This window comes from Tardibacter chloracetimidivorans, from assembly GCF_001890385.1.
In the GTDB taxonomy this organism is placed as follows: domain Bacteria; phylum Pseudomonadota; class Alphaproteobacteria; order Sphingomonadales; family Sphingomonadaceae; genus Tardibacter; species Tardibacter chloracetimidivorans.
The window spans coordinates 57,672-167,936 of record NZ_CP018221.1 but is presented as its reverse complement, the minus strand read 5'-3'; the positions used below and the strand labels follow the sequence as shown (position 1 = coordinate 167,936).

The window sequence follows — 110,265 nt, the reverse complement described above, 5'->3', positions numbered from 1 at the left end:
CGCGATCTTCTGGACATATTTACCCTTCGCGCCCGACGGCTTCGCCTTCACGATCGCATCCACGAACGCATCGAAATTGGCGCGCAGGTCCTCGGCGGGGAAGCTCGCCTTGCCGATGCCCGAATGAATGATGCCCGCCTTTTCGACGCGGAACTCCACCTGACCGCCCTTGGCCGCCTTCACGGCTTCCGCGACGTTCGGAGTCACCGTGCCCAGCTTCGGGTTCGGCATCAGGCCCTTGGGACCCAGCACCTTTCCGAGCCGGCCGACGAGGCCCATCATGTCGGGAGTCGCAATGCAGCGGTCGAACTCGATCTTGCCGCCCTGCACGATCTCGAGCAGGTCTTCGGCGCCGACCACATCGGCTCCGGCAGCCTTTGCCTCTTCAGCCTTGTCGCCACGCGCGAACACGCCGACGCGCACCGTCTTGCCGGTGCCCTTGGGCAGGGTCACGACGCCGCGAACCATCTGATCGGCGTGCCGCGGATCGACGCCGAGGTTGATCGCAACCTCCACGGTCTCGTCGAACTTCGAAGTCGCATTCGCCTTCACCAGCGAGATCGCCTCGTCCACCGGATGAAGCTTTTGCGAATCAACGGTTTCGGCCAGCTTCTTTGCCTTCTTGCTCAGCTTTGCCATGACCTCAGCCCTCCACCACTTCGAGGCCCATCGCGCGGGCGGAGCCTTCGATCGTCTTCGTCGCCGCCTCGATGTCGTGGGCGTTCAGATCCTTCATCTTCAGTTCGGCGATCTCGCGCAGCTTGGAGCGGGCGATCTTGCCGGCCGACACCTTGCCCGGCTCCTTGGAGCCCGACTTCAGGTTGGCGGCCTTCTTGATGAGGAAGGATGCGGGCGGGGTCTTGGTTTCGAAAGAGAAGCTGCGATCCGCATAGACGGTGATGATCGTCGGGATCGGCATGCTCTTTTCAAGGTCCTGGGTCTGCGCGTTGAACGCCTTGCAGAACTCCATGATGTTGACGCCGCGCTGGCCCAGCGCCGGACCGATCGGCGGCGACGGGTTCGCTGCGCCCGCAGGCACCTGCAGCTTGATGTAACCGGTAATCTTCTTTGCCATCTTTCGTCACCCTTCATGCCCCGAAAACACCGGGGCGATGCGGTCTAGCGGTCCAGACGGACATCCGAGGACATCCTCCCGCTCAGCATGCCGGGCTCAACCGCAACGGCCCGGCAAATTCAAAGCCTATTTGTTCCGCTCGACCTGCTCGAACTCCAGTTCGACGGGCGTCGCACGCCCGAAGATCGACACGGACACCTTCACGCGGCCGCGATCGTAATCGATCTCCTCCACCGCGCCGTTGAAGCTGGCGAACGGGCCGTCCAGCACCTTCACGCTGTCGCCGATCTCGAAGTCGACCTTCAGCTTCGCCTTGGGCGCAGCGGCCGCCTGCTCGTCGCGCGTGTTCAGGATTCGCGCCGCCTCGGCCTCGCTGATCGCCTGCGGCTTGCCCGACGAACCGAGGAATCCCGTCACCTTTGGCGTGTTCTTCACCAGGTGATAGACGTCGTCGTTCATCTCCAGCTTCGCCAGCACATAGCCGGGGAAGAACTTGCGGTCGGACACCACCTTCTTGCCGCGCCGGACCTCGGTCACCTTTTCCGTCGGCACCTCGACCGCTTCCACGAGCTGCTCCAGCCCCAGACGCGCCGCATCGGACAGGATTGCATCGCGGACCTTGTTCTCGAAGCCCGAATAGGCGTGGATAATATACCAGCGCGACATGTGTTGACCCGGTTCCTCGCCCTATAAACTCAAGCAGCCAGCGACAGAAGGAATCGAACGATCCTGCCCAGGATCTGATCGACCCCAAGGAAGAAGATCGAAAGCAGCGTGGTCATGATCAGCACCATCACGGTCGTCAGCACGGTTTCGCGGCGCGAGGGCCAGCTGACCCTCGCCGTTTCGTTGCGAACCTGCCGGACGAACTCGCCGGGTGAGACCTTTGCCATTCTGTTCGGCCGTCCTGTCTGCGCTCAATCCAAAAACACAACAAACCGCCCAAGCCGCGCCTCACCTTCCGGCGACCGCCGCTTGGACCTAACCTGTCGTCCCGGCCCTATTAGGCCCGTCTTCCCGCGCCCGCAAGAGCGGCCGCGAGGAAACTGGCAGGAGTGGAGGGACTCGAACCCACGGCCCTCGGTTTTGGAGACCGATGCTCTACCAACTGAGCTACACTCCTAAGGCCAAGGGCGGCGTCTATAGGCTCAGCCGTGCAAGCACGCAAGCCTCTGCGAAAGAAGCATACAGCCTATGGGGAGATTGGAGCGGGTGAAGGGAATCGAACCCTCGTCGTAAGCTTGGAAGGCTTCTGCTCTACCATTGAGCTACACCCGCGCCCTGCCCCGCGCTTGCCCTGAAATCGGCTGCGCAGTCAAGCGTCTCAATGTCTGGTCTGGGTCATCCTGTCCACATAGGCGATGCCGATCGCCGAAAGGATGAAGACGCAGTGGATCACCGTCTGCCAAAGCACGCCTTCCGACGTATAGCGCGCGCCCTCGCTGCCGAGATTGCTCGATTCGATGAAGGTTCGCAGCAGGTGGATCGACGAGATGCCGATGATCGCCATCGCCAGCTTCACCTTCAGAATGCCCGCGTTCACGTGACTCAGCCATTCGGGCTGGTCCGGATGCCCCTGAAGCCGCAGTCTGGAAACGAAGGTCTCGTAACCGCCTACGATCACCATGACGAGCAGGTTGGAGATCATCACCACGTCGATCAGACCCAGCACCACCAGCATGATCTGCTGCTCGCCGAACTCATTGGCATGGCTCAGCAGATGGTACAGTTCCTTCAGGAACAGGAAGACATAGACGCACTGCGCGACGATGAGGCCGAGATAAAGCGGCAGCTGAAGCCAGCGCGAGCCGAAAATCAGCATCGGCAGCGGGCGGAGCGGTGCATCGACGGCGCCTAAAACATCCGAGCTTGGCTGGGCCATGTCGCTATGTGATCCCTATGAGGTTGAAAGCGCGCTCCCTCTAGGTCATTGAGCCGGGAGCCGTAAAGTACGCTTCGCGCCGAAGCATTCCCACGAAGGAGCTGGCATGAATGAGCGGTGAGCGGTCTTGGCGCCCGATGCTAGAGCATTGGGTGAGGCGGATAGGTTGCAGGCTGGATTGGCATTTTAGGGCTTTTGACCCTGTGAAGGAGCTTACCCGCCGCCTGCCGCCGAACGACCAGCTTGAGGCCCGGAAGCATCCGGTGACCTCGGATAGGAGTTTGGCCGGGCCGTTCACACCCATTGAGGGTTCCGCCTCACCCAACGAGCGGAGAATAGCCATGTCCTTTATCGGTGTCGATCTTCATCAGAACAGCATCACGGTGTGCCGGCGCGAGCCGGACGGGGCTCAGAGCTTCGAGACGCTCACGTTGTCGGCCGCCGACATGGAGCGATTCTGCCTGAGCCTCGACGCCGACGACGAGGTGGCGATCGAGGCGACCGGCAACAGCGCCTGGTTCCGCGATCAGGTGCTGCCCTGCGTCGGGCGGGTGGTGGTGGTCAATCCATCGCAGTTCAAGGTGATCAGGAAGTCGGTGAAGAAGACCGACCGCAACGACGCTGCGGCGCTTGCACTGTTCCTGTCCAAGGACATGCTGCCCGAGACGCGGGCCAGGACGCAGGACCAGAGCGAGCTGGCCTCGCTCACCCATACGCGCGACGTTCTGGTCAAGCAGCGCACGCGGCTGCTCAACAAGATCCACGCGCTGCATGTGCGCAAGGGGCTGAAGCTCAAAAAGGAAAGCCTCGGATCGAAGCGAGGGCTCGCCGCCATCGACCTGGACCTCTTCTCCCGCTGCGAAGTAATCGAGATCGAGGTGCTGCGCGAGCAGGCGCTGTCGCTGAGCGCCAGCCTTGCCCATCTCGACCGCGAGATCGAAGGCGTTGCCGCGACCTTTGACGGCTACGAAGGGCTGACCAGCATCAAGGGCGTGGGGCCGCGCTCGGCCGCAGTGCTGCTCACCGCCATCGGCAACGTCCATGACTTTGCCAGCGCCGACAAGCTCGCCGCCTACTTCGGCATCGTGCCGCGCGTCAGACAGTCGAACGAAACCGATCATCGCGGCCGCATCACGAAACAAGGCAACCGCCTCGCGCGGACCACGCTGGTGCAATGCACGCTCAGTGCCATCCGCTACTCGCCCTATCTCAAGGGCTATCACAATCGCATCCGAGAGCGCCGCGGCTTCGGCAAGGCCATTATCGCCACTGCCCGCAAGCTGCTGACGATCATCTATGACACCCTCAAAAACGGATGGGTGTTCAATGACTTCACTCAGTTCCAGCGCCGGGAAGATCTCATCCCCGCTGGACAATCATCATAGGAGCAGCCGCAATGATCGAAGTCGAATGGTGGGAATATGACGACGCCGCCGAAATGGCCGAGGCCGTTGCCGGCGACATCGGGTTCATCATCGAAAGCGCGCTGGATGCGCGCGGCCAGGCGCTGATCGCGCTGCCGGGCGGCAAGTCCCCCGTGCCGATCTTCGAGAAGCTGGCGGCGGCGAAGATCAAGTGGAAGCACGTCACCATCATCCCCACCGACGACCGGCTGGTGCCTGTCGACAGCCCCATGAGCAACGTCGGCATGATCGCCAGACAGTTCCTGCCCAAGGGCGCGCGCGTGCTGCCGATCACGGCCGAGGCGGCCGCCGACTACCGGGCCGCCGGCAAGGCCGCCGACGCAAGGCTCGCCGATCTGCAATGGCCGCCCGATCTCGTCTGGCTTGGCGTGGGCGAAGACGGCCATGCCGCATCGATCTTTCCCGGTCCCGATTTGGAGGAGGCGCTGGAAGGTCCCAAAACCCGCCGCGCGCTGGGCGTGATGCCCGACCCCATGCCCGCCGATGCGCCGGTGCCGCGGGTCACGCTGAGCCGGGCGGCCATTCTCTCAGCGCGCACCCTCACGCTGGCGTTCAGCGGCGATGCAAAGCGCGCAGTGGTGGAACAGGCGATCAAGGACGGGCCGCTCTCGAACACGCCGATCGGCCGCATTCTGGCCGAAACCGAAGTGCCGATCGACATTCATTGGTGCGCGGAGGAATAGGAGCGCGCCCATCTCACTGATGCGGGTCTGCGCCGGCGGCGTCGCCCGCCCGTCAGTCCCGCTGAAACGGCTGGTTGAACGAACCGCGAGCGATGGCTACTGCCTTGTCCGCATGTCCCTGCGTGATCCGCCGCAAGGCCATCAGCAGGTTGCTGGCGATCAGGAACGGCAATTTGGCGGGGCTGTGCTTGCGGCCGAAGAGCATCTTGCTTCTGGCTAGATAATATTCCGAGAACGCGCTGCGCCGGGCCAGTTCGCGGCTGGACCCGATGCTTCCGCCTTCCTTGTGGTAGATGACGGCGTCTGCCGCGAAGCCCGTCGAAAACCGGCCGCGCGCCTGCATCGCCCAATCGATTTCCTCGAAATACAGAAAATAGCGCTCGTCCATCAGGCCGATGGCTTCCACGCACGGCCGGGATATGGCGAGCGAGGCTCCACAGACGAAATCGGTTTTGGATATGACCTCGCCGGCATCGAAAGCGGCCTCGACGGGCTGTCCGGCAGCGATCGGATATCCCCTGCCCGTCCAGCTCGAATAGCGGGACCCGTTCAGCAGTTGGAGCCGGTCGGGGCGAAAATAATAGCGGACCACCGTGCCCAGCATGCCGCAGGCGCTGTCGCGTTCGAATGCGCGGACCACGGCCGCCGGGGCATCTGGCTCGACGACCGTGTCGTTGTTCAGCAGCCAGATATATTTGATGTCGGGGTCGCGCAGCGCCATGCGCATGCCGACATTGTTACCCCCGGCATATCCGAGATTGTCGCCCGTGTTGATGATGATGAGCCGTGATGAGGGCACATCGCCCTCTTCGGCCTGCTGACGGTTCAACACGACATGCTCCACCGGCTTGGGGACCGCCGGCCGCGTCAGATGGGCAAGCGTATCGGATTTCGGTTCGACCGGCCTTTCGCCCCTGGCCCAGGCGAGGATTTTCTCCACCGATCCGTCGCCTGACTGATTGTCGCAGACGATCAGCCGCATGGGCTGCTGGCTGTGCATGAGCGATTCAAGACACTCGATCGTGTCCTCGGCTGACCGCCAGTTGACCATGATGACGGCGAGGGGAGCCCTCTCTAGCGATTCCATCGCTGCGCCTCGCTGTGCCGGGACATCATCTGGCGAAGCATCGCAGCGGCGCGGAACAGCCGGATGCGGACAAGCACGCGACTGGCTTTCAGCCTTGAAGGCAGGCCGGTCAGCTTTTCGGACAGGGCGATGGTCCCCAGATGCGGGAAGATCGACAGGACCACCGCAATCGACCTCGCCGTCCATTTCAGCACATGCGCTTTGCCGCCCCGCGATTTTTCCAGCTCATGGGCGATATGCCTGGACCATTTGCTCTCGAGCTCGGCCACCGATTTGCGCGCCGGATGATAAACAAGCATCTGCGGATTGTACGACAGCTTCATGCCCGCCGCGCGCGCCCGGCGCCCCCAGTCCATGTCTTCGGCGACGGTTATCCCTGCAAAAGGGCCGATCCGCGCGAAATCGCTCTTCCAGAAGGCGAGGTTTCCGGTGCCGGAAAAATGCTTCTTCGTGATGTACAGCTTCTGGCGATAGCCGAACACCGCCTCATATGCCTCAACCTCGGTGAAGCGGCCGGGACTTTGCCGTGCGATCTGGACATCGCCGCCATGGATGGTGCCAGCCCCCCCTGCCGCAAGCGCATTCAGCGCGGATTCGACCCAGCGGCTGTCGGCGATGCAATCGGCGTCGACGCAGGCGATCATCTCCGTTTCCGCCAACCCGACGCCCGTGTTCCGTGCTGGACCGGGGCCGATCTCCCGTTCAGAGACCATGCGAACGTCCGGATAGCGGCGGGAAACATTCTGCCGGCCGGTTTCGAAATCGGTCGAGCCATTGTCGACGACGATGATGTCATATCTGTCCCGGGGAAGAGTCTGGGAATGCAGAGACGCCAGGCAGTCGTCGAGCTGCCGCCACTGATGCAGATGGGGGATGACGATCGTTATCCTGTCCGGACTGCCCCCTGGCATGCTGCTTTTGTTTCCTTCGCATTATTCCTGCGGATTTTCCGCGTCTGTCCGGCTATCTGACATTCACCGGGTTGGAAAGCCCTGAAAAGACGATGGGAATGGCCCATGCGACGCATGCCGGAGTGTCTCGGCCGCCTGGTGAAGACAGCTCCGACTGCCCGTGATGACCGTGGAATCAGCGGTAAGGAGAGTATAGTGCCGCACAGAAGCAGGACGGAGCCGTTCGACGCAGTGCTTGTGTCCGCACTCGACAGCGCCGGGTTGGCCGTCATCATCACCGATCTCGATCTGGAGCCCCCCGGTCCCATCATTCGCTATGTCAACCGGATGTTCGAGGACATGACCGGCTTCGCCAGGGCGGAGGTGCTGGGCAAATCGCCGCGCATCCTGCAAGGGCCGACGACCGATCCGGAGGTCCTGTGCCGATTGAAGACGTCGCTCCAGGCGGACGATTATTTTTGCGGCGAGACGATCAACTACCGTAAGGACGGCGAGCCTTATGCGGTCCGCTGGATCATCACGCCGATCATGGGAGTACATGGGCTCCCCAGTCACTGGATCGCCCTTCTTATGGAGGTGACGAACGAAAGCCGCACACGCGAAGCCTATGCGGCCGAGCTGGAGGAACGCGCCCAGAAGGCGCTGCGCGCAATCGACGCCGCGGACAAACCGCTCTAGCGGGTGAAATCCGGCTTTCTCTTCTCGAGAAAGGCGGCAACGCCCTCGCGGCCTTCGTCGCGACTCGACAGTGAAATCGCACGCGCCTCAAGCTCCATCTGCTCTTCAAGCGAATTGGTAAAGCTCGACAGCAGCAGGTTTCGTGTCCGGCCCATGGCGCGGGTTGCGGACGCCGATAGCTGCGCAACCACCTTGTCCGCTTCCTCGGCAAGCGCCTCATCATCGACCACACGGGTGATAAGTCCAAGCTCCGCCGCCTCCTCACCCGAAAGCCTGCGGTTGAGCAACGCCAGTTCCTGAGCGCGGCGCATCCCGATGAGGCGCGGCAGAAACCACGACGCGCCTCCATCCGGAGTGAGGCCGATCGCACCATAGGCGAAAGCGAATTTTGCCGATCTGGCGGCGATTACGACGTCGCCCATAAGCGCGAGACTGAGCCCCGCGCCTGCGGCCGGTCCGTTGATGACGGTCACCAGCGGCTTTTCCATGCGCATCAGCTTGGAAACGGCGGAATGCACAGGGGCGGTCAGATGCTTGAACAGTGTCCCGGTATCTTCCCCGGCGACCGCAAAGCCATCGATGTCGCCGCCCGCGCAGAACATCTTGCCCGCCCCGGTCAGCACCACGACGCGAATCGCATCATCCTCGTCGCAGGCAATGGCCGCATCCATCAACGCGCGCGCGAGCGGCAGGTCGATGGTGTTTCCGGCGTCCGGCCGGTTCAGCGTCAGACGCGCCACACCATTTTCGTGCTGGAACAAAACGGGTGCATCACCGCTCATCGCCTGGCCCTTGTCCATCACAGCACTGCCCATCCAGATATCAGATCAATTCGAGAGCGACAGCCGTAGCCTCGCCGCCGCCAATGCACAAGGCAGCCACCCCGCGCTTCAACCCTCGCCGTTCCAGCGCGGCGATCAGCGTCGCCATGATACGCGCTCCCGACGCGCCGACCGGGTGCCCAAGCGCCGTCGCACCGCCGTTCACGTTGAGTTTTTCATCCGGAATGCCGAGTTCCTGCGCCGCGACCATCGCAACCACGGCAAAGGCCTCGTTCACTTCGAACAAGTCGACGTCGTCCACCGTCCAGCCCGCCTTTTCCAGTACCTTTCGGATCGCCGGAACCGGGGCGGTGCTGAACAAGCCCGGCTCATGAGCATGGGCCGCGTGGGCCACGAGGCGCGCCTTCATAGGCAGGCCGAGCTTTTCGGCAACGCTCGCGCGGGTCATCACAAGCGCCGCCGCGCCATCGGAAATGGACGAAGCATTGGCGGCGGTGATCGTCCCATCCTTTGCAAAGGCGGGCTTCAGGCCGGGGATCTTGTCCGGGCGCGCCTTGCCGGGCTGCTCGTCCGTATCCACAATGATGTCGCCGCCCCGGCCGGAAACCGTGACCGGGACGATCTCCTGCGCGAAAGCGCCGCTGGCGATCGCTTCGTTCGCCCGTGAAAGCGAGCGTATCGCATAGGCATCCTGCGCCTCGCGGGTGAACTGGTATTGGCCAGCCGTTTCTTCCGCGAACGCGCCCATCAGCTTGCCGGGCGAATAGGCGTCCTCAAGCCCGTCCAGATACATTGAGTCCTTCACGACGTCATGGCCGATGCGCGCGCCGGAGCGATGCTTGGCAAGCAGATATGGCGCGTTCGTCATGCTCTCCATGCCGCCCGCAATCACGACATCGGCGGATCCGGCGGCAAGCGTGTCCGCCGCCATGACCGCGGCCTGCATGCCCGAGCCACACATCTTGTTGACCGTCGTCGCCTCTACCGACCGGGGCAGACCGGCCTTGAGCGCCGCTTGCCGGGCGGGCGCCTGCCCCAGCCCGCCGGGCAGCACGCATCCCATGTAGATGCGGTCCACCTTTTCAGGAGCAACGCCCGCGCGCTCCACCGCGCCGGCTACAGCCGTCGCGCCAAGCTGGGTCGCCGTCGCGCCCGCCAGCACTCCCTGAAAGCCGCCCATCGGCGTGCGTGCATAGGACGAAATGACAACGGGATCTTCGGACATAGCTTCTCCAGCATCGCCTCGGCCCATGAACCGACCGGGCGTGGGCGTTCATTTACCGTCGGCAGTTGGCGTGCGTTGCCCGCATTGTCAATCATCGAGCACCAGACCGGCGGCTTCCATGACGGCTCGGGAACGAAGTTCCGAGGGTCGCATTATGGTTTGCACAAGCTGCGGGAAAGGCCATGATCGAGCAACTTCTGGGCCGCGACGAGTTCAACATACTGCCGCAACTTGTGGCGCTGGCGATCGCCTATGCGCTCGCCTTTCCGATCGGCTGGAATCGCGAGCACGAGGAACGCAGCGCAGGCCTGCGCACCTTTCCCCTCGTCGCCGTTGCGACATGCGGCTTCATCCAGGCAGCCGAACCGCTCATCGCGTCAAGCCCGGAAGCGATGGCGCGCATCGTCGAAGGGCTCATCACCGGCATGGGCTTTATCGGCGGTGGCGCAATCCTGCGGCTGAAGGATTCGGTCAAGGGCACTGCGACTGCGGCCAGCATCTGGGTGACGGGTGCGATCGGCATGGCTGTCGGGCTGGGAAGCCTTGACGTGGCGGTCATGCTGTCGGTGGCGACGGTCGTGACATTGTGGATCATGTCGCCCCTGAAGCGGGCTGGCCGAGTGGAACCGCCGGAGAGCCGCGAATCTGAAGACTCCGGCTCCTGAGTGCTAGCTCTGGCGGGCGGCCGCCGCGAGTTCGGCGCTGCGCCGGGCGGCGGCTTCAAGCGTCTGGCGAATGAGCGGGCGGATTCCGTCGGCTGCGTCCAGCCGGTTCAGCCCTTCCCTTGTCGTGCCGCCGGGGCTGGCGACGCGATCGGCAAGTTCGGCGGGGCTTTCATCGGAAGCCGATGCAAGCAGGGCGGAGCCGGAAACGGTCTCGACCGCGAGCCGCGACGCGAGTTCTTCGGGAAGCCCCAGCGCGCGTCCTGCATCGGCCATTGCCTCGATGAAGCGAAAGACATAGCCGGGGCCGCTCCCCGACAGGGCGGTCACCGCATGGAAAAGCGCCTCATCGGCAATCCATTCGACGGTGCCCAGCACCCGCATCAGTTCTTCGGCGATCTGACGCCGATCCATATCGGCATCCTCGCTGCACAGGACCGTGACCCCCTTGCCGATCTGCGCGGGCAGGTTCGGCATGGCGCGCACCGTCGCGCCGGCATTGAAAGCCTGTTTCAGGATCCCGGATTCCACTCCGGCCAGCACCGAAAGGAGCAGGCCGGGCGCTGAGCCCGACTTGCGGCGGAATTGCGCGACAACGTCACCCAGGAGCTGCGGCTTGACCGCGAGCACCAGAACCTCCGGGCCAGCCTCGCCGTCTGGTAGCGCATTGAGCGACCGGACGCCTGCCGGCAGTTCTGGCAATGCCGGATCGATGACGGTAAGTTTGTCCGGAGCAAGCCCCTGGGCCAGCCAGCCGCGCAGCATCGCGCCGCCCATGTTTCCGCATCCGACAAGCCAGATCGACCCTACACGCGCCAGCGCCGACATGGGATTCAGGCTTCGCCGACGGTTTCGACGAGCGAGGCCGCCAATGCGTCCGAGGGCGACTTGCCGCCCCAGAGCACGAACTGGAACACGGGATAATAGCGCTCGCAGCAGTCTATCGCCGCCTCGACGACAGCCTGCGCATGATCGAGCGTGAGTTGCCCCTCGCCCTCGTCATCCTCGCATTCCAGCATCGCCGCGTGGCGGAAAAGGACCAGCCCGTCCGACGACCACATCTCGAAATGGCCGAGCCAGAGCTGTTCGTTGATGAGCCCGATGGTCTCATAGATCGCTATGCGCTTGTCGCTCGGCACGCGGATATCGGGAAGCGCCAGAAACTGGAGAACGCGATCCTCGACCCGCCAGACGGCGCGCAATTCATAGCTCGCCCAGGAACCCTGGACGTTGGCGACGATCTCGTCATCGCCCGTACGTTCAAACGCCCATCCATGCGCACCGAAATAATGCTCGAGCATATCGATCGGCGCCGAAAGGGGCGAAGTGTCTTCCTGATCGAGTGCGATCAAGCCATTCTCCTGGCGCAATTCAGCGCAGAAAGCCTGCTGTCTTGCGCTGCGCGATGCAAGCAAAAGCCGCGCTGTACCGCGAAAAAGCTGTGGATCGTTTTAAAGTTCCCGCTCAGATATCCAAACCAGCGCTCTTGTCGGCCGCAGCCTTTCCTGCCTTGGCCGATTTCTTTTCAAGGGCTTCCAGCCGGGCCTTCAATTCGTCCACCTCGTCTCGCGCCGCAGCCGCCATCGCCTTGACAGCATCGAACTCGTCACGGCTGACAAAGTCGAACCCGCCCATGAACTCGCGGAAGCGTTCGCGAAGCGCGCCTTCGGCTTCGCGCCCCACCCCGGCCAATGTGCCGACGGCTCCGTTCACAACCTTGGAGAAATCTTCGAAAAAACGATTTTGCGATTGCATGATCATGCTCCTCCAACAGCGCGCCGAATGGTCAGCTCAGTTGATATTCCACCACTCCGGGCGCCGTTCCGCCGGGGTTGAGTTGCATGATCTGCCAATTCAACACCGCCGCGAAACATAACCACGCCAGATAAGGTACCATCGCCCAGGCCGCCCATTTGCGGATACGTCCGAATGCCAATGTGGTGAGCAGTGCGAAAAAGAAAATGGCCAGGATCAGCCAGAAGGCGGCCTGAATGCGGTGCGCGCCGAAAAAGAGCGGCGACCAGGCGAGATTGAGGGCCAGTTGTATGCCGAAGAGCGTGAGCGCCGCAGGACGCCCATACGCGCCGCGCGCGTTGAGGATCATCGCCAGTGCAAGGCCCATCAGCGCGTATAATATGGTCCACGCCACGGCGAACACCCAGCCGGGCGGAACCAGCGCGGGCTTTTGCAACGCCGCGTACCACGAGCTTTCTCCCGCCGATCCGCCGATGCCTCCGGATAGCGAGCCCAGCAGCACGATCAGCGGTACGGCGACGATCGCCCAGCGCAGAAACGACATGCGAATCTGAGATGGTGAGGCCAGACCCGTCATGCTCTCATTTCCCTTCTCCCGCGTTTACCCGACTCAATTCGGCATCGAGCTTGCGGGCTACGGCTTGAGGTGAACCCGTATTGCGGCCCAACCGCAAGTAGAGAATTGGGATGAGCAAAAGGGTTATCAAGGTAGCAAGGCTTACACCCGATACCACCACCACGCCGATGGAGCGGCGCGCGGCCGCACCCGCACCGGTGGCGAGCATCAACGGCAGCGCCCCCGCCACGGTTGCGATCGAGGTCATCAGGATCGGCCGGAGCCTGCGCACCGAGGCAATGCGCGTCGCCTCCAATATGTCATGCCCCTCGTCGCGGAGCTGATTGGCGAACTCGACGATGAGAATCCCGTTCTTGGCGGCCAGACCGACGAGCATGACGATCCCGATCTGGCTGTAGAGGTTGAGTGTCTGCCCCATGAGCGCAAGGCCGATCACCCCGCCCGCCACGGCGAGCGGAACGGTGGTGATAATAACGCCGGGATGGACGAAGCTTTCGAACTGGGCGGCAAGCAGCAGGTAGATGAGCAGGATGGTTAGAGCCAGGACCAGCGCGATCGAGCCGCCCGTTTCCTTGTAGGACTGGCTTTCGCCGCGATAGCCCACCGCCGTCACCTCCGGACTGCCGGCGGCCTCGTTCTCCAGAAAGTCCAGCGCCTCGCCCAGCGTATATCCTGAAGCAAGCGAACCGGTGAGCGTAATCGCCCGCATCTTGTTGTACCGGCCCAGTTCGCGCGCATCGGCGGCGTCCCGAAAGCTGACAAGGTTCGACAGCGGCACCAGCGTATCCGAGCGCGACCGGACATAGACGTTCGTCAGATCCCGCTCGTTGGCGCGTCCTTCGGCGTCGGCCTGGACGACGACCCGATATTCCTCGCCCCTTTCCACATAGGTGGTGACGCGGCGCGAACCCATCATCGTTTGCAGCGCCTGGCTGATCGCATCGACCGACACGCCAAGATCGCCGGCACGGGTGGTGTCCACATCCAGAAGCAGCTGCGGCTTGGTCGCCTTATAGTCTGAGTCCAGATCCAGAATGCCGGGATTCCGAGCGGCCGCGGCAATGATCCGGTCGCGCGCCTTGGCCAGTTCCGCATAGGAGCCGCCGGCGATCACGAAATTGATTGGCTGTCCCCTCCCTCGCCCGAGCGAGGAGGGTTGGGTGGCATTGCCGCGCACGCCGGGGATCGTCGCGAGGCCCTTGTTGACCTCGTTCACAACCTCCTGTGTGGTCTGGTCGCGCTCCTCCCAGGGCTGAAGGAACACGATGATACGGCCGTTGTTGAAATCCTCCGACGCGGAAAAACTGCCCGGCGTGCGACCGATGGCGCGGCGCACAGGACCATCCTCCACCATCGGCAACACGATCTTCTCGGCCTGTCGGACATAGCTGTCCATCTGGTTGAAACCCGTGCCCTCCGGCGCGCTCAGACTGACCATGAACGCCCCTGTGTCCTCTGCCGGGGCAAGCTCCGACCGCAGCGTCAGGAACAACCCGCCCGCCACCGCGATCATTACGCCCACCCCGATGAATGTCGGCAAAGGCCGCAGCAGCGCTTTTCCGATCAGAGCGTCATACCGGCTCTCCAGGCGCTCGAAGCGGGTCTGAAGCCAGCCGGAAAGCCCCTTGCGCGTTTCCTTGCGAATCATCTTCGAACACAGCATCGGCGTCAGCGTCAGCGCCAGGAAACCGGAGAAGGCGACCGCCCCGATCATTGCCGCCGCCAATTCGCGGAACAGCAGGCCGGTCGTGCCCGCAAGGAACATCACCGGCACGAAAACGGCGCAAACCACCGCCGTGGAGGCAAGCACGGCAAAACCCACCTGGCGCGTGCCCTTGAAGGCAGCGGTCAGCGGCGGCTCGCCCTGCTCGATCCGGTGATAGACGTTTTCGAGCACCACGATGGCATCGTCGACGACAAGCCCTATCGCGAGAACCAGCGCCAGCAGGGTGAGCAGGTTGATCGAAAAACCGAAGACCCAGAGCACCGCGAATGTGGCGAGAAGGCAGATCGGCACCGTTATCGCCGGAATCAGCGTCGCACGGGCGGAACCGAGAAACACGAAGATCACGACCACCACGAGGAACGCCGCCTCGGCGAGCGTTTCGTAAACATTGGAGATGGCGCGCTCTATGAAAAGCGAGCTGTCGTTGGAGACATCTATCGCCATGCCCTGCGGCAGGCTGGAACCCAGTTGTGCCGCGACGTCCTTGGCGGCCTGCGCCACTGCAAGCGCGTTCGCCCCGGATTGCCGGATGACGCCGATGCCCACTCCGGGCACGCCATTGGACCTGAAAGTCGAATAGGGGTTTTCAGGCCCCTCCTCCACCCGAGCTACATCCCCCAACCGAACGAGATATCCGCCGTCCCCTCGCCCGACGACCAGTTCACGGAACTGCTGGGCGGTGGTGTAAGGCCGGTTGACGCGCAGCGTGACGTTCTGGTTCACCGCTTCGATACGCCCGGCCGGAAGTTCCACATTCTGACCGCGAAGCGCGTTCTCCACGTCATTAGGGGTCAGGCTGTAGGCTGCAAGTTTTGGCGCGTTCAGCCAAACGCGCATCGACGGCCGCGCCTCCCCGCCGATGAGCACGCGCGCCACGCCGTCCAGCGAAGAGAAGCGGTCAACCAGATAGCGGTCGACGTAATCGGAGATCTGGAGGCTCGTCCATCCGGGCGCAGTGATGTTGAACCAGATGATCGGCGAGGCATCGGCATCGACCTTGCGCACCTCGGGCGGATCAGCGTCGTCGGGAAGCTCGTCGAGCACGCCTCCTATCCGGTCGCGCACATCGTTCGCCGCTTCGTCGATCGAGCGCCCGGGGCGAAACTCGATGGAAATATCGGATTCGCCGTCTTCCGATCGCGAGGTGATCGTCTGAACCCCCTCTATGCCGGAAATGCGATCTTCGATCACCTGCGTGATGCGGCTTTCGATGACATTCGCCGCAGCGCCGCGATAAACTGTCTCGACCGACACGATCGGCGGGTCGGTGTCCGGATATTCGCGGATCGACAGCTGGAGGAAGGCGACCACGCCCGCCAGCACGATCAGCATCGACATCACCGCGGCAAGGACCGGCCGCTTTACGGAGATGTCGGAAAGAAACATTCCCTATTTCGCAGCCGGTTGCGCCGCGCCGCCGCCACCCTGGACGCGCACCGACATCCCGTCGGCCACCTTCACCACGCCGTCGCCCACCACCCGCTGACCGCGCCGAAGGCCGTCTGTTACTTCCACCAACCCGTTCTGGCGGGTGCCTGTCTTCACGGCGGTTCGGGCGACCTTCCCGTCAGCACCTATGACAAAGACGTAGCGCGTCTCGCCCTCGCTCACCACGGCCAGTTCCGGAACACCCAACCGGTCGCGCGGGGATGCCTCGATGCTTACCGTCATCAACATGCCCGGCCGGAGCCTGAGGTCCGGATTGGGCAATCGCGCCCGGATCATCACCGACCGCGTCTGGGGATCGACGATCGGGCTTATCGTGCTGATCGTCCCGCGGAACGGCACGCCGGGATAGGCGGCCGCCTCCGCCGCTATCGTTTGCCCTTCGGCAACGGTCGAGAGCATGGTTTCGGGCACCGCGAAATCGAGCTTGATTTCCGACAGGTCGGCGATTGTGACGATCTCGGTTCCCGCTGAAACGACAGCGCCCGGCGAAATATTGCGCAGCGACACATGACCGGAGAATGGCGCGCGGATCACGCGGTCGGCGATCATCGCCCGCGCCTGCGCCGCCTGGGCGCGCGCGGATGCGGCCGCCGCGATCTGGGCGTCGAGGTTCGCGTTGGTCGCAAAGCCGCGCTCTCTCAACTCGCGGAGCCTGGACAGCTGCTGCTCCGCCTCGCGCTGGCGGGCGGCCGCGTCGTCCAGTGCGGCCGCCTCCTGCCCCTGGGCGAGCACCGCAATGACCTGGCCCGCCCGCACCGTTGCACCGTCAGAGAAATTGAGCCGAAGAATCCTTTCGGTGATCGGCGACGTCAGCGTCACCTGTTCACGCGCATTGGCCGTGCCGACCGCATCGATCCGGTCCACAAATCGGTGCTCTTCGACTGTGAGGGCCTGCACCAGCGGTGCCTGAGGCTCCCGCTGCGCTCGCCCGTCGCTGCCGCACGAAGCCAGCAGCGCAAAGGCGATCGCGGAAATTACAGGTAAGCGGCGCATGGGAGTGCTGCATGCGCTACAGTCATGACGATTATTTTACAAGGATTTCGTGGCCCCGATAAGAAATTCGATATTTCCTTCCGGGCCTTTTATCGGGCTTTCGACAAGTCCATCGACGATCCAGCCGCCACGCTGCTCCAGCCATTGGACCGCCTGTTCGCAGACCCGCCGATGAACAGCCGGATCGCGCACCACGCCACCCTTGCCCACTTCATCCGGGCCTGCCTCGAACTGTGGTTTGACAAGCGCGAGCAGACGCCCCCCCGGCCTGACGAAGCCGAGCGGTATATCCAGCACCTTGGCAAGCGAAATGAAGCTTGCGTCACATACCGCGATGTCGATCGGCTCGGGAACAAGCTCGGCGCTCAGATGCCGGGCGTTGGTCCGCTCCAGGACGATCACGCGCGGATCGCTCCTCAGCTTCCACGCTAGCTGGCCGTGTCCGACATCGACCGCATAGACCCGCTTTGCGCCGCGCGTGAGAAGGACGTCGGTGAAGCCGCCCGTCGATGCCCCCACATCCAGCGCGACCGCGCCGGTCACGTCCCATCCGAAGTGATCGAGACCGCCTGCCAGCTTCACGCCACCACGGCTCACCCAGGGATGGTCGCGGCCCTTGACGACAAGGCTTGCATCTTCGGCCAATGTCTCGCCGGCCTTGGCGACGCGACGGTCGCCCACATAGACCAGCCCTGCAAGGATCAGCGCCTGCGCCCGCGTCCGGCTTTCAGCGAGTCCCTGCTCGACGAGGATCTGATCCGCGCGCTGTTTGGCCATGAGGCGCTCAGGCCCGCGCTATTCCGCTGACCTTGACGCTGTTGTGGCGCAGCGCCGTCAGCGCCGCCTCGACTATGCCTTCGGCGTCCAGATGCGCCTCGGCATATTGCGCTTCGGGCTTGTCGTGGTCCTGGAAAACATCCGGCAGACGCAGCGTCCGGATCTTGAGCCCGGCATCGGTCAGTCCCTCGTCGGACGCGATCGTCAGCACATGCGCGCCGAAGCCGCCGATCGCGCCTTCCTCTATCGTGATGAGCAGTTCGTGGTTCGCCGCCAGCTTGCGGACAAGATCAAGGTCCAGCGGCTTGGCGAACCGCATGTCGGCAACGGTGGTCGAAAGCCCCATCGCGTCCAGCTTCGCCGCCGCCGCTTCCGCCTCGCCAAGCCGGGTGCCGAGCGAAAGCAGCGCGATCTTCTTGCCCTCCCGGACGATGCGCCCCTTGCCGATCTCAAGGCGCTGCGGCGTCTCGGGAAGCGCCAGCCCCACCCCCGAACCGCGCGGATAGCGCACGGCGATCGGCCCTGAATCATGCAGCGCCATGGTGTGGACCATGTGCACCAGCTCGCTTTCGTCGGCCGCCGCCATCACCACCATGTTGGGCAGCGTCGCCAGATAGGCGATGTCGAACGATCCGGCGTGGGTCGCGCCGTCCGCGCCCACCAGCCCCGCGCGGTCGATGCCGAACCGGACCGGCAGGTTCTGGATCGCGACATCATGCACGACCTGATCATAGGCGCGCTGGAGGAAGGTCGAATAGATCGCGCAGAACGGCCGGTATCCCTGCGCGGCGAGGCCCGCCGCGAAGGTGACGGCGTGCTGCTCGGCAATGCCGACGTCGAAGGTCCGGTCCGGAAACGACTTTTCAAACAGGTCCAGTCCCGTTCCCGACGGCATGGCGGCTGTGATCGCGACAATCTTGTCGTCGCGCGTCGCCTCGTCGACCAGGGCCTGTGCGAAGACCTTGGTGTAGCTGGGCGGGCCCGGCGGCGCCTTGGCCTGCGTCCCGGTGATGACGTCGAACTTGACGACGCCGTGATATTTGTCGTCTGCCGCCTCGGCCGGGGCATAGCCCTTGCCCTTTTTTGTAACGACATGGACCAGGATCGGCCCTTCCGTCGCATCCCGGACATTCTCCAGCACGGGCAGCAGATGGTCCAGGTTATGGCCGTCGACCGGGCCGACATAATAGAAGCCAAGCTCCTCGAACAATGTGCCGCCCGTCGCCAATCCGCGCGCGAATTCATCGGCCTTGCGCGCGGCGATATGCAGCGGGCGCGGCATCCGCCGGGCGATCTTGCGCAGTCCCTCGCGCACCGAAATGAAGGTGCCGGACGAGATCAGCCGCGCGAGATAGGCCGAAAGCGCGCCCACCGGCGGCGCGATCGACATATCGTTGTCGTTGAGGATGACGATCAGCCGGTTGCCTGCCGAATGGGCGTTGTTCATCGCCTCATAGGCCATGCCGGCCGACATCGCCCCGTCGCCGATCACCGCAATCGCCTTGCCGGGCTTGCCCGAAAGGCGGCTCGCTGTCGCAAAGCCGAGCGCCGCCGAGATGGAGGTGGAGCTGTGCGCCGCCCCGAACGGATCATAGTCGCTTTCCGCCCGGCGGGTGAAACCCGAGAGGCCGCCCCCCTGTCTCAGCGTCCGGATGCGGTCGCGCCGCCCGGTCAGGATCTTGTGCGGATAGGCCTGATGGCCGACGTCCCAGATCAGCTTGTCGTCCGGCGTGTCGAACACATAATGGAGCGCGACCGTCAGTTCGACCACGCCCAGTCCCGCGCCAAGGTGCCCGCCGGTGACGCTCACCGCGTCGATCATTTCCGCGCGCAGCTCATCCGCCAGCTGGCGCAGCTGGACCGGCTGGAGCCGCCTCAAGTCGACGGGCGTGGTCACCGTGTCGAGCAGCGGCGTGTCAGGACGGCGGCCATCAGGCTTGGTCATCAACGATATTCCCAGCGACGCGATCTGGCCGACCGCGCCTCTAAACATGAAAGACGGGCGGGCATTAACCGAAAAGACCGCCAAACCCAATGGCTCATCCGGACGATTGACAGGAAGCGCACCGTCCCCGCACCTCAAGAACCGGTCGCTCCGGCGCGAAGCCGGTCTTGCGGGCGGCCTGCCGCACGGCGTCGCTGAGATTGTCGTCATCGATGTGCGTCGTGTCGCCGCACTGATCGCAGACCAGAAAAATACAGTCGTGCAGACATTCCGGATGGGCGTTGGCGACATAGGCGTTGGAACTTTCCACCCGCCGCGCCAGATTGACGCCGACGAACAGGTCCAGGATTCGATAGACGCTGTTCGCCGCCACCCGACGCCCTTCGGCCCGCGAAACCGCATCCGCCACGTCATAGGCGCTTGCCGGGCGATCAAAACCAGCGAGCGCCTCGAACACGGCGGCGCGCATCGGAGTCCATTGTTCGCCGGAATTGAGCATCACCGCTTCGGCGGCCAGGTTCAGGGACTCGCCCTGATGATCGACATGCGCATGAACCATGACCGCAAAGATAGGACGTCAGCCCTGCAGCGGCAAGGAAAGCCGCCTCAGCCCTTAATCGTCCGCCGATTGAGATAGTGCGCCGCAGCCACAAGGCTGACACCAAGCACGGTGAAGCCGATCTCGCGGAAATCGCCGTGCGGAACGCTGATCCCGGCCGCCATCAGGCCGATTCCGGCGCAGCCCGTCGCTGCGGGAAACAGCCGGTGGTGGCGCAGATAACCGCGCCCCAGCGCCCAGGCGGCAAGGACGATCGCAATGCCAAGGCCGATCTCATGGACAAGCGGGCTGACCAGAACATCGCCCAGCACCGCAAAGGTGGAAAACAGCACGACGCCCGCCAGGCAGTGCACAAGACAAAGGCCGGACAGCGTCATCGCCGCACGGTCCGCCCCCAAACGCCTTAATGCCTGAAACACCTGCCACTCCATCGAATCGCCGTCCATATGGCAGCTAAGGGATGAAGATACAATATCACATCGCCTGCACGAAGCGTTTCAGGCCATCTTGGATTCGCAAGACGACGGGCGCATAGGTCTCCGGCCATGACGATGACGATTTCCGCCGGTATCGCCGGCAACCTTTCCAGCCCCGCCCGCCCGCGCGCGATCTCCCGCTGGCTTCTGGCCATTGCGGCGCTTGTGTTCCTGATGGTGGTGATCGGCGGAATCACGCGGCTTACCGAATCGGGCCTCTCCATGGTGCGCTGGGAGCCGGTCTCGGGCGTCGTCCCGCCGCTGAACGATGCCGAATGGCAAGCGGAGTTCGAGGCGTACAAGGCCTATCCCGAATACCGGAAGGTCAACCGGGGGATGTCGCTCGCCGAGTTCAAGAACATCTTCTTCTGGGAATATCTGCATCGCCTGCTGGGTCGGCTGATCGGCGTCGCCTTCGCGCTGCCGCTGCTCTGGTTCGCGTGGAAGCGCGCGATTCCCAAGGGCTATGGCTGGCGCCTCACGGCGCTCTTCGCGCTGGGGGGGCTGCAAGGCGCGATCGGCTGGTGGATGGTCGCATCGGGCTTGATCGACCGGCCGGATGTGTCCCACCTCCGCCTCGCCACGCACCTGTCTGCGGCACTCCTGATCCTTGGCGGGCTGGTGTGGACGGCTCTGGACCTGTCCAGGCTTGCCGACGATCCACGCGCCCGGCCCGCGCGCTATGCCGCCAGCGTCATACCGCTCACCATTTTGCTGGTTCTCCAGATCCTCCTCGGCGCGTTCACCGCCGGGCTCAATGCCGGCTTCGCCTTCAACAGCTGGCCCTTGATGGGGGATCGCTGGTTCCCCGAGAATGTCCCGATGCTCGCGCCCTACTGGCAGAACCTTGTCGACAATCCGGTCGTGGTGCAGTTCGCCCACCGCACGCTTGCCTATGCCGTGGCGCTGGCGGCACTGGCGACAGCGTGGATAGCGGCGCGGCGCGGCGCGGGGCGCAATGCGGCGGAGCTTGCGGGCATGACGCTGCTCCAGTTCGCGCTTGGAGTGGCGACGATCGTCACCGGCGTGGAACTTTGGCTCGGCGTCGCCCATCAGGCGGGCGCTGCGCTTCTGGTTATAGCCGTGGTGGGCGTTGCGCACCGGCTGGGCCGCATCCGATGAGCGGCATCGTCACCGTCTACGCGACGTTCGCCGGCAGGGCTGAGGCTGAGCGCATCGGGCGGCAGATGGTGGAAGAGCGGCTCGCCGCCTGCGTCAACATCCTGGGCGACGCGCATTCGATTTACCGCTGGCAGGGGCAGATCGAAACCGCAACGGAAACGGCGGCCCTGTTCAAGACGGCCGCCGATCGGGCGGAACCACTGACAGCGCGGATCATTACACTCCACTCATATGATTATCCGGCGGTGACGGTGTGGCCGATCAGCACATCGACCCCATCCTATGAAGCCTGGGTGTTGGAGCAATGCCGATGAGCAGCCAGAAGAACGTGCTTGGCGGAGAGTTGCAGCCCTGTTCCTTCGATCCGCTGACCGGCTGGACCCGCAACGGCTGCTGCGAAACCGATGCGTCGGATCGCGGCGTGCATACCGTCTGCATCATGGTCACGGACGAGTTCCTGCAATTCTCCCGCGCCGTCGGCAACGACCTGTCCACCCCCCGCCCTGAATATGGCTTTGGCGGGCTGCATGAGGGCGACCGCTGGTGCCTGTGCGCCGCGCGCTGGGAAGAGGCGCGGCAGGCCGGCTTCGCGCCGCTGGTCGTGCTAGAGGCCACGCACGAGAAGACGCTTGAGTTTGTCGCGCTCGGCCATCTTCAGGCGCACGCGCTGGACGCCGAGGTATTATAATACCCTATCAAAAAAGCGCGGTTTTGCTTGACTTGCGCCGGGTCATCGATCATTAGCTCGCCATCCGCGCTGCCTTTCGGGGCGGCGTTTCGTGTTTCACACCATATAAGGTCTGGAAAGCCATGAAGGCGCTCATGAAGACCACAGTGTCGGCCAAGCCGCACGAGGTCGAAAAGAAATGGCTGCTGATCGATGCCGAAGGGCTGGTCGTCGGCCGTCTGGCGAGCATCGTCGCCAACATCCTCCGCGGCAAGCACAAGCCGATCTTCACCCCGCACGTCGATTGCGGTGACAATGTCATCATCATCAACGCGGACAAGGTGCGGTTCACCGGCAAGAAGCTGACGCAGAAGATCTATTATCGCCACACCGGCTATGCCGGCGGCATCAAGGAAGCCCGCGCCGACAAGGTGCTGGCAGGCCGTTTCCCCGAGCGTATCCTTGAAAAGGCGGTGGAGCGAATGGTCCCCCGCGGGCCGCTCGGCCGCCAGCAGATGCGCAATTTGCGTATCTTCGCCGGCACGGAGCATCCGCACGCCGCGCAAAATCCGGAAGTCCTCGATGTCGCGGCCATGAACCGCAAGAACAAGGTGGGTGCGTAAATGTCCGATACCCGTCAATCCCTTTCCGATCTCGCCGATCTGGCCGGCGGTCAGCCGGTCCAGGGCGATGCGCCCGCACCGCTTTCGCAGGAGCCTGTCACGCCGCTTCGTGAACAGCAGATCGACGCGCAGGGCCGCGCCTATGCCACCGGCCGCCGCAAGGATGCCGTCGCGCGCGTCTGGCTGAAGCCCGGCACCGGCAAGATCGAGGTGAACGGCCGCGATCAGGCGATCTATTTCGCCCGCCCGACGCTTCGTCTGGTCATCAACCAGCCGTTCGACGTGGCCGACCGGCGTGAGCAGTATGACGTCTATTGCACCGTCACCGGCGGCGGCCTTTCCGGCCAGGCCGGCGCGGTCAAGCACGGCATCGCCCAGGCGCTCACCCGCTATGAGCCGGCGCTGCGCTCGGCGGTCAAGCATGCCGGTTTCCTCACCCGCGACAGCCGCGTGGTGGAACGCAAAAAGTACGGCAAGGCCAAGGCCCGCCGCAGCTTCCAGTTCTCCAAGCGCTGATCCGCTTTCACGAGACTGCACGGATGGGGCGGTTCCTTCGGGAGCCGCCTTTTCTTTTGAGCCGGTCGCCGCCGGTGCTATTGGCGGGCGCATGATCCGCCTCCTCCTTGCCTTTCTCATTGCCCTTGCGGCGCTGCCGACCTCCGCCTCCGCGCAGGAACGGCACATGCGGGTGGAGCTGGTGGCAGAGAGCGAGACGCCGCGCGCGGGCAGCGAGATCGCGGTCGCGCTTGTCATGACGCCCGATCCCGGCTGGCACGGCTATTGGCTGAATACCGGCGACGCCGGGATGCCGGACCGGATCAGCTGGACGCTGCCGGAGAAGGCCTCGGTCACGCCGCCAGCCTATCCTGTGCCCGAGCGGCTCGTCGTCGCTGGCCTCATGAACTATGTCTATTCGCACCCCTATGCGCTGATCGGACGGCTGAAACTGCCGCCCGGCCTCGCCGATGGCGCGCCTGTCCAAGTGGTCGTGGACATCGACTATCTGGTGTGCAGCGACACATTGTGCGTTCCCGAAAAGGCCCGGGCGATGCTGGACCTCGCCATCGGCGACGGCGCGATCAGCCCTGCCCTTCGCGCCCGGTTCGACGGCTGGCGCAAGGCCCTGCCCAGACCGCTTGACGCAACAAGCCATATCGCCAGCCGCGACGGCAGGCTGGTTCTGGCGGTTCCCTTTCCCGATGCGCGCGAGGTGAAAGGGGCATATTTCTATCCGGCCGAACACGGCGTGATCGACTATGCCGCCGCCCAGCGCATCGGCTTTTCGGCCGACAGGCTGATCGTGGAGATGGTCCCGAAGTCCGGTCAGGGCGCGCCGTCGCGGCTGGAAGGCGTATTGCGGGTAGAGCCTGCATCGGGCGACGCCCTGGGCCTGCAGATCGCCGCAGTCCCCGGCCCCGCGCCCAACGCCGAGGGATGGCTTGCGGGCGACACGGGCTTGGCCCTCGCTCCATTCCTGCTGACGCTGCTGGCGGCCGTTGCGGGGGGCTTCATCCTCAACGCGATGCCCTGCGTCTTTCCGATCCTGAGCCTGAAGGCGCTCAGCCTTGCCCGCAGCGGCGAAAGCGAAGGCGCGGCGCGGCGCGAGGCGGTCGCCTATTCCGCCGGGGTGATCGTCACCTGCCTTGCGCTGGGCGGCGTCATCCTGCTGTTGCGCGCCGGGGGTGAAAGCATCGGCTGGGCCTTTCAGCTGCAGAACCCCTATATCGTTCTCGGCCTATTGCTGCTGACGCTGGCGATCGGCCTCAATCTGGCGGGGCTGTTCGAGCTGCCGTCGCTCGCGCTCGGCAACCCCGCCTCCCCCCGCAACGGCCCGTCCGGCGCGTTCATGACCGGCATATTGGCGGCTTTCATTGCGACCCCCTGCACGGGGCCTTTCATGGGAGCCGCACTTGGAGGTGCGCTGGTGCTGCCGACGTCTGCGGCCCTCGGCGTGTTCGCCGGGCTGGGACTGGGACTTGCCCTGCCCTTCCTCGCCATCGGCTATATCCCCGCCCTGCGCGCGCGCCTGCCCAAGCCCGGCCGATGGATGGCGACATTCCGCCATATACTGGCCGTGCCGATGCTGCTGACGGCGCTGGGGCTTGGCTGGGTGCTGAGCCGCCAGAGCAGCGGCGGCGACGGTCTGACGGCGGGCGCAGCGGGTGCGGCGCTTCTGGCGCTGGCGCTCGGATGGTGGGGCTGGCGGCAGAAGCATGGGCGTCGGGCAGGCGTCGCGGCGGCAGCGGTCGTCTTTGCCGTCGCCCTGCCCTTCGCATTTCTGACGCAGGTCGCGAGAGCACCGGCCGATCAGATCGCCACCGCAGGCGGCGCAAGCTTCAGCGAGGGAAAGCTCGCATCGCTGAGGGCTGAAGGCAGGCCCGTGTTCGTCTATTTCACCGCCGACTGGTGCCTTACCTGCAAGGTGAACGAGCAGGCGGCGATCAACCGGGAATCCGTGCGCGACGCATTCGCGCGCAGGAACATAGAGGTTCTGGTTGGCGACTGGACCAACGGCGATCCCGCGATCAGCCGTTTCCTCGACTCCATGGGGCGCAGCGGCGTGCCGCTCTACATGTTCTACCCCGGTGACGGCGGCGAGCCGCAGATTCTGCCGCAGCTACTCACGCCCCCCATGCTGGAGCAGCTTGGCGGCTAAGGCTTGGCGACGAATACGCGTCTGCCGCCCACCCATGTCTCGATCACCCGCGTCTGCGGCAGCTCGGACGCCGGGGTCACGAAAATATCGCGGTCGACGAGGATGAAATCGGCCCATTTGCCCGGCTCCAGCGTCCCAAGCCGGTCCTCGGCGGCAATGGCGAACGCCGCCTCCGACGTAACGGCCGCGAAGGCCTGCTGGAGGAAAAGACCGTCCGGACGAGATATGGAAGCGGCGAGGCCGCGAAAGACAGCCGTGGCATCCGTCCCGACATCGCTGCTGATCGCCGTGCGGACGCCGTCCGCCAGCAAAGCGCGCGAGATCGCCGCCGGCTGCACCGTGGCGACCCCATTGATGGCCGCCAGTCGCGGACGGTCGGCCAATGCAGGCGCGACGGCATAGGCGATCCGGTAGCGCCGGTCCTTTCCATAGGTCGGGAGCATCTCGTCATAAATGTCGAGCGCGACAGCGCCCTGAGCCGGGCTGCCCGCCTGCAACACCGGCTGCGCATCGACCATCAAGGCCTTGCTGACAAGGTTGCGCATGCGCGCGTCCATTTGCCCCGGCGGGGCCTTGCCGGGCTGCGCCTCGGGTGTGAGCGTCACCGCGCGCATGGCGAGACGCCCGTCATAGAGCCATCGCGTGGGACGCAGCGGCGCAACCTGCTCAAGCACGCCAAGCCCGTCGGCAATCGCGCTTATCCGGATATGCAGCCGACCTTCGTCGCCAAAGCGCCGGTAGAGCATCCAGTCCGCCGTTGTCGTTCCCAGATCGCTTGCGGTGGTTATGCCTGCCGCAGCCAGTCGCTCCTGCGCGCGGGTCAGCACCGCCTCCAACTCCACCGGATTGTCGCGGAATCGCTCGTTTTCCGGCGACGGCGGCAGGCGGCCTGCCTCCATGACGTCGCCGTCCAGACCGATAAAACCCGGAAGGAGCGTTCGCCCCCTTGCATCGGTGCGGTATTTGACCGGCTCGCGCCGGTCGCCCGGTTTCAGCAGCGCCTTCACCCGTCCGTCCGCATCGATCAGCAGGCCGTTGAAGCGAACGAGCGTCCCCGCCTTGTCGAGCGTATAGCCGTTGACGTTTTCCACCAGCGTATCGGTCGGGGGTGCTGGCGGGGGCGCGACAGGCTTGCGGCGCGCATCTGCGGGCGCGATACCCAAAAGGAGCGCCGCCGCCATCAACCACAGATGGCGGGTCATTTTTCCAGACGCCGGATCAGCGACGAGGTGTCCTGCCGTTCGCCGCCCATCGCCACGACGTCGGCATAGAATTGATCGACCAGCGCAGTGACCGGAAGGCGTGCGCCATTAGATTTCGCTTCTTCCAGCGTCAGGCCAAGATCCTTCCGCATCCATTTGACAGCAAAGCCGAAATCGAACTCGCCGTCCGCCATGGTGAGCGCGCGGTTGTTCATCTGCCAGCTTTGCGCAGCGCCTCCCGAAATGGCGTCGATGACGGTCGCCACGTCCAGTCCGGCGCGTTTTGCGAAATGCACAGCCTCCGAAAGCGCCTGCACCAGCCCCGCGATGGCGATCTGGTTGACCATCTTGGCAAGTTGCCCGCTTCCGGCCTCGCCGACGTGAACGATCCGCTTGGCATAGGCCTGCATCGCCGGCTCCGCCGCAGAGAACGCCTCGGCGCTGCCGCCGCACATGATCGCAAGCTGACCGCTTTCAGCGCCGGCCTGCCCGCCGGAGACCGGCGCGTCCACCGCCAGCAGGCCTTTCGACGCAGCCTCCTCCGCAAGACGGCGCGCGATTTTGGCCGAAACGGTGGTGTGGTCGACAAGCACGGCGCCGGGGCGCATCGCGGCAAGCGCGCCGCCCTTCCCCAGCACCACTTGCTGAAGATCGGCGTCCGCGCCCACACAGGTGAAGACGGCGTCCGCGCCGTGGGCCGCCTCTGCGGGCGTATCCGCCCTCCGGCCGCCATGGCGCGTCACCCATTCATCCGCTCGCGCCGAAGTGCGATTATAGACACAAACCTCGTGGCCGGCCTGCCTCAGATGCGCCGCCATGGGGAAACCCATTACGCCAAGGCCGATAAATGCTGTTTTCATCATGAGCCGCGCATTAGCATGGTTTTACCTACTTGCCAGATAGGCTAAGGGCGTTCGGTTGTTCTGAAGGACGAATTACATGGGAACGGTTCAGGCGTTGAGGGATGTGGAGGGCAAAAAGCCGGTGGGGCTTGCCGATGTTCAGGCTGCAGCGGCCCGGATCGGCGACTCCATTATCCGCACGCCATGCCTGGAAAGCCGGACCCTTTCCGAAATCACCGGCGCGCGGGTGTTCCTGAAGTTCGAGAACCTTCAATTCACCGCCGCCTACAAGGAGCGGGGCGCGCTGAACAAGCTGCTGCTGCTTGACGAGACGGCCAAGAGCCGGGGCGTGATCGCCGCATCGGCCGGAAATCACGCGCAGGGGCTTGCCTATCATGGACGCCGCCTCGGCATTCCCGTGACGATCGTGATGCCGCGCCCCACCCCAATCGCGAAGGTGTCGCCGACCGAAGGCCATGGCGCGACGGTTATACTGGAAGGCGAGAAGTTCGAGGATGCCTATGCCCATGCGGTTGAGGTTGGGAAGACCCGGGGGCTCACCTTTGTCCATCCGTTCGACGATGCCGACATCATCGCCGGGCAAGGCACCATTGCGCTTGAAATGCTGGAGACTGCGCCTGAAATCGACACGCTGGTCGTCCCGATCGGCGGCGGCGGTCTGATCTCCGGCATGGCGACGGCGGCAAAGGCATTAAAGCCGGGGATCGAAGTCGTCGGCGTGCAGGCGGAACTTTATCCGTCGATGTACGCCAAGCTGCGCGGACTGAAACTGCCGTGCGAAGGCGATACGCTGGCTGAAGGCATAGCCGTGAAGCAGCCTGGCGATACAACGTTCGAGATTGTCCGCGATCTCGTCGACGATATCGTGCTGGTGGCCGAACGCGATCTGGAAAAGGCGCTCAGCCTGCTGCTCACCGTCGAGAAGACGGTGGTCGAGGGCGCGGGCGCCGCAGGGCTTGCCGCGCTGCTCGCCCATCCGGGCAGGTTCCGCGACCGCAACGTCGGCGTCGTGCTGTGCGGCGGCAATATCGACACCCGGCTGCTGGCGAACGTGCTGTTGCGCGACCTGGCGCGGTCGGGCCGCCTCGCGCGCCTTCGCCTGCGCCTGCAGGATCGTCCTGGCGCGCTGTTCCAGATCGCCCGCATATTCGACGAGCAGCAGGTCAACATCATCGAGATCTACCATCAGCGGGTGTTCACCACCCTGCCGGCCAAGGGCCTTATCACCGACATCGAATGCGAGACGCGGGACCGCGCGCATCTCGACCGGCTGGTCGATGCGCTCGCCAGGGGCGGCTATGAAGCCAATATGGTTGAACTTGCGTGATTTTCGCCGCCTTCATACCCTCTCTTAACCTTCGTCCGCGCAAGAAAGGCGATATTTTGCCCGACGCCGCGATGAAGGTTAGACTGGGCATTATGTCGGTGCTGGACCAGGTGCAGGAACGAACAGGGCCTTGAGCGATCAATCCTTCCGCTTTCCCCGATTTTTCGTGACGGCGCCAACGCCTTGCCCCTATTTGCCGGGCAAGACAGAGCGGAAGATATTCACCGAATTGAGGGGTCCGGGCGCGGGAGAGCTCAACGAGGCGCTCGGCCGCATCGGCTTTCGCCGCAGCCAGAACGTCGCCTATCGTCCAAGCTGCGACAATTGCCACGCCTGCGTTTCCATTCGCGTGATCACCGATGCCTTTGAGCCGAATGCGACGCAGCGGCGGTTGCTGAAGCGCAATTCCGACCTTGAGATCTCCGCCTGCAGGCCGTGGAGCACGGAAGAGCAGTTCGCGCTGATGCAGCGCTATCTCGCCGCCCGCCATCCCGCAGGAGGGATGAACGGCATGGATGCCTTCGACTATGCCGACATGGTCGAACAGACGCCGGTCACCACCTGGGTGATCGAATATCGCGAACCGTCGGTCGACGGCGTGCCCGGCGCTCTGGTCGGCGCATGCCTTACCGATCAGCAGTCCGACGGGCTGTCGATGATCTACAGCTTCTATGATCCAGAGCTTGCCAGCCGAAAGGGGCTTGGCACCTTCATCATATTGGACCATGTCCTGCGCGCGCGGGCCGCTCGGCTGCCCTATGTCTATCTGGGGTACTGGATCGATGGCTGCGACCGGATGCGATACAAGGTCCGTTTTCAGCCTGCCGAACGGTTGACAGCGGCGGGGTGGCGTCCAGTAGAGACGACCGACAATTGAGGCGGTCACGCCGGTTTCAAATATGTTCAAAGGGGCATATATGCGTTCTGTTCCCATCGGCCTGCCGCTTGTCGCCGCAGCTTTCCTGGCGGGCTGCGCCACCACACCGGGCGGGCAGCGGCTTGCCGAGCGCGACCCGCTCGAATCCTGGAACCGCAATGTCTGGGCGTTCAACCGGGGCGTCGACAATGCCCTGCTGAAACCGGGCGCGCAAACCTATAAGGCAGTCACGCCCACGGCCGCCCGGCGGGGGGTGCGCAATGTGCTGAACAACGCCGATGAGCCGCTGTCGTTCATCAACGCGCTGTTGCAGGGCAAGGTCGGCCGCGCCTTCCATACGCTGGGCCGGTTTGTGGTCAACACGACGATCGGCGTGGGCGGACTGGCGGACCATGCGTCGTCGATGGGTCTGGAAGAAAAGCCGGAAGACTTCGGGCAGACGCTTGCGACCTGGGGCGTGAATGCAGGGCCTTATGTGATGCTTCCGCTGCTCGGGCCATCGACGTTGAGGGACGCGGTCGGATTCGGAGTTGAAGTCGCGGGCGATCCGGTCGGCCTTGCCGTTAAGGAATACTCCGGTCTTTCAAGTACCCAACGTCTGGCGATTCCGGCCATGGAGGCTATCGACCTCAGGGCCCAGCTGATCGAACTGGGGGCGGACAACTTCCTCGAAACCAGCCTTGATCCCTATGCGGCGGCGCGCTCCGCCTATCTTCAGCGGCGGCAGGCGCTGATCCTCGACCAGGATGGGGCCGCCACTTCCGGCAGCGAGGGCGTGAACCCGGATGACTTTGATTTCGCTCCAGAAAATGGCACATCCGCACCGGCCGGCGCGCCCGGGGTCGATCCGGCGGATTTCGACGTCGCCCCTGCCACCGAAGGCGTTCCGCCTGCCCAGTCACCGCCCGCGCCACCGGCGTCTTCGGAAGACGGTCAGGCTGAAAACCCCGCAAAAATAGATGCTCCACAATGAATTTGATCGTTGCGTTGCCGCTCTATTCGCGTTAGCACCCGGTCCCAAGTTCGGGGGGACTTTGGCGCCCTCCCCTTATTATTGAAACGAAACCACAGACTTTTAACGGAGGGAAAATCCCATGAAGAAGACCTCGATCATCGCGGTTGCGTTCGCTGCCACCCTTGGTCTGGCCGCTTGCGGCGGCGAAACCGCCACCGAAGAAACCGTCAACGAAGCGGCTGCTGATCTGAACGCGACCGTCGACGCTGCCGAAGCCGATCTGAACGCGGCTCTCGACAACGCCGCCGACGCGACCGTTGCAGCCGAAGCTGCTGCCAACGAAGCTGAAGCTGCTGCCGACAACGCGATGTAATATCGCTTCCGGCGAACGCTTCGGCGTTCCCGGTGACAAGGAAGAGGCCGTGTCCATGTGGCGCGGCCTTTTTCTTTTTGGGGGAAGAACGACGCGTTAGAGCGGCGTGCGTCAAATCTGAACATCCGCGCCCCTCCAGATGTCTGTTCTGATTAGGTTGAAGCGCTCACCCTAAGCGTGTCGAAGGGGAGCTTGCCGAAGTCGGCGCTTCCTGCCGCTAACCCTTCGACACGCTCAGGGTGAGCGAGGTGGTTCATCCAAACCACCCAGAGTCATAGGCCACCGGTTAGGTCCGGCCGCGCATGATCCGGACTACAAACCCCGCAAGCGCGCATAAGGAAAGGGCCGGAGATCGCTCCCCGGCCCTCGCCTTTGTCGTTCGAAAATGGAAGGCCGGACTTAGAAGTCCATTCCACCCATTCCGCCCATTCCACCCATGCCGCCCGGCATGCCAGGCGAAGAGGACTTGTCTTCGGGCATTTCCGAGACTGCCGCTTCGGTGGTGATGAGCAGGCCCGCGACGGAAGCCGCGTCCTGCAGCGCAGTACGGACGACCTTGGTCGGATCGATGACGCCGGCCTTCACCAGGTCTTCATAGACTTCGGTCTGGGCGTTGAAGCCCACGTCCGAATTTTGCTGCTCCATCAGCTTGCCGGATACGACCGCGCCGTCATGGCCGGCGTTCTGGGCGATCTGGCGAACCGGGGCCTGCAGCGCACGACGGATGATGTCGATACCGCGGGTTTGGTCGTCATTGGCGCCCTTCAGGCCATCCAGCGCCCTGGTGGCATAGAGCAGCGCAGTGCCGCCGCCGGGAACGATGCCTTCCTCAACGGCCGCGCGGGTGGCGTGAAGCGCGTCGTCGACGCGATCCTTACGCTCCTTCACTTCGACTTCCGAAGCGCCGCCGACCTTGATCACCGCAACGCCGCCAGCAAGCTTGGCGAGACGCTCCTGCAGCTTTTCACGGTCATAGTCCGACGTGGTCGTCTCGATCTGCGCGCGGATCTGCTCGACCCGGCCCTTGATCCCCTCGGCGTCGCCCGAACCATCGACAAGCGTCGTATTGTCCTTGTCGATCGTGACGCGCTTGGCGCTGCCAAGCATGTTGAGCGTGACGCTTTCAAGCTTGATGCCGAGATCTTCGGAGATCATCTGCCCGCCGGTCAGGATCGCGATGTCCTCCAGCATGGCCTTGCGGCGATCGCCGAAGCCCGGAGCCTTCACCGCCGCGACCTTCAGGCCGCCGCGCAGCTTGTTGACGACCAGCGTGGCGAGAGCCTCGCCTTCGACGTCTTCGGCGATGATGAGGAGCGGACGGCCCGACTGGACGACCGCTTCCAGAACCGGAAGCATCGCCTGCAGGTTCGACAGCTTCTTCTCGTGGATGAGAATGTACGGGTCGGCGAGTTCAACGAGCATTTTCTCGGGGTTGGTGATGAAGTAGGGCGACAGATAGCCGCGGTCGAACTGCATGCCCTCGACGACATCGAGTTCAAACTCGAGGCCCTTGGCCTCCTCGACCGTGATCACGCCTTCCTTGCCGACCTTTTCCATCGCCTCGGCGATCTTTTCGCCGACAACCGTGTCGCCATTGGCCGAGATGATGCCGACCTGGGCGATCTCGTTAGAACCGGAGACGGTCTTGGAACGCGACTTCAGGTTCTCGACGACCTTGGTGACGGCCAGATCGATGCCGCGCTTCAAATCCATCGGGTTCATGCCGGCGGCAACCGACTTCATGCCTTCGCGGACAATCGCCTGAGCGAGAACGGTGGCGGTGGTGGTGCCGTCGCCCGCGATGTCGTTGGTCTTCGAGGCCACTTCGCGCACCATCTGCGCGCCCATGTTCTCGAACTTGTCCTTAAGCTCGATTTCCTTGGCGACGGTGACGCCGTCCTTGGTGATGCGCGGCGCGCCGAAGCTCTTGTCGAGCACGACGTTGCGGCCCTTGGGGCCAAGCGTCACCTTCACCGCGTCGGCGAGAATGTCGACGCCGCGCAGGATGCGCTCACGAGCGTCGCGCGAAAACTTCACGTCTTTCGCTGCCATGTTCCTTACCTCTACTTTCTGATCGGAAACTGTGTGATTGGCTGGAATCAGCCGCTATTGCCGAGCCCGAGGGCGTCAGCCGACGATGCCGAGGATGTCGCTCTCTTTCATGATGAGCAGGTCCTCGCCATTGATCTTCACTTCGGTGCCCGACCACTTGCCGAACAGAATGCGGTCGCCCGCCTTCACGTCCAGCGGGGTCACCTTGCCATCTTCGCTGCGCGCGCCCGAGCCTACGGAGACGACTTCGCCTTCCTGCGGCTTTTCCTTCGCGGAATCGGGAATGATGATGCCGCCTGCGGTCTTCTCTTCGGCTTCGACCCGGCGGACGAGAACACGGTCATGCAACGGACGAAAAGTCATGCCTCACCCTTTCTAAACCAGCAGACGGCGACCTCCCCGATCGGGAACCCATACGGGTCCGCCGCCTGCCCTCATATGCTGGTTAGCACTCAATCGTGTCGAGTGCTAACGCATCGGGCATATGGGTGACGTTCATCTGCCGTCAAGGCGAACGGAACAAAAAATCTTTGCACATTCATGGTGGCGGCGCGGGAATATCGCAGCTGCGCATTTACAGTGTCATGGCGCTGGGATAGCCACCTGAAATCGATGGCGGCCAATGGAGCCTTTTTGATGCGGCTGTTGCGTCTGATCTGGCGGATACTCGTCGGCGTCAAGGACGCTTTGGTGCTGCTGTTCATGCTCCTGTTCTTCGGCGCGCTTTACGCAGCGCTGGCCGGGCGGGCCGCGACCGTGGTGCCGAGCGAGGCGGCGCTGACGCTGGACCTCGACGGAGTGATCGTCGACCAGCCTGCCGAACAGCCGCCCCTCGCGCTGCTGTCGGGCGGCTCCAACCTCGTGCGGGAAATCCGCGTTCGCGACGTCGTGCACTCGGTCGACGCAGCGGCAAAGGACGGCCGCATCAAGGCGCTGGTGCTCGATCTGGACCGGTTCCAGGGCGCAGGGCCTGCCCATCTTCAGGTGATCGGCGAGGCGCTGAAACGGTTCCGCACGGCGGGCAAGCCCATCTACGCCTATGCCACCGCCTATATGGACCCGGGCTATTATCTTGCGTCCTACGCCAACGAGGTATGGATGGCCCCGCTTGGCGGCGTGCTGCTGACCGGCCCCGGCGGCCCCAATCTTTATTTCAAAGGGCTGATCGAAAAGCTCGCGATCAATGTCGAGGTGTTCCGCGTGGGCGCGTTCAAATCGGCGGTCGAGCCCTTTACGCGCAGCGATCAGTCGCCGGAGGCCGAGGCCGCCGCCCAGGCGCTGGTGAACACGATCTGGAGCGTTTGGAAAGGCGATGTCGCGCGCGCTCGACCGCGCGCGAAGATCGAATCCTATATCGATGCCCTGCCCCAACAGGTGGCTGCCGCGGGCGGCGATCTCGCCAAGGCGGGCGTCGCTTCGGGGCTGGTCGACAAGCTGGGCAGCCGGGCCGAGTTCGCGCGCATGGTCGCGCGGCTCGTCGGGCGGGGATCGGACAAGACGGCCGCCTCATGGTCGCACGTGAAGCTTGCCGACTATGCGAGGGTCGCCCGGCACGGCGCCGTGCAATCGGGGCCGGGCGTGGGAGTCGTCTATGTATCGGGCGAGATCGTCGACGGCGAAGCCGGGCCGGGCACTGCGGGTGGTGATACCATCGCGGGGCTGATCGAGGAGGCTCTGGCCGACAAGAACGTGAAGGCGCTGGTGGTTCGTGTCGATTCCCCCGGCGGATCGGTCATGGCGTCGGAGCGGATCAGGCTGGCGCTGATGGAAGCGCGCCGCCAGAACCTGCCGGTGGTCGCATCCATGGGCTCGGTCGCGGCCAGCGGCGGCTATTGGGTGGCGACATCGGCCGAGACGATCTACGCCCAACCCACCACCCTCACCGGATCGATCGGCGTGTTCGCAATCATCCCGACCTTCAGCGAGACCCTGGAGAAGGCCGGCATCGCGGCCGATGGCGTTCGGTCCACGCCTTATTCGGGCGAGCCCGACATTCTGCGCGGCCTGTCACCGCAGGTGAAGCAACTCCTGCAGCTTTCGGTCGAGGATATATACCGCCGCTTCCTCGCCCGCGTGGCCGTTGCCCGCAAGATGCCGACCGCGCGCGTGGACGAAATCGGGCAGGGTCGCGTCTGGGCGGGCGCAACGGCGCGCAAGCTCGGCCTGGTCGATCATATGGGCGGGCTGGACGTCGCGGTTGCCGAGGCCGCACGGCGAGCGGGGCTCGATCCCGCCAAGGCGCGCGCCATCTACATCGAGAAGTCCCCCGCCCTACCCTTTCAGATACTGGACGACCTGTTGATGGAAACCATGCCCGCCCAAAGCCGCGATCCGTGGAGCGGCCTCGTTGCTTCCAGCCGTGGCGCTCTGGTCCGCGCATTCGACGATGCCCAGGCGATCGCGAGCGGCCCGGCCATACAGATACGTTGCCTGGAATGCGGCATCGCCGGAGGCGGAAGTCAGGCGAGCAATGCCGCACTGGTTGAAAAGCTGATGCCGGTGAACATCAGATGATCGGGATTCGCCCCGCAACGGCCGAGGATGCGGCAGCAATCGCGCAGATCTACGCGCCTTATGTCGTGACCAGGTCGGTATCTTTCGAAGACAATCCGCCCTCGCCCGGCACCATAGCCGACCGGATGGAATACCGGGACGGCTTCTATCCCTGGCTGGTTGCCACCTCCAGCGACGACGGAACGGTGCTTGGCTTTGCCTATGCGACGCAGTTCCGCGAGCGTCACGCCTATCGCTTTGCGGTGGAAACCTCGGTCTATGTGGCGGGAGAGCTTCAGCGCAACGGCGTGGGCCGCATGCTGTACGAAGCGCTGATCGATACGCTGGCCGCCCAGGGCTTCACCCAGGCAATCGCGGCGATCTCGCTCCCCAACGACGCCTCGATCAAGCTGCACGAGGCGCTCGGCTTCTTTCGCGCGGGCGTCTACCGTGAAATCGGCTTCAAGCACGGCGCGTGGCGCGACGTGGGGCTCTGGCAGCGCGAGCTTGCCACAGCAGAAGTGCCCCCTCCCGAGCCGCGCAGCTTCAAGGAAGTGGGCGTCGTCCGCCTCGACTGACGGCCATCAGGCGGCGGCAGGCCAGCGCACAGGCTCCGGGCCGCTGGTCAACGCCGCCATGAACTGATCCACGCATGCGTCCCAACTGAACCGCCGGGCGTAGGCGACGCAATCCTCGGGCGCACAGCGAAGCGCCTCCGCGATTGCATCCTCAATCCTCGGCGCAACCGCGCCGACCGGGCGGGATCGACCGTCGCCGGTCCCGCACCCGTTCGGTCCCAGGACATCCAGCGGCCCCCGCACGGGGAATCCGGCCACCGGCGCCCCGCTCGCCAGCGCCTCGATCATCACCAGCCCGAAGGTGTCGGTCAGGCTCGGGAACACAAATACATCGGCGGCGGCATAGGCGGCGGCAAGTTCTTCCCCATGCAGCGCGCCAAGGAACAGCGCGTCGGGATAGCGCTGCCTCATCGCGCCGAGCGCAGGCCCGTCGCCCACCACCACCTTCGTTCCCTGAACCTTGGCCGACAGAAAGACCTCGAGGTTCTTTTCAACCGCCACCCGCCCGACCGACAGCAGGACGGGACGCGGCAGATTTGAAAGCGCTGGATGCGGCCTGCGGTCGGGACCGAATTGCGTGAAGTCCACGCCCCTCGACCATATCCGCGTGTTGCCTATCCCCTGTTCGTCCAGTTCGCGCGCGAGCGAGGGCGTCGCCACAAGCACCGCCCTAGCCCCCGAATGGAAACGGCGCAGCATCGGCCAGAAGCAGCTTGCCGGAAGACCGGTACGCAACGCCACATACTCGGGAAAGCGGGTGTGAAAGGCGGTGGTGAACGAGCGCCCGTTGCGGCCGCACCAGCGCCGCGCCGCCCAGCCCAGCGGCCCCTCGGTCGCGATATGGACGACTTCGGGCTGGAAATCGTCGATCAGCCGCGACAGCCTTTTGTAGGGCATCAGCGCGAGCCGTATTTCGGAGTAACCGGGACAGGCGGCGGTGCGGAACATGTCCGGCGTGACGGTCTGGATTTCGTGCCCCCGCGCCCGCAGCCTCTCCACCGTGGTCGACAGCGTGCGGACGACGCCGTTCACCTGCGGCGTCCAGGCGTCGGTGACAAGCGTGATCTTCATTGCGTTTTCGCCAACACAGGTTCCTCGGCAAGGCTCGTCTTGCGGCGTCTGTCGGCCCAGTCGATGATCTCCATGTGGCCATCGGCATGTTCGACAAGGGCGGTGCAACTCTCCACCCAATCGCCGTCATTGTAATAGGTGATGTCGCCGAACTGCCGGATTTCGGCGGAATGAATGTGCCCGCAGACGACCCCATCCACGTTACGCTCGGCGGCGGCGTGCGCGACCGCCTCTTCAAAGCGGCAGACATATTCGACCGCATTCTTCACCCGCTTCTTCAGATAGGCGGAAAGCGACCAATAGGGCAGGCCGAAGCGGCGACGCACGCGGTTGAAAATGACGTTGGCCTTCAGCAGCAGCTCATATGCGCGGTCGCCGAGGAAGGCGAGCCAGCGCGCATAAAGCACGATGCCGTCGAACACGTCGCCATGGACCACCAGCAAAGTGCGCCCGTCGGCGGTGACGTGAACGGCCTCGTGCTGAAGCGCCACATCCCCGAAATGCAGCCCGGCATAATCGCGGAAGGCCTCGTCGTGATTGCCGGGGACGTAGATCACATGGGTCCCGGTCTTGGCCATTTTCAGGATGCGCCGGACCACGTCATTGTGCGCGGGCGGCCAGTACCAGCCCCGTTTCAGACGCCATCCGTCGATGATGTCGCCGACGAGATAGAGCTTCTCGCACTCGACCGATTTCAGGAAATCGGACAGCAACTCCGCGTTGCAGCCGCGCGTCCCCAGATGGACATCGGAGATCCAGATCGTCCGGAACTTGAGGCGCGGCCTGACCCGCGGATCATGTTCGGACTCCGGTTCATGGAACCAGGCGGGCAGCGGATGGGACGTGGGGCGGTGGCGGCGGCCATGCCGTGCGCGGGCGAACGGCGTTGCCGGATGGGCCGAAGGCAGACTTGCCATGGCTTCTCCTGCGGAACAAACGGCTGCAAGTCAGCCATTTGCCCCCTAGCGTCCGCCAATGACCGTCGTGTTGCGCCTGAAGGTCAGGAATGTGACAGCCGCCGCCGACTCAGACCAGCGCGTCGATCGCTTTCGCAAGCGCGATGTCGCGCCGGCTGAGGCCGTTTGCGTCATGCGTGGTCAGCAATATCTCCACCCGGTTCCACACATTCGACCATTCGGGATGGTGGTCCGCCTTTTCAGCAAGCATCGCGACCCGGGTCATGAACCCGAAGGCGGCATTGAAATCCGCAAAGCGAAAGGTCCGGGTGATCGCGTCCCGCCCGGCGTCATGGTTCCACTCCGGCAGCGTGGGCAAAAGCTCATCGCGCTCGGCATCGGTCAGCTTCGGCATCCTAGCCTCCCTTCTTCAGCACCGCGAATGGGTTGTTCGCCTTTTTCTCCGCATCGGCTGCGGCTTGCGCCTCCTCCTCACTCGTCAGCAGCCGGCGATATTCGGCAAGCGCATCGTCCGGCAGCCGCGGATAGGGATCCAGCACAAGGCTGACCGTCTCGGCGGCAAGTTCCCCGATATCGACCGAATCCCCGTCCATCGGAAGGACGTCGCAATCCTCCTCCCCCAGCTCGACCTCATCCTCGCTCGCGCCGGATGAGAGCGAATGAATGGCAAAGAGCACTTCGAAAGGCTCGTCCACCTTCGCAGCCACGGGCTGGCCGGACACCACGCACTCCTGCGTCACGGCAGCGCGCACCCTGCCCTTGGCGCGCACCCCCGCCGCCTCACGGGAGACGTCGATCTCCGCCTCCAGCCGCTCGATCGCCGGAAGGGCAAAGCGCTCCGCCAGCAGGCGGCGCTCGGCGTCGTTCGCCGCAATGCTGTGCCGCCCCGGCGCGGCGCTGATCTCGTCCAGCTTCACTCGCCTGGAAAATTCGATCTCGCTCAAGCGCCCAGTTCTCCATTCAGCAATCGGTCAAGCGGCTGGCTGCGAATGGCTCCGTCCAGCGCCCGTACTTCGGAGGAAACGAACGCGAGCGCGGACGGTTCAGGCGCGTTGCCGCGATAAAGATTGCGGACCAGCGCCGCGTCCAGATCTCCCTCGCCCGCAAGCGCAGACCCATAGGCATCCATCCGGCCGCCAAGCGCACCCATCATCTTGCCGACATGCTTGCCGACGACGAAATCGCCGATGCCGATCTGGCGCAACTGCCCGTCCATGTCGTCGATGAAGCGCTCGGTCAGATCGACCGCCGCCTGACGCAGCGGCTCCCCCTCGCTGTCGAGGCGCAGAAGCACCAGCGTCATCACCAGCGCCAGCATGTCGAACCTGCCGTCCACACTGTCTTCAACGCCGCCCTCGACATACCAGCGCGGCGCGCGCGCGTGCTCCACCACCGCGCCATAGAGCCGCAGCATCGGCTGCGGCTTTGCCGGTCTGGCAAGCAGGCGTCGCCAAAGGCTCATCGCACAAGTCTCCGTCCGAACTCTGCGGCACCTTGCGGGACCGGCGCAAGGCCGGGTAATGAGGTGCTGCAAAAGGTTGCAATGCGTATGCCCGCCGTACCGATATGGCGGAGCGAAGGAAAGGATCATCAATGGCGGTTTGGGCGAAACGGGCGGCGATCACGCTCACCCTGGCGGCCGTGGCTGCGACGGCGAGCGGCTGCGCCCGCGTGCGCAACCACCAAGGCTATGTCGCCGACACCACCCTGGTCCAGTCGATACAGCCCGGCGTGGACAATCGCGATTCGGTGATGAAGACGCTTGGTCGCCCCTCTTTCGAGGCGGAGTTCGACAAGAACGCCTGGTATTATGTTTCGCGGGAAACGCGCCAATTCGGTTTCAACCGGCCCAAGCCGCGTGAGCAGATGGTGCTTGTCGTCCAGTTCGATCCGAAGGGCACGGTGAGCAACGTCGCGCGGCACGGCATGGAGGATGTCGTGGACATCGCCATGGTGCGCGACAAGACCCCCACCCTTGGCCGCAAGACCGGATTCTTCCAGGATCTGTTCGGCAACATCGGCGCGGTCGGCGCGGGCGGCGCTGGCGCTGGCGGCCCCGGTGACACGCCCTGAGCGATCCCGGTCGTTCCTGACCAACCGTTCGCCGTTCCCGGACCTGTATCGGGGAACATCGGCCTCCATAAGCCGTTTGTGCCTTGTCCCAACCGGGGACTAGGAGAAGCGCCATGGGTCAAGACCAGGAACGTCAAAACCGTTCGCAACAGGACCAGCAGCAGCCACAGCGCCAGCAAGGCATGGATCGCGAACGGCAGGATCGCCAGCAACAGCAGCAGGGTGGCCAGCAGCGCCAGCAAGGCGGGCAGGACAAGAGCCAGCAGAACCGCCAGCAACAGCAGCAAGGCGGTGACCGCCAGCGCCAGCAGGGCGGCGGATCCGGCCAAAGCGACCGGCAGGCCAACAAGCAGGATCGCGACCGCTAGCTGAACGATATTGCGACAGATCACGCCCCCGGCCCATCGCCGGGGGTTTTTTCATGCCCCGCTATGAAGACGGTGCCTCCGTTTCGTCGCTCTCCTGTTCGCGGCGTTGCTCCAGCGGCACGACAAGCCGTTCCCGAAGCATCTGCCGACGTTCCTTGTCGCTCAGCCCATTGTCGGCGGATACGGGGGCCTGCATCACGCCCCGGTCGTCCTCCGGCTCGCGCGGCGCAATCTTTTGTGCTTCCCCGCAACCGTACAGAAAAATCGCGCCGATGAAGGCGAGCCGCGCCAACATCACTCCCATGGCTTCCTTATAGGTCAGGCCGCCATGGTGAGCCATGCCCCAAAGCACATGAATACCACAAGCGTGAGGAGTCCCGCTCTTACCCTTGAAGCCTGGGCGGCCTGCTGTTAATGCGAATAGATTGCATTAACAGCAGTGATTCATCTCGTAATGACCCGTGCTACCATCCGTGCCTGGTATCTCGTCCACAAATGGACCAGCCTGATCTGCACGCTGTTCCTGCTGATGCTGTGCGTCACCGGTCTGCCGCTGATCTTTCACGATGAGATCGACGCCTTATCCGGTGAGCCGGACCGCATGTCGGTGGCGGGTCCGCCCTCCTCCAGCGACGCGTCAGGCCTGAAGCCGCTCGACGCGATGCTGGCGAAGGTACTCGCAAGCAGGCCGGGCGAGGTCCCTGTCTTCATGGCGTTCGACAACGACACGCCGCTGATGACGATCACCACCGCGCCGCGCCCCGACAGCAAGGCGGCGGAGATGACCATCCACGTCCTCAACCGCGCCACCGGTGAGACGACGGGCCGGGAGAGTGAGGAAGGCGTGATGCACTTCCTGCTCCAGCTTCACACCGACATGTTCCTGGGACTGCCCGGCATGCTGCTCCTGGGCTTGATGGGCTTCCTCTTCTTCATCGCGCTGGTGTCCGGCACCGTCCTTTACGCGCCGTTCATGCGGAAGCTGGATTTCGGCACGCTTCGGGTCAGCCGGAGCGAGAGGCTGCGCCAGATCGACTATCATAACCTGCTCGGCATCGTCGCGCTTGCCTGGATGTGCGTGGTCGGACTCAGCGGAGTGATCAACGCCGCCGCCACCCCGCTGCGCCAAATGTGGCAAATGGGCGAACTGGCCGAAATGACCCGAGCCTATGAAGGCCAGCCGCCGCTGCCGCCGTCACGCTACGGCTCGATCGACAAGGCGATGGCGCAGGTGCGCGAGGCCCGGCCCGGCAATAATCCGCAGTTCATCGCCTTCCCCGGCGGCGCGTTCAGCAGCCGGCATCATTATGCGGTGTTCCTGCAGGGCACGACCAAGCTGACCGAGCATGTGCTGACCCCGGCGCTGGTGGACGCCGAAAAGGGCGTGCTGACCGACATCCGTCAGATGCCCTGGTACATGGTTGCGCTGTCCTATTCGCAGCCGCTGCATTTCGGGGATTATGGCGCGCTGCCGCTGAAGATTCTGTGGGCCATCCTCGACATCTTCACGATCTATGTCCTCTGGACCGGCGTCCGCCTGTGGTTCGGCAAGCGCCGGACAAGTACCGACGCGCATGTCCGGGAGGTGGAGAGCGGTGGCCTGGTGGTGCCGGCCGAATGATGACGAAACCCACATGTCGCGCCCGGTCCCGTTGGGAGGTGTTCGCGGCACCGCTCATCATGGGCGTCCTGAGCCTGATCGGCCTCGTCTCCGCTCTCGCCGGTGACGGCCCGGCCGACTGGTTGTCGTGGGTGACGCTCGCCGTGCCGCTTGTGGCCGTGGGCTGGGCAATGCGCCGGCGCCGAACCTGATCACAAAGACTCCAATCCGTTTTCAGCATCCGTTCTCAGCAGGGGGAATATCCATGACGTCCATCTTCAACCGCCTGATGATCGGCGCTTCGCTCGCCGCCATCGCTCTTCCAGCCCACGCACGGGACAGCGCGGAAGACATCATCGTCACCGCGCAGAAGCAGAACCAGACTGCGGTGCTGCGTGGCGGCAGCGTCGGCGTGTTCGGCGACAAGGCAGCCGAGGACACGCCGTTCAGCATCAAGACCTACAATGAGGCGCTGATCCTCAACCAGCAACCACAGACGCTGGGCCAGGTGCTGGAAAACGACCCGTCGGTCCGCACCACGCTGGGCTTTGGTATCGCGGGCGAACTGTTCGTCATTCGCGGCTTTGCCCTGTCCGGCGATGATGTCGGCTTTGGTGGCCTGTACGGCATCGCCCCGCGCCAGCTTGTCGCGCCCGAACTCGCCCAGTCGGTCCAGGTGCTGAACGGCGCCAGCGCCTTCATCAACGGCGCGGCCCCGGGGGGTACGGGAATCGGCGGCAGCGTCAATCTGATGCCCAAGCGCGCCGATAGCCAGGACCTCAATCGCCTGACCGTCAGCTACACCGGGCCCGAGCATGTAGGCGGCGCATTCGACGTCAGCCGCCGGTTCGGAACGAATGGCGAATGGGGCGTGCGCATCAACGGCACGGCGCGCCAAGGAGACGTGGCGATCGACGACGAATTCCGCAGCTCCTATGTGCTGGGCGGCGCGTTCGACTATAACAGCGGTCCGCTTCGACTGGCGCTCGACGTCGTCTATCAGCGCGTGAAGGTGCGGCACCAACGCCCGAAGCTGGTTATCGGCGACGCCATTCCCGCCGTCCCCGGAGCCTCGACCAATTACGGCCAGCCCTGGCAATACACGACGCTTCGCGACATCTTCGGCCAGTTCCGGGCAGAATATGACATTACCGACAACGCGATGATCTATGCGGCATTCGGCGCGCGCGACGGTTCGGAACGCGGCTTCTATCAGACCATCCGGCTGACTGACGCGGTGACGGGCACCGCCACGGCGCAGGGATCCTATATTCCCCGTACCGACAACAACGAAGCGGCGACCGCGGGCATGCGGGTCAAGCTGGCGTCCAGCATCTGGACCCACGAGATCAACTTCGGCGGATCGATCAACTGGCTGGTCAACCGCAACGCCTATCAATTCTATGCGGCCTCAACGATGCTGACCAATATTTACGATCCGGTCGCCGTTCCCCGGCCGGATATCGGCACCTTTGCGGGCGGCGACATCGACGACCCCTTCCCGATCACCCGCCAGAAGCTGAGCAGCCTGTTCGTCTCCGACACCATCGGATTCTGGAATGACCGCGTGCTGATCACCGGCGGCATTCGCCTGCAAGAGATCGGCAGCAAATCCTACGCGGCGAACGCAACAGGCGCGATCCCCGCCGGTGGCCTGACCGGCAAATATAGCAAGGACGCCGTGACTCCGGTCTTTGGGCTGGTGGTCAAGCCCGCCCAGGGCGTGTCGCTCTACGCCAACCGGGTGGAAGGGCTCGTCCCCGGCGCGACCGCCGCGGCCACCGCGAACGCGGGCAACGGCGTGCTCCCGGTCAGCAACGCCGGCCAGGTGCTTTCGCCCTTCGTTTCCACCCAGTATGAATTCGGCGGCAAGCTGTCGCTGGGCAAGCTCAATGCGGGTCTGGCTTTCTTCCAGATCGATCGCGACATTGCGATCTATACGCCCGACGGCGGACGTTCGGGCTTTCTGGTTTATGGTCCGTTCGGTGTGCAGCGCCACCGCGGCATTGAGCTTAGCGTCGATGCCGAACCGGTGGACGGCCTGCGCATCATTGCCGGCGGGTCGATCATCCACGCCAAGCTGCGCAAGACCCAGGGCGGCGTCAATCAGGGCAACAAGCCGACCGGTGTGCCCGAATATATGCTCAACGCCAATGTCGAATGGGATGTACCTTTCCTTCGGGCGCTCACCCTGACAGGCCGGGTCGTGAACACCGGCAAGCAGGCCGCGAACCTGACCAACACGCTGTTTCTGCCCAGCTGGACCCGGCTCGACCTTGGCGTTCGCTATGTCGCGGTGGTCGGCGACAGACCGCTCACCCTGCGCGCCGGTGTCGATAATGTCGCCAACAAGCGTTACTGGGCGTCGGCGTTCGACAGCTTCCGTCCGGACCTGCAACAGGGCGCGCCACGTACGTTCAAGGCGTCAGCCTCGATCGACTTCTGATTGATGGAAAGGGCCGGACGCCCATGGGAGTCCGGCCAACCCTTCGCTACCGGATCGAAGCGTGAAATTCGGTTTGAGGACGAGAGGGGCCAGGTGATCCCGTTTTCCGCCCTCCCCGAGGGCGTGCCCCAAAGCCGCGGCAGAGAAGAACCGCCCGCGCGGTCAGCAGCTTGGGAGAAATGAGAGTCTCTGCCGGTGCAGTCACCGCGCGAGCCTCTGAAAAATGGCAGAAAACCGTCGTTGGTGTGCGCCGGCTCCGGACCATTCACCGACGTATAACAGAGACTTAGTCGTTGGTGACGCGGGCAGTCCGGTGCGAACCCTTCTCTGGCTGATTTTCCCTGTTCCGTGGTAATTTACAGGGAATCGGCGACTTTTCAGGCCTGTTCAGCCCTGCGGTTTTCCTCCAGAAATGGCAGAATTCCGCCATTCAGCGCGCCAATTCCCTGCGCGCGGAACAGGGAATTTCAAAAGCGGGAACAGGGAATGCGTGCGCGGTGAGCAGCGAATTCGGCTTGTATGAGCAGGGAAGGAAAGCGTCGACGCGATCAGCCGATGCTATGGGCTAGAATTCGTCCTCGTCGCGTTCGGCCTGTAGGAGGACGAGGGCATAGCCGTCGCCCTGGCCAAGCACCTGCTCGTTTAGGCTGAGCACGCGCTCAGCATCGCGCTCCGAAAGCCAGACGGTCGGATCAATCTCTTCGACCTGCGAGAATATGCCCGGCGCTGGTTTCAGTTCCGCGGCCAGGCTGTCCTTCGGGAGCCGGCCGTCCCAATCGGGCAGCCATGGAAAGTCCTGGTGCCGGTAGCGGCGGACTATGCGCCCGCGGTGCGCTAGCACAATGGCGACCGGCTCGCGGTGCGAGTCGACCCAGGAACGCGCCATGGCTTCCTTGCTCACTCCGAACGCGCGCGCCATCGCGACAATGCTTTCCAGCGATGAGTCCGACTGGCGCATGCGCGCCCTGACCTCGCCGGGTGGCATCAGCAGGTGCGCAGCGAAGCGGTTCGCTTCAGCCTCGACGCGCTTGCGCCGGTCGCGGTCCTTTGGATCGAGGAGATGGAGGTCCGAGAGCGCGCATTCGAACGAAGCGCCACCCGAGGGCCGGTGCGCCGGAATCAGGAAGTGCCCCAACTCGTGCGCGATCGAATAGCGTCGGCGCGCGTCCGATCTGCCCTTCGCCACCAGGATCGCACCGCTGGCCTTCAGTTCATCCATGATGAGGGCGGCTTCGAACCCGTCGGTCTCAAGCGCGCCGATCGACTGGATGTCGAACTGCATGCAGAGCTGCTCGACAGGCACTCTGGGCGGAAGTCCCGGCTCCAGCTCGTGGATCTTCGCCGCGAGAGCGGCGGGCGAGCCGAGCCCGTCGAGATCGAGCCGGCCGATCCTCAATTCGTTCCCTTGTCCCGGCGCCGCTTCATCTGTTCCATCAACGCCGCGATCGTCTCGCGATCCCGTTCGTCCAGCTTCTTGAGGTCGCGGAACATGGCGACCATCGCCGGGTCCTCGTCCGACGCGTCGGGGTTCTCGCCGACGAGATCGGCGACGCGAACGCGGAAGATCTCCGCCAGCTTCAGGACGACTTCCATCGACGGGTTTTCCGAAAGTCCCTTTTCGAGATTCCACACATGCGCCTTGGAGATACCGACCTGGTCGGCCACATCCTGCAGTGACAGGCGATTGGCGATGCGCAGCTCGTGGAGCCGTCTGGCAAAGCTCACAAAGGACCTCGTTCAACTGATTGGGACGGGATCATACACAGAGGATTGACAAGCGCAAGCGTTCAATCCACTATTATGGTCCTGTTCACCGACGAGGGGGATCTGCCATGGGGTCACAGCATCTGGTCGAGCGGGAGATCGAATCCCTGCGGCCCTATGCGGGCAACGCGCGCACGCATTCGAAAAGACAGATCAAGCAGATCGCCGCCTCGATCGAGCGATTCGGCTTCACCAATCCGGTGCTTGTATCGGACGATGGCGACATAATCGCGGGTCATGGACGGGTCGAGGCGGCGCGGCTCCTCGGCATGAAGCGCATCCCGACGCTGGCGCTTTCGCATCTCTCGGCGGCCGAGCGTCGCGCCTATGTCCTTGCCGACAACAAGCTCGCGCTCAATGCCGGCTGGGACAAGGAGATCCTCGCGATCGAGCTCCAGGCGCTGGTCGATCTGGAGTTCGACGTCGAACTCACCGGCTTCAGCCTGGCGGAGATCGACCTCGTGCTCGACGAGGCCGGAGAAGCCGACCCGGACGGCAGCGACGCCGCCGAGGACCTGGTGCCTGATATTGACGGCCAGCCTATCGGGCGGATGGGCAACCTCTGGTTGCTGGGCCGGCATCGGCTGTTTTGCGGCGACACCAGGAGTGCTGCCGACATGGACCGGCTGATGGGGGGCGAACGGGCCGATCTGGTGTTCACCGATCCGCCGTACAACGTCGCAATTGACGGCAATGTCTGCGGCCTCGGATCGGTCCGGCATCGCGAGTTCGCTTTTGCGAGCGGAGAGATGAGCAAGCCGCAGTTTACCGGATTCCTTGCCGAGACGCTCGGCAATATCGGCCGCGTCATGCGCGACGGCGCGATCGCCTTTATCTGCATGGACTGGCGCCATATGGGCGAGCTGCTTGCCGCCGGCGAGAGCGCATTCACCGAGCTCAAGAACCTTGTCGTCTGGAACAAGACCAATGGCGGCATGAGTGCCTTTTACCGCTCCAAGCATGAGCTGGTCTTTGTCTTCAAGCAGGGCACGGCCGCGCACACCAACAGCTTTGGTCTGGGCGAGACCGGTCGCTATCGCACCAATGTCTGGGATTATGCCGGCATCAGCTCGATCGGCGGGATGCGCGCCGAGGAACTGGCGATGCACCCAACCGTCAAGCCGGTCGCGCTCATCGCCGACGCAATCCGGGATTGCTCACGCCGCGGGGAGATCGTTCTCGACGGCTTCGGCGGCTCGGGTTCGACGCTGATCGCAGCCGAGAAAACCGGACGCTCGGCACGGCTGATCGAATATGATCCCGCCTATTGCGACACCATCATCCGTCGCTGGCAGACCTATACCGGCAAAGACGCGATCCTCGAAGCGAAAGGCGCACCCTTCGATGATGTCGCTGACGAGCGCTTGGGGCGCGATCTGGAGGCGGCCGAATGAGCAAGGCTGCCGGGACGCCGGCGCGCGATACGCGCGACGAGAAACACAGCGACAATCTCCCTGCCCCTTATGAGGTCGGCTACGGCAAGCCGCCGGCCGAGCACCGGTTCCGCAAAGGGCAGTCGGGCAATGCCGGGGGGCGGCCGAAGGGCGCGAAGAACAGGGTGCCAAGGGGTCAGGGGCTCGACTTCGGCACCCAGCCGGCCAACCAGATGCTGCTGGAAGAGGCCTATCGTACGGTTTCCATTCGCGAGGGCGACAAGGTCATCGAGCTTCCGGTGATCAAGGCCGTGTTCCGCTCGATGGGCGTTTCGGCGATGAAGGGCAACCGGCTCGCCCAGACGACCATGGCCGAGCTGGTGCGCGGGATCGAAGAGGAGGACCGCCAGCTTCGATCCAGCTATTTTGACACAGCCTGCGAGTACAAGACCGGCTGGGAGCAGGCGATCGAGCAGGCGCGCAGGCACGGCCTGCCCGAGCCGACGCCGGTCCCCCATCCCGATGACGTCATCCTCGACATACGGCGGGCCGAAGTGCGGTACGAAGGCCCCATCACGCTCGAGGAGAAGAAACGCTGGGATCGCATGCTGGAGTTTCGCGACGAACAGCAGGAGGAGGTCTCCTATTTCGCAAATGGATACCGTGATGCGAAGAAGGCCAAAGCCGATCCCGACCTGCTCGAGGCCCTGGAAGGCCATTGGAAGCGGTCTGTCGCGCTCTATGACCGGATCAATGATCCCCTGCCCGACAGATACCGCAAGCGGCTCGAGAACCGATTCTACCACGGCATCATCGACGCGGAGGATGAAAAGTGACCGATCGCAACGTCAAGCTGCCCACATGGGTCAAGCGCGAAGTCGAGCGTGCTGAGGGGGACCGCGTCGTCATTGCTGCGGTCCTCACCATCACTACGCAAGAGGTTGGGAGGTACAGCGCCCTTGGTCTGCGCGCCGCCGATGGCAGGATCATCACTGGCGATCCTGCACCTCCCCCTCCTTCCGGCGGTCGCTACGCCCGGCGCAACATCAATGGCTGGGAAGACAAGCGCACCGATCGACCCAAGCAAAAACGCGAAATCTCGCACTGGGCCCCGAGCTGGAACAGCGGCAGTCATCATCTCGTGAGCCGCGAAATCCATGCCTATCCGGTCGACCATCACCCCGCGAAACTGCTGACCATCTCGGCCAGCGTTCTTGAAGATCTGGCCGACGGCGCGCTGGTTCGGTTCCGGGCCGATCAGCCATTGGAGAAGAAGGCCGAATCCTTCGCCTCCGATCTCCTGTTCAACCTTCGATTGCTCCGGGAAGCTGTCGGTGACGCTCACGTCTTTGATGCCGACCTGAGCGACGAAGCGTTCGCACGGATTCAACATGTCGACTGGGAACTACTGCCCCAAGGCTCGGCAGACCGGGTCTTGGCGCGTCTCGCCGCCCGAAAAGGGGCGGATCCGGAACGCCTGAAGGTGGCGGACGAACGGCTCCGGGAGCTCGACCGACTCGGCAACAACGGCTTCATCCTGGGCACCGGCAGGTTCGCGCGCTACTTCGGCGCCAAGTTCGGAGACCGCCTGATCGCACTCGAAAATCTCGAATACGGCAATGCGCTCTATGCCTTTGAGGAGGACTGGGAGCAGCTCACCCAGCCCAGCCGCACCGAACTGATCAGGAGACGCGATCCCTCTGTCCATCGCATACCTCATGTACCCGGTTGGCAATCAGCCATCCGCAAGCTTGTCCGGGCACGATGACTGCTTTGCGCCCTCGTCCTTGTGCATGCAGGCCAGCATTTATCTGCAACGTCAGGAAAGACATCGCGGAGCCCGTAGGGCGTAGCGGATAGGCCATTGCTTATGCAATTCAGCGGCGATGTCCCATTGGGGTCTGTGAGGTTGAGGGGGTTGTTGAGGGCATAGGCATAAAGGTTGATGCCACCCTCAAAACCGATCGGATCGACTTGCAGGAACCGGCCCCACGCTGGCGAGTAGGTTCGCGCGCATGTAGGTAAAGCCGCTGGGCTGGCTCGCCGCCACCGCCTCCGGGATCGATGCGGCTGGCGGTGTAGCGGAAGGTGCCGGTGGTATTGGTGCTGTTCTCGCCATAGGGCAGGTAAGCAGTCTTGACCGGCGTCGTCGCGTTGGAGGTGAGCGTCGCAAGACCGAGCCCTGGATGTCGGGGATCAGCGTCGTGCAAGTCGCAGCCGCGACGTTCATCTGCGAGAGCACGTCGTTGGACCCGGCGCCATAGGCAGACCAGCGCTGCACCGCGCCTGAGGCGCCGTCATACTCCAGCACCTCGCGATTATCGGCGTCGGTGAAGTAGAGCGTCGTCGTGCCGCTTGCGGTCTTGCTCTTGCGCCGTCCTTGCGCGTCGAAGGCATAGCTGCCCAAGGTGGTCGCGCCCTGCTTGACCGAGGTCAGCCGCCCTCGACGTCATAGCCATAAGTCAGCGTCCCGTCGAACGTCAGATGGCGTCCTCACGGGATAATCAAATGTGTATGTATAGCGCACATTGCCATTTCCCTGCGGGCTGCCAATCGAGTTTGTAATTGTTGATCCCACCAGATCATAGATACTCGTTACGTTCCTTAAATATTCCAAAAAATCGACTGGTGTTTGGAAAAGGGAACCAAGCATGCTGAGTAAATATGTGCGCGTAGCTTGTGGTGGTCATTTGGATAATGCGCTGGTGCGTTACCTCTCTGCTTACAAGTATGAAATCTGGATTTTCGGCATCATCGCGTTGGTTAGTGGAATTGCCTATGTTCCCTAGCGGCGAGGTCCCATTGGGATCGGTAAGGTTGAGAGGGTTGTTGAGGGCATAGGCATACCAGCGCTGGATCGCACCGGTCGTCCCCATCATACTCCAGCACCTCGCGGTTGTCGGCATCGGTGACGTAGATCGTCGTCGTGCCCGAAGCGCTCTTGCTCTTGCGGCGGCCCTGCGCGTCGAAGGCATAGCTGCCGAGCGTGATCGCGCCCTGCTTGACCGAGGTCAGCCGCCCCTCGACGTCATAGCCATAGGTCAGCGTCCCGTCGAACGTCAGATTACCGTTGGCGTCATAGGTCGGGCTCGCCCCGCCCACCGCGCTGTACTGGTTGAGATTGTTCGCCGTGTAGCTGGTCGTGCCGGAGCCCGATGGATAGACCAGCCAGCTGTTGTCATTCGCCGCCTCCGTGAACCGCCGGGTTGTATCAAGCGTGGCAACTAAAGAGTTTCGGAATGATCGGAGAGGGGAGGAATAAACTCGACAAGGCCATTTCTCGCTAGAACATTTGTTGTTTTCTGGTCCAAGGAAATGCCATTCACCGATTTCTCAAGAGATTTGAATAAGACTATAGGGTGGATAATAACTCCAGTAATATCAACAGATATTGGATCATTATGAAATTGAAATCTCTTCCATAACCATTCTTTCGATAATGCACCTGAATTTAGAATTTTATTAAGAATCAATATTTCAATTTCTTCTATATCTTCCGCAGAAGATCTGGTGATCCTGAAATCAGTTCCCGAATCTGAATTGATATCGGATGTACGATCTTCTTCTATATATATAGATCCAAGTTTATGCATAAATATTGATGCAATGGATCTTGTGCAGGAGCTTCCGAAGATACGTCCAGTTGCAGAATTCAATACAGATACCTGGGTAACACCAGTTATAAGAAGTTTGGGATGGTTGATTTCATGGGGCATAGTGGACGACCTCACCATACCTAGAGAACACACCAGGAGCTATCGCTGTACCTGCCGGGAAGCTGAGATGCATTTGTCCGTTGCTGATTCTTAGCTGAATGCCAGTGTCAACGTTTCTAATAATTGCACCTTTTCCATCATTTGTGGGAAACATAGTCCATCCCTGTGGTGGTCCGTCAACAAAACCTTTTGAACCCAATGGAGGAATACCGTTAAATTCAGCCAATTTTTCTATATCAATGTAAGGGTCTCCCGCGCGGTCGGTCAATGCGCCCATCGATCTGTTCAGACCCCGCGGAGATGTCCCGAAAAGTGGGCCGTAGTCTATTCCTGCTACCAAAGTTACGCCAGACCCTTGGTTCGAGAATGGCGAGGTTCCATTGGGATCCGTAAGGTTGAGGGGGTTGTTGAGGGCATAGGCATAGAGGTTGATGCCGCCGTCAAAGCCGATCGGATCGACCTGCAGGAACCGCCCCCAGGCGGGCGAGTAGCTTCGCGCCCGCATATAGGTGAGCCCGCTCGGCTGCGAGACGGCGACCGCCTCGGAATCGATCCGGCTGCCGGTGTAGCGGAAGGTGCCTGTGGTATTGGTGCTGTTCTCGCCATAGGGCAGGTAGCCCGCCTTCGCCGGCGTCGTCGCATTGGAGGCCAGCGTCGCGATGATCGAGCCTTGGATATCCGGGATCAGCGTCGTGCGCGTGCCCGCCGCCACGTTCATCTGTCCAAGAACCTCGTTCGACCCAGACCCATAGGCATACCACCGCTGCACCGCGCCGCTCGCGCCGTCATACTCCAGCACCTCGCGTTTGTCCGCATCGGTCACGTACATTGTGGTGGTACCCGACACGGTCTTGCTCTTGCGCCGCCCTTGGGCATCGAACGCATAGCTCCCGAGCGTCGTAGCACCCTGCTTGACCGAGGTCAGCCGACCCTCGACGTCATAGCCATAGGTCAGCGTCCCGTCGAAGGTGAGGTTGCCGTTGCCGTCATAGGTCGGGCTCGCCCCGCCCACCGCGTTATACTGATTGAGGGTGTTCGCCGTGTAACTCGTCGTGCCTGAACCCGAGGGATACAGCAGCCAGCTGTTGTCATTCGCCGCCTGGCTGATCCGCCGATTGTTGGCGTCATAGCCATGGGTAAATGAGACACCACCTTGCGTCGGTGCGGTCTGGGTGACTGTCGGCGTCCATGACACATTCACTGGCCGGTTGAGCGCGTCATAGCTGGTGGTCGTCTGATGGCTCGCCGTCGCCGAGACGCTGGTGATCGCGCTGCTGGTGTCGGTGACGCTGGTGACGCGGCCCATCAGGTCGTAAGCATAGGTGACGATGGGGGAGGACGGTGGTGATTTGGTCGAGAGGCGGTTGAGCGTGTCATAGGTGAAGCCGATGGTGTCGCCCTTGCGGGTCTTGCGCGTCAGGATGTTGTTGTCGGCGTCATAGCTATAGGTTTCAGTCGTGCCGCCGGGATAGGTGGTCGTCGCCAGCCGGTCGAACCCGTCATAGGCAAAGCTCGTCGCGGGGTGCGTCGCGTCGGCCAGGCTCGCGAGCATGCCGTCCGGCGCATAGCTGCGGGTTTCAAGTGCGCCCGCCTGGATTGCGGTGTTGAACAGCTGGGTCTGGCGGCTCATCGCATCATAGGCATAGCTGGTGACGTTGCCGACCGGATCGGTCACGCTCTGCAGCCGGTCGACGACATCATAGGCATAGCGGGTGATATTGCCGTTGGCATCGGTCGCCGTCGCCACCTTGCCGGTCCACGTGTATGTGGACGAGGTGGTGCGTAACACTGTGCCGTCGACGGATTCGGTGGTCTGAAGCAGATGATCATCGGCATCATAGTTGAAGGCGGTGACCAGAGTTTGGGGCGCTGCCGGGCTTGTCCGGCTCGTCAAACGCCGCGCGGCATCATAGGCACTCAACATGACATTGCCGTTAGGGTCGGTGGCAGAGGTGACATTGCCGACGCCGTCATAGCCAAAGCCGGTGACCAGATTGAGCCGGCCATAATCGCGGGTGACGGTGGCGAGATTGCCAAGGCCGTCATAGGCATTCTGCGTGACCGCGCCCACAGCGTCGGTCGCCGTCAGAAGCTGACCGACGCTATTGTAGGTGAAGAGCGATTTCGCTGCAAAATTATTGGCGTCAGCGATGCTGCTGATGAGATTGCCGGTGGCGGGATGATAGACATTCTGCGTCACCAGCCCGCGCGGATCGGTGATGGTGATCGGCTTGTTGAAGACCGGATCATAGGCGAAGCTTGTCGTCAGCGGCGTCAGGGGCGAGCCGGACTTGGGTGTCTTGACGATCTGGGTGACGTTCTGGTTGAGGTCTTGGGAATAGCTATAGGCGGTGGTGACGCCTTCCGGTGTGATCGCCTTCACCAGCCGATCCTGTCCGTCGTCCGCGGATCTAATTGATTTTGGTTAGGATTAATGACGCCAGCAGGTGGTAATTACCTCGCCATCATTCGCCACAACGACGTAGACACTGCGATAGCGCTCGAAATATCTGGCCTCCAGGCCAAGATAAGCGGCAAAATGGCGCCAGCTTTTCTTCGTAAAAAAGCAGGTCTCGGTGCCATTACCACATGGCATCCGCTCACCGAAGTCCAGTAGCGCCTCAATGATTGACAGCGGAATGGACCGGTCCTTCATGCGCTGCCGCGCATGTCTGGTGAGACTTGATCGGCCGCGGGTGTGGATGCCGGCGTCATCAATATCAAAGGCGATCATAGCAATCCCTCCAGTCCGAGCGAGGCGAAATAGGCATCGGATCGCTCTGCATTCTCGACGCGCTTCGTCTCGACCCATGCGACACGATCTGCGGGATCCCCGGCCCGGATCTCGCGGGGCATATCGCTGATGCTGAAGCGTCCGCCTATGAAGTCGTCAGCGGCGTCGCTGTCGCCGCCGAACCACTCCAGGGCTTGCTCACGGCAGATTTCATAACGCACGCCGGCATAGGAATACCATCCTTCCAGCCGGTCGCCGGCGTCGGCCCTCGCTGCCTCGAGGCGCTCCTTGAGGTGAACAACGAAGGGGTTGGCTTCGTCGTCTTCGTAATCGAGCGGCCGGCTGTCGGTGATAGCGTCGCCATCGTCGAGCCGATTTCCCCGAAGATCGCGGGTCGAAATCGACCGCGCTTCCATCGTCTCCAGGTTTTCGGCGTCCCAGTCACTCACTAGGCGCTCGGTGATGTGCTTGAAGCGCCCGCTAAACGCTTCCACGCCGGCACGGGCGGCCTGAAGGCTCTCAAGGCGAGTCGCTCGCTCCTTCAGGCTTTCGCTGGCGACGAGATGGAAAAGCAACGGCGCAAATTCGATGACCTCGACCGGTTTCACACCATAACGCAGGCTCACCAAAGCCAGCGCGTTTCGCACCTCCGCGGAGACGCGCATGTTCAACTGCGTTTTGGGGAACAGCTCGTCGGAAGGTGGCTCGATCCCATCGCCATTGGCTGCCGTGAGCTGAGCTGGCTCGACCTTCAGCGCTTTCGCAAGCGCCTCTATGACGCGCACGCCGTTGCGTTGGGTTTGTCCAGTCTCGATCCGAAAGATCGTGCCTTTGTCGATGCGCGATTGCTTGCTGAGGTCGGCCTGGCTGAAGTTTTGCTTTCCGCGAAAGTGACGGAGCAACAAAGGATTGATACGGGGCATAAGCGTCTCCGGTTCTGTTGAGACAAATATGCCTATATCATGATAGCAGCTCTACAGGCTTTTTCGATAAGCCTCACGGTGAGGGTGTGATTTGGTGAAACTCGGGAGCAAGTGGCGCCGCCAATTATGCCTGCGGCTGGCAATGGAAAGCGAACTGCGATGTCTTGCTCGCTGACCGCGCCTACAAATCCGCTAGGCCGTGGCGCGAATCGCAGCGGTTCAAACTCGGGCACAGCTCGGATGCTCCACTGGCGTTTCGCCCTTTGGTGTCGGCGCCCGCTTGGCAGGCCGTTGGGTCCCCGAAACCTGGCGTCGCGATCACCCGATCGGAATGTACGAACGAACGTCCGCTCACCCAGAGCGACCGCTTGAGTCCGGACAGTCTGGAAGGTCCGACATTGCAGCCGTAGCGACCAGATCAATCCGACGTCCGTTATTTGCAGCTTCGAACAGCACGTCGAACGACCGAGGTGAGGCGCAAAGCGGATTTGCCGCGACATTCCATTCGACTTCGGCCTGGAACGGAGCATTGGTACTCGCGTGAATCGCGCCGGACGAATGCCCCGGCGCACGCCCCGACCGGTCGACTGGCGGGGCTTCGGGTGGTGGGAGCGGCATGGCGCTGCTCCGCAAGGGAGACCACCCATGGCAAATGCAGCGAAGAAGATCTATGAGACAGACAGGGGCGCCTCGGCCGGCAAGCGGGGGCGAGCCCCTGCGGCTGCCGCGGCGGCGGCCGATGGGACGCCAAAGCCGACCGGCAAGACACCGATCGCTCGTCCGCAGCCCGCCAGACCGGCCTTCAAACGTGACCAGCTCGCCGCGCTGCTGGTCCGCGACGAGGGCGCAACCATCGCTCAGATGCGGGAGGCGACCGGCTGGCTGCCGCACACCCCTGACAGGGCTCAGGAAGCGCGGCTATGCCATCGACAGCGACAAGGTCGATGACGTGCGCACCTACCGAGCGGTTGCGCCGGAATGAGCGACGCCCTTGCCACAGAGATCGTCGGACTGCGCAAGATGAACCGGCAGCAGCTGAAGGATCGGTGGCGCGACCTGTTCAAGGCCGCGCCGCCGGCGGCGTTCACGCCTGACCTTCTGGCCCGCGGCATCGCCTGGCGGCTGCAGGAGCGGGCGCTTGCAGCTTCAACCCGCTTCCGGTGCTCAAGCTGCCGATGGAGTTTTGCGCCCACCACCGATCACAGTCGGGAGACGCAGCATGACCCTTCTAGACCTAGCAGCGAAGGTAGAAGCAGCGGAGGGGCCGAGCTTTGCTCTGGACTGCGAGATCAGCAAGGCGGTGGGATCGGCTGCATGGCCCCCGCGCGCTTACACGGCATCGATAGACGCGGCGATGATGCTGGTCCCGGAAGGCTTCACTGTGCGGCTCGCCATATATCCCGACGGCGAGAACGTTTGCATATTGAACGATCGGCCATGGGAGGACGAGCAAGAGGGCTACGTTTTCGTGACCAGTGTAGCCGCCACCCCCGCGCTCGCACTTACGGCCGCAGCCCTTCGTGCAAGATCGGAGAACCCCGCATGAGGGTGCTGGACCTTTTCTCGGCAGCCGCCGGCGGATGGTCGCTCGGTATGCACCGCGCAGGGTTCACAACCATGGCCGCGTGCGAGGCCGTCGAATGGCGGCGCATTCTATACGCAGAGAACAACCCGGGGGTCCGCCTTTATGACGATGTACGAACCCTCACGGCAGAGCGGCTTCTGGGAGATTTCGGATACCTTCCCGACTTCATCGCCGGAAGCCCGCCGTGTCAGGACATCAGCAGCGCCAACACCAAAGGCCGTGGCGTCGAAGGCGAAAGGTCCGGCCTCTATTTCGAAGCCGTCCGCCTTGTCGGAGAGTGCCGCCCTCGTTGGTTCGCTTTTGAGAACAGCGCTAATCTCCGAACTCGGGGCGCTGACCCCGTGCTCGCTGCATTGGAAGCGCTCGACTACGCCTGCTGGCCGCTCGTGGTACGTGCTGGGGACATCGGCGCCAATCACGAACGGCCCCGGAGTTGGCTCATCGGATGCGACCTTGAGCAAGTTGCATACCCCTACCGCCATGGCGAACATGCACAATCCCTCGATGGCGAAATGGGAAAGCTGTCAGGGCTGGCAGGTAATCGCGGGAACGAAGCTGCCAACGCCCACGGCGACGCAGTACGGTTCGCAGAGCTACCCGGAAGACCCGAGCCGCAAGCGCCCGTCGCTGAACACGTTGTTGGCGGCGAAACTCCCAACACCGATTGCCAGCTTCCAGATGAGCGGCCAGAGCAATCCGGGTCTGAAGGCGAAGGGCGTCATATACCCAGCCATGGGGCCGCTGATCGAAATATCGGCGGGACGGATGGAACCCGGCAGATTTCGGGGGGACATGGAGGGTTGGGCACGAGCCGAAACACTCCCGACCCCGACCAAGCGGGACAAGCGGATGGATGCATGGTCTCCGGCCTACGACAAGCGGAAGTCGCCGACGATGGACGCCGTGCTGGATGGAGCGATGACGGATCGCGCGCCGGACAAATGGGCCTATGCCCGCCAGATCGCGGCAATGCTGACGGAAGCGGGTCTCTCTGGAGCCTCGATGACCTTGCCCGCCACCTACAACTGGATGATGGGCTTTCCGCCAGGCTGGCTGGGACGCGCATTGGAATCGGCGGTCCAAAAGGGACTGCTGCCGCTTCCCTCATCGTCGAAGCGTTTGGGGATGCCGTCGTCCCCCAAATCCCGGAAGCGATCGGCAACGCGATCCTGAGAACCGAGGCGGCGCTTGCCGCAATCCACCAAAGGAAAGCCGCATGAAACATATCGTCGAAAGTTCGGATGGTAACGGGATAACTGACTTGGAAGATGAAGAGTGCCCGCAGTGCGGCGGCACCGGCATCGACGAGGTTTTTAGCCACTATCGCCACGAAACCTACGTGCCCGTGTTCGAGCAGGTGACATGCCATGTGTGCGGCGGTGAAGGCCGTCTCGATAATGGAGATCAGCATGAATGAAGATACTGGGCGCTTAGCGGGCTCTCGTCCTTCGGATCGAACCGCCGATGGCGTTTCGCCGGTCCCCGCTTCGATCCCGAGCGCAATAACTCTCCCCTATTCCCGCTCCTTTTACGAAGGGGGCGGAGGTTGGAGGGACGGCAGGCTTGGGCAGGTTTACGATCTGCTCTGTGCCGTATTGCAAGAACGGGGGGAGCGGACGTTCGGCAATCCGCTACTTGCTCAGATTGAAAACTTGGACGCTAGGGTTGAGACTCAATCAGAGCCAGAAAGCCACAGCGGCAGCGAGGCTTACGGCTGAGAGGAAGTTTCGTGCAAGCTTGTCGTAGCGAGTAGCGATCCGGCGGAAATCCTTGAGGCGGCAGAACATAGCCTCGACCCGCCAGCGATCTTTGTAGCGGCGTTTGTCATATTGGATCGGGCGCTTGCGGTTGCGGCGGCCGGGGATCACCGGGGTCGTGCCCTGTTCGCGCAGGATGGTCCTAATGCGATTGGCGTCGTAGCCGCGGTCGGCGATCACCCGCTTCATTCCCGCTGTTTCGTTGATGAGCAGGTCGGCGCCCTTCACGTCCGATGTGTTGCCGGGCGTCAGGACGAGACGAAGCGGCCGTCCGAGGACGTCGACAAGGGCGTGGATCTTTGTTGTCCGGCCGCCACGCGAGATCCCAATGGCATTGGCTCGCGCCCCCCCTTTGCCCCACCGGCGCTACGGTGAGCCTTGATGTAGCTGCTATCGATCTGCCCGGTCTCGGCGATCCAGCCTTCTTCGGTCAGTGCAGCCAGGATGCGTGTCCAGATGCCCCGCCGGCTCCACCTGTTCCATCGGTTGTAGACCGTCGTCGCCGGCCCGTATTCGGCGGGGCAATCTGCCCAGCGACCGCCGCACTTGAGCATGTGAACGATGCCGGAGATCACCCGCCGGTCATCAACACGTCGTGCTCCTGGCTGGTTCTTGGGCAAGTGGAGCTCGATTGCTGTCCACGCTTCATCCGATAGCCAGAACAACGAACGCGACATCCCCAAGGCCTCCTCTTCAGCGAAAACGCCTTGAATCAATGAGACCAACGATTTTCAAGAGGCTGATTGAGTTTGGACCCTAGCCATGATTAACGAACGCGATGATGTGCGATGGGTCCTGGTGTCGGCACCTTTCGAGGGCGACAGCGGTGTAGGCTACCTCGTTGGCCATGACGGCGTGACTGCCATCAAAATTGCCAAACGCCACGGCCCGATGGACTGGATACCGTACATTGAGGTTTGGCAGGGAGAACACCTGTACGCCGAATGCGCTCAACATCAATGCGTAGTGGTGGAGTTCAAGAAACCCCTCGCGCAAGCGATGAGCGCCGGAACGGCTGAGACGGAACGGCTCAGTCCGCAGGACGCCAGCGCGGTTCACGACAGTGAATGCGCCCAACCTTCAGGAGGGGATCAGCAATGAAACAGAAGATAGAGCGGCTGCGGTCGCTGGCACAGGAGGCTTACGACAAGGTTTCCTTTTGGCCGGAGCGAAACGGGCATGAAGACATTGTGCAGCACCAAGGCTTCATGGACCTGATGCCGTTTGTCACCCACGTCATATCCACATCGCGGAATATGAAACTGCCATCGCAGGCGGGGTGAACGTAAATCCCGTTCTTGGTGTTCGTTACCTCGCCAGCCGGTCCACGGATGACCGGTCGGTTGACGACAATATCGCCGCAGGTTTCGCCTGTGAAAAAGTCGTTCTGGTTGAAATGAAGATGGTGGGCCTGAGCCGAAGCCGTAGCGGTGGTGTAAGTATCGTTGATCGTGACCGCGTTGCTGTTCTCGACCTGAATGCACTCGATTTCAGCCGGGTATTCGTTATCCTCGTTCGTGATCGTCAGGCGGCTTGAGTTGGTCGCGGTCGCATTGTGGCGGCTGAGGTAAAGCCTGCCAGCACCGACCGTCGAAAATCCAGTGCAGGCGCGGACAACCTCAAGCGTCTTCCCGCAGAGCGTGGTATTGTTGGCACCAGCCGTTCCCCGCGCTGCCGAAACGTCTGCATTCGAGCTGATCGAATAGGTATCCGCCCTGATACTGATCGTCAGAACACAGGTGTTCGAAGTCCCGTCAGCATTCGTCGCGGTAACATTGAAGACATAAGGCCCGCCATTGAGATCGGCCGTATCGCCCGTTGACGTAGGCGTTGGGAACGTCCCGTCAGTCGGTGTCGTCCAGTGCCCCGAAGTCCCCGATGTAAGCGTGATGCTCCATGAAGTCGGTGTAGAAGACCCCACCGCAAGCAGCATGAACCCGAGATCGACAAGGCCGCCGTCCCCGGCAATGGTCAGCGCACCGCGATAGGCGGTGTGGCTGGATACGAGGACGGGCGCGGCCACCGTGCGTTACCTAGAGCTGCACGATGCCAGACGCGTTCCAGGTGATCGTCACGTCCCCGCCGTTTGGCGTGAGCGGAAGCCCCGTCACTCCGGTGTCGATGTACGCAACAAGCCGGGACGTGCCCGCAACTCCAGTGTCGATGTAGATCACCAGAGCTTCGACGGTATTTCCGCTCAGGGCCGTAAAGGTGACGTTATCGCCGTCCAGAAGGCCGTTCGTGACCGTGGTGTTGGCAATGGTCTGAGGCGTCCCGACAACCCCGGAGAGATCATCGTAAAAGTCGTGCGCCGAACTGTAGGTATATGTCCCGGTGTCGATCAGCGCGACCTTTACCGTGCCGTCGTTGACATCGACGTTCGACGAAGCATCAAGCAGCGCCTGCTTGTAGAGGGGATAGACCGCGTTAGCCATGAGAGAGTCCTTTCAGGCGGAGAAAGGGGAGCGACATCTACAGGCTCCCGATGATGAGGGGGGTTCGCATCGGATGTTCTCCGGGCAATAAAAAACCCGCTCGAAAGCGGGTCTTCAGTTTCAGTTCTCAGTGTGCGGTCAGGTCGTTCTACCTACCGCGATCCAGCGGACCTCTCCGCCGTCGTAAACCAGTCGTTCGACCTTCAGGCCGTGTTTTCCAAAGATCGGCTTGACCCGTGAATGCCGGATCAGGTTGCCGTGCCACGTCGATTTCGTGCGCTCCGGCCTCATGCCTTTCATCCGGCGGTAAAGCTGCATCAGCGAACCCGGTATCAATGGCCGAACAGCCCTTGGAAGCACCGGTATACCCGCAATCCGCATCCATCCCTTGGTCGTCTTAAACTGGATCAGGAACGACCCACCGGGCTTGAGAACCCGCCGCGCTTCATTCAGATAGGCTTCCTGCACTTTCTGTGTTGGCATGTGCTGGAAAACGTCGAAGCTCATCAGGAAGTCAACCGAGTTGCTTTCGACTCCCCAAAGATCAGCACCGCCACTCTTCACCAGTGACACGTTCGGCAGGTCCGCCAGTTCCTTCTTGGCGACCTTCAGAACATCCGAACTGATATCAACCCCGATCACTTGGCCGAACACTCCGGCAAGCGGTCGGACCAACCGCCCCGGCCCGCAACCAATTTCAAGTGCGGTTTTAACTTCCGTATTCCCTGGCAGGTAGGGCGCGATCCGGTCCCGGAACTGGGTATCGCCGGAATGCCAGAACTCCTCCATCGACATATCCTTGCCGATGACGGCCTTGACCATCTCGGCATTGTGATGAGCGTTCCAGTCCAGTTCCATGTTAGATTGCATGATCTTCCCCTTTCGGGGCGTGACTATACCCTTGCCCGCCTTCCGGCAACCAACTGATAATCCATGAGCCGCATTGTCGCCGTCGAACCGCCAGAGGCCCCATGCGCGACCCTCACATAAGGCTCCAGATTTGAGGTCGTCGGGATGTTCGTCGTGCTGGTCCCGGTGATTTCCGTCCCATCCCACAACACACCGTCGGCAACACGCCCTGTCGCGCCGGATGAGGAGGAATTATACTGCTTGATCCGGGCCATAACGCTCGTCGGAGAGATCAGGAGCGAGCAGAAGTTGATCCGGGTCGAGGATGCGACGACAAGGGTTGTGGTTGTGGAGGTGCCCCCAGACCGTGTGATGAGCCGGATATCATCATCGCTGTACGAGGCGAAGTTCTGCTCCAGAAGGATGAAGTTGTTGGCGTCGGTGTAAAGGCCGATCTGCCATTCAAGGTTCTGGTCCGCCGTCGCGGTGTAGTTGGTGAAATGCACCGTCGGATATTGTGATGTACGAACAATGCCATTGCCGTCGAAATCCCACAGAACGGCGTTGGAGCCGGTCGGGCAGGAAAACTCGACATAGGGAAGCCATGCGTTCTGATCGCCGGTCGCGCCAAAAACCGCACTACTGAAGGAAACTGTCGGCGAGCCGGTGAGGGTTTCCGTCCATGCCGCGTGCTTCTTGCCCCCGAGCAGGAAGTCCCGGAACTCGATCCGCCCTTCCCCTCGCGCCTCGTGCCGCCAGTCATCGGAGGCGTTCACGCTCGTGTGATTGTAATATCGCTCGCCCCGCGTTCCTGCGCGGTTGTTTCGGCCCGTGTCGGTCAGGGCAATACCATAGAGCGTCGTGCCCTGAAGCCCGGAAAGGTCGTTGCCGTCGCCAGAGATGGTGACAGCCACATCGTCCCACGCGATGCCGGACACCCGGTTGGAAGATGAGGCGATATAGACTTCGGAGCCGGGGTTCCCCTGAAGGATCACGTTGTCAAACGTGTTGCCTGCCGTCCTCTCGTCGCTGAGATAGATCGAATAGGTCGACTGCATATTGGTGTAGCCGGAGACGTTGTTCCCCTGAGAATATTCAAGGGTCTCGTCGCCACCGACAAAGCGGATGCCGTACTCGCCATAGCGCACCGACAGGTTGTGCCCCTGCATGAGCTGGATGTAATATTCCGAGGCGTCGTAATAGAAGCCGGTGCCCTTGCCCGACCCAGACGAGTAGAACTGGATGAACACCCCATCCGCCCACGGCACAAAGCGGTCGCCTTGGGTATTCCCAGTTGGGGCCAGTTTGCAGACGATGGACGAATAGGTCGTCTGGGCTATCGTCGAGATACGGGCGTTCTTGAGCTGGCCGCCGGGGTTGATGTGGAACATGTCGATGTCGTCGAGAGCGCCGATCTGGTTCCACTGGCAGTCAACCGTCACCCCCGAAGGAATGGTGATCGTCGATCCAATGGCAGCGCTCTTGGAGATGAAGACCATGCCGCTGTCGACGGCGGCGGCGGTGATCGCGGCTTGTATCGCCGTAGCGTCATCGGTGCCGGTCGTGCCGTTCCAATCGCAGACCGCGCCATAAGGCTCATCGGCTACGTCGATGATCCGTTGAAGCTTCTCCATCACGGAACCGGACGAAGCCGAATAATCGTGTGCGAACTGGAGCTTGTTGGTGATCGCCTTCAGTTCGGTGACGTTCGCGGTGATTTCGTCCGCCGTCACCAGAGAGGTGATCGGGTCGATGTCGCCCTTGGTGATGAAATTGTCGTTCGCATCGGAAAGCCGCACGCGATACGTCGTCGCCGGGTTCAGCCACACGCCGGGGAAGCGGCCCGCACTAGGCCCGACGGCGCGCTTCCTCCTGGATGGGGGCCGGTTCCGCTCACCGACATGACGGCGGGACAGTTCAACCTGTTGGCGGAAGCCAAGGGCGAGATTGAGCGCATGGGGCCGAACCCCGCGGTATTGGGGAGGCAGGGCGAAAACCAGTCGGGCCGGGCCAATCTCGTTCGTCAGCAGGCCGGGCTAACAGAGCAGGCGATTGTCTTTGGCGGCATCGAGAGCTGGGAACTGCGCGTCTACCGGCAGATGTGGAACCGAGCCAAGCAATATTGGCAGGCCCCGGATTATGTGCGCGTCACCGATGATCTTGGTGCGCCGGAGTTCATCGGCATCAACCAGCCGATCCCCGGGCCTCCCCAGGTGGTGATGGGGCCGCAGGGCGTGCCGATGATCCAGCCTTCGGTGTTGGGCTATGAGAATGCCTTGGCTGAGATGGACGTGGACATAACCCGCACCGCGAAAACGGATGACAAGGTGTCACGCGAACAACTGGACAAACTCCAGGACGCGGCGACGGCCAACCAGATCGATCTTCTGAAGTTCTGCGCCTACGCGGGCGTCCACAGCCTCAAGGAAATACGCGCGGCGGACTTCGAGCAGGCGTTAGCCGCCATGCAGAAGAAGGCGAAGAAGAACGGCCACGCGGGAGCAATGCAATGACCTATGGCTTTGAACAGGGCGGGATCGAATGGCTGCGCGCCCGTGCTGGCAAGGTGACAGCTTCGCGCGTTGCCGATGTGGTCGCCAAGACCAAAACTGGCTGGGGCGCGTCACGTGCGAACTACGCGGCGCAACTCATTGCTGAGCGCCTGACGGGCGAGCCTGCCGAAACCTACTCCAACGCCGCGATGGCTTGGGGTACGGCAACGGAACCGCAGGCGCGGGCGTCCTATGCGTTCCACTATGACGCCGAAGTTGTCGAGATCGGCTTTTGCGAGCATCCCCGGATCGCAATGTCTGGCGCATCCCCTGACGGGCTTATCGGTCTGGACGGGCTTGTCGAGATCAAATGCCCGAACACGGCAACGCATATCGAGACGCTGCTGAACGGGAAGGTTCCAGGCAAATACAACACACAGATGCAATGGCAGATGGCCTGCCTTGAACGCGACTGGTGCGATTTTGTCAGCTTCGATCCACGGTTGCCGGAGGATATGCGCATGTTCGTCCAGCGCGTCCCCCGTGACGGCGCGCTCATCTCCGAGTTGGAATCGCAGGTCGCGACTTTTCTGGCGGAGATCGACGACACCGTGAAGCGCCTGACCGCTCTGTACGGACGCCGCGAGGCCGCATGAGCACCGAAGAGGCATGGCGCGCCTACAAGGCAGAATGCACCCGGCGTTGGTATCACTCGGGCGGGAAGGACAAGATGCGCGAATGGTACGACCGCACCCGCGAGGAGCGCAATGCGCAGCGGCGCGAGAAGTACCAGACCGACCCTGCCTATCGTGAGCGCGTACTTGAGAAGAACCGGCGCTATTACATGAGAAAGCAAGGCTAATGCCTACCGCCGCTGTCCGTCGATATTGGGACTGGCTCCCCAGCGTCTGCGTTCTCTGCGGCGGGGAGGCGGTGATCCACCACATCATGCACGTGAACTACCAGCGTATCAGCAAGGACGATTGGCTCGTGGCACCGCTCTGCCCTCAACACCACAACATGGGCAACGACAGCGTTCATGCGCTTGGCGGTGAGCGGCCATTCCTCGCACGGCATGGGGTGGACCTTGTGCATTGGTCGATCCTCAATCGCCACAAATATGAGATTGGCAGATGACCGACAAACCGATCCTGACATTCGCGCGGTCGCTTGGCTCGCTTCGCCCGACGAACAGCTTTGCGGAGAAAGCCATAAAGGCATTGGGTGAAGGCGACCGGGTAGTGGTGGAGATCAAGCGGTCCTCACGCAACCACGCCAGACACCGGCTCTATTGGGCGATGCTTTCTGTAGCAGCGGAGAACCTGCCGACAGACGGGATGGACGCCGAGCTTCTGCATGACGTGCTGAAACAGAAGCTGGAGCTTGGGCATTGGATTGAACTGCCGAGCGGCGACAGGATTTTCGACGGCCGGTCAACGTCCTTTTCGAAGATGAGCGAACCGGAGTTCGTCGCCTATTTCGAGCGGGTGCAGAAGGTGCTGGCGAAATGGCTAGGCGTGCCGGTCGAGGCATTGCTGGAGAACGCGGAGATGGAAGTATGAAGCCCATAGTTCTTTATCGCTGGATCGCAGAGATCACATATCGGCGGGATGCCGAAGATGAATGCCGCGTGGTTTCGTTCGAGGAACTTCACGAGCTTCATGACATCATTGAGGACGGGCCGGACTTCTACGCGATCAAGGATATTATCGTGCGCCCGTCTGGGCGGTGCGCGCCTACCACTATCGAAGCATCGGAACGAGCATGAGCACCATCCGCACATCGGGCCGGGATAACTGGTCTTTCCAGTCTCAGACCGGGCGTGATCGAAAGCTGCGCAACACCCCTTGGGAGCGCACCCCACTATGGAAGAGGATATGGGAGATGTTCTGTGGGTGAGGGCGCTTTTAGAACACTAGCCTTTTTGGTCGCTGAAGACCTGATCGCCTTGGCCGAGGATGCCTACAGCGACGCCTGCGATCCCGATGCTGACGCGGCAATCGAAGACGCCTACTGCGACGCTGATGGTGTCTGCGATTGGGCCTGCTGCGAGCGCTCGGGCTGCGTCATCGACAAATATCACCGCGGCCTAGCATTGCAGGCGCAAGCGATTGAAGCGGGAACCGGCGAGACGGAACGGCTCGACCCGAAGGGCGAAAGCGCGGTTCCGAAGGAATGCGCCCCTAATCTATCGCCTGAGGACAACAACTAGTGTCTGAGAGACTGTCGCTCCCTGATTGGCCGCGTCGCATGGACGCCGATCTTGCCGCGCGCTATCTTTCCGTCTCCAAAACCACGTTCCTGAACCGCGTGGCGAAGAAAGCCTATCCCTCACCGCTGCGCGAAGGAAAGCGCGTCTTGTGGGATCGCCGCCTTCTCGACCGGTTTGTGGATGCGCAATTCGGCATCACCGGCAACGCCGCTTCTGACACTTGGGATGATATATGGGCCGGGTCGAACTGAAATACGTCAAGCAGGTAGGCGACTACCTCTATTTCCGGCGCGTCATCGCCGGGAGGCACACCTATATCCGCTTGCCCGATCCGAACGACCCGCAATTCTCCATCCGCTATCAGGAGCTTTTGGCAGAGCGCGAAGGCGATGGAGCATGGGCTGGGGCGGGATCGTTCAAGGCGCTTATGGCGGAGTTCCGCAAGGCCCCGGAATATCGCAAAGACATCAACCAGGTCACGCGCACAAATTACGACCGCTACATGGGCATGTTTGCCGAGCGGTTCGGAACCAAGATGGTTTCCAGCCTGACCCCGCCAGTGGTGGAGCGTCTGCGCGCAGAGATGCAGGACACCCCCGGCAAGGCCAACAATTATATCAAGGTGCTCCGCGTCCTTTTGGCGTTCGGCATCCGGCGCGGGTACACCACGAGCAATGCCGCCGCTGGCGTGAAGATGTTCGAGCTTGGCGAGCACAAGGCTTGGCCGCCGCATGTCATCGCCGCCGCTCTGGACAAGGCGACGCCCATGACGCGGCTCGCCATCATCACCGGCCTTTGCTCTGGCCAGCGCATCGGGGATTGCATCAAGCTTCGCCGTTCATGGATTCGTGACGGCATCCTGGAATTGAAGCAGGGCAAGACGAAGAAGGACGTTTATGTCCCCGTCCATCCGCTCTGGCAGGCGGAGATCGACGCGACCGAGGATAAGGCCCCTACCATCCTCTATGACCGCTCAGGCAAGCCCTTCGCCAGCACAGCGACCGTGCGCGAGCGCGTCAACGACTTGATGAAGATCATCAGTCCCGGCGAGGCGTTCACCTTCCACGGACTGCGCAAGAACGCGACCAACTTTCTTGCCGAGCTTGGCCTGTCCGCAAAGCAGATAGGCATCATCACCGGCATGAGCATTGAGATGGTCGAACACTACACCCGTGGCATCGAATCCCGGCGCATCGCGGAGGGGCTGAGAGAGACCGTTTTCGGAGGCGTGATTGCGCCTCTCAGGGTGGTGAGTGGTAAAAGTGGTGGTAAATCACGAAATGTTCCCTTGCGTAAGGGAACGGAAAATGCTTAGATTCTCTTGTGTTGGTGACCCCAACGGGACTCGAACCCGTGTTTTCGCCGTGAAAGGGCGACGTCCTAGACCGCTAGACGATGGGGCCGTGCGATTGCGACCGGGGCCGCTTAGCCGGATGGACGGGGCGAGGTCAAGCACGCTTCTGCGGCTTTTGTTCCATGCGCTTCAATCGGCCCAGGCAGCGTCGTCCAGATGCATTTCCGCCTGCGGCCTCGTGCCCCAGTCATCCCGCTTCACACGCCCGGCGACATAGAGCTTGCGTCCGCGCGCCGCGAGCAGCGCCGCGCCCAGCTGGGTCTCGCCGTGGCGGAACGCCATAGCCTTCAGCCGTCCGCCATCCTGCCCCGCCAGAATGGCGCGGACATGGCCCTGTCCCACGACATCGCAGCTCACGACGCCGAATGGACCCGCTGCAACCCGTGGCGATGGCCAGCCGGAGCCATAAGGCCCGGCGCCCTCCAGCGTTTCAGCGAGGTCGATCGAAACCCCGCGTGGCGCGACGGCGCAATCCAGCATCAGCGCGGCCGCTTCCCTTGCGCGCGCGACGGCAGCGGCAAGCCTGTCCTCCAGAAAACCGGACAGCTCCGCTATCCTGCCTTCCTCCACCGTCAGGCCCGCCGCCATGGCATGACCGCCGCCCGCCGACAGAAGGCCGCTTTCGCGCGCAGCGATGACGGCCGCGCCCAGATCGACCCCGGAGATGGAGCGGCCAGAACCCTTGCCCACGCCTGCCTCGTCCAGCCCTATGACGATTGCAGGCTTGTTGAGCCGTTCCTTCAACCGCCCCGCGACAATGCCGATGACGCCCGGATGCCAGCCGGCTCCGGACACCACGGCGACGCTGGCGTTGCCGGTGCGCACCGCCGCTGCTTCCGCCTGTTCTAGAACCAGCGCCTCAAGCGCACGGCGTTCCTCGTTCAGCCGGTTGAGTTCCTCGGCGATGGCTGCCGCTTCCTCGGGGTCTTGGGTGGTGAGGAGCCTGACACCCAGATCCGATTTGCCGACCCGCCCGCCGGCGTTGATGCGCGGCCCAAGCGCAAACCCAAGATCGGTCGCGCTGGGGGGCTTGGTCAACCGCGCCGCGTCCATCAGCGCCGCGAGGCCCACATTTCGCCGGTTGGCCATCACCTTCAGCCCCTGCGCTACAAAGGCGCGGTTCAACCCCTTCAGCGCCACGACATCGGCGACGGTGCCCAGCGCGACGATATCCAGCCACTCAAGCAGATTGGGCTCGGCCATCGTCCTGAACCGGCCGCGCGACCGCAACTCCCGCACTACGGCGGCCGCCAGAAGAAAGGCGACGCCCACCGCCGCCAGATGCCCATGGGCCGCGCCGTCCGTTTCGTCCAGCCTGTTGGGGTTGACGATCGCGACGGCGGGCGGAAGCGCGGTGGAACATTGATGATGGTCGACGACGATCACCTCCACGCCGCTGTCCCTTGCGGCCGAGAGCGCCTCGAACGCCTGCGCGCCGCAATCGACGGTGACGATAAGCCCCGCGCCTTCCCGCCCCAGCCGCACCAGCGCCTCGGCCGATGGGCCATAGCCTTCCATCAGCCGGTCGGGGATATAATAGCCCGCCTCGGCCCCTGCCGCCCGCAACAGCCGGATCAACAGCGCGGCCGATGTAGCGCCGTCCACGTCATAGTCGCCGAAGACGACGATGCGCTCGCCCGCCTCGATCGCGGCGGCGATGCGGCGGGCGGCTGTGTCCATGTCCTGAAAGATCGAAGGGTCCGGCATCCATGCGCGGATCGTCGGCGTGCGGTGCCGCTCCAGGTCGTCATTCGGGCACCCGCGTGAAAGATAGAGCTGGGTTTCGATCCCGGTAAGCTCAAGGCCATCCGCCGCCCCGCCGCGCCAGCGCCACGGCTGACCAAGGATAGACTGCTTGACACCAAAGACGTGAGACGAGGCGGACATGCCGCCTCTCTAGGGCATCGCAGCGATTTGGGGAATGCGGTTGAAAGCCCGGCCAGCACCCTGGCCTTCGACAAGGCAAAACGATGCTATTGCTTCAGCACATAACGGGATCGCGCCGTCGCCAGCGCCTGGCTGATGACGCTGTCATAGCCCTGCGTCGCCTTTGCGAGTTGGACCGTCCAGTTGCAGCCTGATTCGTCAGGCTCCTGATAGGTTGCCGCCGGAATGTGGAACTGGGCGTTATACGCTTGCACATCCGGATTGGCGTAGATCAGCCGCGTAATCTCCGAGGAGATTTCCGCGCCGCTCTTTGGTTCCTTGCGGGTGGAAACGTCCATGGCGGTTCTCCTTTCCACCCCATCAACGTCCATCCCTGGCATCCGATCCAAAGCCGGACGGACAGACCCGGCCCCCCTTGGGGAGCCGGAGCCCGTTATTTTTCAGGACCGTTGCTGGTCCGCGCGCCGTTCTCCCTCGCCGTCGAGGTTGCTGGCAGCGAACTCCCAGTTGATGATGTTGCCGAGCACGGTTTCAGCATAGGTCGGCCGCGCGTTGCGATAGTCGATGTAATAGGCATGCTCCCACACATCCAGCGTGAGCAGCGGCTTTACATCCGAATGCGCAACCGGCGTATCCGCATCATGGAATGACGTGACCGCCAGCTTGCCGTCCTTCAGCACAAGCCATGCCCAGCCGCTTGCGAAATGGCCGCCCGCCTCTTCCTTCAGCTTGGTGAGGAGCGCATCGGTGGAGCCGAAGGATTCATCGATCATCTCTTTCAGCCGCCCGGTCGGCTTCTGTCCGGCGGGCGCGAGGCTGGACCAGAAGAAATTGTGGTTCCACACCTGCCCGGCGTTGTTGAACAGGCCCTTGTCCCCCTTGTCCAGGGCGAGGCGGATCACCTCCACCAGCGAGCGGCCGCGCAGATCCTTTTCCTCGATCCAGCCGTTCACCTTGTCGACATAGGCCTTGTGGTGCTTGCCATGGTGGAAATCCAGCGTCTCTCCCGACATGTGCGGTGCCAGCGCGTCCCGGCTGAACGGAAGCGGCAAAAGTTCAAAAGCCATGCGACTACTCCTTGCATAAACAACAATTGGGGGCGGCCAGTGCGGAGACCGGCAACCGATGGACATGGAAAGGGCGATGGTAACGGGTTAACACCCGAAACGCCGCGAAGTTGCCCGGCGAAAATCCGCCTGCGCATTTAACTCACTTGCCGTGAGTTTTGCGGTGTTCGCCTTTCACCCAGCGGATCGTCCCCGATGACGCCCGCATCACCACCGATTCGGTCGTGGTGGTTCCGTCCTTGAACAGCTTCACTCCGTCCAGAAGCGAACCGTCCGTCACTCCCGTCGCCGCGAAAATGACGTCGCCCTTGGCGAGGTCATGGAGGTGATAGATGCGGTCGAGATCGTCGATTCCCCATTTGCGGGCGCGAGCGCGTTCGTCTTCGTTGCGGAACAGCAGACGGCCCTGGAATTGCCCGCCCACGCAACGGAGCGCAGCGGCGGCAAGCACGCCTTCCGGCGCACCGCCCGATCCCATGTAGATATCGATGTTGGTGTCCGGATCGGTGACGGCGATCACGCCCGCCACGTCCCCGTCGGGAATGAGATTCACACCGCAGCCCAGCGCCCGCAATTCGGCAATCAGCTTTTCATGGCGAGGCCGGTCGAGCACGCAGGTGATGATCTCGTTCGGCTGGACGCCCTTAGCTTTCGCCACCGCCCGCACATTGTCGGCGACCGACTTGTTGAGATCGATCACGCCTTCGGGATAGCCGGGGCCGACGGCCAGCTTGTCCATATAGACATCGGGCGCGTTCAGCAGACAGCCTTCCTCGGCGATGGCGAGAACCGCAAGCGCATTGGGTCCGGCCTTGGCGGTGATGGTGGTCCCTTCCAGCGGATCAAGCGCAATGTCGATGCGCGGCCCGCCGTCTATGGCCGAACCGACCTTCTCGCCGATGAACAGCATCGGCGCCTCGTCGCGTTCGCCCTCGCCGATCACAACCGTGCCGTCGATCGGCAATTCGTTCAGCGCCGACCGCATGCATTCAACTGCCGCGGCATCGGCCGCCTTCTCGTCGCCGCGCCCGATCAGCTTGGATGCGCCGATCGCCGCAGCCTCCGTCACGCGGACCATCTCCAGCACCAGAACGCGGTCGAGAACCGAGCTTGCCTTCACCATGTCGATATGTCTCCCAAAGCTGCTGCGCTGCTAGCCCTAGCCATGTTTCTTGTCGATAGCGTGATGGCTCAGAAATCCAGTATGTGCATCAGCATCGGCCGGCCGAGGATATTTTCGGAGCCGTGCAGCCGCGCCAGCGCATCCGTTACCGCGCGTTCGGGCACTTCATGGGTCACCATCACCAGATAAACGCCGCCGTTTTCGGTGTTGCCACGCTGGATCAGGCTTTCGATAGAAACCCCCGCATCGCGCATGGCGGCCGTCAGTTCGGCAAGAACGCCGGGTCGGTCTGCAACGGTAAAGCGCAAATAGACGCGCCCCACCCGGTCCCCGGCCGCAGCGGGGGGAAGCGCCGTCAGGCTATCCACCGGCATTGCAAAGGCGGGGCCGAATTCGCCGCGTCCGATGTCGATCAGATCGGCCACCACGGCCGATGCGGTGGGGCCTTCTCCGGCACCGCTCCCCTGGAAGAACAGGCGGCCCACGAAATTGCCCTCCGCAACGACGGCGTTCAGCGATCCGTCGACATGCGCAAGCGGGTGCGCAACCGGCGCGAGGCAGGCGTGGACCCGCTGAAACAGCCCGTTTGCATCGGCCTGCGCAATCCCCACGAGACGCACTTTGAAGCCCAGCGTTTCGGCATAGGCGATGTCGGCAGCCTCCACCTCGCGAATGCCGTCGATCGCAACCCCTTCAAAATCGAGCCGCGTACCAAAGGCCAGCGAGGCGAGGATCGACAGCTTGTGCGCGGCGTCGACACCGTCGATATCGAAGCTGGGGTCGGCTTCGGCAAAGCCAAGTCGCTGCGCCTCTTCCAGCACCTCGTTAAAGGCACGCCCTTCCTTCTCCATGGTGGTCAGGATGTAATTGCAGGTGCCGTTCAGAATGCCGTAGACGACGCCGATCTCGTTTGCAGCCGCGCCTTCGCGCAGCCCTTTTATGACTGGAATCCCGCCAGCCACCGCCGCCTCATATTTCAGCGCCGCGCCCTGTGCTTCGGCCATGCGGGCAAGCTCGATCCCGTGATGGGCGAGCATCGCCTTGTTGGCCGTGACCAGCGCCTTGCCGCTTTCAAGCGTGGCGCGGGCAAGCGCCAGCGCCGGCCCGTCCGACCCGCCGATCAGTTCCACCACCACGTCGATGTCGTCGCGCGCAGCGAGCGTGACGGGATCGTCCACCCATTCAAACGCGCTCATGTCGATGCCGCGATCGCGGTTCCGGTCCCGCGCAGAAACCGCGACGACCTGGATCGGGCGCGCTGCCCGCCGCTCCACCAGCGTGCGGTTCACCTCGATCAGCTTCACCACGCCCGCGCCAACGGTTCCCAATCCTGCCAGCGCCACGCGCAACGGTCCGCTCATTCCAGTCTCTTTCTACAATTGTCATGCCAGCGCAGGCCGGCATCCATAGGGCGTCAGCACGCAATGGCAAAGCCATATGGGGTCCCGGCCTTCGCCGGGACCGCCAAATCTGGTGGTTAGGGTCCGAACCCTAGCTCCCCACCGCCTGTCCGGTCGTATTGACGCCCATGGACTGAAGATAGCGCTTCACATTGCGCGCCGCCTGGCGGATTCGATGCTCGTTCTCCACCATCGCGATGCGAACGAAGCCCTCCCCCTCCTCGCCATAGCCGACGCCGGGCGCGACCGCGACCTTGGCATGGGTGAGAAGCTGCTTGGAAAACTCCAGGCTGCCCAGATGGGCGAGCGCAGGGGGCAATGGCGCCCAGCAGAACATCGACGCGCGCGGCTTTGGAATCTCCCACCCCGCGCGGCCGAAGCTTTCGACCAGCACGTCGCGTCTGCGCTTGTAGAGCTGGCGGTTATGCTCGACGATATCCTGCGGCCCGTTGATCGCGGCCACCGCTGCGGCCTGGATCGGCGTGAACGCGCCATAATCCAGATAGCTCTTCACACGCGTCAGCGCCGCGATCAGCGTCTTGTTGCCCACGGCAAAGCCCATGCGCCACCCGGCCATGCTGTATGTCTTGGACATGGACGTGAACTCCACCGCCACATCCTTTGCGCCCGGCACCTGCAGGATGGAGGGGGTCGGCTCGTCATCGAAATAGATTTCCGAATAGGCAAGGTCCGACAGCACCCAAAGCCCATGCTCCTTCGCAAAGGCGACGACCCGCTCGTAAAAGGCGAGGTCCACCGTCTCGGCGGTCGGATTGCTCGGATAGCCGATCACCAGCACCGACGGCTTCGGCACGGTGAACTTCACCGCCCGCTCCAGCGAGTCGAAAAAGCGCTCGTCCGGTGTCGTCGGGACCGACCGGATCGTCGCCCCGGCGATGATGAAGCCGAAGGTGTGGATGGGATAGCTTGGGTTGGGCGCAAGCACCACGTCGCCCGGCGCGGTGATCGCCTGCGCGAGATTGGCCAGGCCTTCCTTGGAGCCAAGCGTCACCACCACTTCCGTCTCCGGATCGAGATCGACCCCGAATCGGCGCTGGTAATAGCCGGATTGCGCCTTGCGCAGCCCCGCAAGCCCCTTGGACGCCGAATAGCCGTGCGCGTCCGGCTTTCTCGCCACCTCGCACAGCTTTTCGATCACATGCGGCGGCGGCGGCAGGTCGGGATTGCCCATGCCAAGGTCGATGATGTCCTCGCCCCGCGCTCGCGCCGCTGCCCGCATCGCGTTCACTTCGGCGATGACATAAGGCGGCAGGCGTCGAATACGGTAAAATTCCTCGGACATCTCAAAACAGACCCTTTACGGTGTACGCCGGAATGACGCACGTTGCGGCTTATAGCTGTCACGGCCCGCACTGGCGAGTATCGGGAGAGAAAAGATGCAAGAAGCTGCCGAGGTTCCGGCCATCGACCTCCCGACCTTGCAGCAATGGACCGAGACAATCGGCCGTGCGCAACAGATGATGCTGGAGTTCTGGGTCAACCAGGCGAAGGACGCGCAACCGCCGGCCGACCAATGGTCCATGTCGCTGTGGGCGGACATGAGCAGCCTCTGGACCATCGACGGTAGCAGGATCGCGGACCGTCAGGCCCAGTTGCTGACGCAGAGCCTCGACCTGTGGAACCGCTTCCTCTCACCCGGAACCGATGCGGGTTCGCCCGCCGACAAGGATCGCCGCTTCAAGGGCGATGCGTGGCGAAGCCAGCCCCTGTTCGACCTGATCCGCCAGTCCTATCTTTTGGTGTCCGACCATCTGCTCGCAAACATCGACGAGATGGAAGGGCTTGATCCGGCCCAGCGGGAACGGCTGCGCTTTGCAACGCGCGCGATCATCGAGGCGATCAGCCCATCCAATTTCGCCTTCACCAATCCGGAGGTGATCGAACGGACGATCGAGACCGGCGGCCAGAACCTTGTCGCAGGGCTTGAGCACATGCTCACCGACCTGTCGCGGGGGCAGCTTACCCAGACCCGCGCCGATGCGTTCGAGCTTGGGCGCAACATCGCCTCCACGCCCGGCAAGGTCGTGTTCGAGACCGAACTGTTTCAGCTCATCCAGTACAATCCCACGACGGAAGAGGTCTTCCGCAAGCCGCTCCTGATCTTCCCGCCCTGGATCAACCGCTTCTACATTCTGGACCTGTCGCCGGAGAAGAGCTTCATCAGATGGGCGGTCGAGCAGGGCCATACGGTATTCATCGTTTCGTGGAAGTCCGCCGACGAAACGCTGAAGGACGTCACCGCCGAGGATTATGTCCGGGCGCAGGTGAGCGCGATCGACACCGTGCGCGACGTGCTTGGCGTCAAATCCGTCAACACCATCGGCTATTGCGTGGCTGGAACCACGCTGGCGATGACGCTTGCGTGGCTCACGGCGCAAGGTCAGGCGCAGAAGGTGGAATCGGCAACCTATTTCACGGCCCAGGTCGATTTCGAGGACGCAGGCGACCTCAAGATCTTTGTCGATGACGATCAGCTGGCGCTGGTCTCGGCGCTTTCCCAGGGCAAGGGCTATCTCGACGGGCGCTTCATGACGGCGACGTTCAACCTGCTGCGCGGGCAGGATCTGATCTGGAGCTATGTCGTCAACAATTACCTGCTGGGCAAGGAATATACGCCGTTTGACCTGCTCTACTGGAACTCGGATTTCACCAACCTGCCCGCCCGCTGGCATCGCGAATATCTGGCCGACCTGTACCGCGACAACAAGCTCATGCGCGGCGAGATCAGCATCGCCGGCACGCCGATCCGCCTCGGAGACGTCATGACGCCAAGCTATGTGCAGGCAGGCCGGGAAGACCATATCGCGCCTGCCCGCTCGGTCTGGAAGATGATGGAGGCGATGAAGGCGCCGATGCGCTTCCTGCTGGCCGGATCGGGCCATATCGCGGGCGTCGTCAATCCTCCGTCGTCCGGAAAATACCAGTATTGGACATTCGACGGAAAAGCGGCGTCGCTTGACGAGTTCATCGAAAAGGCCAGCGAAACCCAGGGGAGCTGGTGGCCGGACTGGATGGAATGGATCAGGCCGCACGCGGGCAAGCTGGTGCCCGCGACCGGCGCGCGCATCCCCGGCGGCAACCCGAAATATCCGGCCATCGAGGATGCCCCCGGCCGCTATGTGACGATGCGCTAGCGCTTGCGCAAACGCTCCTTTCCGCCAGTCGTCGATCAACGGACGCGCCTGCTCATCCTCGGCAGCCTGCCGGGAGAGCAGTCGCTTGCCGCCGGGCGCTATTACGCGAACCCGCGCAACCAGTTCTGGGCGCTGGTCGGCGACGCCATCGGGGTCGATCTTCCAGCGCTGGATTATGATGCCCGGCTCCGCACGCTGCTGGACCATAAGATCGGCCTTTGGGACAGCGTGGGCGAGGCGGCGCGTGTCGGGAGCCTGGATTCACGCATCCGCGATCATGCCCCCAATGATCTCGCGACGCTTGCCGCCGACCTGCCCAGCCTGCGCGCCATCGCGTTCAACGGCGGCAAATCCGCCGCGATCGGCACCAAGGCGCTTGCTGGACTTTCGGAAAACATCGCACTTGTAACGCTGCCTTCATCCAGCCCGGCCCATGCCGTGCCGCTTTCCAACAAGGCGCTGGAGTGGCGGCGCATCAGGCAATTCCTAGAAATAATTTGACTTTTCATTGCTGCACCGCCACATGGCCAGCAGCGTTCGCGCCGGAATGACCGGTGCTTGGGCAAGGCCGCGTGATTTTCTGCCGAAACAAGGGCGGAACAGGCTTTGACCTTCATTCGCTTTCCCAGGCTTCCCTAGTCACGCGGGTCGTCAGTAACGAGCCCGTTCATGCCGTGCGCGCGGAATCCGTCTGCTGCCCGGCAATGATGCGTGCTCATGCACGTTTGAAAGACTGTATTTTGAAAACTTTTTCCGAACTCGGCCTTGCCGATCCGATTGCCCAGGCGCTCGCGGCGGAGGGATATGAAACCCCCACCCCCATTCAGGCCCAGGCCATTCCCTATGTGCTGCAGGGCAAGGATCTGCTCGGCATCGCGCAGACCGGCACCGGCAAGACCGCTGCCTTCGCGCTTCCCATTCTGGACCGGCTGGCGCAAAACCCCGTCCAGCGGATGCGCCATTCCACCCGCGTACTGGTGCTGTCGCCCACCCGCGAACTCGCAAGCCAGATTGCCGAAAGCTTTCGCGTTTACGGCCGCAATCTGAAGATGACCGTCGCGACGGTGTTCGGCGGCGTGCCGATCAACCGCCAGCGGATCATGCTCCAGTCGGGCGTCGACGTGCTTGTCGCAACGCCCGGTCGCCTGCTCGATTTGATCGACCAGCGCATCCTCACCCTGAACCATGTCGAGGTTCTGGTGCTGGACGAGGCCGACCAGATGCTGGACCTTGGCTTCATCCACGCATTGCGCCGCATTGTGCCGATGCTGCCGAAGCGTCGCCAGACCCTGTTCTTTTCCGCAACCATGCCGAAGCAGATCGCCGAGCTTGCCGCGCGTTACCTGACCGATCCGGTGAAGGTTGCCGTCACCCCCGTCGCCACCACGGCTGAGCGGATCGACCAGCGCGTCATGTTCGTCGATCAGCGCGAGAAACAGGCGCTGCTCAACATCACGCTCGCCGATCCGGCGATCCAGCGCGTGCTGGTGTTCACCCGCACGAAGCATGGTGCTGACCGCGTGGTGAAGCATCTGAGCGCGGCGAGCATTCAGTCCGCGGCCATTCACGGCAACAAGAGCCAGCCGCAACGCGAAAAGGCGCTGGCCGAGTTCAAGTCGGGCAGGATCAAGGTGCTTGTGGCCACCGACATCGCGGCGCGCGGCATCGACATCGACGCCGTAAGCCATGTCGTGAACTTCGAACTGCCGAACGTGCCCGAGCAATATGTCCACCGCATCGGCCGGACCGCGCGTGCGGGAGCGGAAGGGATCGCGCTCAGCTTCTGCGCCGATGACGAACGCCCCTATCTGCGCGACATCGAAAAGCTGACGAAGGTCAGGCTTGCCCAGCAACCGCTGCCGGAAGGCATCCGCGCGGCCCTTGCCGCCATGCCGAAGCTTGCGCCTGAACGGCGCGACGACCGGCCGCGCGGGGACCGCCCGCATGGCGACCGGGGCCATCGCCAAGGCGAACGCCGCGAACGTCATGAGCCAAAGCCTTTCGGCGCGCGTCCTGCGGGCGAGCGCGGAGGCCATCGCGGCAGCAATGCCGGTGGTGGTGGCGGCGGCAATGGCGGCGGGGGCAATCGCTCCCGCAACGGCCAGCGCCGTACTGGCGGCGGCCAGCGCGTTTCGGCCTGAAGCGAATCCCTTTTGTCATGCTGAACTTGTTTCAGCATCGATGAACATGGCGCATGCGAACGATCGCACAGGGCAATGTTCGTGGATCCCGGCGTTCGCCGGGATGACGGGGGAGCGTCGAGAAACTTCAGTTGCCCCCTCCCCACCAGGCGATCGCCGCTCTATAAGTCTTTTCCATGAGTGATCTTTTCTCGGCCTCCGGGGGGGCAGCCGAACAGTCCTACAACGCAAGCGCGATCGAGGTTCTGGAAGGGCTCGAACCCGTGCGGCGGCGGCCGGGCATGTATATCGGCGGCACCGATGAGCGCGCCTTCCATCACCTTGCGGCCGAGGTGCTGGACAACGCGATGGACGAGGCGGTCGCAGGTCACGCCACCCGCATCGAGGTGACACTGGAGCCGGGCAATCGGCTGACCATCATCGACAACGGGCGCGGCATCCCGGTCGATCCGCATCCCAAATACCCGGACAAGTCGGCGCTTGAGGTCATCATGACCACGCTGCATTCCGGCGGCAAATTCTCCGACAAGGCCTATGCGACATCCGGCGGCCTGCATGGCGTGGGCGTATCGGTGGTGAACGCGCTTTCGGCCGACACGGTGGTCGAGGTCGCGCGGAACAAGGAACTGTTCCGCCAGAGTTTTTCGCGCGGACATCCCACCAGCGGCCTGGAGAAGCTGGGCGCAACGCCGAACCGGCGCGGCACCTCCGTCAGCTTCACGCCGGACACGGAGATTTTCGGTCCCACCGCCCATTTCAGGCCAGCCCGGCTCTACCGTCTCGCCCGGTCGAAGGCCTATCTTTTCCGGGGCGTCGAAATCCGCTGGAAATGCGCGCCGGAACTGATCGGCGACGACACGCCCGCAAGCGCCGTTTTCCAGTTCCCCGGCGGCCTTGCCGATCATCTGAAGGAACAGATCGGGACGAGGGAATGCGTGACGGCGGAGTTCTTCGCCGGTCGTCAGGATTTTCCCGATGGACAGGGCTCGGTCGAATGGGCGGTCGCCTGGCCGCTTTATGGCGAGGGATCGACCAGCTTTTACTGCAACACCATCCCCACGCCCGATGGGGGCACGCATGAAACCGGCCTTCGGGGCGCGCTGACCAAGGGGATTCGCGGCTTCGGCGCATTGGTGGGGCAGAAGAAGGCGGACGGCATACAGGCCGAGGACATCTTCTCGGGCGCGGAGATGATGCTGTCGGTCTTCATCCGCGATCCGCAATTCCAGAGCCAGACCAAGGACCGGCTCACCAGTCCAGAAGCCGCGCGGCTTGTCGAAAATGCGGTGAAGGATCATTTCGACCACTTCCTTGCAGACAATATGGACCGCGGCCGCGCCTTGCTGGGCTTTGTGCTCGACCGCATGGACGAGCGCCTCGCCCGCCGCGCCGAGCGGGAGGTCAAGCGCAAGACGGCCACGTCAAAGCGCAATCTCCGCCTGCCGGGCAAGCTGACCGACTGCTCGTCGGACGACCCTGCGGGCACCGAGCTTTTCATCGTCGAGGGCGACAGCGCGGGCGGCTCCGCCAAGCAGGCGCGCGACCGCAAGACGCAGGCCGTCCTGCCGATCCGGGGCAAGATCCTGAACGTCGCCAGCGCCACGGCCGACAAGATCCGCGCGAACAACGAGATCGCCGATCTGATCCAGGCGCTGGGCTGCGGCACGCGGGACAAATATGATCCGGCGGCGCTTCGCTATGAGCGCATCGTCATCATGACCGATGCCGATGTCGACGGCGCGCATATCGCGACGTTGCTGATGACCTTCTTCTTTCAGGAAATGCCGGGGCTGGTGCGCGACGGCCGCGTCTTCCTTGCCCAGCCGCCGCTCTACCGGCTGTCGGCGGGTGGAACCATCGCCTATGCCCGTGACGACGCGCACCGGGCGGAACTGGATAAGACGGTCTTCAAGGGCAAGAAGGTGGAGGTGAGCCGGTTCAAGGGCCTTGGCGAGATGGCGTCCACCCAGCTCAAGGAAACCACGATGGACCCGAAGACCCGGACGCTGATCAAGGTCACGCTTCCGGGCGAATATGAAGAGCGGGCCAGCGTGCGCGATCTGGTGGACCGGCTGATGGGCCGCAATCCGGAGCATCGTTTCGCCTTCATCCAGGCGAACGCCGCCTATGTGGACGACGAAACGATAGACGCCTGATCACTGGGTGCGGTCAGCGCCGCCACGATCGCCTTGACCTTCTTCTGCCGCCATTGCGGCGCGGGGGCGACGATCCAATAGGTCGCAGCGACGGGTTCAGGCCCTGAAACCACGACCAGACGGCCGGACGCGATGTCGGCTTCGGCCAGAAGCGCCGGAACGCGCGCATGGCCGAAGCCAGCCGCAGCAGCATCCAGCGCAAGGCCCGCGTCGGCAACATTGAGCCCGCCCGCGTTTGCTCCACCCGTATCGGACGAGCCGTTCCAGATGATCGGGGTCGAGGTGTTGCCATTGGGCGCGGCCACGGTGACCATGGCCCCATCCCTGAGCGGCACGCCTTCCAGCCCCTCGGCGTCTTCGGCAAAGCGGATAGCGAAGTCCAGATTGGCTTCGGTGAAATCGACGCTCTGGTCGGCCGAAACCAGATTGAACCGAAGCTCCGGCTCGGTCCGGCCATAGGCGACCAGCCGTGCCGTCAGCCATTTCGCCGTGAAATCACGCGGCGCAGCGATGGTCAGCATCCGCGACGTCTGCCCCTCCTGCATCGCCCGCACCGATTCCTCGAACTGGAGGAAGCCTGCGCGCAACGCGGGCAATCCGCGCTCCGCCTCCGGCGTCAGGTCCAGCCCCTTGGTGGTGCGGCGGAAAAGCACGACACCCAGCGTTTCCTCCAGCGCCCTGACCTGCTGGCCGACCGCCGCCGGAGTGACTGCAAGCTCGTCCGCCGCGCGCGTGAACGACAGATGCCGGGCGGCCGCATCCAGCACGCGCAGGGCGTTGAGCGGAAGATGGGTCCGCTTCATGTCGTCACCGCCGGAACGGTCAGCTCGAAGCGGGGGATCACTGCGTCGAACGTGCCGCCGTCTTCCGCCACCATCTGATAGCTGCCTTCCATCGACCCGTTGCGGGTACCGAGCGGGCAGGCGGACACATAATCATAAGCGCCGCCGGGTTCGATCACCGGCTGCTCGCCGATCACGCCATCGCCCTTCACCTCGTGCAGTACGCCGTTGCCGTCGCGGATCAGCCAATGGCGCGAAAGGAGCTGGACCTGTCCCTCCCCTTCGTTTTCGATCCGCACATGATAGGCCCAGAACCAGCGCCCGTCCGTCGGCTGGCTCTGATCGGCAAGGTAGCTCACGACGACGCGAACCGTCACGCCGCGCGTGGTGGCGGCATGAGGGAACAGCGCCTTCAAAGCCCGACGGCCCTCAAGGCCTGGTCGAAATCCGCGATCACGTCGTCCGCGTCCTCCAGCCCCACCGACAGGCGAAGCATCCCTTCGGTCACGCCCATCTCCATCCGCACCTCCTCGCTCAGCCCCGCATGGGTGGTGGAGGCGGGATGCGTCATCAGCGACCGGGAATCGCCAATGTTGTTGGATATGTCGACAAGTTCCAGCGCATCCAGCAGGCCGTGCGCCTGCGCGCGACCCCCGTCCAGATAGATCGACAGGATGGTGCCGCCCGCTTTCATCTGCCGCATCGCAAGCTGGTACTGCGGATGGCTGGGGAGGTTGGGATAGAGCAGCCTCGGCACCCGCGTTTCGAGGAAACGGGCTATCTTCAGCGCATTGTCGCTCTGCCGCATCACGCGCAGATCAAGCGTCTCCAGCCCCTTCAGCACCACCCAGGCGTTGAATGCGGACAGCGTCGGCCCGGTGTTGCGGGTGAAGGGCAACAGCGTGTTGAGGATGAAATCCTCGGTCCCGACCACCGCACCCGCCAGCACACGGCCCTGCCCGTCCATCATCTTGGTGGCTGAATAGGCGACGATGTCGGCGCCGAACTCCATCGGCCGTTGAAGGACGGGGCTCGCAAAGGCATTATCGACGACCACCTGCGCGCCTGCCTCATGGGCGATGTCGCACACCGCCCGGATGTCCACGATGTCCAGCGTCGGGTTCGCCGGTGTCTCAAGGAAGAACAGGCGCGTGTTGGGCTTCAGCGCCGCTTTCCAGGCGTGGGCGTCGCGGCCATCGACGATGGTCACCTCGATCCCGAATTTGGGCAGCAGCGTATCGGTGAGCCAGCGGCACGATCCGAACATCGCCCGCGCCGCAACCAGGTGATCGCCCGTCTTCAACTGGCAGAGCAGCACGGCCGTCATCGCCGCCATGCCCGATGCGGTGCAGCGGGCGGCCTCCGCCCCCTCCATCAGCGCAAGCCGCTGTTCCAGCATTTCCACGGTCGGGTTCTGCAACCGGGAATAGGTCATGCCCTTCTGATCGCCGCGGAACCGCGCCGCCGCGTCTTCCGCGCAGTCATAGGCATAGCCCGATGTGAGGAACAGCGCCTCTGACGTCTCGCCCCATTCGGACCGTGCGCTGCCCCCGCGCACGGCCTGTGTGGCCGGACGCCATTTCGAGGTGACGGAGCGATCCTGTCCAGTCTTGCGCTTCATGCGTTCAGCTTTGCCGCGCCACTGCGCGTCTCGTCAATGATGTGGATATTCAGCCCAGCGCCGCGATTACCGCATCGCACATTGCCGTCGTGGATGCATTGCCGCCAAGGTCGGCCGTGCGATGCCCCGTCTCCAGCGCGCGCGACACCGCAGCTTCGATCCGGTCGGCGACATCGGCCTGCCCCAGCGAATAGCGCAGCATCATCGCCGCCGACAATATCGTCGCCAGAGGATTCGCCTTTCCCTGCCCGGCTATGTCGGGTGCCGAACCATGGATCGGCTCGTAAAGGCCCTTTGCGCTGGAATCGAGCGAGGCGGACGGCAGCATGCCGATGGAACCGACGCACATCGACGCCTGATCCGACAATATGTCACCGAAAAGATTGCCGGTCACGATCACGTCGAACTGGCCCGGCGCGCGCACAAGCTGCATCGCCGCGTTATCGACATACATGTGCGACAGCTCGACCTCGGGATAGTCCGCCGACACTTCCATCACCACGTCGCGCCACAGCTGCGACGTTTCCAGCACATTGGCCTTGTCGACCGAGCAGAGCCTGCCGCTGCGCGCCATTGCGGTTTCGAACCCCACCTTGGCGATGCGGGCGATCTCCGACTCATCATAGCGCATCGTGTCGAAACCCTCGCGCAGGCCCTTGTCGGTTTTCCTGAGCCCGCGCGGCTGCCCGAAATAGACGTCGCCCGTCAGTTCGCGAATGATGACCAGATCGATCGCCCGCGCGATTTCCGGACGCAGGGCGGACGCATCGGCAAGCTCGGGGAAAAGCTTTGCAGGCCGCAGGTTCGCGAACAGCCCCAGCTCTTTGCGGAGCCCCAGGATCGCCTGCTCGGGCCGCAGATGCCGTTCCAGCCTGTCGCAATCCGGATCGCCCACAGCGCCGAACAGGATCGCATCCGCGCGCCGGGCAACGTCCAGCGTCGCCTGCGGCAGCGGGTGGCCGCTCGCCTTATAGGCAGCGCCGCCGACCTCGGCCGTCTCGAACACAAGATCCCGCGCGCCGGCCGCAGCAAGCACCCTTACGGCCTCTGCGATCACTTCTGGACCGATCCCGTCGCCCGGCAAAAGCGCGATCAACATACTGGCTTTCCTTTGCGTCTGTCCGATTTGACCAATCTGTCGCCGCGCCCTGTGCGGCACGCCCGGCATGTTGTCAAACCTCGCATTGACGCCCGGTGGAGCCGCTCCTATCAGGATCAACCTCTAGCGGGCGATGGGGTTGTTGCTGATATGAAGCGGTCGAGGTGCGTCGCACGGCATGTACTGACAGCGGTGGCGTCATTTGCCGTGCTCTGCAACGGCTCGGTGGGGTCGGCCCAGTCGCTTGGCGGCGCGATCGATCCCGGAGTTATCGACCAGCTGCAAAGGCAGCTTGGCTCAGGCAGCACCTCAAGCACCGCACTGGACAGCGCACGCCAGACCGGAGACGCGCAGAACGCCGGAGCGCAACAGCAGGACAATCTTTTCCAGCGGCCCGAGAAGACGGCCGAAGAGCTGGAGCTGCAGCGCCAGCAAGCACTGCGGCAACTCGACGAGATCTATGAGCCGTCCGCCATCGAACGCGAATACCAGACCCGGCTGGAGGACAGCACCCTCCGTCAGTTCGGCTATGAGCTTTTCAGGTCGACGACCGCGATAAGCGGGCCGCTCACAGGTCAGGTGAGCGATTCCTATATGCTTGGCGTCGGCGACCAGCTTGTCGTCAACTTCCAGGGCGCGACGAACGAGACCGAGACGGTGCAGGTCAACCGCGAGGGCGAGATCATCGTCGGCGCGCTGCCGCCGATTCGCGCCGCCGGTCGGAGCCTGGGGCAGGTGCGAAGCGACATCACATCGGCCACCCGAAGCACGCTGCTTGGCACCAATGCCTATACGTCCGTCGGGTCGGTCCGCGCGATTACAGTGTTCGTCGGCGGCGAAGTGGCAAGGCCGGGACAATATCAGCTTACTTCGCTGGCCGATGTCGCCAGCGCGCTTGCCCGCGCCGAGGGCGTGCGCCGCACCGGCTCGCTTCGCCGTGTGCGCGTGATCAGGGGCAATCGCGCGATCAGCGTCGATCTCTATGGCCTGCTCGGCATCGGGCTGCCGAAATCCGTCAGGCTGCAGGACGGCGACCGCATCATCGTTCCGGTGATCGGCGACACCGTGGCGGTGACCGGCGGCGTCGCACGACCGGGCATATATGAGCTTCGCGGCAGCGCCACGGTCGGCGCGATACTGGATTATGCGGGCGGTGCGGTGCGTCCGCGCGGAAGCTCCGTTTCGATCAGCCGGATCAACAGCGACGGCGGTGAGGCCTTCGTCCAGGTCACAGGCGTGGAACAGCAGATCATTGCCGGCGATGCGCTGGTGGTGGCGTCCGGATCGGCAGGCGGCGCTGTCAACCGCGTGACCCTGCACGGCAACGTCATCAACGCAGGCCCGCGGCCGCTTCCGGCAGCGCCCACCGTGCGCGACCTGCTGGGCTCCATCCACGACGTCAAGGCCGACACCTATCTGCCGATGGCGGCGCTGATCCGGCGCGATCCGGAAAGCGGTAGCCGCATCTTCCAGCCTGTCAACCTGCTGACGGCGCTTGGGCAAGGGCCTTCGGTGCCGCTTCAGCCGAACGACACGCTGTGGGTGTTTTCCCGGGCCGACATAGCCTTCATGAACACGGCGGCGGTCCGGCAGATCGTGCTGGGCCAGCCCAACCCGCTGCCGGAGTGCAAGTCGCTGTCGCGTTTTGCCGACACGGTGCGCGACACCCAGTCCTCGCGCTTTTCGGTGCTGACCCGCGGGGCCTTCATCGTCGAGCGCGAGGGCCAGGCGCAGGCGGCCGATGTCGGCAGCACGACCGATGCCTCGCAGACGTCGGCGGCGAAAAACGCAGACGTTGCGACCGACGCCGCCATGTCCGTCTGCCCGTCCACCTTTGAGCGCGAGCCGGCGCTGCTCCCATTCCTGATCGAAAACGCGATTGGGGTCGGTGGCGCGGTTCGTCGCCCGGGCGCCTATCCCGTTGCCGGGCCGGTGACTGCGGAAGTCGCACTCAACATCGCCGAAGGATCGATCAGCAGCCATGAAGGCGTGGTGATCGATCTCACCACCTCTCCGGCGACCGGCAACCCGGACATCAAGCGTTATGCGCTGGACGCCGAAGGTCTGGTGCTGGACCGTGTCTCGCTTCGCGCCGGTGACGACATCCGGCTGAGCGCGCCCCAGCCACAGTTTGAAAGCGCATCGGTGCTGCTGACAGGCGAGTTCGCGCGGCCGGGGCTCTATACCGTCCGCAAGGGTGAAACGCTGTCGTCGCTCATCGACCGCGCGGGCGGGCTGACCCGCTTCGCCTATCCCTATGGCGTGGTGATGACGCGCCGCTCGGTCCAGAAGGCCGAGGAAGAAGGCTATCGCCGGACCGCCCGCGATCTTGGCAATGCCGTGCTCGCCATCGCCGCACGCAAGAATGTGGATGCGGGCGGTATCGCGGCGGTGACCCAGATCAGCCAGCAGCTGGCGACGGCGCAGGGCGTGGGGCGCATGGTTGTGGAGGCCGACCCGCGCGTGCTGGACCTCAAGCCGACCCTGGACACCTTCCTTGAGGGTGGCGACGCGATCCACATGCCCAAGCAGCCCAATTTCGTGATCGTGCTTGGCGACGTGTCGAATCCAGGTGCTGTTCAGTATCGGGCGGGCCGCAACGTCAGCGAATATGTGAAGGATGCCGGCGGCACGCAGTTCAGCGCCGACAAGGGCCGCATCTATGTGGTCTATCCGAACGGCCTGGCGCAGCCGGTCAAGAATTCGGTGTGGCGCGGCTCCAACGTCACCGTGCCGCCCGGAACGACCGTGATCGTCCCGAAGAACCTAGACCCGCTGTTCAAGCTTGAGCTGGTGCAGAACATCGTGGGCATCGTTGGCCAGCTCGTCTCGTCGGTCGCCACCGTCGCGATCCTGGCCAACAACGACTGACGCAGGCCGGCCTCAACCAGGCGGCCTATAGAGCCTCATGTCGCGCTGGCGGCGTTCCCGACCCAGGGCTGGCCGGCGGCGATCCCGGCTTCATGGGTGCTTATTGCCTCGTCCATGGCCAGGGTCATGCCGATCTCGTCCAGACCGCTCAGCAGGCAATGCTTGCGAAACGGATCGATGTCGAAGTGAAACCGCTCCTGATAGGGCGTGGTCACGACCTGGTTTTCAAGATCGACCGTGATCTCGCCCTCGCGCGCGACCTCCACCAGACGGTCCACCTGGTCCTGCGGCAGCACTATCGCAAGGATTCCGTTCTTGAAGGCATTGCCCGAAAATATGTCTGAAAAGCTGGGTGCGATGACGGCCGTAATGCCCATATCGTTCATTGCCCAGGCGGCATGCTCGCGGCTGGAGCCGCAACCGAAATTATCGCCCGCGACCAGGATCGGCGCACCGGCATAGCGCGGGTCGTCAAAGACATTGCCGGGCTGGGCGCGCAGAGTCTCGAATGCGCCCCTGCCCAGCCCCGTCCGGGAAATCGTCTTCAGATAATAGGCGGGGATGATGACATCGGTATCGATGTTCTTCAGGCCAAGCGGATAGGCGCGGCCGGAAACGGTGGAAATCGGTTCCATCAGCGTGCTCCTCCCATCAGATCACGTACATCGGCAAGACGGCCCGTCACCGCCGCCGCCGCCGCCATGGCCGGCGACAACAGATGCGTGCGCGACCCCGGCCCCTGCCGGCCGACGAAATTGCGGTTGGAGGTAGAGGCGCAGCGCTCCTGCGGCGGCACCTTGTCGGGGTTCATCGCGAGGCACATCGAGCAGCCCGGCTCGCGCCATTCAAAGCCCGCTTCAATGAAGATACGGTCCAGCCCTTCCTCTTCCGCCTGGCGCTTGACCAGTCCTGAGCCCGGCACGACCAGCGCCTGACGGACATTGCCCGCCACCTTGCGGCCTTTCGCAACCTCGGCTGCGGCGCGCAGATCCTCGATCCGGCTGTTCGTGCATGAACCGATGAAGATGTTCTCCACCTGAACGTCGGACATTCGCATGCCGGGCGTGAGGCCCATATATTCCAGTGACTTGCGGGCCGCTTCCTGCTTGGAGGGATCGGCAAAGCTCATCGGGTCAGGCACCGCACCCGTCACCGGAATGACGTCCTCGGGGCTTGTGCCCCAGGTGACAAGCGGCTCGATCTCGGCAGCATCCAGCGTCACCACCCGGTCATAGGTCGCCCCCGGATCGGTCGGCAGCGTCCGCCAATAGTCAACCGCCTTCTCCCACAACTCTCCCTTCGGAGCGCGCTTGCGGCCCTTCAGATATGCAAAGGTCTTTTCGTCCGGCGCGATCAGCCCTGCCCTTGCGCCGCCTTCTATCGACATATTGCTGACCGTCAGCCGCCCTTCGACTGACATGTCCCGAAACACCGAGCCGGTATATTCGATGACATAGCCCGTGCCGCCCGCAGCGCCGATCTTGCCGATGATCGCAAGCACCACGTCCTTCGGCGTCACGCCAAAGCCAAGCGTGCCGTCGACCCGAACCTCCATCGTCTTCGATTGCTTCAGCAGCAGCGTCTGGGTGGCGAGCACATGCTCAACTTCCGACGTGCCGATTCCGAATGCCAGCGCGCCCAGCGCACCATGCGCCGCTGTGTGGCTGTCGCCGCAGACCAGCGTCGTCCCCGGCAGGGTGAACCCCTGCTCCGGCCCGATGACATGGACGATGCCCTGCTCCGGAGACAGATCGTCGATATATTCGACCCCGAAGGCGGCCGTGTTGCTGCGAAGGCTTTCAAGCTGCTGTGCGGATTCCGGGTCGGCCACCGGCAGCCGCACGCCGTCCTTGACGCGCGGAGTGGTCGCCAGATTGTGATCGGGCACGGCCAGCGTCAGGTCCGGACGCCGGACCCTGCGCCCGGCCGCGCGCAAGCCTTCGAACGCCTGCGGACTGGTGACTTCATGCACGAGGTGGCGATCGATATAGATCAGGCAGGTGCCGTCCTCGCGCCGATCGACGACATGCGCGTCCCAGATCTTCTCGTACAAGGTGCGTGGTCTTGTGCTCATCGGACCATCCTGGTGATTGGCTGAAGCCCTGCTCTGAACTCGATCGCAGAGTGGTACAATAGTCCATCTTATACTGGTATAAAAATGACCATGATCGAGTCGGAGCAGAGACGCCAGCGACTTGGCGCATTTCTGAAGGCGCACAGGATACGGCTTGTGCCGCAGGAAGTCGGGCTTTCGGCCACAGGTCGAAGGCGCACGCCAGGCCTGAGGCGGGAGGAAGTGGCGCAGCTCGCAGGCATCAGCGCAACCTGGTACGTGCGTATCGAACAGGGGCGTGAGGTCGCGGCTTCGGCCGCCACGCTGGACCGGATCGCCCGTGCGCTGCGTCTGGCGGCGGCCGAGCGTGCGCATCTCTTCACCCTGGCGGACCGACACGATCCCGCCGCAGGCACGGCTGGCGGCGGCGAAGACCGGCTTGCCAGTCTTTCAGCCAGCGTGAAGGCGATGACCGCGCCCGCCTATATTCTGGATCGTCGCTGGAACATGCGCGGCTGGAACGCGCAGGCAAAGCATCTTTTCGGCGCATGGCTCGCCCGCGCATCGCCAAATCTGCTGCGCTTCGTCTTTCTCGACGGTTCGGCGCGCCGCTTTATCGTTGGATGGGAAGATCGCGCCCGGCGGCTGGTGGCGGAATGCCGCGCCGAGCTTGCCCGTCAGCATGACGATCCGGAGACGCTGGCGCTGATCGCCGAATTGCGCTCCGGCAGTCCGGACTTCGCCATCTGGTGGGATGAACAGAACGTCCTCGACCCCGAAGGCGGCGAGCGGCGCTTTCTCCACCCGAAAGACGGACCGCTCGCCTATGAGCAGGTAAACTTCCTGCCCGCCGCCGCACCCGGATTCCGGGTGGTCCTGCTGCTGCCCCGCCCGGTGTGAGCGGGGCCATCCGGTTCAGGAGATGTATTTGGCCGTCGTCTTGGCGGCGACCTCGTCAGCCGTAACCCCTGGAGCCATCTCGATCAGTCTGAACGGGCTGTCGTGGTCCGGCCGCTGAAACACGGCCAGATCGGTGACGATCATGTCGACCACATTCTTGCCGGTGAGCGGCAGGGTGCAGGCAGGAATGAACTTCGCGTCGCCGTTCTTTGACGTGTGCTCCATCACGACGATGATCTTCTTGACGCCCGCGACCAGATCCATCGCGCCGCCCATGCCCTTCACCATCTTGCCGGGGATCATCCAGTTGGCGATATCCCCTTCCTCGGAGACCTCCATCGCGCCCAGCACAGTCAGATCGATGTGCCCGCCACGGATCATGGCGAAGCTGTCGGCGGACGAAAAATAGGAGCTGGACGGCAGCTCGCTGATCGTCTGCTTGCCGGCGTTGATGAGATCGGGGTCAACCTCATCCTCATATGGAAACGGCCCGATGCCCAGCATTCCATTCTCCGACTGGAGCGTCACATTAACGCCCTTCGGAATGTGGTTGGCGACAAGCGTCGGGATGCCGATCCCGAGGTTCACATAAAAGCCGTCGCGCAATTCCCTCGCCGCGCGGGCGGCCATTTCGTCCCTGCTCCAGCCCATCATGCATTCTCCCGCGCGCGTGTTGTCCGGAACTCGATCTTCTTTTCGTAAGGCGCACCGCAGACGACACGCTGCACGTAAACGCCGGGAACGTGGATGCAGTCGGGGTTGAGGCTGCCCGTGGGGACGACCTCCTCCACTTCCACCACCGTGATCTTGCCTGCCGTGGCGGCGGGCGCATTGAAATTGCGCGCCGTCTTGCGGAAAACGAGATTGCCCGCCTCGTCCGATTTCCAGGCCTTCACAATCGCGAGATCGGCCATGATGCCGCGTTCCAGCACGTAAAGCTGGCCGTCGAATTCCTTCAACTCCTTGCCTTCGGCAACAAGGGTGCCGACGCCGGTCTTGGTGTAGAAACCGGGAATGCCCGCGCCGCCTGCGCGCATGCGTTCCGCCAGCGTTCCCTGCGGACAGAATTCCAGCTCAAGCTCGCCCGACAGATATTGGCGCTCGAACTCCTTGTTCTCGCCAACATAGGAACTGATCATCTTGCTGATCTGGCGCGTGCGCAGCAGCTTGCCCAGGCCCTCGCCATCCGTGCCCGCATTATTCGACGCGATGGTGAGATTCTTCACGCCGGATGCGACGATCGCGTCGATCAGCCGTTCGGGAACGCCGCACAATCCGAAACCGCCGGCAACCAGCGTCATCCCGTCCTTCAACGTGCCTTCCAGCGCCGCTTCGGCACTGGGGAATATCTTGTTCATGACACCGCTCCCCTTTTCATTCCCCGAAATAGTAAAACGGCAACCACGTGGCAAACGCACAAGGTTGCACGCGCGCATGCAAAAATCTCACGCCCTCCGCTCGGCCAGAAGCGTCTGCATCTGCATCGCCAGCGACATGCTTCCGTCCACCCTGAGCTTGCCCTGCATATAGGCCGAGACCGGATCAAGCTTGCCGGACGCGAGCGCGCGCCAGTCGTCCCAGCTGATATGAAGCGTCGTGTCGGCCTGCGCTTCCTGGTTGTTGGTCACTTGCCCGTCGACCCCGTCGAGCACGATGGCGCCATCTTCGGCGAAATCGAGCTTCACGGTCTTGCCCGGCAGAAAGGCCTTTCTCTGCGCCAGTTCGGCGGTCATTTGCGCCAGATCCATTTCAGCCTCCTCCTCTACCTGCCGAGATTACGCCAGGTGGTTCGCGCCGCAAGAATTGGCCTTGTCCATTCTCAGCGCAAGTCCGGCAAGGAAATCGCCGTTCACGCGCCGCGTCTGGGACCGACAGCGCCTGCGGCAGGCAACTTCACCCCGGCTGGAACGCGCACCAGCAGGCGGTGGCGCTCGAACGGACCGGGCAAGTCCCATTGGCGCGCGTGTGATGCGTCAAATCCGAACATGCCATAATATTCGGCGTCGCCGATCAGCATGATCGCCTCCACCCCCTGATCGTCGGCGGCCTTCAGCGTCGCTTGCATCAACGCCTTGCCGACGCCCGAACGTTGCAGTTCCGGAAGGACGGCAACCGGGCCCAGCATCACCAGCGGCGTCGCCTGATCGGGGGTACGAAGTTCAACCGGCCAACATTGCAGCGATGCGATGATCCGGCCATTTTCCTCCGCCACGCGGCTGAGCGATGCGATGGGAGCCATGCCCTCGCGCACGCGATAGGCGGTCCGCTGATGCCGGTCGGTGCCGAACGCTGCGTCCAGCACCGCCTCGATCGCTGGCCGGTCCGACTCCACCGCCTGTCTGATATTCAATTTATCCTCGCCAACCTGCCGCGGCCGGGCCTAATCATGATCGAGCGCGCCCTAGCAGCCGCTTGTTGCAAGGCAAAGAAAAAAGGATCGTCCGGATGAAGCTCTTTGACGCAGGCTGGGCGCCAAGCCCGCGCAGGGTACGGATTTTTCTCGCGGAAAAGGGGGTGGAGGTCGAAACGGTGTCGATCGACCTGCGCACGGACGAACAGCTCGCGCCCGCCTATCTGGCGGTCAATCCGCGAGGGACGGTGCCAACGCTGCTCCTCGACAACGGCACGGTCATAGATGAATCGACCGCGATCTGCCGCTATTTCGAAGCCGTGCATCCAGAACCCAATCTGTTCGGGCAGACGCCGGTTGAAATCGCACTGATCGAGGGCTGGACCCGCCGCATCGAAAGCGAATGCTACGCAGCAGTGGAAAATGTCTTTCGCAACACCGTGCCCGCGCTCAGGGACCGCGCTCTGCCCGGCAAATGGCCGCCAATGCCGCAACTTCCCGAACTCGTGACCCGGGGCCGCATCATGTTCGACCAGTTCGTGGCGGCGGCCGACGCCCGACTTGGCGCATCGGCCCATCTCGCCGGCGACCGCTTCAGCTATGCCGACATCGCGCTCGTTGTCGCGCTGGACTTCGGCCGACGTGCGGGGCTGGTGCCGGGCGAGACCCGTGCAAATCTGGCCCGCTGGTATTCGGAAGTTTCCGCGCGACCGAGCATGGCCGCCTGAAGGGTCGGCTATCTGCTATCGGACGCTCCGCAACGACGCGCTGCGGAGCGACGGGGATCAATGCAGGCGGCGATCCAGTTCGCCGATCGCCTGATCGGTCAGCTTCTTCTGAACCGAGGCGTCGGTCTGCGACGCGATCGTGCTGCGCGCGGCCTCGACGGCCATGTCGGCGGCGCGGGCGCGCAGACCATCGGTGGCGGCACGCTCGGCGGCCGAAATCTTTTCCTCGGCCAACCGGGTGCGGCGCGCGATGGCTTCCTCGGCCTGAATTTTCGCCTCTGCGACCAGACGCTCGGCCTCGGCCCTGGCGTGGGCGACGATCTTTTTGGAATCCTCCGCCGCCTCGTTCGCCTCGGCCTGATAGCTGGCAAGCAGCGCCTCAGCCTCGGCGCGCAACCGGGACGCCTCGTCCAGTTCGGCCTTTACCTTGGCGGTATAGCCGTCGAGCGCCCGCCCGATCGCCTGCGGCACCTTTTTCCAGATCATGATGCCGATCAGGATCAGCATCGCAACGGCGACCCAGCCGGCGGAATCGAACCCCAGCCAGGTCACAGCGGCGGTGTGATGCCCGTCCGTATCCTGCTCGACCAAGGCGGTCTGGACAGTTTCGGCATGTTCCACGACCGCGCCCGTGGGGCCAGTCTGCACTTGAACCGGGTCAGCCATGAATCAGGCCCTCGCTATCGCGGCTTCGGGGAGCGGTGCATCTTCCCCGGCCTGCTGCCCGGTGAGACGCGCTACGATATCCGCAGCCGCTGCGACGGCCACCTTGTCGAGTTCTGCGGAAGCGGCGGAAGCGGCGGAGGCGATCTGCGCCTCCGCCTCCGAAATCCGCTTGCCCAGATCTTCATCAAGCACGGCCAGACGCGCAGCGCTTTCTTCCTGCATGCGGGCGGCCGCGGCGCCGACGATGCCCTGGGCCTCTTCCCGCGCTTTCGCGAGGGTGGCGGCCTGGACCGTCTGCGCTTCGGATGCCCGCGTCTGGGCGGATTGCGCCTCCGCCAGATCGCCTGCGATCTTCGCCTCGCGGCTTTCGATCACACGGCCCACCTTCGGCAGCATGGCCCTGGCGATCCCGAAATACAGGATGCCGAAGACCAGCAGCAGCCAGAAAAGCTGCGACGCATAGGTCTCAGCGATCTGTTGGAGTTGAGGCATCGTCCGCCCTCAGCTTGGAATTGGCCGCCTGTGGATCAGGCGACGAAAACGAGGATGACCGCGACGACGAACGCCAGCAGGCCGAGAAGCTCGGCAGCGGCGAAGCCGATGAACAGACGACCCTGCTGGCCGTCGGCAGCCGACGGGTTGCGCAGCGCGCCTTGGAGGAACGCGGCGAACACATTGCCCACGCCCAGTGCGGCGAGGCCGATACCGATTGCAGCGAGACCGGCGCCGAGCAGTTTTGCAGCTTGAGGATCCATTTTTAAGCTCCCTTTGAAAGATGATATCCGGGTTTAGTGAAGATGGATGGCGTCGTTCAGATACAGCGACGTCAAAAGCGCGAACACATAGGCCTGGATGGCCGCGACAAGCAGTTCCAGCGCCGAAATGCCGACAAGCAGCGCCAGCGTCGGCAGCGTGACGAACGCCGCCGCCCCGCCGGTTGCGCCAAGCCCGACGATGAATCCGGCAAGAACCTTGAGGAGGATGTGGCCGGCCGTCATCGCGACGAAGAGTCGAAGCGCAAGGCTGAACGGGCGGATCATGAACGAGATCAGTTCGACCGGCACGATGATCGGCAGCATCCACGCCGGTACGCCATGCGGGACGAACAGGGAGAAGAAGTGCAGGCCGTGCCGGGCAAAGCCGACGAACAGAACCGTTGCAAAGGAGATCAGCGCCAGCATCGCGGTCACCGTCACATGGCTGGTGACTGTGAAGGCGTGGACGCCCGGCACGACGCCGACGGGAAGCAGCCCCGCGAAGTTTGCAACGATGATGAACATGAAGAGCGAGAAGATCAGCGGCACGAACCGGCGGCCTTCGGGGCCGACATTGGCGCTGAGCGTGTTGTCGATGAAGCCGTAGACGCTTTCGACCGCCGCCTGCCAGCGACCCGGCACCAGCGCGGCCTTGCGCGTTCCGCCGACCATGAAGATCCAGATGATGCCGAGCACGGCGACCATCCACATGGCGGAATTGGTGAAGCTCACATCGAATCCGCCCGCCGACAGCGGGGCTACATCGTGGATTTCAAACTGCGCCAGGGGGCTCTGTGCCACCGCTTCAACCCTCGTCTTTATCCTGCCCGCTGTCCTCGCGGACACTGGCTATCTTCCAAACATTCCTGAATGCCGCGCCCATGCCCAAAAAGAGCAGGACGAGCAGGAACCACGGGCTCGTGCCGAGCATGCGGTCCAGAAACCAACCGATCAGCAGGCTGCCCAAAATGGCGGCCAGCAGTTCGGTGACGATCCGCATGCCCGTGGCGACGCCCTTGGACGAACCCCGTTCAGAGCGCTGCCGGGCTGTCTCGGCCTCCTGGGATTTCTTGATCTCCCCGAGCCGCTTTGACAGCGAATCCAGCCGCGCCTTGTTGGGATCCTGCTCCACTCTCGTCCACGCCCCCATTCTGCAGACAACGCAAAAGCGCCCGCAAAAGGTGAGACGGGAGCGCCCCCCGCCCGAGCGGCGCCACCTCTAGAGACGGGGTTGGGGCAAGTCAACAAGTCTGACAGCCTTTTGAAAAGGCCCCGTCTACTCCGCCGCCAGCAGGCTTTCCGCGCCGCGAAGGTCCACCGAGACGAGCCGCGAGACGCCGCGTTCCACCATGGTCACTCCATAGAGCCTGTGCATGCGGCTCATCGTCACCGCATTGTGCGTCACGATCAGGAACCTTGTGTCGGTGTCGGCCGCCATCCGGTCCAGAAGATCGCAGAAACGCTCGACATTGGCGTCGTCGAGCGGCGCATCCACCTCGTCCAGCACGCAGATGGGCGCGGGATTTGTCAGGAACAGCCCGAAAACCAGCGCGATCGCAGTCAGCGCCTGCTCGCCGCCTGAAAGCAGCGTCAGGGTCGACAGCTTCTTGCCGGGCGGCTGGGCCATGATCTCCAGCCCCGCCTCCAGCGGATCGTCCGAATCGACGAGCGCGAGATGCGCGCTCCCGCCCTGGAACAGCGTCGTGAAGAGCGAGCGGAAATGCTGGTCGACCTGTTCGAAGGCGGCCAGCAGCCGCGCCCGCCCTTCCCTGTTCAGGCTCCCGATCGACCCTCGCAGCCGGTGGATCGCCTGTTCCAGTTCCTCCCGCTCGGCCGTGCTGGTGGCCTTGCCCTCCTCCAGTTCGGCGAGTTCGCGTTCGGCGACCAGATTGACGGGGCCAAGCCTCTCGCGGTCCATCGTCAGCTTTTCAAGAAGCGCGGAACACTGGCTTGCGTCCTTCATCTCGTCGGGGTCGAAGCCGACGCGCTCCGGCAGCAGCGGTGGGGGGCATTCAAACCGCTCACCCGCGATCCGGTTCATTTCCTGCCGCCGCGCCTCCAGCGCTTCGGCACGAGCGGCAGCACCCGCACGCGCCTCGCGCGCGACCGATAAAGCCTCGTTCGCATCGGCCAGCTTGCGGTCGGCCACCTGAGCGCCCTGCTCGCCTTCCCTCAGAGCGGCGACGGCCGCAGCCTCGCTCTCCCGCGCCGCCTGCGCTTCGTCGGCCAGCGCCTGCGCCCGGTGTTTCAGGTCGGGCGGAGCAGCGGCAAGCGCCGCCAGTTCCTCGTCAAGCGCGGCCGCGCGCGCTGCAAGCTCGCGATCCCGCTCGGCTGCGGTTTCGGCCCGCTCGGCCCAGCCCTGCATGTCCCGCGTGACGGCGGCCGCGCGATCCTGATCGGCCGCGATGGCGCGCAGCAGTTCCGCCTGCCGCGCCCGCGCCTCCGCCAGTGAAGTTCGCGCGCTTTCGGCGGCACGGCGCGCCTCGGTCGCGGCAAGCACAAAACCGTCCAGAGCGGGCAGCGCCGCCATTTCCGCCTGGCGGTCGGAAAGTTCGCGCGCGGCCTCGTCATGCTGACTGCCCGCCGCCTTCAGCGACTCTTCCAGATCGGCGATGCGCGCGGCGCGGCGTTCCACCGCCGCCCGTTCCGAAACGAGCGTGGCTTCGGCCTTGCGCCGGCCCTGTTCGGCCTGCTGGAGAGCGGCGCGCAACTCACCTTCCCGCCGCCTCGCCCCATTATGCGCCTCATCGGCCGCCGTCACCGCCGCTGCCGCCTTTTCGACCTGCGCCTCCGCGTCCGGCAGCGCGGCGTCTATGGCGGTCAACCGGTTTCCCTGCGCCAGCCGTTCGGCCGCCGCAGCGCCCGATCCACGCGCGACAAATCCGTCCCAGCGCCGCAGAACGCCCTCGCGGGTCACCAGACGCTGGCCGATGCCAAGGCTGATCGCGCCGTCATCGGTCTCCGCCACGCCCACCTGCGCCAGCCTGCGGGCAAGCTCGGGAGGGGCCGTGACACGGGCGGCGAGCGATTCCACGCCCTGCGGCAGCGGCGGGTCTGCTTCATGCGCAGCGCCCATCCACACCCGCACCGCATCCCGCTCCCCAACGGCGGCGTCCAGATCATCGCCAAGCGCCGCCGCAAGCGCCCGTTCATAGCCGGGTTCGGCACGAACGCGGGCGAGCGCGGACCGCGCCGCCGCTTCAGGAATGGCCGCAAGCCGCGCAACCGCCAGCCGTTCCGCCCGCAGCGCCGCAAGCGCGGCCCGGGCGCTCGCCGCCTCCGCCTGCGCCGCTTCCCGCCTGGCGACCGCCTGTTCGCGCTCGCTGTCGATCGCGGCAAGGGAGTCCGTCAGCCGCGCGATCTCGTCGCCCAGCCGCGCCACTTCGGCCTCTGTCTCCAAAAGCCGCGCGGCGGCGCCGTCATCGACGCTCAGCGCCGCCCGCTCGCGCTCCAGCCGTTCCCTTTCGCCAGCATGACGCCTGGCGAGCGCTTCCGCCTGCGCGACGGCGGACTCTGCAAGCCGCGCCTGCGCCTGGCCGGCCGCCTGCCGCTCCATCGCCTCGGCCATCGCCCGCTCAGAGCTTTCGGCATGGCGCTCCGCCTCGCCCACGCGCGCCGCAAGGCTGTCCGTGGAACCACGCGCCTGTTCGAGCCGCGTCGACAAAGCCGCCTTTTCCGCCTCCAGCCGATCCAGGGCCGAACGGGCATCCTCGGCAAGCGACGCCTCCCGCCGCCGGTCGGCCGCAAGAGCAACGGCTGCATTCTCCATGTCGCGGACGCGCCGTTCATGGGTGGTGCGCTCGGCCTCCAGCGCTTCCAGCCGGGCGGACAGGCGAGCGACCGCCTCTTTCCCGCGACTTTCGGCGGCGCGCAGGTCGGCAAGGCCGTGCGCGGCAAGCGCCTGCTCTGTCGCCGCTTCCGCCTGCGCCTTGCCGGCGGTGTCCACGAGCGCTTCCGCCTGCCCGGCTTCGGCTCGCGCCGTCTCGGCGGCCTGCGCGGCTTCCCGCCAGCGCGCATGGACCAGCCGCGCCTCGGCTATGCGAATCTGGTCGGAGAGGGTGCGATAACGCTCGGCCGCCCGCGCCTGCCGCCTCAGCGCGGCGATCTGCACCTCCATCTGCTGCATCAGATCGTCGAGCCGGGCGAGATTCGCTTCCGTTGCGCGCAGCTTCTGCTCCGCATCCTTCCGGCGGACATGCAGCCCGGCGATTCCGGCCGCTTCCTCCAGCATGGCCCTGCGCTCCGCAGGCTTGGCGGCGATCACCGCCCCGATCCGGCCCTGGCTGACAAGCGCCGGTGAATGCGCGCCCGTAGCGGCGTCGGCGAACAGCAGGCCGACGTCCTTGGCCCTCACGTCGCGCCCGTTCATCCGATAGGCGGAACCCGCCCCCCGCTCGATCCGGCGGGTCACCTCCAGCACGTCGTCCTCGTTGAGGCCGACCGGGGCAGTCCGCGCGCGATTGTCCAGCGTCAGCGTCACCTCGGCGAAATCACGCGCAGGCCGGGCGGTAGTGCCGGCGAAGATCACGTCTTCCATCCCGCCGCCGCGCAGCGACCGGGCGCTCGATTCGCCCATCGTCCAGCGAATCGCTTCAAGCAGGTTGGATTTGCCGCAGCCATTGGGGCCGACCACGCCGGTCAGCCCGCGCTCGATCCTGAGTTCGGTTGAATCTACAAAGCTTTTGAAGCCCGAAAGCCTCAGCCGCTGAAACTTCAAACCCGCCCCCGCCTCAATACGCGCCGTCAGTTCAGCGCGGCGTCCAGTTTGGGCTGAAGTCCCTTCCAGTCAAATACATTTTCCTGCGTCACGCCATTGATGACGAAAGTCGGCGTTCCGGTCAGATTATATCTCTTCACTGCATCGCCGCGGATGTTGGCCAGCCTGTCGAGCGCTTCCTTGTCGGCGAGGCACTGCTGCTGCTTCGACGCGGGCATTCCGCGCATCTTGAAGAAATCGTCAAGCTGGGTGAGATCGATGATTCCGGCAAGCTGCCGGTCCTGCGGCAGCGACTGCAACCGCTCCAGTTCCGCACCGCCCCGCTGGATATGGCCGAGCCACTCTTCCTGCGTATCGAACAGGGCTTTCTGGGTCGCGAAAAAGGCGGCGGGCGGCTGGCAATAGGCAAGCAGCGATATCGGCACGTCGATGCCGTTCAGGATGAACGACCGAAATTCAAGCGACACCTTGCCCGACGCGACATATTTGCTCTTGAGCACATCCGCCGCCGCCTCGTTGAACTCGCGGCAATGCGGGCAGGTGAAGGACGCAAACTCGATCAGCTTCACCGGGGCGTCCGGATTGCCCATGCGAACGCCGCCCTCGGTGGTGGCGACGACGACCTTGGTCCAGTCTTTCCCCTGTGCAGGCGCTAGCTTGTTGGCGGCGGCGTCCGCGTTGTTTGTCGCCGCGTCCTGGTTGCAGGCCGCAGTCAGCAGGGCAAGGCCCAGGCCCGCCATTTTGAGGATGGAATTCATGGGATGCGTTGCTCCGCTCTTCACTTGATCCTGGGAAGCCGGTCGATCACCGGCGGGCCATCGGTGGCGCATACCTGTCGCGCCAGCGATTCGAGACAGGTGCGAAGCCCGTCGTCGGCAATCGCCCGAAGGCTGGAGTTCATTTCCTCGGGGAGCGGCTCCTCGCGCTTTTGCGCCCGGTCGCTTCGCCGCCGCTGCTTGATTGCGCCATGGCGAAGCACCACCCGCGAAACCGCGCGATAGCCGAAGAAACGGTTCACCCGCTCGATGATTTCCGGCGTGACCTGCTGAAGCAGGGGGGCGAACGCACCCTCGACAACAAGGGTCAGCGTGCCGCCATCGCGCTCGCCGCTGGGAAAACGGATCGAATCGGGGGCGGACACCTCCGAATAGCGATCGCCCACAATCTCCGGCCAGCGGCTGACGACGGAGCTTTGGACAAATCCAAAGCGGCGAAAGGCCGCCCGGCCCACCACGGGCATGATATCGGCCATCGCGCGCGACCGGCCTGTCCGCTGCTTTCCGCCACCTGTTCGAGGTTCACCCGTTTCACCCATTCGCAACCCATGCCATAGGCAGGGCATGGCCGTCGAGAACGTCTCGCACACTTTGCTGAATTGGTACGACCGGCACGCCCGGCAGCTCCCCTGGCGAACACCGCCGGGATCGAATCTGCGCCCTGATCCTTATGCGGTCTGGATGTCGGAGATCATGCTTCAGCAGACGACGGTGGCGGCCGTCATCCCCTATTTTGAGAAGTTCATGGCGCGCTGGCCCACGGTCGCAGCACTTGCCGCAGCCGATGACACCGACGTGATGACGGCATGGGCGGGGCTTGGCTATTACAGCCGCGCGCGCAACCTGCTCGCCTGCGCCCGCACGGTCGTCGAGCGCCATGACGGGCATTTCCCGCCCGACGAATCGGTGCTGCTCGCGCTCCCCGGGATCGGCCCCTATACCGCTGGCGCGATCGCTGCGATCGCGTTCGGCCTGCCGGCGACCGTCGTCGACGGAAATGTCGAGCGGGTCGTCTCCCGCCTCTATGCAGTCAACATCCCTCTGCCCGCCGCGCGTGCCGAGCTGCGGCGGCTGACGGCCGGGATCACCCCTGCCGTTCGTCCGGGCGACTTCGCCCAGGCGATGATGGACCTTGGCGCGACCGTCTGCGCCCCGCGCGCACCGCGCTGCCTCGGCTGTCCGTTGTCCGTCCATTGCCGCGCCCACGCGGCCGGGACCGCCGATGCATTCCCGGTGAAACCGGCCAAGCGGGCGCGACCGGAACGCCGTGGCACCGCCTTCTGGATCGAAAGGGACGGCCACGTGCTGCTCGTCACCCGTCCGGCCAGGGGCCTGCTGGGTGGCATGCGCGCACTTCCGACCACGGACTGGGTCGACAAGGACGCCGACGGTTTGTCCGAAACGCTGCCGGGACAATGGCAAGTCGCATCCACCGCCGTTCGCCACATCTTCACCCATTTCGCGCTGACGCTGGATGTCGCGATGGGCAATGCGCCTCATCCCGAAATGCCGGGCGAATGGTGGCCGGTCGACAATCTGCATGAGGCAGGCCTTCCCACGGTGTTCGCGAAGGCGGCAGCCGCTGCCCTTGCCGAACGGGAGCAGCCATGCTGAACCGCCGCGGCTTCATTTCCGGAGCAATTGCATCTTCAGGCCTGTTGCCGACGCTGGCGCGCGCCGAAAGCCGCCCCACCCCGTCCTACCCTGTGCTTGCGGGCCTTACCCGCGGGCTGATGGCGGAACGAAAGATCGCGGGCGCGGCCTTTGCCATCGGCCGCCACCGATACCGGGCTGATTTCATGGCCTGGGGTTACAGCGCCCTCAGCCGTGGCCAGTTCCTGAACGAGGATTCGATCTTTCGCATCTATTCCATGACCAAGCCCGTGACCGGCGCGGCCGCGATGCTGCTGATCGAGGACGGCAAGCTGAAGCTGGATCAGAACATCGCCGATTTCCTGCCCGGATTCGCGCAACCCCGTGTCGCCCTCGATCCCGCGAGAAGCCTGGAGTCGAGGCCCGCCAAAGGTCCGATCACCGTCAGGCACCTGCTGACCCACACCGCCGGACTGACCGCCGCCAGCATCAACGGCAATTTCGTCGCCCGCGCCTATCGGGAAATGGGCCTCATCCCCAGTCTCAGGAACATCGCCACCGACCCGCCGCGCGCACCGTCGCTATCCGCGTTCGCGGACCGGCTGGCGATGGTTCCGCTGATCGCCGATCCCGGCGTCCGTTGGCACTATGGCGTGGGGCTCGACCTGCTTGGAGCGGTGATCGAGCGGGCGTCGGGCCAGCCGTTCGACGATTTCCTCAAGGACCGGCTGTTCGACCCGCTCGACATGGACGACACCGGATTTCAGGTGCCCCAGCGCAAGATGCCGCGCTTCGTCGCCAACTATCTGCTGACGCCGAAGGGGCTCCAGCCCTTCGACATGCCACCCGACACGATTTACGCCTTGAAGCCCGCCTTTCCGTTCGGCGGATCGGGACTTGTCTCCACCGCCCGCGACTATAGCCGGTTTACCGCCATGCTGCTTGGCGAGGGGCGCTATGGCTCGCGCAGGATCATGCTGCCGGAAACGGCCGCGACGATGATGTCCAACCTGCTGCCCAAGGGGGTGGAGGCTCCGGGTGGCCAGGGATTCGGCGCGGGCGGGCAGGTGCTTGTCCGGCCCGTTTTCACCGGACAGGGGATCGGTACCTTTAGCTGGGCTGGAGTGGGGGGAACGATGATGTGGGTCGACCGCGCGTACCAGGCTCATGCCGTGTGGCTGGCGCAATTCATGCCGATTGACGCGCTGCCCGTGCAATATGCGGTGCCGCGCGCCGTTTATGAGGATCTGTCCAAGCAATGACTCCGAACTCTGTTACGCCGGGCTTCACCGGATCGCCTCTGGATCGCACCGACGAGAATCGACCCAGGGACGAGGTGATCGCCGCATGGCGCGCGCATCCCGAGGCGCGGGTGATGCTGCTTGATGCGCTGGACCCGGTGATCACCCCCGGCGGGGGGCTGGCATGGATGCCGCTCGATCTGCTGCCTCCCGACGCAACGACGCTTTTCCTTGGCCTGCACAACGGCGCGCCAAGGTTCGTGGCCGCGTCCCCGGCCCCGCCGGAACTGGGGCTGCGTCAGGCGATCTTCCATGTCGCCGCAACCCTTCCGGAAGGCGAGGCCGCGATCTATGCCTGCGCCCGTAGCCTTCTGGACTGGCACCGGCGCCACGGCTTCTGCGCGAACTGCGGCGTTCCGACACACGTCACCCGGGGCGGTTGGGCGCGGCGCTGCGACAGTTGCGAGGCGGATCATTTTCCGCGAACCGACCCGGTCGTCATCATGCTTGCGATCCATGACGATCATGTGCTGCTTGGACGCCAGCATCGCTTCCCGCCCGGTAGCTATTCGGCGCTCGCGGGCTTTGTCGAGGTGGGCGAATCGATCGAGGAGGCGGTCACGCGGGAATTGCGCGAGGAAGCAGGGATCATCGTCCATAACGTGCGCTATGTCGCCAGCCAGCCCTGGCCCTTTCCTTCTTCACTGATGATCGGCTGTTTCGCCGATGCGCAAAGTCCGGAACTGAACCTCGACACGCAGGAGTTGGAAGACGCGTTCTGGGCCAGCCGCCAAGAGGTGCGGGATGCGCTTTCCGGCACCGGCGAGTTCGGCACGGCTCCGCCCTATGCCATTGCCCACACCTTGCTGCGGCGCTGGGCGGAGAGCGGCTGAAGCAGCCCGGGTTCGCCTAGTTCCGTGGGCGCGCCTGCGGATATGAGCCAAGCAGCCGCACCCATTTGGTGTGGAACCGCAGTTCCTCCAGCGCGCGTTCCACGGCCGGATCGTCGGGCAGGCCTTCGATATCCGCATAGAACTCGGTCGCGTTGAAGCTCGCGCCGCGCTGATAGCTCTCCAGCTTGGTCATGTTGACGCCGTTGGTCGCAAAGCCTCCAAGCGCCTTGTAAAGCGCGGCCGGCACGTTCTTCACCTCGAATATGAAGGACGTCATCGCCGCCGCCCCGCGCGCCGGAACCTGCTCTTCCCGCGCAAGGACGACAAAGCGCGTGGTGTTGTGGCTTTCGTCCTCGATGCCTTCCTCAAGCACCTTCAGTCCGTAAAGCTCCGCCGCCATGGCGGATGCGATCGCGCCGATGCCGGGGTTACCCTGATCCACCACCTCGGCGGCCGCGGCGGCCGTATCGGGATAAGCGACCGGCTTTATGCCCCGTGCGCGGAGATATTTGCGACACTGGCCAAGCGCCTGCGGGTGGCTCAGCACCTCACCCACCTTTTCGGCGTCGGGCAAGGCCAGGAGGCAATGGCGCACGCGCACGAAATGTTCGGCGATGATCTTCAGCCCCGATTCCGGCAGCAGGAAGTGGATGTCGGCCACCCGGCCGTGAAGCGAATTCTCTATCGGGATGACCGCGCACCAGGCCCTTCCCTCCTCCACGCTGTCGATCGCGTCCTCGAACGAAAAGCACGGCAAGGCCGCCGCATGATCGTAAAGTTCGCGCACCGCCTGATGCGAATAGGCCCCCGGCGCTCCCTGGAAAGCCACGGCGCGGTTGGGCTCCGCCTCGGCGGCGGCAATCATCTCGGCGACCCGCGCGCGGGCGGTTGGCGGATAGTTCTCCATGATCAGCGCGCTTATCCGCCCAATGGAAAAGGGGCAAGCGGCGGCTTGCAGAGCGGGCGATGGGCCTCTAAAGGAGCCGCGATTTCAAAACCACGATCCGCATATTCGGACAGAAGGCCAGGAGCTTCGGGGGTATGGACGACAGGAACAACACAATCGCCGGATGGGTGCTGTTCGGAGGCATCGCGGCGCTTGGACTGTCGATTGTGACGGGCATGTACTTCGCGCCTCACCGTCCCGAAACCATGGGCTATGTCGTGGAAGGGGTCGAACAGGAAGGCGAGGCTGGCGGCGCAGAGGCTGAACCGCCCATCGCGGCCTTTCTTGCCACCGCAAGCGCGGCTCGTGGCGAGGCGCAGTTCAAGAAGTGCGCCGCCTGCCACACCGTCACACCCGGCGGCGCGAACGGCATCGGTCCCAATATTTACGGGGTCCTTGGCAAGGCGCATGGCCATCTCCCGAACTTCCAATATTCCGACGCGCTGAAGAGCGTTCCGGGTAACTGGGACTGGGACAGCATGTCGGCTTGGCTGAAATCGCCCAAGTCCTATGCCCCCGGCACGAGGATGAGCTTTGCCGGTTTGTCCAAGCCGCAGGATCGCGCCGATCTGCTGCTCTATCTGAACGCGCAGGGATCGAACCTTCCGGTTCCCCCGCCTCCTGCCGAAGAAGCCGCCGAGGAGGAACCCGCGAACGCGGTGGAGGCCGTCGACGATGTGGCGGTATCCGAAGAAGCGCCAGCCGGCGGCAGCCCCGCCGGAGCGGCGAGCGTCGGCCTGCCCACGGGCGCGACCACCGATCAGGCCGCCAAGGGCAACTGAGGCCCAGCGCTAAGCCGGACCCGGTCCGGCGTAACGGCGCTGGCTATATCCCATAGTGCGTCTTCACTATGTCCCAGGCTTCTTCCGCCGTTTCGACGAAGCGGAAGATCCTGAGGTCATTGGGTGAAATGACCCCCTCCTCGACCAGCGCCTCGAAGTTCACGACGCGAGTCCAGAACTCCTTGCCGAAAAACAATATCGGCATCGGCGCGACCTTTCCGGTCTGGACCAGCGTCAGCAGTTCAAACGATTCGTCGAATGTACCGAACCCGCCCGGAAACACCGCCACCGCCCGCGCGCGCAGTAGGAAATGCATCTTGCGAAGCGCGAAATAGTGGAATTGCAGGCTGAGCGACGGCGTGACGAACGGGTTCGGCAGCTGTTCGTGTGGGAGCACGATGTTCAGCCCGATGGAAGGCGCGCCGGAATCATAAGCGCCGCGATTCGCCGCTTCCATGATCGACGGTCCCCCGCCGGAGCACACCACGAACTGGCGCTTGTCGTCATGGCAATCGCATTCGCTGGCGAGCTGCGCCAGCTTGTGGGCCTCGGTATAATATTTCGCCTTTGCCGCCAGCCGCTCTGCAATGCGCCGCTGGGTGGGCGTCGCCGCGGCGTCCACAAGCGCCTGCGCGTCCTGGGGCGCGGGAATCCGTGCCGAGCCGTAAAAGACGAAGGTGGAACCGATATTGGCCTCCTCCAGCAGCACCTCGGGCTTCAGCAGCTCAAGCTGGAAGCGGACGGGCCGCAGGTCCTCGCGCAGCAGGAAATCGGTGTCCTGAAAGGCGAGCCGATATGCCGGATCCTCGGTCTGCGGACTGCTCGTCACCTCCTTGGCTACCGCGGCGTCGCGCCTGGCGGTCGGAAAGACACGTTTCGAAACGGATGAGGAATCGCTCAATTGTAGCTCCTGCTGCGGTTCCCGCCGCCTTTAGCGGCAATAAGGGCCGCGGCCCATGTCGAAATGAAAATGATTGTAGTGGAAACGATCCGAGTCGGGACCAAGACCAATAGCAAAACGCCTGCATCCGGCTCTGTGCGCCATGCGCAGGAAATCGCGGACGCGGGGATCGGTTCCGCCCCAGCCGTGCTCCACCGTGATCCTGCGCCCGTCGGCCAGGACGAACGCCGCAATGTCGGCGGCATTGGCGCGCGCATGTTCGGAAAGACGCCCCCCGGTCTGATTGTTGACGGGGCGGCAGGCATAGCTGCCGAAGCTCTCGATCTTCGCGATGTCGCTGCCCAGCCGTTCCCTTGCGATCTGCCTTACGGTGCGGGACCAGTCGGCCAGCCCCGCCGCCATCGGGCAGGTGAGCGCCGTCAGGTTCGTCACCGGAACCCCGACGTCGAGAAGCTGGACGCTGCCGGTCGCCTGACAGCCTCCGCCGAAATGGCGGTCCGGCAGGCTGCGATAACGTACACCGGCGCGTTCAAGCCCCATAAGGCATTGGCGAATATCGGTTTGTGGCCGGGGCTGCGGCGTGGGCGCGCGCCCGCCTCCACAGGCCGCAAGCAGAACGAACAGGACAAGGAGCACCCACCGCATCGCGCGCAATTCGCCCGGATGAATCGTGCGCGTCAAGCTTGACAGCCGTCTTTCCGCCTCTAGAAGCGCCCTCGGGCCACGCTGTCCCAACGCAGCGCGTGCTCTCTGTGAGGAGAGTCTTAAATGACTGATTTGCCTGCCGCGCGTCCTGCGCGTCCCTTCTTTTCTTCCGGTCCCTGCGCGAAACCCCCCGGCTGGTCTGCCGACAGGCTGGCGACGGAATCGCTTGGCCGCTCGCACCGCTCCAAGATCGGCAAGGCCCGGCTGAAGCGCGCGATCGATCTCACCCGCAAAATCCTGAAGGTGCCCGACACGCACCTGATCGGCATCGTTCCCGGCTCTGATACCGGCGCGGTGGAAATGGCGATGTGGTCTCTGCTCGGAGCGCGCAAGACGACGCTGCTGGCGTGGGAAAGCTTCGGCGAAGGCTGGGTCACCGATGCCGTGAAGCAGCTCAAGATCGACGCCGACGTGGTGAAGGCGCCCTATGGCGAACTGCCCGACCTGACCCGCGTCGACCAGAACACCGACGTGATCTTCACCTGGAACGGCACCACATCCGGCGTGCGGGTTCCTAATGGGGACTGGATTCGCGACGACCGGCAGGGCCTGATGTTCGCCGATGCGACCTCGGCCGTGTTCGCCATGGAAATGCCGTGGGACAAGCTCGATGTCGTCACCTATTCCTGGCAGAAGGTGCTGGGCGGCGAAGGCGGCCATGGCGTGCTGATCCTGGGCCCGCGCGCTGTCGAACGGCTTGAAAGCTACACGCCCGCATGGCCGCTGCCGAAGATCTTCCGCATGACCAAGGGTGGCAAGCTCATCAAGGGCATCTTCGAGGGCGAGACGATCAACACCCCCTCGATGCTGGCCGTAGAGGATTACATCTATGCGCTTGAATGGGCGGAGACGCTTGGCGGCCTGTCGGGCCTGATCGCCCGTTCGGAGGCCAATGCGGCCGCGCTCGACCGCTGGGTCCGCGCGACGGACTGGATCGATCATCTGGCGGTCGACCCCGCGTCGCGGTCCACCACTTCGGTCTGCCTCAAGTTCGCCGATCATGCGGTCGAGGGTCTCGACGACGACGCCCAGCTTGCGCTCGTCAAGAAGATGGCCTCGCTGCTGGAAGGTGAGAAGGCAGCCTATGACGTGGCGGGCTATCGCGATGCGCCGCCCGGCATCCGCATCTGGTGCGGCGCGACTGTCGACACCAGCGATATCGAGGCGCTTGGCCCTTGGCTCGACTGGGCCTGGCGTCAGGCCCGCACCGCCTAATCACGATATTCAGCCGTCATCCGCCACGCAGGCGGTAGTCCATGAACAGGTGCTGTGGACCAGCGACCAGCTTCAGGATGACGGGCAAGGAACAGGAACACGCACATGCCCAAAGTTCTCATTTCCGACAAAATGGACCCCAAGGCCGCCCAGATCTTCCGCGAGCGCGGGGTCGAGGTGGACGAAATCACCGGCAAGACACCCGAGGAATTGAAGGCGATCATCGGCCAGTATGACGGCCTCGCCATCCGCTCTTCCACCAAGGTGACGAAGGAAATCCTCGACGCCGCGACCAATCTGAAGGTTGTGGGCCGCGCCGGGATCGGCGTCGATAACGTCGACATCCCCGCCGCGTCGGCCAAGGGCGTGGTGGTGATGAACACCCCGTTCGGCAACTCGATCACCACCGCCGAACACGCGGTCGCGCTGATGTTCGCGCTGGCCCGCGACATTCCGGAGGCGGACAAATCCACCCAGGCCGGCAAGTGGGAAAAGAACCGCTTCATGGGCGTGGAGCTGACGAACAAGACCCTTGGCCTGATCGGGGCCGGGAACATCGGTTCGATCGTCGCCGACCGGGCGCTGGGCCTGAAAATGAAGGTGATCGCCTATGACCCCTTCCTCACGCCCGAACGCGCCGTGGAAATGGGTGTCGAGAAGGTCACGCTCGACGATCTTCTGGCCCGTGCCGACTTCATCACGCTCCACACGCCGCTCACCGACAGCACGCGCAATATCCTGAGCCGCGAGAATCTCGCTAAGACGAAGAAGGGCGTGCGCGTCATCAATTGCGCGCGCGGCGGCCTGATCGACGAGGAGGCGCTCAAGGACGCGCTGGACTCGGGCCATGTCGCGGGCGCTGCTCTGGATGTGTTCGTAGAGGAGCCGGCAAAGGTATCGCCGCTGTTCGGCACGCCCGGCTTCATCTCGACGCCGCACCTCGGCGCGTCGACGAACGAGGCCCAGGTCAATGTCGCGATCCAGGTCGCAGAGCAGATGGCCGACTTCCTCGTGAACGGCGGCGTCACCAACGCGCTCAACATGCCGTCATTGTCGGCCGAGGAAGCGCCAAAGCTGAAGCCCTATATGGCGCTTGCCGAGCAGCTCGGCTCGCTTGTCGGCCAGCTTTCCGGCGAAGGACTGATGGCCGTGTCGGTCGAGGTGGAGGGTGCCGCCGCCGAGCTGAACCAGAAACCCATTACCGGGGCCGTCCTTGCGGGGCTGATGAAGGTCTATTCGGACACGGTGAACATGGTCAACGCGCCTTTCCTCGCCAAGGAACGGGGCCTTGACGTGCGCGAGGTCCGCCACGACCGCGAGGGGGACTATCACACGCTGATCCGTGTTTCGGTGAACGGCCGCAACGGCGAACGCTCGGTGGCGGGAACGCTGTTCTCCAACCGCACGCCGCGCCTTGTCGAAATGTTCGGCATCAAGGTGGAGGCCGATCTCGAAGGCGACATGCTCTACATCGTCAACGACGACAAGCCGGGCTTCATCGGTCGTCTGGGCTCGACGCTGGGCGAGGCAGGCATCAATATCGGCACCTTCCATCTGGGTCGCCGGTCCGCGGGCGGCGAGGCCGTGCTGCTGCTCTCGGTGGATTCTCCCGTGCAGGG

The 110,265-nt window shown here is 63.7% G+C and carries 121 protein-coding genes, 3 tRNA genes and 2 pseudogenes (2 of these 126 running past the window's edge); 53 read left to right on the top strand and 73 right to left on the bottom strand.

The genetic code is table 11. The annotated features are described in order from the left end of the window. The 7 genes from rplA to BSL82_RS00885 all read right to left on the bottom strand — a co-directional run. A protein-coding gene (gene rplA, locus BSL82_RS00915) for a 50S ribosomal protein L1 (protein WP_072595612.1) crosses the window boundary here: on the bottom strand, positions 1–639 show its 5' portion. Its footprint begins 60 nt before the window's first position; only the first 639 of its 699 coding nucleotides appear in the window; its start codon is at positions 637–639; the stop codon falls past the left edge of the window. Between the two features lie 4 nt (positions 640–643). Continuing rightward, a complete protein-coding gene (gene rplK / locus BSL82_RS00910; protein WP_072595611.1) occupies positions 644–1,075 on the bottom strand; it encodes a 50S ribosomal protein L11 in 432 nt (143 codons plus the stop codon). 126 nt (positions 1,076–1,201) lie between these two features. After that, positions 1,202–1,741 (bottom strand): transcription termination/antitermination protein NusG, encoded by a 540-nt coding sequence (gene nusG, locus BSL82_RS00905; RefSeq protein ID WP_072595610.1) that lies wholly within the window; start codon positions 1,739–1,741, stop codon positions 1,202–1,204. A 29-nt stretch (positions 1,742–1,770) separates the two neighbouring features. Continuing rightward, positions 1,771–1,968 (bottom strand): preprotein translocase subunit SecE, encoded by a 198-nt coding sequence (secE, locus tag BSL82_RS00900; RefSeq protein WP_072595609.1) that lies wholly within the window; start codon positions 1,966–1,968, stop codon positions 1,771–1,773. 154 nt (positions 1,969–2,122) lie between these two features. Then, positions 2,123–2,198, bottom strand: a tRNA-Trp gene (locus BSL82_RS00895). Positions 2,199–2,279: 81 nt separating this feature from the next. Then, positions 2,280–2,353 (bottom strand) — tRNA-Gly (locus BSL82_RS00890). Positions 2,354–2,399: 46 nt separating this feature from the next. Next, entirely contained in the window at positions 2,400–2,957 is a 558-nt protein-coding gene (locus BSL82_RS00885) for a TIGR00645 family protein (RefSeq protein WP_072595608.1), read from the bottom strand. A 341-nt stretch (positions 2,958–3,298) separates the two neighbouring features. Here BSL82_RS00885 and BSL82_RS00880 point away from each other — a divergent pair, with 341 nt between their 5' ends. After that, the gene (locus BSL82_RS00880; RefSeq protein WP_072595607.1) at positions 3,299–4,342 is read left to right on the top strand and encodes an IS110 family RNA-guided transposase; all 1,044 of its coding nucleotides are present in this window, start codon (positions 3,299–3,301) and stop codon (positions 4,340–4,342) included. Positions 4,343–4,353: 11 nt separating this feature from the next. Beyond that, positions 4,354–5,064, top strand: a complete 711-nt coding sequence (pgl, locus tag BSL82_RS00875; protein WP_072595606.1) for a 6-phosphogluconolactonase — start codon at positions 4,354–4,356, stop codon at positions 5,062–5,064. 52 nt (positions 5,065–5,116) lie between these two features. Here pgl and BSL82_RS00870 read toward each other — a convergent pair whose 3' ends face one another. Next, complete coding sequence (locus tag BSL82_RS00870) at positions 5,117–6,151, bottom strand: glycosyltransferase family 2 protein (protein WP_072595605.1); 1,035 nt, start codon at positions 6,149–6,151, stop codon at positions 5,117–5,119. After that, positions 6,139–7,062 carry a glycosyltransferase family 2 protein gene (locus tag BSL82_RS00865; RefSeq protein WP_072595604.1) on the bottom strand — a complete coding sequence of 308 codons (924 nt, stop codon included), beginning with the start codon at positions 7,060–7,062 and terminating at the stop codon, positions 6,139–6,141. The genes BSL82_RS00870 and BSL82_RS00865 overlap by 13 nt, the downstream gene beginning before the upstream one ends. Positions 7,063–7,257: 195 nt before the next feature. Between BSL82_RS00865 and BSL82_RS00860 the strand changes: the two genes are divergently transcribed. Further along, positions 7,258–7,740, top strand: a complete 483-nt coding sequence (locus tag BSL82_RS00860; protein WP_072595603.1) for a PAS domain-containing protein — start codon at positions 7,258–7,260, stop codon at positions 7,738–7,740. Here BSL82_RS00860 and BSL82_RS00855 read toward each other — a convergent pair. Further along, on the bottom strand, positions 7,737–8,522 hold the full coding sequence (locus BSL82_RS00855) for an enoyl-CoA hydratase/isomerase family protein (protein ID WP_072598529.1): 786 nt from the start codon (positions 8,520–8,522) through the stop codon (positions 7,737–7,739). The genes BSL82_RS00860 and BSL82_RS00855 overlap by 4 nt on opposite strands. Positions 8,523–8,562: 40 nt before the next feature. After that, on the bottom strand, positions 8,563–9,747 hold the full coding sequence (locus tag BSL82_RS00850) for an acetyl-CoA C-acyltransferase (RefSeq protein WP_072595602.1): 1,185 nt from the start codon (positions 9,745–9,747) through the stop codon (positions 8,563–8,565). A gap of 182 nt (positions 9,748–9,929) precedes the next feature. Between BSL82_RS00850 and BSL82_RS00845 the strand changes: the two genes are divergently transcribed. After that, positions 9,930–10,412, top strand: coding sequence for an MgtC/SapB family protein (locus tag BSL82_RS00845; protein ID WP_072595601.1), 483 nt, complete (start codon positions 9,930–9,932; stop codon positions 10,410–10,412). Positions 10,413–10,415: 3 nt separating this feature from the next. Here BSL82_RS00845 and proC read toward each other — a convergent pair whose 3' ends face one another. From proC to BSL82_RS00795, 10 genes are all read right to left on the bottom strand, one after another. After that, positions 10,416–11,237: a pyrroline-5-carboxylate reductase gene (proC, locus tag BSL82_RS00840; protein ID WP_072595600.1), complete on the bottom strand. Its 822-nt coding sequence runs from the start codon at positions 11,235–11,237 to the stop codon at positions 10,416–10,418. A gap of 5 nt (positions 11,238–11,242) precedes the next feature. Next, complete coding sequence (locus tag BSL82_RS00835) at positions 11,243–11,710, bottom strand: type III secretion system chaperone family protein (protein WP_072598528.1); 468 nt, start codon at positions 11,708–11,710, stop codon at positions 11,243–11,245. 163 nt (positions 11,711–11,873) lie between these two features. Further along, a complete protein-coding gene (locus BSL82_RS00830) occupies positions 11,874–12,164 on the bottom strand; it encodes an accessory factor UbiK family protein (RefSeq protein WP_072598527.1) in 291 nt (96 codons plus the stop codon). Between the two features lie 31 nt (positions 12,165–12,195). After that, positions 12,196–12,741 (bottom strand): TspO/MBR family protein, encoded by a 546-nt coding sequence (locus tag BSL82_RS00825; RefSeq protein WP_072595599.1) that lies wholly within the window; start codon positions 12,739–12,741, stop codon positions 12,196–12,198. A 4-nt stretch (positions 12,742–12,745) separates the two neighbouring features. Beyond that, positions 12,746–15,853: an efflux RND transporter permease subunit gene (locus tag BSL82_RS00820; RefSeq protein WP_072595598.1), complete on the bottom strand. Its 3,108-nt coding sequence runs from the start codon at positions 15,851–15,853 to the stop codon at positions 12,746–12,748. 3 nt (positions 15,854–15,856) lie between these two features. Further along, positions 15,857–16,909 carry an efflux RND transporter periplasmic adaptor subunit gene (locus BSL82_RS00815; RefSeq protein WP_072595597.1) on the bottom strand — a complete coding sequence of 351 codons (1,053 nt, stop codon included), beginning with the start codon at positions 16,907–16,909 and terminating at the stop codon, positions 15,857–15,859. 36 nt (positions 16,910–16,945) lie between these two features. Continuing rightward, entirely contained in the window at positions 16,946–17,686 is a 741-nt protein-coding gene (locus BSL82_RS00810; RefSeq protein WP_072595596.1) for a TlyA family RNA methyltransferase, read from the bottom strand. A gap of 7 nt (positions 17,687–17,693) precedes the next feature. Then, positions 17,694–19,631: a 1-deoxy-D-xylulose-5-phosphate synthase gene (dxs, locus tag BSL82_RS00805; protein ID WP_072598526.1), complete on the bottom strand. Its 1,938-nt coding sequence runs from the start codon at positions 19,629–19,631 to the stop codon at positions 17,694–17,696. A gap of 94 nt (positions 19,632–19,725) precedes the next feature. After that, on the bottom strand, positions 19,726–20,190 hold the full coding sequence (locus BSL82_RS00800; protein ID WP_072595595.1) for a Fur family transcriptional regulator: 465 nt from the start codon (positions 20,188–20,190) through the stop codon (positions 19,726–19,728). Positions 20,191–20,237: 47 nt separating this feature from the next. Continuing rightward, on the bottom strand, positions 20,238–20,636 hold the full coding sequence (locus tag BSL82_RS00795; RefSeq protein WP_226998538.1) for a MerC domain-containing protein: 399 nt from the start codon (positions 20,634–20,636) through the stop codon (positions 20,238–20,240). 105 nt (positions 20,637–20,741) lie between these two features. On the opposite strand from BSL82_RS00795, the gene BSL82_RS00790 reads away from it, so the two are divergent. The 6 genes from BSL82_RS00790 to BSL82_RS00765 all read left to right on the top strand — a co-directional run bounded on the left by BSL82_RS00790 (position 20,742) and on the right by BSL82_RS00765 (position 25,734). Further along, positions 20,742–21,788: a COX15/CtaA family protein gene (locus BSL82_RS00790; protein WP_072598524.1), complete on the top strand. Its 1,047-nt coding sequence runs from the start codon at positions 20,742–20,744 to the stop codon at positions 21,786–21,788. Continuing rightward, positions 21,785–22,102 carry a divalent-cation tolerance protein CutA gene (cutA, locus tag BSL82_RS00785; protein WP_072595594.1) on the top strand — a complete coding sequence of 106 codons (318 nt, stop codon included), beginning with the start codon at positions 21,785–21,787 and terminating at the stop codon, positions 22,100–22,102. The genes BSL82_RS00790 and cutA overlap by 4 nt, the downstream gene beginning before the upstream one ends. Continuing rightward, positions 22,099–22,476 carry a DUF2237 family protein gene (locus tag BSL82_RS00780; protein ID WP_158010585.1) on the top strand — a complete coding sequence of 126 codons (378 nt, stop codon included), beginning with the start codon at positions 22,099–22,101 and terminating at the stop codon, positions 22,474–22,476. The genes cutA and BSL82_RS00780 overlap by 4 nt, the downstream gene beginning before the upstream one ends. 122 nt (positions 22,477–22,598) lie before the next feature. Continuing rightward, positions 22,599–23,078, top strand: coding sequence for a 50S ribosomal protein L13 (gene rplM, locus BSL82_RS00775; protein WP_072595592.1), 480 nt, complete (start codon positions 22,599–22,601; stop codon positions 23,076–23,078). Continuing rightward, positions 23,079–23,594, top strand: coding sequence for a 30S ribosomal protein S9 (gene rpsI / locus BSL82_RS00770; RefSeq protein ID WP_072595591.1), 516 nt, complete (start codon positions 23,079–23,081; stop codon positions 23,592–23,594). Positions 23,595–23,685: 91 nt separating this feature from the next. Then, positions 23,686–25,734: a protein-disulfide reductase DsbD family protein gene (locus tag BSL82_RS00765; protein WP_072595590.1), complete on the top strand. Its 2,049-nt coding sequence runs from the start codon at positions 23,686–23,688 to the stop codon at positions 25,732–25,734. On the opposite strand, the gene BSL82_RS00760 is transcribed toward BSL82_RS00765, so the two are convergent. Both BSL82_RS00760 and BSL82_RS00755 read right to left on the bottom strand, forming a co-directional pair. Then, a complete protein-coding gene (locus tag BSL82_RS00760) occupies positions 25,731–26,936 on the bottom strand; it encodes an amidohydrolase family protein (RefSeq protein WP_072595589.1) in 1,206 nt (401 codons plus the stop codon). The two genes, BSL82_RS00765 and BSL82_RS00760, sit on opposite strands and share 4 nt — an antisense overlap. Next, entirely contained in the window at positions 26,933–27,799 is an 867-nt protein-coding gene (locus BSL82_RS00755) for an NAD(P)-dependent oxidoreductase (RefSeq protein ID WP_072595588.1), read from the bottom strand. The genes BSL82_RS00760 and BSL82_RS00755 overlap by 4 nt, the downstream gene beginning before the upstream one ends. A 76-nt stretch (positions 27,800–27,875) precedes the next feature. On the opposite strand from BSL82_RS00755, the gene BSL82_RS00750 reads away from it, so the two are divergent. The 4 genes from BSL82_RS00750 to BSL82_RS00735 all read left to right on the top strand — a co-directional run bounded on the left by BSL82_RS00750 (position 27,876) and on the right by BSL82_RS00735 (position 31,331). After that, entirely contained in the window at positions 27,876–29,126 is a 1,251-nt protein-coding gene (locus BSL82_RS00750; RefSeq protein ID WP_072595587.1) for a threonine ammonia-lyase, read from the top strand. A gap of 130 nt (positions 29,127–29,256) precedes the next feature. Next, entirely contained in the window at positions 29,257–30,003 is a 747-nt protein-coding gene (locus BSL82_RS00745; RefSeq protein WP_072595586.1) for an arginyltransferase, read from the top strand. A gap of 40 nt (positions 30,004–30,043) precedes the next feature. Beyond that, positions 30,044–30,976, top strand: a complete 933-nt coding sequence (locus BSL82_RS00740; RefSeq protein ID WP_072598523.1) for an MlaA family lipoprotein — start codon at positions 30,044–30,046, stop codon at positions 30,974–30,976. A 121-nt stretch (positions 30,977–31,097) separates the two neighbouring features. Continuing rightward, positions 31,098–31,331: a hypothetical protein gene (locus BSL82_RS00735; protein ID WP_072595585.1), complete on the top strand. Its 234-nt coding sequence runs from the start codon at positions 31,098–31,100 to the stop codon at positions 31,329–31,331. Between the two features lie 399 nt (positions 31,332–31,730). Here the strand turns inward: BSL82_RS00735 and groL are convergent, their stop codons facing one another. After that, positions 31,731–33,383: a chaperonin GroEL gene (gene groL / locus BSL82_RS00730; RefSeq protein WP_072595584.1), complete on the bottom strand. Its 1,653-nt coding sequence runs from the start codon at positions 33,381–33,383 to the stop codon at positions 31,731–31,733. Positions 33,384–33,458: 75 nt separating this feature from the next. Next, positions 33,459–33,746, bottom strand: coding sequence for a co-chaperone GroES (gene groES / locus BSL82_RS00725; RefSeq protein WP_072595583.1), 288 nt, complete (start codon positions 33,744–33,746; stop codon positions 33,459–33,461). A 273-nt stretch (positions 33,747–34,019) separates the two neighbouring features. On the opposite strand from groES, the gene sppA reads away from it, so the two are divergent. Next, entirely contained in the window at positions 34,020–35,897 is a 1,878-nt protein-coding gene (gene sppA, locus BSL82_RS00720; RefSeq protein ID WP_072598522.1) for a signal peptide peptidase SppA, read from the top strand. After that, positions 35,894–36,454, top strand: coding sequence for a GNAT family N-acetyltransferase (locus tag BSL82_RS00715; protein WP_072595582.1), 561 nt, complete (start codon positions 35,894–35,896; stop codon positions 36,452–36,454). Before sppA ends, BSL82_RS00715 begins: the two co-directional genes overlap by 4 nt. A 6-nt stretch (positions 36,455–36,460) precedes the next feature. On the opposite strand, the gene BSL82_RS00710 is transcribed toward BSL82_RS00715, so the two are convergent. From BSL82_RS00710 to BSL82_RS00690, 5 genes are all read right to left on the bottom strand, one after another. Then, positions 36,461–37,525: a glycosyltransferase family 4 protein gene (locus tag BSL82_RS00710; protein WP_072595581.1), complete on the bottom strand. Its 1,065-nt coding sequence runs from the start codon at positions 37,523–37,525 to the stop codon at positions 36,461–36,463. Continuing rightward, entirely contained in the window at positions 37,522–38,442 is a 921-nt protein-coding gene (locus BSL82_RS00705) for a UDP-2,3-diacylglucosamine diphosphatase (protein ID WP_083578962.1), read from the bottom strand. The genes BSL82_RS00710 and BSL82_RS00705 overlap by 4 nt, the downstream gene beginning before the upstream one ends. A gap of 109 nt (positions 38,443–38,551) precedes the next feature. Beyond that, on the bottom strand, positions 38,552–38,836 hold the full coding sequence (locus BSL82_RS00700; RefSeq protein WP_072595580.1) for a 4a-hydroxytetrahydrobiopterin dehydratase: 285 nt from the start codon (positions 38,834–38,836) through the stop codon (positions 38,552–38,554). A gap of 1 nt (position 38,837) precedes the next feature. Further along, a complete protein-coding gene (locus BSL82_RS00695; RefSeq protein ID WP_072595579.1) occupies positions 38,838–39,386 on the bottom strand; it encodes a YceD family protein in 549 nt (182 codons plus the stop codon). Then, the gene (locus BSL82_RS00690; protein WP_072595578.1) at positions 39,383–39,904 is read right to left on the bottom strand and encodes a ubiquinol-cytochrome C chaperone family protein; all 522 of its coding nucleotides are present in this window, start codon (positions 39,902–39,904) and stop codon (positions 39,383–39,385) included. The genes BSL82_RS00695 and BSL82_RS00690 overlap by 4 nt, the downstream gene beginning before the upstream one ends. A 131-nt stretch (positions 39,905–40,035) precedes the next feature. Here BSL82_RS00690 and BSL82_RS00685 point away from each other — a divergent pair, with 131 nt between their 5' ends. Beyond that, on the top strand, positions 40,036–40,515 hold the full coding sequence (locus BSL82_RS00685) for an outer membrane protein assembly factor BamE (RefSeq protein ID WP_072595577.1): 480 nt from the start codon (positions 40,036–40,038) through the stop codon (positions 40,513–40,515). Positions 40,516–40,628: 113 nt separating this feature from the next. Beyond that, the gene (locus tag BSL82_RS00680; RefSeq protein ID WP_072595576.1) at positions 40,629–40,883 is read left to right on the top strand and encodes a hypothetical protein; all 255 of its coding nucleotides are present in this window, start codon (positions 40,629–40,631) and stop codon (positions 40,881–40,883) included. Positions 40,884–40,944: 61 nt separating this feature from the next. Here BSL82_RS00680 and BSL82_RS00675 read toward each other — a convergent pair whose 3' ends face one another. Beyond that, positions 40,945–41,223, bottom strand: a complete 279-nt coding sequence (locus BSL82_RS00675; protein WP_072595575.1) for a hypothetical protein — start codon at positions 41,221–41,223, stop codon at positions 40,945–40,947. 99 nt (positions 41,224–41,322) lie between these two features. On the opposite strand from BSL82_RS00675, the gene BSL82_RS00670 reads away from it, so the two are divergent. The 3 genes from BSL82_RS00670 to BSL82_RS00660 are packed head-to-tail and all read left to right on the top strand — an operon-like array spanning position 41,323 to position 44,929. After that, positions 41,323–42,504: a PepSY-associated TM helix domain-containing protein gene (locus tag BSL82_RS00670; RefSeq protein ID WP_226998534.1), complete on the top strand. Its 1,182-nt coding sequence runs from the start codon at positions 41,323–41,325 to the stop codon at positions 42,502–42,504. Then, the gene (locus tag BSL82_RS00665; RefSeq protein ID WP_072595573.1) at positions 42,501–42,695 is read left to right on the top strand and encodes a hypothetical protein; all 195 of its coding nucleotides are present in this window, start codon (positions 42,501–42,503) and stop codon (positions 42,693–42,695) included. The genes BSL82_RS00670 and BSL82_RS00665 overlap by 4 nt, the downstream gene beginning before the upstream one ends. Before the next feature lie 53 nt (positions 42,696–42,748). Further along, the gene (locus tag BSL82_RS00660; RefSeq protein ID WP_072595572.1) at positions 42,749–44,929 is read left to right on the top strand and encodes a TonB-dependent receptor; all 2,181 of its coding nucleotides are present in this window, start codon (positions 42,749–42,751) and stop codon (positions 44,927–44,929) included. Between the two features lie 565 nt (positions 44,930–45,494). Here the strand turns inward: BSL82_RS00660 and BSL82_RS00655 are convergent. Next, positions 45,495–46,325: an ImmA/IrrE family metallo-endopeptidase gene (locus BSL82_RS00655; protein WP_072595571.1), complete on the bottom strand. Its 831-nt coding sequence runs from the start codon at positions 46,323–46,325 to the stop codon at positions 45,495–45,497. After that, positions 46,322–46,654 (bottom strand): helix-turn-helix domain-containing protein, encoded by a 333-nt coding sequence (locus BSL82_RS00650; protein WP_072595570.1) that lies wholly within the window; start codon positions 46,652–46,654, stop codon positions 46,322–46,324. Before BSL82_RS00650 ends, BSL82_RS00655 begins: the two co-directional genes overlap by 4 nt. A 107-nt stretch (positions 46,655–46,761) precedes the next feature. On the opposite strand from BSL82_RS00650, the gene BSL82_RS00645 reads away from it, so the two are divergent. Genes BSL82_RS00645 through BSL82_RS00635 form a run of 3 tightly spaced genes read left to right on the top strand, consistent with a single transcriptional unit; the run spans position 46,762 to position 49,834 of the window. Continuing rightward, positions 46,762–48,087 carry a site-specific DNA-methyltransferase gene (locus BSL82_RS00645; protein WP_072595569.1) on the top strand — a complete coding sequence of 442 codons (1,326 nt, stop codon included), beginning with the start codon at positions 46,762–46,764 and terminating at the stop codon, positions 48,085–48,087. Beyond that, the gene (locus BSL82_RS00640; RefSeq protein ID WP_072595568.1) at positions 48,084–48,902 is read left to right on the top strand and encodes a DUF5681 domain-containing protein; all 819 of its coding nucleotides are present in this window, start codon (positions 48,084–48,086) and stop codon (positions 48,900–48,902) included. The genes BSL82_RS00645 and BSL82_RS00640 overlap by 4 nt, the downstream gene beginning before the upstream one ends. Beyond that, positions 48,899–49,834: a hypothetical protein gene (locus BSL82_RS00635; protein ID WP_072595567.1), complete on the top strand. Its 936-nt coding sequence runs from the start codon at positions 48,899–48,901 to the stop codon at positions 49,832–49,834. The genes BSL82_RS00640 and BSL82_RS00635 overlap by 4 nt, the downstream gene beginning before the upstream one ends. Here BSL82_RS00635 and BSL82_RS21655 read toward each other — a convergent pair. From BSL82_RS21655 to BSL82_RS00610, 7 genes are all read right to left on the bottom strand, one after another. Next, positions 49,783–50,031, bottom strand: a complete 249-nt coding sequence (locus tag BSL82_RS21655) for an RHS repeat-associated core domain-containing protein (protein WP_226998716.1) — start codon at positions 50,029–50,031, stop codon at positions 49,783–49,785. The two genes, BSL82_RS00635 and BSL82_RS21655, sit on opposite strands and share 52 nt — an antisense overlap. Continuing rightward, complete coding sequence (locus tag BSL82_RS20180; protein WP_158010584.1) at positions 50,021–50,473, bottom strand: hypothetical protein; 453 nt, start codon at positions 50,471–50,473, stop codon at positions 50,021–50,023. Before BSL82_RS20180 ends, BSL82_RS21655 begins: the two co-directional genes overlap by 11 nt. Positions 50,474–50,829: 356 nt before the next feature. Continuing rightward, positions 50,830–51,168 carry a hypothetical protein gene (locus tag BSL82_RS00625; RefSeq protein ID WP_072595566.1) on the bottom strand — a complete coding sequence of 113 codons (339 nt, stop codon included), beginning with the start codon at positions 51,166–51,168 and terminating at the stop codon, positions 50,830–50,832. 122 nt (positions 51,169–51,290) lie between these two features. Next, the gene (locus BSL82_RS20175; protein ID WP_158010583.1) at positions 51,291–51,782 is read right to left on the bottom strand and encodes a hypothetical protein; all 492 of its coding nucleotides are present in this window, start codon (positions 51,780–51,782) and stop codon (positions 51,291–51,293) included. Next, positions 51,772–54,165: an RHS repeat-associated core domain-containing protein gene (locus BSL82_RS00620; RefSeq protein WP_072595565.1), complete on the bottom strand. Its 2,394-nt coding sequence runs from the start codon at positions 54,163–54,165 to the stop codon at positions 51,772–51,774. The genes BSL82_RS20175 and BSL82_RS00620 overlap by 11 nt, the downstream gene beginning before the upstream one ends. A gap of 48 nt (positions 54,166–54,213) precedes the next feature. Then, the gene (locus BSL82_RS00615; protein WP_072595564.1) at positions 54,214–54,516 is read right to left on the bottom strand and encodes a DUF4258 domain-containing protein; all 303 of its coding nucleotides are present in this window, start codon (positions 54,514–54,516) and stop codon (positions 54,214–54,216) included. Beyond that, a complete protein-coding gene (locus tag BSL82_RS00610; protein ID WP_072595563.1) occupies positions 54,513–55,439 on the bottom strand; it encodes a helix-turn-helix domain-containing protein in 927 nt (308 codons plus the stop codon). The genes BSL82_RS00615 and BSL82_RS00610 overlap by 4 nt, the downstream gene beginning before the upstream one ends. A 645-nt stretch (positions 55,440–56,084) precedes the next feature. Here BSL82_RS00610 and BSL82_RS00605 point away from each other — a divergent pair. The 6 genes and pseudogenes from BSL82_RS00605 to BSL82_RS00590 all read left to right on the top strand — a co-directional run bounded on the left by BSL82_RS00605 (position 56,085) and on the right by BSL82_RS00590 (position 58,441). Beyond that, the gene (locus BSL82_RS00605; RefSeq protein WP_072595562.1) at positions 56,085–56,387 is read left to right on the top strand and encodes a DUF3489 domain-containing protein; all 303 of its coding nucleotides are present in this window, start codon (positions 56,085–56,087) and stop codon (positions 56,385–56,387) included. Positions 56,388–56,417: 30 nt separating this feature from the next. Beyond that, positions 56,418–56,567: pseudogene (locus tag BSL82_RS21650) on the top strand (DUF2924 domain-containing protein); the annotation flags it as partial. Positions 56,568–56,658: 91 nt separating this feature from the next. Further along, a complete protein-coding gene (locus tag BSL82_RS20860) occupies positions 56,659–56,985 on the top strand; it encodes a hypothetical protein (protein WP_226998724.1) in 327 nt (108 codons plus the stop codon). Beyond that, positions 56,877–57,467: pseudogene (locus BSL82_RS21645) on the top strand (DNA cytosine methyltransferase); the annotation flags it as partial. The gene BSL82_RS20860 and the pseudogene BSL82_RS21645, both read left to right, overlap by 109 nt. A 37-nt stretch (positions 57,468–57,504) precedes the next feature. Beyond that, positions 57,505–58,197: a hypothetical protein gene (locus BSL82_RS20850; protein WP_226998723.1), complete on the top strand. Its 693-nt coding sequence runs from the start codon at positions 57,505–57,507 to the stop codon at positions 58,195–58,197. 43 nt (positions 58,198–58,240) lie between these two features. Next, on the top strand, positions 58,241–58,441 hold the full coding sequence (locus BSL82_RS00590) for a hypothetical protein (RefSeq protein WP_072595561.1): 201 nt from the start codon (positions 58,241–58,243) through the stop codon (positions 58,439–58,441). A gap of 259 nt (positions 58,442–58,700) precedes the next feature. On the opposite strand, the gene BSL82_RS19845 is transcribed toward BSL82_RS00590, so the two are convergent. Then, positions 58,701–59,458 (bottom strand): IS5 family transposase gene (locus BSL82_RS19845; RefSeq protein WP_193408578.1). Its coding sequence is split into 2 segments (ribosomal slippage): positions 58,701–59,125 and positions 59,125–59,458, totalling 759 coding nucleotides; the frame shifts between segments, so codons are not numbered across the junction. A gap of 85 nt (positions 59,459–59,543) precedes the next feature. Here BSL82_RS19845 and BSL82_RS00575 point away from each other — a divergent pair. Next, positions 59,544–59,882: a hypothetical protein gene (locus tag BSL82_RS00575; protein WP_072595559.1), complete on the top strand. Its 339-nt coding sequence runs from the start codon at positions 59,544–59,546 to the stop codon at positions 59,880–59,882. 40 nt (positions 59,883–59,922) lie between these two features. Here the strand turns inward: BSL82_RS00575 and BSL82_RS00570 are convergent, their stop codons facing one another. The 4 genes from BSL82_RS00570 to BSL82_RS00555 form a co-directional block, all read right to left on the bottom strand. Next, positions 59,923–60,804: a hypothetical protein gene (locus BSL82_RS00570; RefSeq protein ID WP_072595558.1), complete on the bottom strand. Its 882-nt coding sequence runs from the start codon at positions 60,802–60,804 to the stop codon at positions 59,923–59,925. A 10-nt stretch (positions 60,805–60,814) separates the two neighbouring features. Beyond that, complete coding sequence (locus BSL82_RS00565) at positions 60,815–61,216, bottom strand: hypothetical protein (RefSeq protein ID WP_072595557.1); 402 nt, start codon at positions 61,214–61,216, stop codon at positions 60,815–60,817. Between the two features lie 138 nt (positions 61,217–61,354). After that, positions 61,355–62,074 carry a class I SAM-dependent methyltransferase gene (locus tag BSL82_RS00560; protein WP_072595556.1) on the bottom strand — a complete coding sequence of 240 codons (720 nt, stop codon included), beginning with the start codon at positions 62,072–62,074 and terminating at the stop codon, positions 61,355–61,357. 35 nt (positions 62,075–62,109) lie between these two features. Then, complete coding sequence (locus BSL82_RS00555) at positions 62,110–63,864, bottom strand: hypothetical protein (protein WP_158010581.1); 1,755 nt, start codon at positions 63,862–63,864, stop codon at positions 62,110–62,112. On the opposite strand from BSL82_RS00555, the gene BSL82_RS00550 reads away from it, so the two are divergent. From BSL82_RS00550 to BSL82_RS00510, 9 genes are all read left to right on the top strand, one after another. Then, positions 63,838–64,578 carry a portal protein gene (locus BSL82_RS00550; RefSeq protein WP_443081407.1) on the top strand — a complete coding sequence of 247 codons (741 nt, stop codon included), beginning with the start codon at positions 63,838–63,840 and terminating at the stop codon, positions 64,576–64,578. The genes BSL82_RS00555 and BSL82_RS00550 overlap by 27 nt on opposite strands. Then, positions 64,575–65,213 carry a lambda exonuclease family protein gene (locus BSL82_RS00545; RefSeq protein ID WP_072595553.1) on the top strand — a complete coding sequence of 213 codons (639 nt, stop codon included), beginning with the start codon at positions 64,575–64,577 and terminating at the stop codon, positions 65,211–65,213. Before BSL82_RS00550 ends, BSL82_RS00545 begins: the two co-directional genes overlap by 4 nt. Continuing rightward, positions 65,210–65,419: a hypothetical protein gene (locus tag BSL82_RS00540; protein WP_072595552.1), complete on the top strand. Its 210-nt coding sequence runs from the start codon at positions 65,210–65,212 to the stop codon at positions 65,417–65,419. Before BSL82_RS00545 ends, BSL82_RS00540 begins: the two co-directional genes overlap by 4 nt. After that, a complete protein-coding gene (locus BSL82_RS00535) occupies positions 65,419–65,694 on the top strand; it encodes a hypothetical protein (RefSeq protein WP_072595551.1) in 276 nt (91 codons plus the stop codon). The genes BSL82_RS00540 and BSL82_RS00535 overlap by 1 nt, the downstream gene beginning before the upstream one ends. Next, entirely contained in the window at positions 65,691–66,119 is a 429-nt protein-coding gene (locus tag BSL82_RS00530; protein WP_072595550.1) for a NinB/YbcN family protein, read from the top strand. Before BSL82_RS00535 ends, BSL82_RS00530 begins: the two co-directional genes overlap by 4 nt. Next, positions 66,116–66,325, top strand: a complete 210-nt coding sequence (locus BSL82_RS00525; RefSeq protein WP_072595549.1) for a hypothetical protein — start codon at positions 66,116–66,118, stop codon at positions 66,323–66,325. The genes BSL82_RS00530 and BSL82_RS00525 overlap by 4 nt, the downstream gene beginning before the upstream one ends. A 123-nt stretch (positions 66,326–66,448) precedes the next feature. Next, a complete protein-coding gene (locus tag BSL82_RS00520) occupies positions 66,449–66,769 on the top strand; it encodes a hypothetical protein (RefSeq protein WP_158010580.1) in 321 nt (106 codons plus the stop codon). Continuing rightward, positions 66,769–67,020, top strand: coding sequence for a hypothetical protein (locus tag BSL82_RS00515; protein ID WP_158010579.1), 252 nt, complete (start codon positions 66,769–66,771; stop codon positions 67,018–67,020). The genes BSL82_RS00520 and BSL82_RS00515 overlap by 1 nt, the downstream gene beginning before the upstream one ends. After that, a complete protein-coding gene (locus BSL82_RS00510) occupies positions 67,002–68,084 on the top strand; it encodes a tyrosine-type recombinase/integrase (protein ID WP_072595546.1) in 1,083 nt (360 codons plus the stop codon). The genes BSL82_RS00515 and BSL82_RS00510 overlap by 19 nt, the downstream gene beginning before the upstream one ends. 12 nt (positions 68,085–68,096) lie before the next feature. Here BSL82_RS00510 and BSL82_RS00505 read toward each other — a convergent pair. The 7 genes from BSL82_RS00505 to BSL82_RS00475 all read right to left on the bottom strand — a co-directional run bounded on the left by BSL82_RS00505 (position 68,097) and on the right by BSL82_RS00475 (position 74,903). After that, positions 68,097–68,172 (bottom strand) — tRNA-Glu (locus tag BSL82_RS00505). A gap of 80 nt (positions 68,173–68,252) precedes the next feature. Beyond that, positions 68,253–70,010: a single-stranded-DNA-specific exonuclease RecJ gene (gene recJ / locus BSL82_RS00500; RefSeq protein ID WP_072595545.1), complete on the bottom strand. Its 1,758-nt coding sequence runs from the start codon at positions 70,008–70,010 to the stop codon at positions 68,253–68,255. Between the two features lie 86 nt (positions 70,011–70,096). Further along, entirely contained in the window at positions 70,097–70,348 is a 252-nt protein-coding gene (locus BSL82_RS00495) for a hypothetical protein (protein ID WP_072595544.1), read from the bottom strand. 102 nt (positions 70,349–70,450) lie between these two features. Then, positions 70,451–71,077, bottom strand: a complete 627-nt coding sequence (locus BSL82_RS00490) for a superoxide dismutase (protein ID WP_072595543.1) — start codon at positions 71,075–71,077, stop codon at positions 70,451–70,453. Between the two features lie 142 nt (positions 71,078–71,219). After that, positions 71,220–72,200: a class II fructose-bisphosphatase gene (gene glpX, locus BSL82_RS00485; RefSeq protein ID WP_072595542.1), complete on the bottom strand. Its 981-nt coding sequence runs from the start codon at positions 72,198–72,200 to the stop codon at positions 71,220–71,222. A gap of 68 nt (positions 72,201–72,268) precedes the next feature. Beyond that, positions 72,269–73,561 (bottom strand): homoserine dehydrogenase, encoded by a 1,293-nt coding sequence (locus tag BSL82_RS00480; RefSeq protein WP_072595541.1) that lies wholly within the window; start codon positions 73,559–73,561, stop codon positions 72,269–72,271. 130 nt (positions 73,562–73,691) lie between these two features. Beyond that, positions 73,692–74,903: an LL-diaminopimelate aminotransferase gene (locus BSL82_RS00475; RefSeq protein WP_072595540.1), complete on the bottom strand. Its 1,212-nt coding sequence runs from the start codon at positions 74,901–74,903 to the stop codon at positions 73,692–73,694. A 94-nt stretch (positions 74,904–74,997) separates the two neighbouring features. On the opposite strand from BSL82_RS00475, the gene BSL82_RS00470 reads away from it, so the two are divergent. From BSL82_RS00470 to parE, 4 genes are all read left to right on the top strand, one after another. Further along, positions 74,998–76,755, top strand: coding sequence for a PHA/PHB synthase family protein (locus tag BSL82_RS00470; protein ID WP_072595539.1), 1,758 nt, complete (start codon positions 74,998–75,000; stop codon positions 76,753–76,755). 3 nt (positions 76,756–76,758) lie between these two features. Further along, positions 76,759–77,256, top strand: coding sequence for a DNA-deoxyinosine glycosylase (locus tag BSL82_RS00465; RefSeq protein WP_072595538.1), 498 nt, complete (start codon positions 76,759–76,761; stop codon positions 77,254–77,256). Between the two features lie 206 nt (positions 77,257–77,462). After that, positions 77,463–78,896 carry a DEAD/DEAH box helicase gene (locus tag BSL82_RS00460; RefSeq protein ID WP_072598518.1) on the top strand — a complete coding sequence of 478 codons (1,434 nt, stop codon included), beginning with the start codon at positions 77,463–77,465 and terminating at the stop codon, positions 78,894–78,896. 176 nt (positions 78,897–79,072) lie between these two features. Continuing rightward, the gene (parE, locus tag BSL82_RS00455) at positions 79,073–81,052 is read left to right on the top strand and encodes a DNA topoisomerase IV subunit B (protein ID WP_072595537.1); all 1,980 of its coding nucleotides are present in this window, start codon (positions 79,073–79,075) and stop codon (positions 81,050–81,052) included. Here the strand turns inward: parE and BSL82_RS00450 are convergent. Genes BSL82_RS00450 through leuB form a run of 4 tightly spaced genes read right to left on the bottom strand, consistent with a single transcriptional unit; the run spans position 81,022 to position 84,554 of the window. Further along, the gene (locus BSL82_RS00450; RefSeq protein WP_072595536.1) at positions 81,022–81,855 is read right to left on the bottom strand and encodes a LysR family transcriptional regulator; all 834 of its coding nucleotides are present in this window, start codon (positions 81,853–81,855) and stop codon (positions 81,022–81,024) included. The genes parE and BSL82_RS00450 overlap by 31 nt on opposite strands. Next, positions 81,852–82,250, bottom strand: a complete 399-nt coding sequence (gene apaG, locus BSL82_RS00445) for a Co2+/Mg2+ efflux facilitator ApaG/CorD (protein ID WP_072595535.1) — start codon at positions 82,248–82,250, stop codon at positions 81,852–81,854. The genes BSL82_RS00450 and apaG overlap by 4 nt, the downstream gene beginning before the upstream one ends. Then, positions 82,247–83,455, bottom strand: a complete 1,209-nt coding sequence (metZ, locus tag BSL82_RS00440) for an O-succinylhomoserine sulfhydrylase (protein ID WP_072595534.1) — start codon at positions 83,453–83,455, stop codon at positions 82,247–82,249. The genes apaG and metZ overlap by 4 nt, the downstream gene beginning before the upstream one ends. A 49-nt stretch (positions 83,456–83,504) precedes the next feature. Continuing rightward, positions 83,505–84,554, bottom strand: a complete 1,050-nt coding sequence (gene leuB / locus BSL82_RS00435; RefSeq protein WP_072595533.1) for a 3-isopropylmalate dehydrogenase — start codon at positions 84,552–84,554, stop codon at positions 83,505–83,507. 150 nt (positions 84,555–84,704) lie between these two features. On the opposite strand from leuB, the gene BSL82_RS00430 reads away from it, so the two are divergent. Continuing rightward, positions 84,705–87,425 (top strand): SLBB domain-containing protein, encoded by a 2,721-nt coding sequence (locus tag BSL82_RS00430; RefSeq protein WP_072595532.1) that lies wholly within the window; start codon positions 84,705–84,707, stop codon positions 87,423–87,425. Positions 87,426–87,460: 35 nt separating this feature from the next. Here the strand turns inward: BSL82_RS00430 and leuD are convergent, their stop codons facing one another. Together leuD and leuC are read right to left on the bottom strand one after the other, a co-directional pair. Then, positions 87,461–88,060, bottom strand: a complete 600-nt coding sequence (gene leuD / locus BSL82_RS00425) for a 3-isopropylmalate dehydratase small subunit (RefSeq protein WP_072595531.1) — start codon at positions 88,058–88,060, stop codon at positions 87,461–87,463. Further along, positions 88,060–89,499, bottom strand: coding sequence for a 3-isopropylmalate dehydratase large subunit (leuC, locus tag BSL82_RS00420; protein ID WP_072595530.1), 1,440 nt, complete (start codon positions 89,497–89,499; stop codon positions 88,060–88,062). The genes leuD and leuC overlap by 1 nt, the downstream gene beginning before the upstream one ends. A gap of 84 nt (positions 89,500–89,583) precedes the next feature. Between leuC and BSL82_RS00415 the strand changes: the two genes are divergently transcribed. After that, positions 89,584–90,378 (top strand): helix-turn-helix domain-containing protein, encoded by a 795-nt coding sequence (locus tag BSL82_RS00415; protein ID WP_226998530.1) that lies wholly within the window; start codon positions 89,584–89,586, stop codon positions 90,376–90,378. A gap of 15 nt (positions 90,379–90,393) precedes the next feature. Here the strand turns inward: BSL82_RS00415 and BSL82_RS00410 are convergent, their stop codons facing one another. The 4 genes from BSL82_RS00410 to BSL82_RS00395 form a co-directional block, all read right to left on the bottom strand. After that, complete coding sequence (locus BSL82_RS00410) at positions 90,394–91,029, bottom strand: 3-oxoacid CoA-transferase subunit B (RefSeq protein WP_072595529.1); 636 nt, start codon at positions 91,027–91,029, stop codon at positions 90,394–90,396. Continuing rightward, the gene (locus BSL82_RS00405; RefSeq protein ID WP_072595528.1) at positions 91,029–91,736 is read right to left on the bottom strand and encodes a CoA transferase subunit A; all 708 of its coding nucleotides are present in this window, start codon (positions 91,734–91,736) and stop codon (positions 91,029–91,031) included. The genes BSL82_RS00410 and BSL82_RS00405 overlap by 1 nt, the downstream gene beginning before the upstream one ends. Before the next feature lie 87 nt (positions 91,737–91,823). Further along, on the bottom strand, positions 91,824–92,126 hold the full coding sequence (locus tag BSL82_RS00400; RefSeq protein ID WP_072595527.1) for an SCP2 sterol-binding domain-containing protein: 303 nt from the start codon (positions 92,124–92,126) through the stop codon (positions 91,824–91,826). 101 nt (positions 92,127–92,227) lie between these two features. Beyond that, complete coding sequence (locus tag BSL82_RS00395) at positions 92,228–92,728, bottom strand: GNAT family N-acetyltransferase (RefSeq protein ID WP_072595526.1); 501 nt, start codon at positions 92,726–92,728, stop codon at positions 92,228–92,230. Between the two features lie 95 nt (positions 92,729–92,823). Between BSL82_RS00395 and BSL82_RS00390 the strand changes: the two genes are divergently transcribed. Beyond that, positions 92,824–93,456: a glutathione S-transferase family protein gene (locus tag BSL82_RS00390; protein WP_072595525.1), complete on the top strand. Its 633-nt coding sequence runs from the start codon at positions 92,824–92,826 to the stop codon at positions 93,454–93,456. Between the two features lie 57 nt (positions 93,457–93,513). Here the strand turns inward: BSL82_RS00390 and BSL82_RS00385 are convergent, their stop codons facing one another. The 8 genes from BSL82_RS00385 to BSL82_RS00350 form a co-directional block, all read right to left on the bottom strand. Beyond that, positions 93,514–94,122 carry a F0F1 ATP synthase subunit B family protein gene (locus BSL82_RS00385; protein WP_072595524.1) on the bottom strand — a complete coding sequence of 203 codons (609 nt, stop codon included), beginning with the start codon at positions 94,120–94,122 and terminating at the stop codon, positions 93,514–93,516. Positions 94,123–94,125: 3 nt separating this feature from the next. Next, positions 94,126–94,614 carry a F0F1 ATP synthase subunit B family protein gene (locus BSL82_RS00380; RefSeq protein ID WP_072595523.1) on the bottom strand — a complete coding sequence of 163 codons (489 nt, stop codon included), beginning with the start codon at positions 94,612–94,614 and terminating at the stop codon, positions 94,126–94,128. A 35-nt stretch (positions 94,615–94,649) separates the two neighbouring features. Further along, entirely contained in the window at positions 94,650–94,877 is a 228-nt protein-coding gene (locus tag BSL82_RS00375) for a F0F1 ATP synthase subunit C (RefSeq protein WP_072595522.1), read from the bottom strand. 33 nt (positions 94,878–94,910) lie between these two features. After that, the gene (locus BSL82_RS00370) at positions 94,911–95,678 is read right to left on the bottom strand and encodes a F0F1 ATP synthase subunit A (RefSeq protein WP_072595521.1); all 768 of its coding nucleotides are present in this window, start codon (positions 95,676–95,678) and stop codon (positions 94,911–94,913) included. Between the two features lie 4 nt (positions 95,679–95,682). Further along, a complete protein-coding gene (locus tag BSL82_RS00365) occupies positions 95,683–96,009 on the bottom strand; it encodes an AtpZ/AtpI family protein (protein ID WP_158010578.1) in 327 nt (108 codons plus the stop codon). A gap of 144 nt (positions 96,010–96,153) precedes the next feature. Continuing rightward, on the bottom strand, positions 96,154–99,594 hold the full coding sequence (gene smc, locus BSL82_RS00360) for a chromosome segregation protein SMC (protein ID WP_072595519.1): 3,441 nt from the start codon (positions 99,592–99,594) through the stop codon (positions 96,154–96,156). Positions 99,595–99,620: 26 nt separating this feature from the next. Then, positions 99,621–100,352 (bottom strand): thioredoxin domain-containing protein, encoded by a 732-nt coding sequence (locus tag BSL82_RS00355; RefSeq protein WP_072595518.1) that lies wholly within the window; start codon positions 100,350–100,352, stop codon positions 99,621–99,623. A gap of 20 nt (positions 100,353–100,372) precedes the next feature. Then, positions 100,373–100,909, bottom strand: a complete 537-nt coding sequence (locus tag BSL82_RS00350; protein WP_072595517.1) for a DUF721 domain-containing protein — start codon at positions 100,907–100,909, stop codon at positions 100,373–100,375. A gap of 25 nt (positions 100,910–100,934) precedes the next feature. On the opposite strand from BSL82_RS00350, the gene mutY reads away from it, so the two are divergent. The 3 genes from mutY to nudC are packed head-to-tail and all read left to right on the top strand — an operon-like array spanning position 100,935 to position 104,097. Then, on the top strand, positions 100,935–101,984 hold the full coding sequence (gene mutY, locus BSL82_RS00345; protein WP_072595516.1) for an A/G-specific adenine glycosylase: 1,050 nt from the start codon (positions 100,935–100,937) through the stop codon (positions 101,982–101,984). After that, positions 101,978–103,225 carry a serine hydrolase domain-containing protein gene (locus BSL82_RS00340; protein WP_072595515.1) on the top strand — a complete coding sequence of 416 codons (1,248 nt, stop codon included), beginning with the start codon at positions 101,978–101,980 and terminating at the stop codon, positions 103,223–103,225. The genes mutY and BSL82_RS00340 overlap by 7 nt, the downstream gene beginning before the upstream one ends. After that, positions 103,222–104,097 carry an NAD(+) diphosphatase gene (gene nudC, locus BSL82_RS00335; RefSeq protein ID WP_072595514.1) on the top strand — a complete coding sequence of 292 codons (876 nt, stop codon included), beginning with the start codon at positions 103,222–103,224 and terminating at the stop codon, positions 104,095–104,097. The genes BSL82_RS00340 and nudC overlap by 4 nt, the downstream gene beginning before the upstream one ends. A 16-nt stretch (positions 104,098–104,113) precedes the next feature. On the opposite strand, the gene BSL82_RS00330 is transcribed toward nudC, so the two are convergent. Continuing rightward, the gene (locus BSL82_RS00330; protein WP_072595513.1) at positions 104,114–105,004 is read right to left on the bottom strand and encodes a prephenate dehydratase; all 891 of its coding nucleotides are present in this window, start codon (positions 105,002–105,004) and stop codon (positions 104,114–104,116) included. 134 nt (positions 105,005–105,138) lie between these two features. Here BSL82_RS00330 and BSL82_RS00325 point away from each other — a divergent pair, with 134 nt between their 5' ends. Beyond that, positions 105,139–105,825: a c-type cytochrome gene (locus tag BSL82_RS00325; protein ID WP_072595512.1), complete on the top strand. Its 687-nt coding sequence runs from the start codon at positions 105,139–105,141 to the stop codon at positions 105,823–105,825. 43 nt (positions 105,826–105,868) lie between these two features. Here the strand turns inward: BSL82_RS00325 and BSL82_RS00320 are convergent, their stop codons facing one another. Further along, positions 105,869–106,726, bottom strand: coding sequence for an LOG family protein (locus BSL82_RS00320; protein WP_072595511.1), 858 nt, complete (start codon positions 106,724–106,726; stop codon positions 105,869–105,871). A gap of 30 nt (positions 106,727–106,756) precedes the next feature. Next, positions 106,757–107,371 (bottom strand): extensin-like domain-containing protein, encoded by a 615-nt coding sequence (locus BSL82_RS00315; protein WP_072598516.1) that lies wholly within the window; start codon positions 107,369–107,371, stop codon positions 106,757–106,759. A 123-nt stretch (positions 107,372–107,494) separates the two neighbouring features. On the opposite strand from BSL82_RS00315, the gene BSL82_RS00310 reads away from it, so the two are divergent. Both BSL82_RS00310 and serA read left to right on the top strand, forming a co-directional pair. Then, on the top strand, positions 107,495–108,646 hold the full coding sequence (locus tag BSL82_RS00310; RefSeq protein ID WP_072595510.1) for a phosphoserine transaminase: 1,152 nt from the start codon (positions 107,495–107,497) through the stop codon (positions 108,644–108,646). Between the two features lie 105 nt (positions 108,647–108,751). After that, a protein-coding gene (serA, locus tag BSL82_RS00305; RefSeq protein ID WP_072595509.1) for a phosphoglycerate dehydrogenase crosses the window boundary here: on the top strand, positions 108,752–110,265 show its 5' portion. The gene runs 64 nt beyond the window's last position; the window shows 1,514 of its 1,578 coding nt (coding positions 1–1,514); its start codon is at positions 108,752–108,754; its stop codon lies beyond the right edge, outside the window.

Coding starts and splice junctions, on each gene's coding strand:
- rplK (WP_072595611.1), bottom strand. CDS start 1,075: ATGGCAAAGAAGATTACCGGTTACATCAAGCTGCAGGTGCCTGCGGGC.
- nusG (WP_072595610.1), bottom strand. CDS start 1,741: ATGTCGCGCTGGTATATTATCCACGCCTATTCGGGCTTCGAGAACAAG.
- secE (WP_072595609.1), bottom strand. CDS start 1,968: ATGGCAAAGGTCTCACCCGGCGAGTTCGTCCGGCAGGTTCGCAACGAA.
- BSL82_RS00885 (WP_072595608.1), bottom strand. CDS start 2,957: ATGGCCCAGCCAAGCTCGGATGTTTTAGGCGCCGTCGATGCACCGCTC.
- BSL82_RS00880 (WP_072595607.1), top strand. CDS start 3,299: ATGTCCTTTATCGGTGTCGATCTTCATCAGAACAGCATCACGGTGTGC.
- pgl (WP_072595606.1), top strand. CDS start 4,354: ATGATCGAAGTCGAATGGTGGGAATATGACGACGCCGCCGAAATGGCC.
- BSL82_RS00870 (WP_072595605.1), bottom strand. CDS start 6,151: ATGGAATCGCTAGAGAGGGCTCCCCTCGCCGTCATCATGGTCAACTGG.
- BSL82_RS00865 (WP_072595604.1), bottom strand. CDS start 7,062: ATGCCAGGGGGCAGTCCGGACAGGATAACGATCGTCATCCCCCATCTG.
- BSL82_RS00855 (WP_072598529.1), bottom strand. CDS start 8,522: ATGAGCGGTGATGCACCCGTTTTGTTCCAGCACGAAAATGGTGTGGCG.
- BSL82_RS00850 (WP_072595602.1), bottom strand. CDS start 9,747: ATGTCCGAAGATCCCGTTGTCATTTCGTCCTATGCACGCACGCCGATG.
- BSL82_RS00845 (WP_072595601.1), top strand. CDS start 9,930: ATGATCGAGCAACTTCTGGGCCGCGACGAGTTCAACATACTGCCGCAA.
- proC (WP_072595600.1), bottom strand. CDS start 11,237: ATGTCGGCGCTGGCGCGTGTAGGGTCGATCTGGCTTGTCGGATGCGGA.
- BSL82_RS00835 (WP_072598528.1), bottom strand. CDS start 11,710: ATGCTCGAGCATTATTTCGGTGCGCATGGATGGGCGTTTGAACGTACG.
- BSL82_RS00830 (WP_072598527.1), bottom strand. CDS start 12,164: ATGCAATCGCAAAATCGTTTTTTCGAAGATTTCTCCAAGGTTGTGAAC.
- BSL82_RS00825 (WP_072595599.1), bottom strand. CDS start 12,741: ATGACGGGTCTGGCCTCACCATCTCAGATTCGCATGTCGTTTCTGCGC.
- BSL82_RS00820 (WP_072595598.1), bottom strand. CDS start 15,853: ATGTTTCTTTCCGACATCTCCGTAAAGCGGCCGGTCCTTGCCGCGGTG.
- BSL82_RS00815 (WP_072595597.1), bottom strand. CDS start 16,909: ATGCGCCGCTTACCTGTAATTTCCGCGATCGCCTTTGCGCTGCTGGCT.
- BSL82_RS00810 (WP_072595596.1), bottom strand. CDS start 17,686: ATGGCCAAACAGCGCGCGGATCAGATCCTCGTCGAGCAGGGACTCGCT.
- dxs (WP_072598526.1), bottom strand. CDS start 19,631: ATGACCAAGCCTGATGGCCGCCGTCCTGACACGCCGCTGCTCGACACG.
- BSL82_RS00800 (WP_072595595.1), bottom strand. CDS start 20,190: ATGGTTCATGCGCATGTCGATCATCAGGGCGAGTCCCTGAACCTGGCC.
- BSL82_RS00795 (WP_226998538.1), bottom strand. CDS start 20,636: ATGGACGGCGATTCGATGGAGTGGCAGGTGTTTCAGGCATTAAGGCGT.
- BSL82_RS00790 (WP_072598524.1), top strand. CDS start 20,742: ATGACGATTTCCGCCGGTATCGCCGGCAACCTTTCCAGCCCCGCCCGC.
- cutA (WP_072595594.1), top strand. CDS start 21,785: ATGAGCGGCATCGTCACCGTCTACGCGACGTTCGCCGGCAGGGCTGAG.
- BSL82_RS00780 (WP_158010585.1), top strand. CDS start 22,099: ATGAGCAGCCAGAAGAACGTGCTTGGCGGAGAGTTGCAGCCCTGTTCC.
- rplM (WP_072595592.1), top strand. CDS start 22,599: ATGAAGGCGCTCATGAAGACCACAGTGTCGGCCAAGCCGCACGAGGTC.
- rpsI (WP_072595591.1), top strand. CDS start 23,079: ATGTCCGATACCCGTCAATCCCTTTCCGATCTCGCCGATCTGGCCGGC.
- BSL82_RS00765 (WP_072595590.1), top strand. CDS start 23,686: ATGATCCGCCTCCTCCTTGCCTTTCTCATTGCCCTTGCGGCGCTGCCG.
- BSL82_RS00760 (WP_072595589.1), bottom strand. CDS start 26,936: ATGACCCGCCATCTGTGGTTGATGGCGGCGGCGCTCCTTTTGGGTATC.
- BSL82_RS00755 (WP_072595588.1), bottom strand. CDS start 27,799: ATGATGAAAACAGCATTTATCGGCCTTGGCGTAATGGGTTTCCCCATG.
- BSL82_RS00750 (WP_072595587.1), top strand. CDS start 27,876: ATGGGAACGGTTCAGGCGTTGAGGGATGTGGAGGGCAAAAAGCCGGTG.
- BSL82_RS00740 (WP_072598523.1), top strand. CDS start 30,044: ATGCGTTCTGTTCCCATCGGCCTGCCGCTTGTCGCCGCAGCTTTCCTG.
- BSL82_RS00735 (WP_072595585.1), top strand. CDS start 31,098: ATGAAGAAGACCTCGATCATCGCGGTTGCGTTCGCTGCCACCCTTGGT.
- groL (WP_072595584.1), bottom strand. CDS start 33,383: ATGGCAGCGAAAGACGTGAAGTTTTCGCGCGACGCTCGTGAGCGCATC.
- groES (WP_072595583.1), bottom strand. CDS start 33,746: ATGACTTTTCGTCCGTTGCATGACCGTGTTCTCGTCCGCCGGGTCGAA.
- sppA (WP_072598522.1), top strand. CDS start 34,020: ATGCGGCTGTTGCGTCTGATCTGGCGGATACTCGTCGGCGTCAAGGAC.
- BSL82_RS00715 (WP_072595582.1), top strand. CDS start 35,894: ATGATCGGGATTCGCCCCGCAACGGCCGAGGATGCGGCAGCAATCGCG.
- BSL82_RS00710 (WP_072595581.1), bottom strand. CDS start 37,525: ATGAAGATCACGCTTGTCACCGACGCCTGGACGCCGCAGGTGAACGGC.
- BSL82_RS00705 (WP_083578962.1), bottom strand. CDS start 38,442: ATGGCAAGTCTGCCTTCGGCCCATCCGGCAACGCCGTTCGCCCGCGCA.
- BSL82_RS00700 (WP_072595580.1), bottom strand. CDS start 38,836: ATGCCGAAGCTGACCGATGCCGAGCGCGATGAGCTTTTGCCCACGCTG.
- BSL82_RS00690 (WP_072595578.1), bottom strand. CDS start 39,904: ATGAGCCTTTGGCGACGCCTGCTTGCCAGACCGGCAAAGCCGCAGCCG.
- BSL82_RS00685 (WP_072595577.1), top strand. CDS start 40,036: ATGGCGGTTTGGGCGAAACGGGCGGCGATCACGCTCACCCTGGCGGCC.
- BSL82_RS00680 (WP_072595576.1), top strand. CDS start 40,629: ATGGGTCAAGACCAGGAACGTCAAAACCGTTCGCAACAGGACCAGCAG.
- BSL82_RS00675 (WP_072595575.1), bottom strand. CDS start 41,223: ATGGCTCACCATGGCGGCCTGACCTATAAGGAAGCCATGGGAGTGATG.
- BSL82_RS00665 (WP_072595573.1), top strand. CDS start 42,501: ATGATGACGAAACCCACATGTCGCGCCCGGTCCCGTTGGGAGGTGTTC.
- BSL82_RS00660 (WP_072595572.1), top strand. CDS start 42,749: ATGACGTCCATCTTCAACCGCCTGATGATCGGCGCTTCGCTCGCCGCC.
- BSL82_RS00645 (WP_072595569.1), top strand. CDS start 46,762: ATGGGGTCACAGCATCTGGTCGAGCGGGAGATCGAATCCCTGCGGCCC.
- BSL82_RS00640 (WP_072595568.1), top strand. CDS start 48,084: ATGAGCAAGGCTGCCGGGACGCCGGCGCGCGATACGCGCGACGAGAAA.
- BSL82_RS20175 (WP_158010583.1), bottom strand. CDS start 51,782: ATGCCCCATGAAATCAACCATCCCAAACTTCTTATAACTGGTGTTACC.
- BSL82_RS00615 (WP_072595564.1), bottom strand. CDS start 54,516: ATGATCGCCTTTGATATTGATGACGCCGGCATCCACACCCGCGGCCGA.
- BSL82_RS00610 (WP_072595563.1), bottom strand. CDS start 55,439: ATGCCCCGTATCAATCCTTTGTTGCTCCGTCACTTTCGCGGAAAGCAA.
- BSL82_RS00605 (WP_072595562.1), top strand. CDS start 56,085: ATGGCAAATGCAGCGAAGAAGATCTATGAGACAGACAGGGGCGCCTCG.
- BSL82_RS20860 (WP_226998724.1), top strand. CDS start 56,659: ATGACCCTTCTAGACCTAGCAGCGAAGGTAGAAGCAGCGGAGGGGCCG.
- BSL82_RS20850 (WP_226998723.1), top strand. CDS start 57,505: ATGGCGAACATGCACAATCCCTCGATGGCGAAATGGGAAAGCTGTCAG.
- BSL82_RS00590 (WP_072595561.1), top strand. CDS start 58,241: ATGAAACATATCGTCGAAAGTTCGGATGGTAACGGGATAACTGACTTG.
- BSL82_RS00575 (WP_072595559.1), top strand. CDS start 59,544: ATGATTAACGAACGCGATGATGTGCGATGGGTCCTGGTGTCGGCACCT.
- BSL82_RS00565 (WP_072595557.1), bottom strand. CDS start 61,216: ATGGCTAACGCGGTCTATCCCCTCTACAAGCAGGCGCTGCTTGATGCT.
- BSL82_RS00560 (WP_072595556.1), bottom strand. CDS start 62,074: ATGGAACTGGACTGGAACGCTCATCACAATGCCGAGATGGTCAAGGCC.
- BSL82_RS00545 (WP_072595553.1), top strand. CDS start 64,575: ATGACCTATGGCTTTGAACAGGGCGGGATCGAATGGCTGCGCGCCCGT.
- BSL82_RS00540 (WP_072595552.1), top strand. CDS start 65,210: ATGAGCACCGAAGAGGCATGGCGCGCCTACAAGGCAGAATGCACCCGG.
- BSL82_RS00535 (WP_072595551.1), top strand. CDS start 65,419: ATGCCTACCGCCGCTGTCCGTCGATATTGGGACTGGCTCCCCAGCGTC.
- BSL82_RS00530 (WP_072595550.1), top strand. CDS start 65,691: ATGACCGACAAACCGATCCTGACATTCGCGCGGTCGCTTGGCTCGCTT.
- BSL82_RS00525 (WP_072595549.1), top strand. CDS start 66,116: ATGAAGCCCATAGTTCTTTATCGCTGGATCGCAGAGATCACATATCGG.
- BSL82_RS00510 (WP_072595546.1), top strand. CDS start 67,002: ATGGGCCGGGTCGAACTGAAATACGTCAAGCAGGTAGGCGACTACCTC.
- recJ (WP_072595545.1), bottom strand. CDS start 70,010: ATGTCCGCCTCGTCTCACGTCTTTGGTGTCAAGCAGTCTATCCTTGGT.
- BSL82_RS00495 (WP_072595544.1), bottom strand. CDS start 70,348: ATGGACGTTTCCACCCGCAAGGAACCAAAGAGCGGCGCGGAAATCTCC.
- BSL82_RS00490 (WP_072595543.1), bottom strand. CDS start 71,077: ATGGCTTTTGAACTTTTGCCGCTTCCGTTCAGCCGGGACGCGCTGGCA.
- glpX (WP_072595542.1), bottom strand. CDS start 72,200: ATGGTGAAGGCAAGCTCGGTTCTCGACCGCGTTCTGGTGCTGGAGATG.
- BSL82_RS00480 (WP_072595541.1), bottom strand. CDS start 73,561: ATGAGCGGACCGTTGCGCGTGGCGCTGGCAGGATTGGGAACCGTTGGC.
- BSL82_RS00475 (WP_072595540.1), bottom strand. CDS start 74,903: ATGTCCGAGGAATTTTACCGTATTCGACGCCTGCCGCCTTATGTCATC.
- BSL82_RS00470 (WP_072595539.1), top strand. CDS start 74,998: ATGCAAGAAGCTGCCGAGGTTCCGGCCATCGACCTCCCGACCTTGCAG.
- BSL82_RS00460 (WP_072598518.1), top strand. CDS start 77,463: ATGCGTGCTCATGCACGTTTGAAAGACTGTATTTTGAAAACTTTTTCC.
- parE (WP_072595537.1), top strand. CDS start 79,073: ATGAGTGATCTTTTCTCGGCCTCCGGGGGGGCAGCCGAACAGTCCTAC.
- BSL82_RS00450 (WP_072595536.1), bottom strand. CDS start 81,855: ATGAAGCGGACCCATCTTCCGCTCAACGCCCTGCGCGTGCTGGATGCG.
- metZ (WP_072595534.1), bottom strand. CDS start 83,455: ATGAAGCGCAAGACTGGACAGGATCGCTCCGTCACCTCGAAATGGCGT.
- leuB (WP_072595533.1), bottom strand. CDS start 84,554: ATGTTGATCGCGCTTTTGCCGGGCGACGGGATCGGTCCAGAAGTGATC.
- BSL82_RS00430 (WP_072595532.1), top strand. CDS start 84,705: ATGAAGCGGTCGAGGTGCGTCGCACGGCATGTACTGACAGCGGTGGCG.
- leuD (WP_072595531.1), bottom strand. CDS start 88,060: ATGGAACCGATTTCCACCGTTTCCGGCCGCGCCTATCCGCTTGGCCTG.
- leuC (WP_072595530.1), bottom strand. CDS start 89,499: ATGAGCACAAGACCACGCACCTTGTACGAGAAGATCTGGGACGCGCAT.
- BSL82_RS00415 (WP_226998530.1), top strand. CDS start 89,584: ATGACCATGATCGAGTCGGAGCAGAGACGCCAGCGACTTGGCGCATTT.
- BSL82_RS00410 (WP_072595529.1), bottom strand. CDS start 91,029: ATGGGCTGGAGCAGGGACGAAATGGCCGCCCGCGCGGCGAGGGAATTG.
- BSL82_RS00405 (WP_072595528.1), bottom strand. CDS start 91,736: ATGAACAAGATATTCCCCAGTGCCGAAGCGGCGCTGGAAGGCACGTTG.
- BSL82_RS00400 (WP_072595527.1), bottom strand. CDS start 92,126: ATGGATCTGGCGCAAATGACCGCCGAACTGGCGCAGAGAAAGGCCTTT.
- BSL82_RS00390 (WP_072595525.1), top strand. CDS start 92,824: ATGAAGCTCTTTGACGCAGGCTGGGCGCCAAGCCCGCGCAGGGTACGG.
- BSL82_RS00385 (WP_072595524.1), bottom strand. CDS start 94,122: ATGGCTGACCCGGTTCAAGTGCAGACTGGCCCCACGGGCGCGGTCGTG.
- BSL82_RS00380 (WP_072595523.1), bottom strand. CDS start 94,614: ATGCCTCAACTCCAACAGATCGCTGAGACCTATGCGTCGCAGCTTTTC.
- BSL82_RS00375 (WP_072595522.1), bottom strand. CDS start 94,877: ATGGATCCTCAAGCTGCAAAACTGCTCGGCGCCGGTCTCGCTGCAATC.
- BSL82_RS00355 (WP_072595518.1), bottom strand. CDS start 100,352: ATGAATTCCATCCTCAAAATGGCGGGCCTGGGCCTTGCCCTGCTGACT.
- BSL82_RS00350 (WP_072595517.1), bottom strand. CDS start 100,909: ATGGGTGAAACGGGTGAACCTCGAACAGGTGGCGGAAAGCAGCGGACA.
- mutY (WP_072595516.1), top strand. CDS start 100,935: ATGGCCGTCGAGAACGTCTCGCACACTTTGCTGAATTGGTACGACCGG.
- BSL82_RS00340 (WP_072595515.1), top strand. CDS start 101,978: ATGCTGAACCGCCGCGGCTTCATTTCCGGAGCAATTGCATCTTCAGGC.
- nudC (WP_072595514.1), top strand. CDS start 103,222: ATGACTCCGAACTCTGTTACGCCGGGCTTCACCGGATCGCCTCTGGAT.
- BSL82_RS00330 (WP_072595513.1), bottom strand. CDS start 105,004: ATGGAGAACTATCCGCCAACCGCCCGCGCGCGGGTCGCCGAGATGATT.
- BSL82_RS00325 (WP_072595512.1), top strand. CDS start 105,139: ATGGACGACAGGAACAACACAATCGCCGGATGGGTGCTGTTCGGAGGC.
- BSL82_RS00315 (WP_072598516.1), bottom strand. CDS start 107,371: ATGCGGTGGGTGCTCCTTGTCCTGTTCGTTCTGCTTGCGGCCTGTGGA.
- BSL82_RS00310 (WP_072595510.1), top strand. CDS start 107,495: ATGACTGATTTGCCTGCCGCGCGTCCTGCGCGTCCCTTCTTTTCTTCC.